General features: G+C 64.1%; 106 protein-coding genes and 1 tRNA gene (1 of these 107 cut by a window edge). 34 read left to right on the forward strand and 73 right to left on the reverse strand.

The window, feature by feature from the left end:
* On the reverse strand, positions 1-443 hold a 443-nt coding region (locus AC4D2Q_RS13655), incomplete at its 3' end, for a hypothetical protein (RefSeq protein ID WP_490947075.1).
* 278 nt (positions 444-721) lie between these two features.
* Between AC4D2Q_RS13655 and AC4D2Q_RS13660 the strand changes: the two genes are divergently transcribed.
* Both AC4D2Q_RS13660 and AC4D2Q_RS13665 read left to right on the forward strand, forming a co-directional pair.
* Entirely contained in the window at positions 722-2,218 is a 1,497-nt protein-coding gene (locus tag AC4D2Q_RS13660) for an LssY C-terminal domain-containing protein (protein ID WP_490947077.1), read from the forward strand.
* Between the two features lie 67 nt (positions 2,219-2,285).
* Positions 2,286-3,008, forward strand: coding sequence for an SDR family NAD(P)-dependent oxidoreductase (locus AC4D2Q_RS13665; RefSeq protein ID WP_490947079.1), 723 nt, complete (start codon positions 2,286-2,288; stop codon positions 3,006-3,008).
* 19 nt (positions 3,009-3,027) lie between these two features.
* Here the strand turns inward: AC4D2Q_RS13665 and AC4D2Q_RS13670 are convergent, their stop codons facing one another.
* Positions 3,028-3,996: an AraC family transcriptional regulator gene (locus AC4D2Q_RS13670; protein WP_490947082.1), complete on the reverse strand. Its 969-nt coding sequence runs from the start codon at positions 3,994-3,996 to the stop codon at positions 3,028-3,030.
* Positions 3,997-4,110: 114 nt separating this feature from the next.
* Here AC4D2Q_RS13670 and AC4D2Q_RS13675 point away from each other — a divergent pair, with 114 nt between their 5' ends.
* Positions 4,111-4,848 (forward strand): SDR family oxidoreductase, encoded by a 738-nt coding sequence (locus tag AC4D2Q_RS13675; RefSeq protein WP_490947084.1) that lies wholly within the window; start codon positions 4,111-4,113, stop codon positions 4,846-4,848.
* A 2-nt stretch (positions 4,849-4,850) separates the two neighbouring features.
* Here the strand turns inward: AC4D2Q_RS13675 and AC4D2Q_RS13680 are convergent, their stop codons facing one another.
* Entirely contained in the window at positions 4,851-5,351 is a 501-nt protein-coding gene (locus AC4D2Q_RS13680) for an ASCH domain-containing protein (protein WP_490947087.1), read from the reverse strand.
* A gap of 110 nt (positions 5,352-5,461) precedes the next feature.
* Positions 5,462-7,360 carry an FAD-binding monooxygenase gene (locus AC4D2Q_RS13685; RefSeq protein WP_490947370.1) on the reverse strand — a complete coding sequence of 633 codons (1,899 nt, stop codon included), beginning with the start codon at positions 7,358-7,360 and terminating at the stop codon, positions 5,462-5,464.
* Positions 7,361-7,677: 317 nt separating this feature from the next.
* On the opposite strand from AC4D2Q_RS13685, the gene AC4D2Q_RS13690 reads away from it, so the two are divergent.
* Both AC4D2Q_RS13690 and AC4D2Q_RS13695 read left to right on the forward strand, forming a co-directional pair.
* A complete protein-coding gene (locus AC4D2Q_RS13690; RefSeq protein WP_490947089.1) occupies positions 7,678-9,225 on the forward strand; it encodes a M20/M25/M40 family metallo-hydrolase in 1,548 nt (515 codons plus the stop codon).
* 51 nt (positions 9,226-9,276) lie between these two features.
* Positions 9,277-10,233 carry a D-2-hydroxyacid dehydrogenase family protein gene (locus AC4D2Q_RS13695; protein ID WP_490947090.1) on the forward strand — a complete coding sequence of 319 codons (957 nt, stop codon included), beginning with the start codon at positions 9,277-9,279 and terminating at the stop codon, positions 10,231-10,233.
* 208 nt (positions 10,234-10,441) lie between these two features.
* On the opposite strand, the gene mtnN is transcribed toward AC4D2Q_RS13695, so the two are convergent.
* Positions 10,442-11,191, reverse strand: a complete 750-nt coding sequence (gene mtnN / locus AC4D2Q_RS13700; protein ID WP_490947091.1) for a 5'-methylthioadenosine/S-adenosylhomocysteine nucleosidase — start codon at positions 11,189-11,191, stop codon at positions 10,442-10,444.
* Positions 11,188-11,655 carry an S-ribosylhomocysteine lyase gene (locus AC4D2Q_RS13705; protein ID WP_490947092.1) on the reverse strand — a complete coding sequence of 156 codons (468 nt, stop codon included), beginning with the start codon at positions 11,653-11,655 and terminating at the stop codon, positions 11,188-11,190. The genes mtnN and AC4D2Q_RS13705 overlap by 4 nt, the downstream gene beginning before the upstream one ends.
* 302 nt (positions 11,656-11,957) lie before the next feature.
* Between AC4D2Q_RS13705 and AC4D2Q_RS13710 the strand changes: the two genes are divergently transcribed.
* From AC4D2Q_RS13710 to AC4D2Q_RS13740, 7 genes are all read left to right on the forward strand, one after another.
* Positions 11,958-12,302 (forward strand): YnfA family protein, encoded by a 345-nt coding sequence (locus AC4D2Q_RS13710; RefSeq protein ID WP_490947093.1) that lies wholly within the window; start codon positions 11,958-11,960, stop codon positions 12,300-12,302.
* Positions 12,299-13,351, forward strand: a complete 1,053-nt coding sequence (locus AC4D2Q_RS13715) for a DUF2891 family protein (protein WP_490947094.1) — start codon at positions 12,299-12,301, stop codon at positions 13,349-13,351. The genes AC4D2Q_RS13710 and AC4D2Q_RS13715 overlap by 4 nt, the downstream gene beginning before the upstream one ends.
* A 61-nt stretch (positions 13,352-13,412) precedes the next feature.
* Entirely contained in the window at positions 13,413-13,718 is a 306-nt protein-coding gene (locus AC4D2Q_RS13720; RefSeq protein WP_490947095.1) for a hypothetical protein, read from the forward strand.
* 10 nt (positions 13,719-13,728) lie between these two features.
* Positions 13,729-14,367, forward strand: a complete 639-nt coding sequence (locus AC4D2Q_RS13725) for a histidine phosphatase family protein (RefSeq protein ID WP_490947096.1) — start codon at positions 13,729-13,731, stop codon at positions 14,365-14,367.
* A gap of 356 nt (positions 14,368-14,723) precedes the next feature.
* Positions 14,724-15,389 (forward strand): alpha/beta hydrolase, encoded by a 666-nt coding sequence (locus AC4D2Q_RS13730; protein WP_490947097.1) that lies wholly within the window; start codon positions 14,724-14,726, stop codon positions 15,387-15,389.
* 89 nt (positions 15,390-15,478) lie between these two features.
* Positions 15,479-15,754, forward strand: coding sequence for a hypothetical protein (locus AC4D2Q_RS13735; protein WP_490947098.1), 276 nt, complete (start codon positions 15,479-15,481; stop codon positions 15,752-15,754).
* A complete protein-coding gene (locus AC4D2Q_RS13740; RefSeq protein ID WP_490947099.1) occupies positions 15,751-16,317 on the forward strand; it encodes a hypothetical protein in 567 nt (188 codons plus the stop codon). The genes AC4D2Q_RS13735 and AC4D2Q_RS13740 overlap by 4 nt, the downstream gene beginning before the upstream one ends.
* Positions 16,318-16,340: 23 nt before the next feature.
* Here AC4D2Q_RS13740 and AC4D2Q_RS13745 read toward each other — a convergent pair whose 3' ends face one another.
* Complete coding sequence (locus AC4D2Q_RS13745) at positions 16,341-17,186, reverse strand: aldo/keto reductase (protein ID WP_490947100.1); 846 nt, start codon at positions 17,184-17,186, stop codon at positions 16,341-16,343.
* 375 nt (positions 17,187-17,561) lie between these two features.
* On the opposite strand from AC4D2Q_RS13745, the gene AC4D2Q_RS13750 reads away from it, so the two are divergent.
* Both AC4D2Q_RS13750 and AC4D2Q_RS13755 read left to right on the forward strand, forming a co-directional pair.
* Complete coding sequence (locus AC4D2Q_RS13750) at positions 17,562-18,290, forward strand: GAF and ANTAR domain-containing protein (protein ID WP_490947101.1); 729 nt, start codon at positions 17,562-17,564, stop codon at positions 18,288-18,290.
* Between the two features lie 161 nt (positions 18,291-18,451).
* A complete protein-coding gene (locus AC4D2Q_RS13755) occupies positions 18,452-19,792 on the forward strand; it encodes an APC family permease (RefSeq protein WP_490947102.1) in 1,341 nt (446 codons plus the stop codon).
* 44 nt (positions 19,793-19,836) lie between these two features.
* Here AC4D2Q_RS13755 and AC4D2Q_RS13760 read toward each other — a convergent pair whose 3' ends face one another.
* Entirely contained in the window at positions 19,837-19,998 is a 162-nt protein-coding gene (locus AC4D2Q_RS13760; protein ID WP_490947103.1) for a hypothetical protein, read from the reverse strand.
* A 93-nt stretch (positions 19,999-20,091) separates the two neighbouring features.
* On the opposite strand from AC4D2Q_RS13760, the gene AC4D2Q_RS13765 reads away from it, so the two are divergent.
* Complete coding sequence (locus tag AC4D2Q_RS13765; RefSeq protein WP_490947104.1) at positions 20,092-20,472, forward strand: VOC family protein; 381 nt, start codon at positions 20,092-20,094, stop codon at positions 20,470-20,472.
* Positions 20,473-20,526: 54 nt separating this feature from the next.
* Complete coding sequence (locus AC4D2Q_RS13770) at positions 20,527-21,279, forward strand: glucose 1-dehydrogenase (protein WP_490925206.1); 753 nt, start codon at positions 20,527-20,529, stop codon at positions 21,277-21,279.
* 49 nt (positions 21,280-21,328) lie between these two features.
* Here the strand turns inward: AC4D2Q_RS13770 and AC4D2Q_RS13775 are convergent, their stop codons facing one another.
* Positions 21,329-21,787, reverse strand: coding sequence for a GyrI-like domain-containing protein (locus AC4D2Q_RS13775; protein ID WP_490947105.1), 459 nt, complete (start codon positions 21,785-21,787; stop codon positions 21,329-21,331).
* 155 nt (positions 21,788-21,942) lie between these two features.
* On the opposite strand from AC4D2Q_RS13775, the gene AC4D2Q_RS13780 reads away from it, so the two are divergent.
* Complete coding sequence (locus tag AC4D2Q_RS13780; RefSeq protein WP_490947106.1) at positions 21,943-23,064, forward strand: saccharopine dehydrogenase family protein; 1,122 nt, start codon at positions 21,943-21,945, stop codon at positions 23,062-23,064.
* A 38-nt stretch (positions 23,065-23,102) separates the two neighbouring features.
* Here the strand turns inward: AC4D2Q_RS13780 and AC4D2Q_RS13785 are convergent, their stop codons facing one another.
* Entirely contained in the window at positions 23,103-24,476 is a 1,374-nt protein-coding gene (locus tag AC4D2Q_RS13785; protein WP_490947107.1) for a DUF2254 domain-containing protein, read from the reverse strand.
* Positions 24,477-24,650: 174 nt separating this feature from the next.
* On the opposite strand from AC4D2Q_RS13785, the gene AC4D2Q_RS13790 reads away from it, so the two are divergent.
* From AC4D2Q_RS13790 to AC4D2Q_RS13800, 3 genes are all read left to right on the forward strand, one after another.
* Entirely contained in the window at positions 24,651-25,805 is a 1,155-nt protein-coding gene (locus AC4D2Q_RS13790) for a CAP and S-layer homology domain-containing protein (RefSeq protein ID WP_490947108.1), read from the forward strand.
* Between the two features lie 75 nt (positions 25,806-25,880).
* Complete coding sequence (locus AC4D2Q_RS13795; RefSeq protein WP_490947109.1) at positions 25,881-26,327, forward strand: VOC family protein; 447 nt, start codon at positions 25,881-25,883, stop codon at positions 26,325-26,327.
* Complete coding sequence (locus tag AC4D2Q_RS13800) at positions 26,317-26,940, forward strand: maleylpyruvate isomerase N-terminal domain-containing protein (protein WP_490947110.1); 624 nt, start codon at positions 26,317-26,319, stop codon at positions 26,938-26,940. The genes AC4D2Q_RS13795 and AC4D2Q_RS13800 overlap by 11 nt, the downstream gene beginning before the upstream one ends.
* Here the strand turns inward: AC4D2Q_RS13800 and AC4D2Q_RS13805 are convergent.
* The 5 genes from AC4D2Q_RS13805 to AC4D2Q_RS13825 all read right to left on the reverse strand — a co-directional run bounded on the left by AC4D2Q_RS13805 (position 26,879) and on the right by AC4D2Q_RS13825 (position 31,666).
* Positions 26,879-27,520 carry a GNAT family N-acetyltransferase gene (locus tag AC4D2Q_RS13805; RefSeq protein WP_490947111.1) on the reverse strand — a complete coding sequence of 214 codons (642 nt, stop codon included), beginning with the start codon at positions 27,518-27,520 and terminating at the stop codon, positions 26,879-26,881. The genes AC4D2Q_RS13800 and AC4D2Q_RS13805 overlap by 62 nt on opposite strands.
* A 43-nt stretch (positions 27,521-27,563) precedes the next feature.
* The gene (locus AC4D2Q_RS13810) at positions 27,564-29,105 is read right to left on the reverse strand and encodes an ATP-binding protein (protein WP_490947112.1); all 1,542 of its coding nucleotides are present in this window, start codon (positions 29,103-29,105) and stop codon (positions 27,564-27,566) included.
* Positions 29,098-29,913 carry an alpha/beta fold hydrolase gene (locus AC4D2Q_RS13815; RefSeq protein ID WP_490947113.1) on the reverse strand — a complete coding sequence of 272 codons (816 nt, stop codon included), beginning with the start codon at positions 29,911-29,913 and terminating at the stop codon, positions 29,098-29,100. Before AC4D2Q_RS13815 ends, AC4D2Q_RS13810 begins: the two co-directional genes overlap by 8 nt.
* Positions 29,914-29,984: 71 nt before the next feature.
* Positions 29,985-30,956: a hypothetical protein gene (locus tag AC4D2Q_RS13820; protein WP_490947114.1), complete on the reverse strand. Its 972-nt coding sequence runs from the start codon at positions 30,954-30,956 to the stop codon at positions 29,985-29,987.
* A 119-nt stretch (positions 30,957-31,075) separates the two neighbouring features.
* Positions 31,076-31,666, reverse strand: coding sequence for a hypothetical protein (locus tag AC4D2Q_RS13825; protein ID WP_490947115.1), 591 nt, complete (start codon positions 31,664-31,666; stop codon positions 31,076-31,078).
* On the opposite strand from AC4D2Q_RS13825, the gene AC4D2Q_RS13830 reads away from it, so the two are divergent.
* Complete coding sequence (locus AC4D2Q_RS13830; RefSeq protein WP_490947116.1) at positions 31,665-31,841, forward strand: hypothetical protein; 177 nt, start codon at positions 31,665-31,667, stop codon at positions 31,839-31,841. The genes AC4D2Q_RS13825 and AC4D2Q_RS13830 overlap by 2 nt on opposite strands.
* A 265-nt stretch (positions 31,842-32,106) precedes the next feature.
* On the opposite strand, the gene AC4D2Q_RS13835 is transcribed toward AC4D2Q_RS13830, so the two are convergent.
* Complete coding sequence (locus AC4D2Q_RS13835; protein ID WP_490947117.1) at positions 32,107-32,946, reverse strand: SDR family oxidoreductase; 840 nt, start codon at positions 32,944-32,946, stop codon at positions 32,107-32,109.
* 110 nt (positions 32,947-33,056) lie between these two features.
* Between AC4D2Q_RS13835 and AC4D2Q_RS13840 the strand changes: the two genes are divergently transcribed.
* On the forward strand, positions 33,057-33,812 hold the full coding sequence (locus AC4D2Q_RS13840) for a TetR/AcrR family transcriptional regulator (protein WP_490947118.1): 756 nt from the start codon (positions 33,057-33,059) through the stop codon (positions 33,810-33,812).
* 30 nt (positions 33,813-33,842) lie between these two features.
* Here the strand turns inward: AC4D2Q_RS13840 and AC4D2Q_RS13845 are convergent, their stop codons facing one another.
* Complete coding sequence (locus tag AC4D2Q_RS13845; protein ID WP_490925191.1) at positions 33,843-34,298, reverse strand: MarR family winged helix-turn-helix transcriptional regulator; 456 nt, start codon at positions 34,296-34,298, stop codon at positions 33,843-33,845.
* Between the two features lie 91 nt (positions 34,299-34,389).
* Here AC4D2Q_RS13845 and AC4D2Q_RS13850 point away from each other — a divergent pair, with 91 nt between their 5' ends.
* A complete protein-coding gene (locus tag AC4D2Q_RS13850; RefSeq protein ID WP_490947119.1) occupies positions 34,390-36,351 on the forward strand; it encodes an ABC transporter ATP-binding protein in 1,962 nt (653 codons plus the stop codon).
* A gap of 132 nt (positions 36,352-36,483) precedes the next feature.
* On the opposite strand, the gene AC4D2Q_RS13855 is transcribed toward AC4D2Q_RS13850, so the two are convergent.
* The 21 genes from AC4D2Q_RS13855 to AC4D2Q_RS13955 form a co-directional block, all read right to left on the reverse strand.
* On the reverse strand, positions 36,484-37,446 hold the full coding sequence (locus tag AC4D2Q_RS13855; RefSeq protein ID WP_490947120.1) for a ketopantoate reductase family protein: 963 nt from the start codon (positions 37,444-37,446) through the stop codon (positions 36,484-36,486).
* Positions 37,443-38,297, reverse strand: a complete 855-nt coding sequence (locus tag AC4D2Q_RS13860) for an alpha/beta fold hydrolase (RefSeq protein WP_490947121.1) — start codon at positions 38,295-38,297, stop codon at positions 37,443-37,445. Before AC4D2Q_RS13860 ends, AC4D2Q_RS13855 begins: the two co-directional genes overlap by 4 nt.
* Positions 38,294-40,012 (reverse strand): DUF885 domain-containing protein, encoded by a 1,719-nt coding sequence (locus tag AC4D2Q_RS13865; RefSeq protein WP_490947122.1) that lies wholly within the window; start codon positions 40,010-40,012, stop codon positions 38,294-38,296. The genes AC4D2Q_RS13860 and AC4D2Q_RS13865 overlap by 4 nt, the downstream gene beginning before the upstream one ends.
* A gap of 36 nt (positions 40,013-40,048) precedes the next feature.
* The gene (locus AC4D2Q_RS13870) at positions 40,049-40,756 is read right to left on the reverse strand and encodes an SDR family NAD(P)-dependent oxidoreductase (protein ID WP_490947123.1); all 708 of its coding nucleotides are present in this window, start codon (positions 40,754-40,756) and stop codon (positions 40,049-40,051) included.
* Positions 40,749-41,645 (reverse strand): MurR/RpiR family transcriptional regulator, encoded by an 897-nt coding sequence (locus tag AC4D2Q_RS13875; RefSeq protein ID WP_490947124.1) that lies wholly within the window; start codon positions 41,643-41,645, stop codon positions 40,749-40,751. Before AC4D2Q_RS13875 ends, AC4D2Q_RS13870 begins: the two co-directional genes overlap by 8 nt.
* Before the next feature lie 39 nt (positions 41,646-41,684).
* Entirely contained in the window at positions 41,685-42,605 is a 921-nt protein-coding gene (locus tag AC4D2Q_RS13880; RefSeq protein WP_490947125.1) for an isoaspartyl peptidase/L-asparaginase family protein, read from the reverse strand.
* Positions 42,605-43,441 (reverse strand): M55 family metallopeptidase, encoded by an 837-nt coding sequence (locus tag AC4D2Q_RS13885; RefSeq protein WP_490947126.1) that lies wholly within the window; start codon positions 43,439-43,441, stop codon positions 42,605-42,607. The genes AC4D2Q_RS13880 and AC4D2Q_RS13885 overlap by 1 nt, the downstream gene beginning before the upstream one ends.
* A complete protein-coding gene (locus AC4D2Q_RS13890; RefSeq protein WP_490947127.1) occupies positions 43,438-44,469 on the reverse strand; it encodes an ABC transporter ATP-binding protein in 1,032 nt (343 codons plus the stop codon). Before AC4D2Q_RS13890 ends, AC4D2Q_RS13885 begins: the two co-directional genes overlap by 4 nt.
* Positions 44,466-45,452, reverse strand: coding sequence for an ABC transporter ATP-binding protein (locus tag AC4D2Q_RS13895; RefSeq protein ID WP_490947128.1), 987 nt, complete (start codon positions 45,450-45,452; stop codon positions 44,466-44,468). The genes AC4D2Q_RS13890 and AC4D2Q_RS13895 overlap by 4 nt, the downstream gene beginning before the upstream one ends.
* 3 nt (positions 45,453-45,455) lie before the next feature.
* Entirely contained in the window at positions 45,456-46,340 is an 885-nt protein-coding gene (locus tag AC4D2Q_RS13900; protein ID WP_490947129.1) for an ABC transporter permease, read from the reverse strand.
* Positions 46,337-47,449, reverse strand: coding sequence for an ABC transporter permease (locus AC4D2Q_RS13905; RefSeq protein WP_490947130.1), 1,113 nt, complete (start codon positions 47,447-47,449; stop codon positions 46,337-46,339). Before AC4D2Q_RS13905 ends, AC4D2Q_RS13900 begins: the two co-directional genes overlap by 4 nt.
* Entirely contained in the window at positions 47,361-48,914 is a 1,554-nt protein-coding gene (locus AC4D2Q_RS13910) for an ABC transporter substrate-binding protein (RefSeq protein WP_490947131.1), read from the reverse strand. The genes AC4D2Q_RS13905 and AC4D2Q_RS13910 overlap by 89 nt, the downstream gene beginning before the upstream one ends.
* Positions 48,915-49,997: 1,083 nt before the next feature.
* Positions 49,998-51,260, reverse strand: a complete 1,263-nt coding sequence (locus tag AC4D2Q_RS13915; RefSeq protein WP_490947132.1) for an acyl-CoA dehydrogenase family protein — start codon at positions 51,258-51,260, stop codon at positions 49,998-50,000.
* Positions 51,247-52,113 carry a 3-hydroxyacyl-CoA dehydrogenase family protein gene (locus AC4D2Q_RS13920; RefSeq protein WP_490947133.1) on the reverse strand — a complete coding sequence of 289 codons (867 nt, stop codon included), beginning with the start codon at positions 52,111-52,113 and terminating at the stop codon, positions 51,247-51,249. Before AC4D2Q_RS13920 ends, AC4D2Q_RS13915 begins: the two co-directional genes overlap by 14 nt.
* A gap of 44 nt (positions 52,114-52,157) precedes the next feature.
* Entirely contained in the window at positions 52,158-52,934 is a 777-nt protein-coding gene (locus AC4D2Q_RS13925) for an enoyl-CoA hydratase/isomerase family protein (RefSeq protein ID WP_490947134.1), read from the reverse strand.
* A 9-nt stretch (positions 52,935-52,943) separates the two neighbouring features.
* Positions 52,944-54,101, reverse strand: coding sequence for an acyl-CoA dehydrogenase family protein (locus tag AC4D2Q_RS13930; protein WP_490947371.1), 1,158 nt, complete (start codon positions 54,099-54,101; stop codon positions 52,944-52,946).
* A 56-nt stretch (positions 54,102-54,157) separates the two neighbouring features.
* Entirely contained in the window at positions 54,158-55,861 is a 1,704-nt protein-coding gene (locus AC4D2Q_RS13935; RefSeq protein ID WP_490947135.1) for an AMP-binding protein, read from the reverse strand.
* A gap of 85 nt (positions 55,862-55,946) precedes the next feature.
* Positions 55,947-56,693 carry an SDR family NAD(P)-dependent oxidoreductase gene (locus AC4D2Q_RS13940; protein WP_490947136.1) on the reverse strand — a complete coding sequence of 249 codons (747 nt, stop codon included), beginning with the start codon at positions 56,691-56,693 and terminating at the stop codon, positions 55,947-55,949.
* Between the two features lie 76 nt (positions 56,694-56,769).
* Entirely contained in the window at positions 56,770-57,915 is a 1,146-nt protein-coding gene (locus AC4D2Q_RS13945) for an acyl-CoA dehydrogenase family protein (protein ID WP_490947137.1), read from the reverse strand.
* 77 nt (positions 57,916-57,992) lie between these two features.
* On the reverse strand, positions 57,993-58,790 hold the full coding sequence (locus tag AC4D2Q_RS13950) for an enoyl-CoA hydratase-related protein (RefSeq protein WP_490947138.1): 798 nt from the start codon (positions 58,788-58,790) through the stop codon (positions 57,993-57,995).
* 48 nt (positions 58,791-58,838) lie between these two features.
* Positions 58,839-59,513: a TetR/AcrR family transcriptional regulator gene (locus AC4D2Q_RS13955; protein ID WP_490947139.1), complete on the reverse strand. Its 675-nt coding sequence runs from the start codon at positions 59,511-59,513 to the stop codon at positions 58,839-58,841.
* A gap of 305 nt (positions 59,514-59,818) precedes the next feature.
* Here AC4D2Q_RS13955 and AC4D2Q_RS13960 point away from each other — a divergent pair, with 305 nt between their 5' ends.
* A complete protein-coding gene (locus AC4D2Q_RS13960; RefSeq protein WP_490947140.1) occupies positions 59,819-61,027 on the forward strand; it encodes a globin domain-containing protein in 1,209 nt (402 codons plus the stop codon).
* Positions 61,028-61,036: 9 nt separating this feature from the next.
* Here AC4D2Q_RS13960 and AC4D2Q_RS13965 read toward each other — a convergent pair whose 3' ends face one another.
* Complete coding sequence (locus AC4D2Q_RS13965) at positions 61,037-61,402, reverse strand: VOC family protein (RefSeq protein ID WP_490947141.1); 366 nt, start codon at positions 61,400-61,402, stop codon at positions 61,037-61,039.
* A 45-nt stretch (positions 61,403-61,447) separates the two neighbouring features.
* Here AC4D2Q_RS13965 and AC4D2Q_RS13970 point away from each other — a divergent pair, with 45 nt between their 5' ends.
* Positions 61,448-61,726, forward strand: a complete 279-nt coding sequence (locus tag AC4D2Q_RS13970) for a hypothetical protein (protein ID WP_490947142.1) — start codon at positions 61,448-61,450, stop codon at positions 61,724-61,726.
* 79 nt (positions 61,727-61,805) lie between these two features.
* Here the strand turns inward: AC4D2Q_RS13970 and AC4D2Q_RS13975 are convergent, their stop codons facing one another.
* The 10 genes from AC4D2Q_RS13975 to AC4D2Q_RS14020 all read right to left on the reverse strand — a co-directional run bounded on the left by AC4D2Q_RS13975 (position 61,806) and on the right by AC4D2Q_RS14020 (position 71,688).
* Positions 61,806-62,267, reverse strand: coding sequence for a MarR family winged helix-turn-helix transcriptional regulator (locus tag AC4D2Q_RS13975; RefSeq protein WP_490947143.1), 462 nt, complete (start codon positions 62,265-62,267; stop codon positions 61,806-61,808).
* Positions 62,264-64,009: an MDR family MFS transporter gene (locus tag AC4D2Q_RS13980; protein WP_490947144.1), complete on the reverse strand. Its 1,746-nt coding sequence runs from the start codon at positions 64,007-64,009 to the stop codon at positions 62,264-62,266. Before AC4D2Q_RS13980 ends, AC4D2Q_RS13975 begins: the two co-directional genes overlap by 4 nt.
* A gap of 143 nt (positions 64,010-64,152) precedes the next feature.
* Positions 64,153-64,980 carry a triose-phosphate isomerase family protein gene (locus AC4D2Q_RS13985; RefSeq protein WP_490947145.1) on the reverse strand — a complete coding sequence of 276 codons (828 nt, stop codon included), beginning with the start codon at positions 64,978-64,980 and terminating at the stop codon, positions 64,153-64,155.
* Positions 64,981-64,984: 4 nt separating this feature from the next.
* Positions 64,985-66,337, reverse strand: a complete 1,353-nt coding sequence (locus AC4D2Q_RS13990; RefSeq protein WP_490947146.1) for an MFS transporter — start codon at positions 66,335-66,337, stop codon at positions 64,985-64,987.
* Positions 66,338-66,470: 133 nt separating this feature from the next.
* A complete protein-coding gene (locus AC4D2Q_RS13995) occupies positions 66,471-66,596 on the reverse strand; it encodes a hypothetical protein (RefSeq protein WP_490947147.1) in 126 nt (41 codons plus the stop codon).
* 11 nt (positions 66,597-66,607) lie between these two features.
* On the reverse strand, positions 66,608-67,375 hold the full coding sequence (locus tag AC4D2Q_RS14000; protein WP_490947148.1) for an SDR family NAD(P)-dependent oxidoreductase: 768 nt from the start codon (positions 67,373-67,375) through the stop codon (positions 66,608-66,610).
* A gap of 11 nt (positions 67,376-67,386) precedes the next feature.
* Positions 67,387-68,331, reverse strand: a complete 945-nt coding sequence (locus AC4D2Q_RS14005) for a 3-hydroxyacyl-CoA dehydrogenase family protein (RefSeq protein ID WP_490925994.1) — start codon at positions 68,329-68,331, stop codon at positions 67,387-67,389.
* Between the two features lie 56 nt (positions 68,332-68,387).
* Positions 68,388-68,876: a ribose-5-phosphate isomerase gene (locus AC4D2Q_RS14010; protein ID WP_490947149.1), complete on the reverse strand. Its 489-nt coding sequence runs from the start codon at positions 68,874-68,876 to the stop codon at positions 68,388-68,390.
* On the reverse strand, positions 68,873-70,648 hold the full coding sequence (locus AC4D2Q_RS14015; protein ID WP_490947150.1) for a dihydroxyacetone kinase family protein: 1,776 nt from the start codon (positions 70,646-70,648) through the stop codon (positions 68,873-68,875). Before AC4D2Q_RS14015 ends, AC4D2Q_RS14010 begins: the two co-directional genes overlap by 4 nt.
* Before the next feature lie 47 nt (positions 70,649-70,695).
* Entirely contained in the window at positions 70,696-71,688 is a 993-nt protein-coding gene (locus AC4D2Q_RS14020; RefSeq protein WP_490947151.1) for a sugar phosphate isomerase/epimerase family protein, read from the reverse strand.
* A gap of 146 nt (positions 71,689-71,834) precedes the next feature.
* Here AC4D2Q_RS14020 and AC4D2Q_RS14025 point away from each other — a divergent pair, with 146 nt between their 5' ends.
* The 3 genes from AC4D2Q_RS14025 to AC4D2Q_RS14035 all read left to right on the forward strand — a co-directional run bounded on the left by AC4D2Q_RS14025 (position 71,835) and on the right by AC4D2Q_RS14035 (position 74,064).
* On the forward strand, positions 71,835-72,551 hold the full coding sequence (locus AC4D2Q_RS14025; RefSeq protein WP_490947152.1) for a GntR family transcriptional regulator: 717 nt from the start codon (positions 71,835-71,837) through the stop codon (positions 72,549-72,551).
* Positions 72,552-72,705: 154 nt separating this feature from the next.
* A complete protein-coding gene (locus AC4D2Q_RS14030) occupies positions 72,706-73,278 on the forward strand; it encodes a CarD family transcriptional regulator (RefSeq protein WP_490925168.1) in 573 nt (190 codons plus the stop codon).
* A 174-nt stretch (positions 73,279-73,452) separates the two neighbouring features.
* Positions 73,453-74,064 (forward strand): malonic semialdehyde reductase, encoded by a 612-nt coding sequence (locus tag AC4D2Q_RS14035; RefSeq protein ID WP_490947153.1) that lies wholly within the window; start codon positions 73,453-73,455, stop codon positions 74,062-74,064.
* 15 nt (positions 74,065-74,079) lie between these two features.
* Here the strand turns inward: AC4D2Q_RS14035 and AC4D2Q_RS14040 are convergent, their stop codons facing one another.
* Both AC4D2Q_RS14040 and AC4D2Q_RS14045 read right to left on the reverse strand, forming a co-directional pair.
* Positions 74,080-75,141, reverse strand: coding sequence for an SPFH domain-containing protein (locus AC4D2Q_RS14040; RefSeq protein WP_490947154.1), 1,062 nt, complete (start codon positions 75,139-75,141; stop codon positions 74,080-74,082).
* Between the two features lie 228 nt (positions 75,142-75,369).
* Entirely contained in the window at positions 75,370-77,145 is a 1,776-nt protein-coding gene (locus AC4D2Q_RS14045) for a glycerol-3-phosphate dehydrogenase/oxidase (protein ID WP_490925165.1), read from the reverse strand.
* 209 nt (positions 77,146-77,354) lie between these two features.
* Between AC4D2Q_RS14045 and AC4D2Q_RS14050 the strand changes: the two genes are divergently transcribed.
* Positions 77,355-78,263 (forward strand): sugar-binding transcriptional regulator, encoded by a 909-nt coding sequence (locus tag AC4D2Q_RS14050; protein ID WP_490947372.1) that lies wholly within the window; start codon positions 77,355-77,357, stop codon positions 78,261-78,263.
* 21 nt (positions 78,264-78,284) lie between these two features.
* On the opposite strand, the gene AC4D2Q_RS14055 is transcribed toward AC4D2Q_RS14050, so the two are convergent.
* The 11 genes from AC4D2Q_RS14055 to AC4D2Q_RS14105 all read right to left on the reverse strand — a co-directional run bounded on the left by AC4D2Q_RS14055 (position 78,285) and on the right by AC4D2Q_RS14105 (position 93,161).
* Positions 78,285-79,664: an ABC transporter substrate-binding protein gene (locus AC4D2Q_RS14055; protein WP_490947155.1), complete on the reverse strand. Its 1,380-nt coding sequence runs from the start codon at positions 79,662-79,664 to the stop codon at positions 78,285-78,287.
* 9 nt (positions 79,665-79,673) lie between these two features.
* On the reverse strand, positions 79,674-80,657 hold the full coding sequence (locus tag AC4D2Q_RS14060) for a carbohydrate ABC transporter permease (protein WP_490947156.1): 984 nt from the start codon (positions 80,655-80,657) through the stop codon (positions 79,674-79,676).
* A 16-nt stretch (positions 80,658-80,673) separates the two neighbouring features.
* Positions 80,674-81,606, reverse strand: a complete 933-nt coding sequence (locus AC4D2Q_RS14065; protein ID WP_490925162.1) for a carbohydrate ABC transporter permease — start codon at positions 81,604-81,606, stop codon at positions 80,674-80,676.
* 10 nt (positions 81,607-81,616) lie between these two features.
* On the reverse strand, positions 81,617-83,860 hold the full coding sequence (locus tag AC4D2Q_RS14070) for an alpha-galactosidase (protein WP_490947157.1): 2,244 nt from the start codon (positions 83,858-83,860) through the stop codon (positions 81,617-81,619).
* A gap of 200 nt (positions 83,861-84,060) precedes the next feature.
* Positions 84,061-84,888, reverse strand: a complete 828-nt coding sequence (locus tag AC4D2Q_RS14075) for an SDR family NAD(P)-dependent oxidoreductase (protein WP_490947158.1) — start codon at positions 84,886-84,888, stop codon at positions 84,061-84,063.
* 100 nt (positions 84,889-84,988) lie between these two features.
* Positions 84,989-85,957, reverse strand: coding sequence for a bile acid:sodium symporter family protein (locus AC4D2Q_RS14080; RefSeq protein WP_490947159.1), 969 nt, complete (start codon positions 85,955-85,957; stop codon positions 84,989-84,991).
* A gap of 112 nt (positions 85,958-86,069) precedes the next feature.
* On the reverse strand, positions 86,070-87,080 hold the full coding sequence (yjfF, locus tag AC4D2Q_RS14085; protein WP_490947160.1) for a galactofuranose ABC transporter, permease protein YjfF: 1,011 nt from the start codon (positions 87,078-87,080) through the stop codon (positions 86,070-86,072).
* A complete protein-coding gene (locus tag AC4D2Q_RS14090) occupies positions 87,080-88,111 on the reverse strand; it encodes an ABC transporter permease (RefSeq protein WP_490925156.1) in 1,032 nt (343 codons plus the stop codon). The genes yjfF and AC4D2Q_RS14090 overlap by 1 nt, the downstream gene beginning before the upstream one ends.
* Complete coding sequence (locus AC4D2Q_RS14095) at positions 88,108-89,634, reverse strand: sugar ABC transporter ATP-binding protein (RefSeq protein ID WP_490925155.1); 1,527 nt, start codon at positions 89,632-89,634, stop codon at positions 88,108-88,110. The genes AC4D2Q_RS14090 and AC4D2Q_RS14095 overlap by 4 nt, the downstream gene beginning before the upstream one ends.
* 140 nt (positions 89,635-89,774) lie before the next feature.
* Positions 89,775-90,725 (reverse strand): ABC transporter substrate-binding protein, encoded by a 951-nt coding sequence (locus tag AC4D2Q_RS14100; RefSeq protein WP_490925154.1) that lies wholly within the window; start codon positions 90,723-90,725, stop codon positions 89,775-89,777.
* Positions 90,726-90,992: 267 nt separating this feature from the next.
* The gene (locus tag AC4D2Q_RS14105) at positions 90,993-93,161 is read right to left on the reverse strand and encodes an ABC transporter permease (RefSeq protein ID WP_490947161.1); all 2,169 of its coding nucleotides are present in this window, start codon (positions 93,159-93,161) and stop codon (positions 90,993-90,995) included.
* A 159-nt stretch (positions 93,162-93,320) separates the two neighbouring features.
* Between AC4D2Q_RS14105 and AC4D2Q_RS14110 the strand changes: the two genes are divergently transcribed.
* A complete protein-coding gene (locus AC4D2Q_RS14110; protein WP_490947162.1) occupies positions 93,321-93,983 on the forward strand; it encodes a TetR/AcrR family transcriptional regulator in 663 nt (220 codons plus the stop codon).
* Here AC4D2Q_RS14110 and AC4D2Q_RS14115 read toward each other — a convergent pair.
* Complete coding sequence (locus AC4D2Q_RS14115; RefSeq protein ID WP_490947163.1) at positions 93,980-94,975, reverse strand: NAD(P)/FAD-dependent oxidoreductase; 996 nt, start codon at positions 94,973-94,975, stop codon at positions 93,980-93,982. The two genes, AC4D2Q_RS14110 and AC4D2Q_RS14115, sit on opposite strands and share 4 nt — an antisense overlap.
* A 132-nt stretch (positions 94,976-95,107) precedes the next feature.
* Here AC4D2Q_RS14115 and AC4D2Q_RS14120 point away from each other — a divergent pair, with 132 nt between their 5' ends.
* Positions 95,108-95,692, forward strand: a complete 585-nt coding sequence (locus AC4D2Q_RS14120; RefSeq protein WP_490947164.1) for a helix-turn-helix domain-containing protein — start codon at positions 95,108-95,110, stop codon at positions 95,690-95,692.
* A 42-nt stretch (positions 95,693-95,734) separates the two neighbouring features.
* On the opposite strand, the gene AC4D2Q_RS14125 is transcribed toward AC4D2Q_RS14120, so the two are convergent.
* Both AC4D2Q_RS14125 and AC4D2Q_RS14130 read right to left on the reverse strand, forming a co-directional pair.
* The gene (locus tag AC4D2Q_RS14125) at positions 95,735-97,150 is read right to left on the reverse strand and encodes a YhgE/Pip domain-containing protein (protein WP_490947165.1); all 1,416 of its coding nucleotides are present in this window, start codon (positions 97,148-97,150) and stop codon (positions 95,735-95,737) included.
* Between the two features lie 151 nt (positions 97,151-97,301).
* The gene (locus AC4D2Q_RS14130; RefSeq protein WP_490947166.1) at positions 97,302-97,778 is read right to left on the reverse strand and encodes an NUDIX hydrolase; all 477 of its coding nucleotides are present in this window, start codon (positions 97,776-97,778) and stop codon (positions 97,302-97,304) included.
* A gap of 56 nt (positions 97,779-97,834) precedes the next feature.
* On the opposite strand from AC4D2Q_RS14130, the gene AC4D2Q_RS14135 reads away from it, so the two are divergent.
* Positions 97,835-98,773 (forward strand): 5'-3' exonuclease, encoded by a 939-nt coding sequence (locus tag AC4D2Q_RS14135; protein ID WP_490947167.1) that lies wholly within the window; start codon positions 97,835-97,837, stop codon positions 98,771-98,773.
* Between the two features lie 56 nt (positions 98,774-98,829).
* Here AC4D2Q_RS14135 and AC4D2Q_RS14140 read toward each other — a convergent pair whose 3' ends face one another.
* The 4 genes from AC4D2Q_RS14140 to AC4D2Q_RS14155 form a co-directional block, all read right to left on the reverse strand.
* Positions 98,830-99,732, reverse strand: a complete 903-nt coding sequence (locus tag AC4D2Q_RS14140) for an ATP-binding cassette domain-containing protein (RefSeq protein ID WP_490947168.1) — start codon at positions 99,730-99,732, stop codon at positions 98,830-98,832.
* 16 nt (positions 99,733-99,748) lie between these two features.
* Positions 99,749-100,795, reverse strand: coding sequence for an ABC transporter permease (locus tag AC4D2Q_RS14145; protein WP_490947169.1), 1,047 nt, complete (start codon positions 100,793-100,795; stop codon positions 99,749-99,751).
* A 60-nt stretch (positions 100,796-100,855) separates the two neighbouring features.
* Positions 100,856-101,851, reverse strand: a complete 996-nt coding sequence (locus tag AC4D2Q_RS14150) for a substrate-binding domain-containing protein (RefSeq protein WP_490947170.1) — start codon at positions 101,849-101,851, stop codon at positions 100,856-100,858.
* A gap of 287 nt (positions 101,852-102,138) precedes the next feature.
* Positions 102,139-102,223, reverse strand: a tRNA-Leu gene (locus AC4D2Q_RS14155).
* 128 nt (positions 102,224-102,351) lie between these two features.
* Here AC4D2Q_RS14155 and AC4D2Q_RS14160 point away from each other — a divergent pair.
* A complete protein-coding gene (locus AC4D2Q_RS14160) occupies positions 102,352-102,957 on the forward strand; it encodes an ANTAR domain-containing response regulator (RefSeq protein WP_400932021.1) in 606 nt (201 codons plus the stop codon).
* Between the two features lie 53 nt (positions 102,958-103,010).
* On the opposite strand, the gene AC4D2Q_RS14165 is transcribed toward AC4D2Q_RS14160, so the two are convergent.
* On the reverse strand, positions 103,011-103,430 hold the full coding sequence (locus tag AC4D2Q_RS14165; protein WP_490947171.1) for a PLD nuclease N-terminal domain-containing protein: 420 nt from the start codon (positions 103,428-103,430) through the stop codon (positions 103,011-103,013).
* A 351-nt stretch (positions 103,431-103,781) separates the two neighbouring features.
* Positions 103,782-105,293 (reverse strand): pyruvate kinase, encoded by a 1,512-nt coding sequence (gene pyk, locus AC4D2Q_RS14170; RefSeq protein WP_490947172.1) that lies wholly within the window; start codon positions 105,291-105,293, stop codon positions 103,782-103,784.
* Positions 105,294-105,616: 323 nt separating this feature from the next.
* On the opposite strand from pyk, the gene AC4D2Q_RS14175 reads away from it, so the two are divergent.
* Positions 105,617-106,228 (forward strand): TetR/AcrR family transcriptional regulator, encoded by a 612-nt coding sequence (locus AC4D2Q_RS14175; protein WP_490947173.1) that lies wholly within the window; start codon positions 105,617-105,619, stop codon positions 106,226-106,228.
* 166 nt (positions 106,229-106,394) lie between these two features.
* Here AC4D2Q_RS14175 and AC4D2Q_RS14180 read toward each other — a convergent pair whose 3' ends face one another.
* Positions 106,395-107,852, reverse strand: a complete 1,458-nt coding sequence (locus AC4D2Q_RS14180; RefSeq protein WP_490947174.1) for a glutamate synthase subunit beta — start codon at positions 107,850-107,852, stop codon at positions 106,395-106,397.
* A protein-coding gene (gltB, locus tag AC4D2Q_RS14185) for a glutamate synthase large subunit (RefSeq protein WP_490947175.1) crosses the window boundary here: on the reverse strand, positions 107,845-111,970 show its 3' portion. Its footprint extends 473 nt past the window's final position; the window shows 4,126 of its 4,599 coding nt (coding positions 474-4,599); its start codon lies off the right edge, out of view; it ends in the stop codon at positions 107,845-107,847. Before gltB ends, AC4D2Q_RS14180 begins: the two co-directional genes overlap by 8 nt.

The following is a 111,970-nucleotide window of genomic DNA, read 5'->3' on the forward strand; positions in this document are numbered from 1 at the left end:
GTGGCCGTGTGGGTGTCGCAGAGGGTTCCGGCGTCCATCATGAGCATCTTCGCGGTCCCGGTAGGAAGATGCAGGATTGCTGCTGCTTCCTCCGCGGCGAGACTGAAAGCCAAACCCGGATCCAACTGCCGGTCTTCATTCGATCCTGTTTCCGGCAGGAAGCCGTTCCGGAAGATCCCCTCCAACCGGTTCAGGACCCTGGCCTGCTGCGCCTGCGCCCACCGGACAAGGTGGTCCAACCGGGCCAGGACGGCACCGGCTTCATCCTGGTCAAAGACTTCAACACCCTGCAGGGCCAGGCTGCCGGTGAACCCTTCGCGGTAGGACGGACCGAAAGCAACACCCTCTACTGCGCCGGGCTCAGCGGAATAAACGGCTACGTTCCGCGCCGTTGCCGTCCACGCACCCGACGTGTTCCCTGAAGACGATCCGTGCTGATCCATGTCCTCAGGCTTTCACCCGCCACTGACATTCCCGACCCGAAAACAGCTCCGAAAGACCCAAAATCGGCCCTGCGAGTACGGGCCAAATACCCGTCTTTTCGAGTTATCTTCTAATTCGACTTCTAGCCCCAAACATCCGGCGCAGAACGGTGCGCTGTCACCCGTGCACTGACCCGGGCCCCAAAATCACGGGCCGGGACAAGGCAGTTGTGGTGCCATCTCCCGGAAGAAACGGCGGGGCATTGACGGCCGGAAGGGGCGCAAGCCAGCGTGGTTCTATGACAAAGCCGGGCGACGACGGCGCCGGACGCCCGCCGGGGACCGGCGCAGGAGACACTGAGAGAACAAATATCTCCGGAACGACTGAACCGGCCGGCGTGACTGCATCGACGCACGCCGCCACTGACATATCCGGTGCCACAGTCTCCGACTCCGTCACCGAACTGCCGCCCAGTACCGCAGCAACCGCCGTCGACCGGATCTTCTTCGCGTTCAGCGGCCTCGCAGCCATTTGGTTTGTGGTGCTGCTGCTCGTTGAAGGTCTGGAGCTGCACGGGCACATCGGATTCGTGATCGTGTTCTGGGTGGCCCTGGCCTATTTGGTGCTGCCCCGCGTCTACGGGATCCTGTCGCAAATCTTGATTCCCAATTACTTCATGGGACGCACACGGACCAACGCCGGATTATTCGGCGATGCCGTCAACCTCGCCTTCCTGGGGACCGAGGTACAACTGCACGGTGCCCTGGACCGGGCTGGCTGGAAGCTGGCAGATCCAGTCTCGCTGGGCAGCAGCTGGCGGATTGTTTCCTCCACTCTGCTGCACCGCAGCTATCCACATGCGCCGGTTAGTCCGCTGCTGCTCTTTGACCGGGAGCAGGATTTTGCCTATGAGCAGGAGATGCACGGCAACCCTCGCCAGCGCCACCATGTGCGGTTCTGGCGGTGCCCGGAAGGGTGGATGCTGCCCGGCGGAATTGCCGCGGACTGGCTGGGAGCCGCTTCCTTCGACCGCGCCGTCGGACTTTCCCTGTTCACGTTGCAGGTCACCCATCGGGTTGGTGAAAACATCGACGCCGAACGGGACTATCTGCTGTCCACCATCGAAAAGTCCTCCCCCGAGGTGACGGTGCGAGTTATCAAAAACTTTTCCACCGGATACCACTCGCGCAACGGCGGGGGCGATTCGATTGTCACGGACGGTGATCTGCCTGTGACCGATCTGTCCCTAGTATCGGAAACAGACGTACCGGAAACAGAAGTGCCGCAAACGGGGCTCACCGAATCGAAGCGGACGGCAGCGGAAGGACGGGACCAGCACCGGATCTCCCGGCCGCCGCCCATCATCGTCGGTTCGATTCTGGTGCTCCTGCGAGGCATCGCCGCGCTGACGGTGGCGGCTCCGTTTCTGGCCGGGTTTGCCCATGCCCCGTGGGTTACGCAACTGTTGGGCGAAGAAAACCGCGGCCTCGCAGACTTGGGCGGTGCCTATGCACCCGTGAGCGTCATCATGGCCCTCTTCGCCTGCGCCGAGGTGCTGCTGGCGGTACTGATCCTTCGGGGCAGCAATATCGCCCGCATTACGGCCATGTCCCTAAGCGCCGCCGCTATCATCCTGCAGATTAGTGCCGTGTTTGCCGGCACGGTTACCACCCTTGGCAGCAACTTTTTTGGCTATTCCTTCGACATCCTGCTCATTTTTGCCCTTTCCAGCAGCCGTGCGCGCGTCTACAGCTACAGCCGGAGCCGTAGCCGTAAGCGGATGAGTAACATTTGAACCGCGTGCGCACAGGACACGGTCCAGCATTGAAGATCCCCCGATCCCCCGGAAGGGAAGCCACACCATGAGAATCCTCGTGACCGGATCAGCTGACGGACTCGGCAGGGCAGCCGCTGAATCACTGCTCACCGCGGGGCACGACGTCGTCGGTCACGCGCGCAACCGGGACCGCGCGGATGCTCTTGCACCGCTGCTCGAGCGCGGTGCGGACCTCGTGGTCGGCGACTTCGGGGACCCTGAAGCGGTGCGGCAGGTGGCCGCCGAACTCAACGCCGGAACTCCGCTGGACGCCGTGATCCACAACGCCGGAGTAGCGGGCGGCCGGGCCGTCATGCCCGTCAACGTCGTCGCGCCCTACCTGCTCACCGCGCTGCTCAAGGGACCGCAGCGGCACATCTATCTGAGCAGTAATGACCACTACGCCGGGCGCCCCTCCCTGGACGGCGTTGACTGGCAGGGTAACGCGGCGGGTTCCTACGCGGACAGCAAGCTGTTTGTCACCACATTGGCGGCCGCGCTGGCGAAGCTGCGCCCCGATGTGCTCAGCAATTCGGTGGACCCCGGCTGGGTGCCCACAAAAATGGGCGGCCGCGGTGCGCCCGATGATCTGGAGCTCGGCCATCAGACCCAGGTGTGGCTCGCGGTCAGCGACGAGCCCGACGCGCTCACCAGCGGAGGCTACTGGTACCACGGACGACGGCGGCAGCCCCATGAGGCGGTGAACGACGCCGGCTTTCAGGATGCACTGCTGCGCACCCTGGCGAAGGAGACGGGTACCGCGCTGTAACTAGTTGGCCGCACCGGGATTAGTGAGCCGCACCCGCAACTCGCAGGTCTTCCTCGCGTGTCCGTGTCCGGTACTGCAGCGGGGAAACACCGATGGTCCGTTTAAAGGCGGTGCTGAACGCACTCTCGGAGGAATAGCCCAAATCCAGCGCCAGCGTCCGGATACGGGTGTCGCCGGAACGCAGCTCCCGCTGGGCGGTAAGCATCCGCCAATTATTCAGGTACGCCCGCGGCGGCATTCCCGCCACTTCGCGGAACCGTTCAGCAAAGGCGGTGCGGGACATCGCGGCGGCCCGGGCGAGGTCCTGCAGGCTCCAGGGCCGGGACGGCTGGGCATGAATCAGCGCTACCGCAGGCCGGAGCCGTTCATCAGCAAGAAGCTTCAGCCAGCCGGTAGGCAGCTCCGCCTCTTCCATGAAGGCGCGGAGCACCTCCACCAGCAGGAGCTGCCCGTATTGCCGGACAGCAAACGCAGAGCCCATCCGTTCCCGGGACACTTCTGCGAACAGCTGCTCCATGAGCGCGTGCATATGGGGCGCGGCCGGGGTTCCGGAACGGATGTGCGCCACTGGCGGCAGCGCGTGCAGCAGCAGTTCCCGTCCGGTTGCATTCACGGCAACCCGGCCGCCGATGATGATGTCCTCCCCACCGGCCGGCCCCTCCCCCACCCGGACAAAGGTGCCGCTGGCGGGCGGATCCAGACGCAGCCTGACGCCGTCGTCGTCCTCCAGGCCGCCGGTAGTGCCGCCCTCGAGCCGGAGCCAGGCACGGCCGTTGAGTACTGCCACGTCGCCGGCTTCCAGGAGCAGCGGCGCATCCATGCCGTCGGTGGAGACCCGCATCCGGCCCTGCACCACGGCGAAGAACTTCAGGTCCTCATCCAGCCGGCTTTCTGACTCCCAGCGCCCATGCACCGCACTGCTGCCCGAAATTATTCCGCGGACCTCAATAAAGTCCAGCACTTCGGATAACCGGTCGCTCATTGTCATGTTTGTACTGTAGAGCAATAAACCCGGACTTTTGCTTATTCCGCGTACGGATTTTGTTGGACAGACTAAACACATCGTCCCGGTCGGGACGGCAGTATTTCTCTAGGAGTCCCCATGGAAAACAACATGATTGCCCTCGTTACCGGTGCCAACAAGGGCATAGGCCGCCAGATCGCCGGCAAGCTCGCGGCGCTGGGCCACACCGTCGTGGTCGCCGCCCGCAGTGCCGATGCCGGAGAGACGGCCGCCGCAGAACTGCGCGCCGCCGGAGGTGAGGCTGTCGCCGTCGTCCTGGACGTCACGGACCCCGCGTCGGTGGCGGCCGCAGCGGACGAGGTCAAACGCCGTTTCGGCCGGCTCGATGCCCTGGTAAATAACGCCGGCATCGTCGCCACGCCGGGGGTCAGCTTCGCGGCCCAGCAGCCGGGCTCTGCCGACGTGGAGGAGATCCGCGCCGTTTTCGAGACCAACTTCTTCGGCGTCATCACCGTGACCGCGGCCTTCCTGCCGCTGCTGCGCCTCTCCGCAGCTCCCCGGATTGTCAACGTCTCCAGTGTGGCCGGATCACTGGCCGCAGTCTCGGATCCGGCGAACAATGATCCGATTGCCGCCGGTTACGCGCCCTCCAAGACGGCGCTGACGTCCCTGACCCTGCAGTATGCCCGCGGCCTGGCGCCGGAAGGCATCCTCGTCAACGCGGTTTGCCCCGGCTTTGTGGCCACGGACCTGAACGGCTTCCGCGGCACCCGCACCCCGGAACAGGGAGCCCGGGCCGCGGTCCGGATGGCCACCATCCCTGCCGGCGGGCCCACCGGCACCTTCAGCGATGAGGACGGTCCCCTGCCCTGGTAGGGCTATTGGTTGATCGGCCAGACCACTTTAAAGCGTTCAAACACCAGCTCATCGGATTCGGACCAGGACCCGCCGCGCGCGGCCGACGTGCGTTCCCAGTACTTCCGGTGTTCACGCCGCCAGGACTCCAGGCTGAGATCGTCCTCCCCTTCCTCCCGTGCAAAGGCCTCGTCCGCGTCACGAAACGTGCCCAGCCTCAGTTCAGTGGTCCGCAGAACCGCCCGCGGCACACCGCCACTGTCGCAGACAATCCAGTGGATGCCGATCCGCGGCAGCTGATCCCCGCCGTCGACATATTCCGCGACGAGTGAGGAGGTGGCGGTTTTCCGCCCGTCCAGCACCAGCGCCAGCAGCTCGTCGGCGAGTCTGGGGGAATCACCGAAGGTCTCCACGTTGTACTGGCTGTCGGCAGCGGCCTGCTCGGGGTACGCGGCGGCGTAGTCATCCCAAAGGAGCGCGGCGGCGTCAAAGTCGGGCGTTATCGGGGCGGAAGGGGTGTCCATGGTGCCCAGTCTGTCATTGCCGCAGCCACGCCGCACCCCAATGCTGTCCATCAGTTAACGCAGGACGACGGCGGCACCCGGGTGCCGCCGTCGTCCTCCTTGGAGCGGGTTTAAGACTGTGGCTGGCGGGCCGGGAGCAGCGGAGCGAAGAACTCCCCCAGCTCCGCAGCGGCCGTCAGCGGCAGCACGTTGGCCACGTACTGGTCAGGGCGGACCACCACCACAACACCGCTGCGGTCCAGACTGCGCTCCTCGAAGATGTCCGCCCGGGGATCGGCGCCGTACACCTTGGCCAGATCGGTGAGCCGGAACGGACCCACCTCAGGCTTGAAGACTGCCGGCACCGCATTGAGGTCGATCCCGTTATGGTCCTGCTGGTAGATGACCCTCACATCGAACCAGGCATCGCGGTCCAGATCCGCCCGCGTGGCAGCCAGCGGAGATTCCGGAGCACTCTCCAGCCATGCAGCCAGATCGGTGACCGGCGACGGAGCTCCGGCCGGGGCGGAATCGGCGAACACATAGATGCGCCAGCGACCGTCGGCCTTGGCCTGATGGCCCAGGTGCACCGGGTTGGTGTCCGAAACGCGCCGCACGGTGGCGGATTTGAAGCGCTTGCCAATCGGGAAACCGGCGGCCAGCTCCTGATGCTTCGCTTCGGCAATCAGCATCGACGGCGTGTATTCGGTCATGAACCCGGCGGGGAACTCCGCGGTGCGCACATAGAAGTCCTCGAGGTCCGAAGGATTCTCGAACTCCTCGGGCCGCTTCGCCATCAGGGTGGACCATTCCTTGTCGAAGTCGATGAGGTTCTGAGCCACCACCTGACGCTCGGCCGAATACGTGGACAGCAGCGATTCCGGGCTGCGGCCGTCCAGTACATGGCCGAGCTTCCAGCCGATGTTGAAGCCGTCCTGCATGGACACGTTCATGCCCTGTCCGGCCTTTGCGCTGTGCGTGTGACAGGCATCGCCGGTGATGAAGACGCGCGGCGAACGGGTGCCCAGATCTTCGGGCAGCACGTCATCAAACCGGTCGGTGAGCCGGTGGCCCACCTCGTAGACGCTGTGCCAGGCGACGTTGCGGACGTCCAGCGTGTAGGGGGCGAGGATGCCGTTGGCCTTCGCGATGATCTGTTCAATGGTGGTCTTGCGGACGGCACCGTTGTCATCCTCGGGGACCACGCCGAGGTCCACGTACATCCGGAACAGGTGCCCGCCCTCGCGCGGAATGAGCAGGATGGAGCCGCCGTTGGAGGACTGGATGGCACACTTGGTCCGGATGTCCGGGAAGTCGGTCTTCGCTAGCACGTCCATGACGCCCCAGGCGTGGTTGGCCTTGTCGCCTTCCAGGCTGCAGCCGATGGCGGCACGGACCTTGCTGCGGGCACCGTCGGAGCCCACCACGTATTTGGCCTTCACCGTGCGTTCGGTGCCTTCATGGGGACCGGCGGTGTGCAGCAGGGTGACGGTCACCGGATACTCGGCATCGTCGTCGACCTCCAGGCCAACGAATTCAAAACCGTAGTCAGGGGTCATGCGGGTGGGCGCGAAGGCCATTGCGCGGGCAAAGTAGTCCAGCACGCGGGCCTGATTGACGATCAGGTGCGGGAACTCGCTGATCCCGGCTTCGTCGTCGAGCGCGCGTCCGGAGCGGACGATGCGCGAGGGATCCTCGGGGTCCGGGCGCCAAAAGCACATTTCCGTAATCCGGTAGGCCTCAGCCGTGATCTCCTCTGCAAACCCAAAGGCCTGGAACGTTTCCACGCTGCGGGCCTGGATCCCGTCCGCCTGACCGATGGCCAGCCGGCCGTCACGGCGTTCCACAATCCGGGTGGCGATGTTCGGGAACTGGGCCAGCTGGGCGGCAGTAAGCATGCCCGCAGGCCCTGATCCGACAATCAGCACGTCCATCTGATCGGGAAGGTCCTCGGGGCGGTCAATGCCGACGCCGGCGGCCGGCTGAATGCGCGGGTCTCCGGATACGTAGCCGTGATGGTGGAACTGCACGGGTGTCCTCACTTCTTTGTGTCTGCGGTTGCCGGCCTGCCGCGAAATGCGGTGCTGTTCGATATTTGAACACGACGTTCTATAGTCGAAACACGGTCGGTGCGATCACTCTACGGCAGGCATGACGCAGGTCACAAGCTGCGCAAACTTGCGAGTCTGCCGCTGCGAGGCGGCACCCGTCCATCCAACGGTCCGCCTGCCCCGCTCTTTAGCCCCGTTCCTGCGCCTGCCTATTGCCGTGACGGAGGTCCCCTGTCAGCATGGCGGCCCCCGGCGTCCTTCACTGGGACAAGCCGCCGCACCGAGAGGGAACCAGAATGCGCACCCATAATCCCGTCCCCAGCAACCAACCGGCACTGAGCCTTCGCCGCAGGACATTCCTGGGCGGCGTGGCCGGCACCACCGCCGCCGGACTCGCCGGCCTGAGCCTGCTCACCGCACCCTCGGCCGTTCCGGCGCCGGCCGCCCCCGCCATTCCCGGCACTGACCTGGATCCGCTGGACCTGCTCAAACGGATGCTCTCCTTCGACACCCAGAACTTTGGGACCGGCGGCAATACCCGCCCCCACGCCGAAATGCTGCAGGAGGTCTGGACCCGCGCGGGAGTTCCCGTGGAGATTGTGGACACCCCGCAACCGAACAACGTGCACGTGATCGCACGAATCCCGGGCACCGGCCGGGCAGAGCCGCTGCTGCTTTTGGGCCACTCGGACGTCGTTCCCGTTGAACTGGAAAATTGGACGGCGGATCCGTTCAGCGGCGAAGTTCGCAACGGCGAAATTTACGGGCGCGGAGCCCTGGACATGAAGGGGGCGAACGCCGCTTCCATTACGGCCCTGCTTCGCCATCTCAGCGAAGGTGCCCGGTTCGACCGGGACATCATCGTCCTCACGGACTGCGACGAGGAGGCGGGGTCCTTTGGCTCCCGCTGGCTCGCAGCCAATTACTGGGAGAAGCTCGACGCCGGTTCCGTGCTCACCGAGGGCGGCTGGTTCCTGGCCCAAGACGACGGAACCACCCCCATGCTCATCAGCGCCACGAGGCAGGACAAGGTCTACTTCAACATCGACCTCATCGCGCGGGGCACCGCGACCCACTCGTCCAAACCGCTCGGTGATGCCGCAATCGTCACCCTTGCCCGCGCCGTCGCGAAGCTGGGTGACTGGCAGGCGCCGGTCTATCTCACGGATGTGACCCGCGAGTACTTCCGCGCCGTGGCCGATGCCACGACCAACCGGAAGTTCGCCCAGGCGCTGCGGAGGATGCTGGAGGCACGGAATCCACAGACCTTGGAACGCTGGGCGCGCATGGTCATCGCCAAGTCTCCCTACCCTGCGCTGCACGGCGCGCTGCTGCGCACCACCCACGCATTCGTCATCGAAAACGCCGGCTACAAGGAGAATGTCATTCCTTCCAGCGCCGAAGCACGGATCAACTGCCGCGCCATTCCCGGCGGCCAGAAACCGCGGGAATTCCTGGCCCAGGTGCGCGAGCAGCTGTCCCGGAAGGACGTGGAAGTTCGGATAGCCGCCCCGGAAGGTGTCTCGGAAGAGGAATACCTGGCCACGCTTGACCAGACCTGGGCCACCCCTCCGGCCGATACCAACACCGATCTGTTCCGGGCGCTGAAATCAGCGGCGCGGGACACCTACCCGGGAGCTCGTTTCACACCCGCCCTGTTCGAGGCCGGGACAAGCCTGGCACCGTGGCGAGACCGCGGAATACCGGGGTACGGCGTGTACCCCTATGTCCTCAGCAACGCCCAGCTGATTGGGATGCACGGCAACGACGAACGCATCTTCACCGCTGCGCTCCAGCAGGGTACCGATTACATGTACTCCGTGTTCTCCCGGTTCAGGGTTTAGCTGTCAGTTATTGTCGGTGCATCCCCGAAGTTGCCGGCAGAGGAAAAATACATGGTTCTGAAATGCGCAGTGCTCGACGATTACCAGCACGCCGCCACCCGGTTCGCCGATTGGACCGAGCTTGGTGACCAGGTTGAGCTGACTGTGTTTCCGGATCACCTCACCGGGGAGGATGCGCTGGCACAGCGGCTGGCCGGCTTCGACGTCGTCGTGCTCATGCGCGAACGCACGCCGTTTCCGGCCAGTCTCTTGGCGCGGCTTCCCCGGCTGAAGCTGCTGGTGACCACCGGCATGCGCAATGCCGCGGTCGACCTGCAGGCAGCGCGGGCGCACGGGGTGATTGTCTGCGGAACGGAGAGCAATTCCGCGCCGCCCGCGGAGCTGACCTGGGCCCTGATCCTGGGTCTTGCCCGGCATCTGGTTCCCGAGGCAACCGCCCTGCGGAACCGCGGCCCGTGGCAGCACACCGTGGGCGCTGATCTGCAGGGCGCCACCCTTGGGCTGCTGGGATTGGGCAAGATCGGATCGCAGGTTGCCCGGGTCGGAAACGCGTTCGGCATGGAAGTTATCGCGTGGAGCTCCAACCTCACGGCGGATCGCGCGGAGGCGTCGGGCGCCCGGCTCGCTGCCTCCAAGGAGGAGCTGCTGGCCGTTTCCGACGTCGTCTCCATCCACTTGGTGCTCAGTGACCGCACGCGGGGGCTGCTCGGGGCCGGGGAGCTCGCCCTGATGAAGCCCACTGCCTGCCTGGTGAACACGTCGCGGGCTGCCATCGTGGACCAGGCCGCGCTGCTTGATGCCCTTCAGCGGCAGACGATTGCCGGGGCCGGGCTGGACGTCTTCGAGGAAGAGCCGCTGCCGGCGTCGTCCCCTTTCCGAGACCTGCCCAACGTTCTGGCAACGCCCCACCTTGGCTATGTGACCGAGCGGAACTACGGCACGTTCTTTCCACAGGTGGTGGAGGACATTTCGGCATTCCTGGCGGGCAGTCCCGTGCGGATGCTATAGCTCCGCCCGGCGCCTGCGGAGGGCGCCGGGCAGATTCCCTCCGCTTTGGGAAAAACCGCACGGTTTGGGAAAAATCGCACGGTCCGCAGCGTCCGGAATTTCCCAAACCGCAGGGGAAATCCCAAAGGGGCCGCGGAAACAGGTATGGACGCTGAAGTTCAGCCCGGAGGCGCCGCGTCCCGGTAAACCGATCCGCAGCACCTCCGCGTTAGGCGGGCTGGTAGGCGCCGGCCACTCCTGCCAGTGCGTCCAGCGAGGAGATCACCACGTTCGCCGACTGCGTTGCTGCGTCATCCACCTGGTCCCGGAAATCATCCTCGGCTGCCGGACCGCACAGGTCGGAGATGCCGCGGACAGAAATGAACGGAACACCAAAAACGAAGCAGGTCTGAGCAATCGCGGAGGACTCCATGTCCGTTGCCAGCGCACCGGGGAAACTACCCGTAATCAGTTCAGCCCGGGCGGGAGTCACAAAGTTGTAGCTGGAGACGATCAGGCCGTGGTGCAGGGGAATGGTTCCGCCGGTCTGGGCCAAGCGAATGGATTCAGTCAGCTGCTCAGGGACCGGGTAAATTTCGGGCATCCCCGGTACCTGGCCGAGCTTGTAGCCGAAGGCGCGGGCGTCGGCGTCCACATTGATGTATTCGGATCCCACCACGACGTCGCCCACACGGACGTCGGCTCCCAGTCCGCCCGCGCTGCCGGCGCTGATCACTACCGGCTGCTCAGTGTCTTCACCGGCGCGCTGCGCTTCGAGGATGGCGGTGGTCGCTGCTCCGGCGGCGTTGACGAGGCCGATGCCGGTTCTGACAAGTACCACGGGGTGGCCGCCCAGAACTGCGTCGCGGTGAACCGCGTTCCCGATCTGCCGGCCCGGGCCAACCTCTTCTGCCCGTTCGATAAAGGGGGCGAGCTCGTCGTCCATCGCGACGAGGATGACAAATGCAGCTGAACTCACGCGTACACCACATCCCAGCCGGCACGGTCCGCAAGGAAGCCTGTGGCCGCTGCCTGCGCTGCTTCAAGGGAGTGGTTGGCACCCCAGCCGCACTGAACCTCGTTGGCAGCAGGAACTGAGTCTGCGCGCAGAATGTCGTTCAATGTCACCTCAACCAGAGCAGCCACGTCATCAAAGGCCGGAGCGCCCTGCATCATCAGGTAGAAACCCGTCTGGCAGCCCATCGGGGAGAAATCAATCACCTTGTCTGAGTGATTGCGCGAATGCTCGGCGAAAAGGTGCTCCAGGGAGTGCACGGCGTCCATTTCGAGGTGGGCGGCGTTGGGCTGGGTGAAACGAACATCAAACTTGGTAATCACGTCACCGCCCGGAAGCTGCTTTGTGTCGGCAACCCGGATGTAGGGTGCCGCAACAAGACGGTGGTCGAGGTTGAACGATTCCACATTCATGCGCTCTTGATCCATCTTCATCCTTCTGTTCTGTTCGAGGTGGGCGTTCCGCCATCCAGGCCCAGGAATCCCCGGCCCCGGCAGCCGCAGTGAGCGGCAGGGGACAACAGACCAGACTATAGGGTCAAGCTGTCCAAATTTCTGAATGTCGCTGACGCACGGCGTAAAGGTGACAAACAACGCAACAAACCCGGCGCAATCCCTCCGCTTTGGGAAAAAACGACCGGTACGCGGAGGCAGGGATTTCCCAAAGCGGAGGAGCATCCCCAAGCGGCAGCCAGCCCCGAGTCCACCGGCGGGTACGGCAGGATGGACCTATGACCACTGCGAAAACCGTGCTGCTGTTCCTTCTGGCTGCCGTCGCCGAAATTGGCGGCGCCTGGATGGTGTGGCAGGCCGTCCGGGAGGACCGGGGCTGGTGGTGGGCCGGGCTCGGAGTGATTGCCCTGGGGTTGTACGGTTTTGTGGCGACGTTGCAGCCGGACGCACACTTCGGCCGGATCCTGGCCGCGTACGGCGGTGTGTTTGTGGCGGGCTCGCTCGCCTGGGGAATGGTCTTTGACGGCTTCCGCCCGGACCGCTGGGATATCGTCGGTTCGATGATCTGCCTGGTGGGCGTGGCCGTCATCATGTTTGCACCGCGGACGGCGGCCGCCTCATGACTGACGCACGCCGCGACGCTCTCGCCGCCGTCTACGCCGACGTCGTGCTGGACAACCTGCGCCGGCCCTACCCGTACGCCTCGCACCACGTTCAGGCCTCGCCCGAGGACCGGCCGAGCCCGCGCGAGGTGCACCCCAGCTTCCACACGTCCTTTGACTGGCACTCGTGCGTGCACATGCACTGGCTGGGCGTGAGCCTGCTGGAATACGGGCTCGACGACGGGCGGGATGCCGCCCTGCGCGCAGAACTGGACGCCACTCTGACGCCTGAGAACCTGGCCGCTGAAGGCTCGTATCTGCGCGCCAACCCGGGCTGGGAACGCCCCTACGGCTGGGCTTGGCTGATGCGCCTCGCCGGCGCTGCGGCCGCGTCGGCAGACCCGCAGATCTCCGGATGGGGAAAAGCACTGGACCCGCTGGCGGATGATGTGGCGCAGCTGGTGGAAGGCTGGGCCGCGAAGGTGGAGCACCCCGTCCGGCACGGCATCCACACCAACACGGCCTTCGGCCTGGGGATGCTGTACAGCTCGTTCCGTGTTCTGGGACGAGCAGAGGCCGCCACGACCTGCGCCGGCGCCGCGGTCAAGTGGTTCGCCGGTGACACCGGCTGGGCCGCAGAGTGGGAACTCAGCGGCCAGGACTTCCTCTCCGCCGGACTCAGCGAGGCTGATCTCATGGCACGAATTTTGGATCCGGCCGCCTTCGCCGAATGGTTCGCCGCGTTTCTGCCGGGATTGTCGGCGTCGTCCCGTATTTTGCAGCCGGTGTCCGTGACCGATGAAACGGACGGTTACATGGTCCACCTGCACGGCTTAAACCTTTCCCGCGCCGGCCAGGCCGCTCGGATCCTGCAGGTGCTGGAGGCAGCCGGAGAGGCGGGAGCGGCCGATGCAGCAGTATTGCGGGGCGGGCTGGATCCATTGCTCGACGCCGGTTTGGACGCCGTGGTCACCGCGGAATTCATGTCATCGCACTGGCTGGCCAGCTTCGCCTGGGACGCGCTCAGCAGCAGGGACACGCTCAACAGCAGGGCCGCACTGCCGGACTAAGCCCTTCACATTTGCATTCACATTGCCGGGAATTCTCGGCAGGGAGTGTCATAGTGAAGCCATGAATGGACCCGAGGTACCAGCCGCTGCGAATACGTCGGACCGCTTGTACGGTCGAATCGACCGGCTTTTTCTGCTGTTTCTTATTCTGGAGTTCGCAGCGTGGGCGCTGTTCCCTGGCCTGCCCCTTATCGTGGCCCTGGCTTCGCTGAAAACGCAGCTCCGTTTCTCGAAGTGGCGGCTTAGCGTCCTCTGGGTTGTTGCGGTATTGGCGACCCTGATCGTGATTGCACCGTTCATTATCGGATGGCTGGGGCTGAGCACTTTCTCGGAAAGCACCATCACGCCCACCGCGCCGGCCGGCTGACGGGGCAGCAGTGCGGAACTTGTACATCATCACCCACCCGGAGGCCACGCATCATGTCGAGAATCTCGTGGGTGGCTGGTACGACTCGGCGCTTACCGCCCGGGGTGTGGAGGACGCCCGCCGGATAGCCGCAGCACTCACTGGTCTCGTATCCGGCGACGGCGAAACGCTGCTCTTCAGCTCGGATCTTCTCCGGACCCGGCAGACGGCCGCAACGATCAGCGAACTGCTGGGCCTGGACATCATCTTTGATCCGGACCTTCGGGAACAGTCCTACGGGGCAGCCGAGGGAACGCCGGCTGGTTCCATCCCCTACGTTCCCCCGCCCGCTCAAGGAGAACGCATGAAACACCGCGACGGGGTGGAAGGGTCCGAGTCGCGACATATTTGGGCGGGCCGGCTCTACACAGCTCTGGACCGGATTCTCGCCGCGGGAGCCCGCAACACCGTTGTTGTGACCCACGGCGGTTCAGCCACGTACCTCATTGCCGCCTGGATCGGACTCCCCCTGGCTGCCGCCGGCTATGTGAAGTTCCGGCTGTCACCCGGAAGCATTACGCATCTGAACGAAGACGATTTCCACCATGACCGACGCGTTCTGGACCTGAACCTCACCGGCCATCTGGGGATACCCGAAACCCGGGGCTGATCTGTATATTCAGCCCCGGAGCAACCCGAACGGTTGCCGACTTCAGAAAGGCGCGGGCATGGCGAAGCTGGATTTACGGGTGCGGTTAATCGGACAGGCGCTGCGCAGGGTCTCGGTCACGGGGAAGAGTGAGGAGCAGATCCTCGCCGATCAGGAGCGTTCAATCGGGCACAACCCGGTCCTGGACTGGCTGCTGGGCGGACTCGCCGCCGGAGTGGACGTCAGCAATGACACCGCGGCCGGCGCTGAGGGCAGAATTCCCGTGCGCATCTACCGGCCGCACGGAGCCGCCGGCGCACTGCCGCTCGTGCTCCTGATTCACGGCGGCGGCTGGACCAGCGGAAATCTGGATACCTATGACTGGCTGGGCAGCAGCATCGCCAAGGGGGGGCGGCGCCGTCGTCGTCTCCCTGGACTACCGGCTGGCCCCTGCGCACCGCTGGCCGGCCGCGGCAGAAGACTGCTATGCGGCTCTGGTGGATGTGGCGGCCCGCGCGCCGCAGTGGCGGGCCGACAGCAGCCGGCTCGCCGTCGTCGGGGACAGCGCAGGCGGCAACCTTGCCGCCGTCCTGACGCTCATGGCGCGCGACCGGTCCGGCCCCGCCATCAGCTGGCAGGGCCTGATCTATCCCGCCACCGACCTCACCCTGGGCAGCGCCTCGCTGGAGGAGAACGCGGATGCGCCGGTGCTCACCAAGAGTGATGTCCTCGCCTTCCGCAGCCATTACGTGCCCGACGACGGCGACCGCAGCAATCCTTATGCCTCGCCGCTTCTGGCACCGGACCACAGCGGCCTGCCCCCGGCGCTCATCCAGGTGGCCGAACATGACCCGATCCGTGATGACGGCCTGCGATACGCCGAAGCCCTGCGCGCCGCCGGCGTCCCGGTCCGCGTCACCACCTATGTGGGGATGCCGCACGGTTACCTGGCCTTTCCGAAGCTGTGCCGCAGCGCACCTCAGGCGTTGGCGGAACTGTGCACGGAGCTGCGGGCCCAGCTGGCACCGGCACCGGCGCTGTAAATGGCGTTGTAACAGCACCGTTCCTGACCGACAAAAGAAGTTGTCAAGAAACCGTTGACACGACCATGGTGTCAAGTTCTAATTGACACATGAAAACTCAACGTGCTGCCTTTGCCGTTCTCGCGGTCCTGATGTTCGTGATCGGCGCTGCCGTGCTTGCTCTGTGGCTTGTGCTGGACCTGCACGGGTTCTTCAAGGGAATGTGCCAGGGCGCCGGGTTCATGCTGCTGGCCGGAAGTGTTTTTATCGCTGTCCGGTACGCCCGCAAGGGAAGCAAAGGTGGCGAGACCGCCGACTGGCTGCCCAGCAGGGACGGCGACGGCACCAGCGGCTGGCTGCCGGGACGCAACGGTGAGCGCCCGTGACCCGCACCGCACCCGAGGACCTGCAGGAGCAGATCGGCGCCCTGATTCTCGGAACTTACGACGACGCCGGCAAACTCACCGAGGCGGACCACCTCACTCTGGTCAGCCGGGCCGCTGCGGCGGAACAGGCCAGCCAGGAGCTGCAGCGGCGGGCTGTCACGGCAGCCCGCAGTGCCGGGATCAGCTGGGCTGCCCTGGGCCGGGAACTCGGCATGACACGGCAGGCGGTGCAGCAGCGTTTTGGCGGCAGGACGGATTCTGCAGAGTCCGGTGCCGTGGAGACCGATGCCGTGGAGCGGTGGCTCGGACCGGTCACCGCCTTCAATGAAATGGCGGAACTGGAGCTGGCCGGCCGGCTGGGTTGGCGAACGGTTGGAGCGGATGTCCTGCGGCACCGGATGCTGCGCACCGACACCCAGTGGGAGCATCGCCGGGTGCTGTGGACCAAGCCCTCCCACCTCTACGAGACGGACGGCTGGGAGGTCGGCTGCCGTGCCTTTCCGTGGCTGTACCTCGTTCGCGACCTGCACAGAGCCCCCGAACAGGATTCATCCGGGGGCTGAGCAGGGCCGGGGACAGTTCCTCTTTACTCCATCTTCACGCCGCTGAGCTGGCTGACAGCTTCCGGATCGCTGTGATCAAAGAACTGGGTTTTGCCCGTATCAAGATCCGCGATGGCAGCCATTTCCTGGGGGCTCAGCTCAAAGTCGAACACGTCCATGTTGGCCGCCATCCGGTCCGGCTGCACCGTTTTGGGGATCACCACAATTCCGCGCTGGATGAGCCAGCGCAGCACCACCTGGGCAACAGACTTCCCGTGTCCGGAGCTGATGGTGCTGAGCGTGGAGTTCCCGAAGAGGTTGTTCTTCCCTTCCGCGAAGGGGGCCCAGGACTCATGCCGGACGCCGTGGGTGTTCATCAGCTCATTCTCGATAGCCCGCTGGTAAAACGGATTCGTTTCAATCTGGTTCACCGCCGGAGTGACGTTGTTGTGAAGGATCAAATCCAGCAGCCGGTCGGATCCGAAGTTGGAGACCCCGATCGCCCGGGCGCCGCCGTCGTTGAAAATCTGTTCCATCGTCCGCCATTCGCCGTAAACGTCGCCGAAGGGCTGGTGGATCAGATACAGGTCCACGTAAGCCATGCCCAGGTTCCGCAACGAGGTTTGAAAGGCGGAGAGCGTGGTCGCTTCGCCGTTGTCCTGGATCCAGAGCTTGGTGGTGATGAACAGTTCATCGCGCGGGATACCGCTTTTCTGCACGGCCCGGCCCACGGCTTCTTCGTTTTGATACGCCGCAGCCGTGTCCAATGACCGGTAGCCGGCGTTCAGGGCGTTCGTGACCGCTTCTTCGGTTTTCTCGGACGGGATTTGATACACACCGAAACCAAGAATTGGCATGACCACGTCGTTATTGAGGGTGACGTACTCCATTGGGTTTCCTTTCAGTGGCAGCGTGGCTGCCCGGCGGGGTATGGACGGTCTCGCCGGAGCGCATTTGCAGCGCCTCGCCGCGCGTTGGGGCGCCGGGAGCGGCGCGTGCGCCGTCGTCAGGCGTCTGTTTCCCTTCGACAGTACAAGCCGCCCCTCCCCCGTGGGAGGGGCGGGCCTCAGGACAGGCGCGGGAGCCCCTCTTTGGAACGGCCGTCTATTTCACGGCATTCACTCCGACCCCCGCATACGGTGCGTCCGGGTCAGGCGAAGGCCCTGATGCCGGCGAAGCCCGCAACGCTGCGGTGAGCCGGCCGGGAGCCTTGCCCGGGCAGCGAACGTTCCGGCCAAAGGGCGTTTCTTCGATAAACTGTCGAAATGACAGCCCTTACTCGCGGAACCTCCGTCGCAGCACAGCTGCAGCAACTCATTCTGGACAACCCCAGCATGGAACTTTTCCTCGAGGCGTTCGCCGGGCAGGCTGCGGAACTTTTCAGCGACCCGGATCAGTTGTTCGGGAGCATCACCCTGAAGCGGGACAAGCGCGCCCAGACTGTGGCCAGCGGCAGCCCGCAGGCCAATGAACTCGACGAACTCCAGTACGGGTACGGCGACGGGCCGTGCCTGTACGCGGCGGAGAGCGGGGAGATGACGCTGGTGCCGGACACCCGCACGGGTTCCCGCTGGAACGAGTATTTTGAGGCGATCCACGGGTTGGGGTGTTACTCCATGCTCGCTGTACCCCTGCTCATTGGTGACGACGGCGGCGCGGCCCTGAACCTTTACGGCAAGAGCACCGGCATCTTTACCGATGACTTCGTGAGGGCTGTCGAGGAATATGCCGCTGAAGCGGCCGTTACGCTGCAGGTTGCCGTGCAGATCGCCAACCACAAGGAGGTCAGCGAGGATCTGCGGAAGGCCATGGAATCCCGCACCGCCATCGACGTTGCCGTCGGAATCGTTGCCGGACAGAACCGGTGCAGCCAGGAGGAGGCCTTTGGCATCCTCCGAAGGGCGTCCAGCAACCAGAACATGAAACTCCGCGAGTTGGCTGAGCGGCTCGTCGAGTCGGTAACAGCAGCCCAAGTGGCAACCCACTTCGCCTAAGGCCAGGCGGGCTGCGGGCTTCTACTGGCGGGGCCAGTTCCCGCCAGACAGAAACTACGACGCTGAAGCGACTTTGCGGTGGACTGCAAACCGATAAATTACGTGCCGCGAATTTTGTCCAAGTAGTTGCGTTGGGACGGCGAACGGAATCCAATAGTCCAATGACGAACGATTCCGGCACTGCCACATCAAAAACACAGCCCGGACTGAAGCGGGCAATCGGTGCTCCGCTGCTGTTCGCGTTTATTGTGGGCGACACCCTAGGCGCCGGCATTTACACCCTGGTGGGTACCATGGCCGCCGATGTCGGCGGCGCAATCTGGATCCCCCTGCTGATCGCACTGGTCGTCGCGTTGCTCACTGCCGCGACGTACGCAGAACTGATCACCAAGTACCCGCACGCCGGCGGAGCCGCACGTTACGCCGACCGGGCTTTTGGCATACCCTACCTGTCGTTCCTCGTCGGCTTCCTGATGATGGCCTCGGGAATCACCACAGCTGCTGCCCTCGCGAATGCCTTCGCGGGCGATTACCTCACAGCGCTCATTGACGTGCCGGCCGCCCCCGCAGCAATCGTGTTCATCATCCTGCTGACCCTGATCAATCTTCGCGGCGTCAAGGAATCCCTCGGCGCGAACCTCGTCGCCTCCGTCATCGAGGTCACCGGCCTCGTCATCGTCATCGTCGTCGCCGCCATCGTCTTCACCTCCGGCAACGGAGACCCATCCCGGCTCCTTGAGTTCGCACCGGACGTGCCGCCCCTCCAAGGCGCCTTTGCCGCATCGATTGTCGCCTTCTTCTCTTTCCTCGGCTTCGAGGCGGCAGCAAACATGGCCGAAGAAGTGCGTAACCCCTCCAAGGCTTACCCCCGCGCACTGTTCGGCGCTATCTCCACCGCCGGGGTCGTCTATCTCCTCATCGCTATCGGTGCGGTCATCGTCCTGCCCCCAACTGATCTGGCCGAGTCCTCCGGGCCTCTGCTCGACGTCGTTGCCGCGAGCGGTGTCGGGATCCCGCCCGGGCTATTCAGCATTATCGCTCTGATCGCGATTTCCAACGGGGCGCTGCTGTTCATGGTGATGGCCAGCCGTGTCGGCTACGGATTAGCCGAAGCCGAGTTGCTCCCCCGTGCCTTCAGCCGCGTGCTGCCCGGCCGCCGCACTCCCTGGGTCTCCATCGTGGTCATTGCCGGTTTGACGATCGTCCTCACCCTCACCGGAAATGTCGCGACCTTGGCGGAAACCACAGTGCTGCTCCTGCTCCTGGTGTTCCTTTCTGCCAACGTCAGCGTCCTCGTCCTCAAAAAGGACAAAGTCGATCACGACCACTTCACCGCCCCCCGCATCCTGCCAGTCCTCGCGATCATTGCGAGCATCGCACTCCTCACGCAACAATCCGCGACCATTTGGCTCAGCGCCGCCGTGTATGTAGTGATCGGTTCCCTGTTGTTCCTCGCTGCCCGCGCCGGACGCAAACACCAGGAACGCGTGGACGCCCGCTGATTTCCGACCCGCTGTGGCATTTCCCCGTCCGGGTGTCATGGTTTTCAGCTGCAGCTGCGGCGCGTAGCCATATCGCAGATGACTATTTCCACGTTCTCCATTTTGCCGCTCGCTTGGAGCACGCCCACCGTCACCCCCAGCAGCACAATGAGCACAAGCGCCGTGATGACGGTGAAACGCTTCCAATCGAACTTTCCGCTTTGCATGGGTCGAGCTTCGCAGAAAGCACCACAAATACGTAAAGAAGTGGTCCCATGAGCGTGACCATGAGGTTTTGGGAAACCTGTAAATTTGAAACCATGACTGAACGTGTGGGACAGCTTGCGTCCATTTCCCTTGATTGCCCTGATACCGATGTGCTGGCGGCGTTCTATTCCGCTCTTTTGGGTCTGGAGGAAGCTTTTGCCACGCCGGACCGCGGCGTGGTGGCACTGTCCGGGGCCGGACCCATGCTCACGCTCATGCGTGCGGATGACTATGCTGCCCCCTCCTGGCCCGATGGTCCCCAGCGCCAGCAGATGCATCTGGATATTGCCGTGGACAACGTGGACTCAGCCGCAGAGGCAGCAGTACGGTTGGGCGCAAAGCCCGCGGCGCATCAGCCGGCACCCGAACAGTGGCGGGTACTGCTTGACCCCGCAGGCCATCCGTTCTGCCTCACCGCTGTACGCCCGGACTAACTGCGACCCGGCCCGGCCGGGCCGGGTTCCCCTCAATACGCAAAGGACGCCACCATGAGCGAGCGGCTCAAGGACAAGACAGCCCTGATCACCGGAGCCGCGAGCGGCATGGGTGCCTCACATGCCCGGGCCTTCGTCCGCGAAGGCGCCAAGGTCATGATTGCGGACATCAACGACGACGCCGGAGAAGCCCTGGCCGCCGAGCTCGGCGATGCCGCCCGCTACGTGCACTTGAACGTCACCAGCGCCGAGGACTGGAACGCCGCCGTCGCCGCGACCCTGGAAGCCTTCGGCGGGCTCAACGTCCTGGTCAACAACGCGGGAATCCTCGACGGCGGAGCACTGGGCGAATACCCGGCGGAGCGCTGGCAGCGGGTCCTGGACATCAACCTGACCGGACCCTTCCTGGGCATGTCTGCCGCGGTCCAGGCCCTGAAGGCCTCTGCTCCGTCGTCGATCATCAACATTTCCTCCACCGCAGGACTGGAGGGCATCGCGGGGATGCACGGCTACACGGCGTCGAAGTTCGGCCTCCGGGGCCTGACCAAGTCCGCGGCCCTGGAACTGGCCGGCGACCATGTGCGGGTCAACTCGGTCCACCCCGGATCCATCCAGACCCCAATGACAGCCGTGATGGGCGAGCAGAAGCCCATCGACTTTACCGAAACCACCCTGACCCGTCCGGCCGCTCCCGAAGAGGTCACCAGCGTGGTCATCTTCCTGGCCAGCGATGAGTCCAGTTTCTCCACGGGCGCCGAATTCGTGGTGGACGGCGGCATTACCGCCGGGAAGATCTACAACGTCTAAACGGGTTGTTGTTCCGCGGACCGGCGCCCCGTGCCCGGTCCGCGGGTCTTTAAGCGTGCTCCACCGGCTGCTGCAGTTCGGTCACCCAGTCCGACTGGTCCTCGGACACAGCGCGGACGTACACCTCCCGGCACGGCCCGGAGGGAGCGAATCCGCGGGCGATCATTTCGGTGTGGACGGCCTGCCAGCTTTCCCCGATCCGGTCCATGGATCCCAGATGAACGCCGCAGATGGCGGTGGGCACCGAGGGCAGCTCCACCACGTCCACGCCGTCGGGCACACCCGAAGTGACGGCATAGCCCGCGAGAATGCGCAGACCGTCCTCGGCCATTTCATACTGGGCGATTGGGCAATCCAGCGGAACACCTGCGGAAGCCAGGATGTCCCCCACGGTGTCGAACAGCGGCCCGACGACGGCGGCCACCTCCGGCTGCTCGGCGACCACGGCGGCGCGGGCGGCCAGCCGGACGGCGGGCAGGGACTTGGCGACGATCTCGATCTGTGACATGGCATGTTCCTTTTCAATGAGGTGGACCCTTCTCCCGTCTGCCACTGTGTCAGGGTCAAGTATCGCCTGCCGGTCCCGCTGAAGCTTTTACTGCGTATGCTGTCCGGCATGACGACGCCCATGCTCTCCGCCCTTCCTGTTCCGCAGGCCGCATCATGAGCGGCCGCATCGTCCTGTTCGGCGCCACCGGATATACCGGCGCCCTGGTGCTGGACTCACTGCTGAGACGGGGCCTGCGCCCGGTTCTGGCCGGACGCAATACTGGTGCGTTGGCCGGGCTGGCCCGGCAACACGCCGGATTGGACTATGCCGCTGCAGACGCCGGTGATCCGGACAGTATCCGCCAGCTGCTGGGGCGCGGTGACGTGCTGATCAGTACGGTGGGCCCCTTCGAGCGGTTCGGCCTCGGGGTCGCCGAAGCGGCAGTGCAGGCCGGTGCCCGCTACATCGACACCACCGGAGAGGTGGGGTTTGTGCGCACCCTGCAGGAGAGGTTCGGGAACCACGCGAAGGAAACCGGCGCCGTGCTGCTGCCTGCCTTCGGGTATGACTACGTCCCGGGAATTCTCGCCGGCGCCATGGCAGCCCAGCAGGCCGGAGATGCCGGACGGAAGCTCGACGTCGGCTACTTCACCTCCGGCTCGCTGCTTCCCGGGCTAAGCCACGGCACCCGAAGCACGCTGCGCGACGGGCTGTTCCTGCCGGCCGTACGCTTCGCCAACGGACGCCTGGTGGAAGAACGGACGGCGGCAGACGTTCATGTTTTTCCGCTGAGCGGAACGCCCCGGGGACGCAAAACGGGAATCCTGGTTCCGGGCACGGAGGTGCTCTTCCTGCCCGGTGCATTTCCCCAGCTGGACAGCGTATCGGTGTACAACGGCTGGTTTTCCCCGTTCAGCCGGGCCATAAGCGTGATGTCCGCTGCCTCCTCCTCGGCCGGGAGGTCCGCCCGGGGCCGCCGGATTATGGAGAAGCTGACGGCGCCGATCATCGGGAAACCGGGTGGGCCGGACAGTGCCCGGCGGGCAAAAACCCGCACCCGGGCGGTTGCCACCGTGACGGGAACGAACGGGAACCTGTTGTCCTCCGTGCAGCTCACCGGCCCCAACGTGTACACGCTCACCGGTGAGCTGATCGCGTGGGGAGCCGAGCAGCTGCGCGACCGGCAGGATCTGGACCCCGGGGTGGCCAGTCCCCTCAGTGCCTTCGGTCTTGAGGACCTGGCGCGGGGATGCGCCGACGTCGGTCTGGTGCCGGTGGACGGGCGCAGAGACTAGAAGTTCGCTGGACTTCTTTCAGCCCGGAACCTTGCTGACTACACCGACCGGGTCTCGCCCGCCCGGTCGGCAAAGGCGGCCTCCAGGTTCCCCGCGAGCGCTTCCTCCACCCGGCGTCCCATGTCCCGGATTTCCTCGTCGTCGGCCGGCAGCATCTGGTTGCGGGCGGTTTCCAGCACCAGGGAGTTCTGCCGGCGGATTTCTTCGCGCTGATCATCGTTGACGGCGGTGGCAGCGCAGTCCCGCAGGAGCCGCAGCACGGCGGTGAGGACAATGGGCTCCGAATGGGCAAACCGGCGCACCGGACCGCAGACCATGTCCAGAAAGTAGCGGTAGTCCCGGCCCATGGTGACCAGCCGGAGTACGCCGTCGTTATCCTGATGCGCCTCCGGACCCAGCCGCCGGCGCTGCAGGTCCACCAGCAGATCCGCGCAGTAGCCGGTGGCGTGGGCAGCGGTGATGGGGTCATTGATGCTGGGGGAAATGGCCTTCACGGCGATGTCGGTCAGCTGCCGCAGCCCCAGGGCGGCGTCCTGTTCCGGAGTGCGCTCGTAGCCGATGTCCAGGGCCCCGGCCAGGGACTTCTGCACGGCGCCCAGCGGCACCTCCCCGCCGTCGTCGGCCCAGACCCGGGCCACCGGCGACCCGACCGTGATGTGGTCACCCGGCTGCACCAGGACCCGCATGGCCAACCGCCGCTTCTGGAGCATGTCCATCAACGGCTTCCAGTCGAGGGTCTGGATGATCCCGCTGCGCCCGCCGGCAACAAGCGTGCCTCCCGCGGGCTGGTCAAACTCCTGCACTTCCCCTGTCTCGGACACCGGATAGGTGTCCCGAAGGACCGCCAGACAGTCCTGATGTGCGTTGAGCATCATGGTGTCCACCCGCAGGGACCGGGCAATGTGCCCGATGAACAGCAGCAGCACAATCCCGGAGGCGATTCCCAGCACATACACCAGGCCGACCACCAGCACCGGCACCGGCCGGTTTGCGTCCATCCCGTGCAGGCCGGTGATGCTGACCAGGAACGTCCCCAGCAGCACGCCCAACACCGCCTGGGTTCGTGCGTCACGGGCAAATTCCCGCAGCAGCCGGGGCGAGAACTGCTGTGAGGCCAGCTGCAGCGCCACCACGGTCAGGGAAAACGTCACGGTCGCAGCCGTCATCACGCTGGTGGCGACGGTCTGCAGCAGACTGGATGCGGCGTCGACGCCGGTGGGCCAGATCCACTGTGCCCAGGCCACCTCTTCTCCTGGGCGCACCCGCATCAGCAGCAGGGTCAGGACCACTGCCGCCAGCGAAGCGCAGCTGGGCCAGAACCACAGGGATGCGCGCAGGCCCTCCCGGGTGATGCGGAACCTCGGCTGCGGTCCGTGCGGATCATAGGCGGCAGTGGTTGAACCATGAGCCATCGGAACCCCTCTGAAAAAGGACTGTAAATCAAGGAAAGTGAGCGTGCTCCCAGTTTGCCCGGAAGACGTTGCGGTTCCAATCAGGTGCCGCCCCGCGCTGCACCTTAACAGCATGCCTCCCGGGCACCCGCTAGGCTGAAGCCCACTCGCACCGCTATTGAGAGGCACTTCCTTATGAGCACCGGCTCCCGCCGCCTATCCAAGCCCATGGCCGTCTCGGTCTCCCTGATCCTGGCAGGACTGCTGACGGCAGCTCCGGCGTCGGCCGTTGAACCGGCGCCGGCCCCTGCGCCCGCAGAGCTCGCCGCACCCCAGGGCACTCCCGCTCAAAGCAAGCAGCAGATCATCGACGTGTTCAACGGAATCAATGCCTTCCGTAAAGGCAAAGGCCTGAAGCCGCTGCGGATCGGTGCGAACGCTTCACTCGTGGCCCAGGAGTGGTCCACCCACATGGCGGACACAACAACGCTGGAGCACTCCTCGGGCTATGCCAAGGACAAGCGGATTGAGTCCGGTTTTGTCTCCGCTGCCGAGAACGTCGCCTACAACAGCTACGGCACGGGCCAGTCCATGGTGGACCAGTGGATCAACTCCCCCGGGCACAACGCCAACATGAGCCGGGCCGCGGACAACGTCATGGGCGTGGGAATCGCGTTCGACAAGCAGGGTGTTTTCATGTGGGGAACCACCACGTACTACCAGTACGGGCAGGTGCCGCAAAAGACGTTTGCGACGGCGGAAGAGTATCTCGCCAGCCTTGCCGCCGTGCCGCCGGCCGTTTTCAAGGACGTCCCGAACGGTTCAGCCTTCGCCGAGGACATCCGCTGGATGACTGAGAAGGGCATCACCACCGGCTGGCCCGACGGAACCTTCCGTCCGCTGGACACTGTGCGCCGCGATGCCATGGCCGCCTTCCTGTACCGGCTGGCGGAATCCCCCCAGCACAAGCCGCAAAACGTTTCCCCCTTCAATGACGTGTCTCCCAGCCAGCAGTTCTACAAGGAAATGACCTGGCTTGCCGGAACCAAGATCACCACCGGCTGGCCGGACGGCACGTTCCGTCCGCTGGACACCGTGCGCCGCGACGCCATGGCCGCCTTCCTGTACCGCAGCGCCGGTTCACCGGCGTACACCCCGCCGAAGACGTCCGTCTTCACTGACGTCAGCACGGGAAACCAGTTTTACAAGGAAATCTCGTGGCTTGCAGACCAGGGCATCTCCACCGGCTGGTCCCAGCCCAACGGCACCAGGACCTTTGCCCCGGGGCAGGCTGTGGCCCGTGATGCCATGGCCGCCTTCATGCACCGCTTCGATCAGCGGGGCTGGTAAACCCCGGCCGGGTTGGGAGCGGTGACACCACTTTCACCGCTCCCAACCCGGCGTTGGCCATGTACCCTGAGCGGCATGACGGCACCCATGGTTTATGTCCTTTTCCCGGGCACTGCGCGCGAGGCCCTGACCTTCTATGCCGGGGTGTTCGGCGGCGAGCTGTCGCTGCACACCAACGGCGACTTCGGCAGCGGGGGCCCACCGGATGCCATTGCCCACGGAGTGCTCGACGGCGTTGTTACGCTGGCCGCGGCGGACGCCGGCGGGCAGGAAAAAAGCGTTCAGCTTGAGGGGTTGATGCTTTCGCTGCTTGGAACCGCTGAGCCCATTGTTCTGCACAAGTGGTTTGACCAGCTGGCCGACGGCGGCCGGATTGTCGACCCGCTGATGCCCAAGCCGTGGGGTGCCTCGGACGGTCAGGTAGTTGACCGGCACGGGCTGCACTGGCTGATCGGATACGAGCCGGCGGCCGGTCCGGCAGGCGAACCCTCAACTGAAAAGGATGGACTCCATGAATCTTGACGGTGACCCGCAGCGCGCATCGGAACTGTGCCGGGAAGCTCACGCGCGCGTGCTCGACAGCGTGGCGCAGCTGACGGACGCGGATGCCCGGGCCGCCAGCCTCTTGCCCGGCTGGACCGTGGGCCACGTCCTCACGCATTTGGCGCGCAATGCGGATTCCCATGCGCGGCGAATATCGGGAGCGCTGGACGGCCTGGATCTTCCCAAGTATGCCGGCGGCAGCAAACAGCGGGAGGCTGAAATCGAGGCCGGAGCCGGGCGCCCGGCGGACGAGCTCGTCGCCGACCTGGAAGCCAGCGAACTCCGATTGGAGCAGGTCTTCGACCGGTACACCGCGGCGGGGGCGCCCAACGGCCACTTCCTCGGCGGGGAAGACTACGGGGTCTTGGCGTGCCCGGCACACCGGCTGCGCGAGATTGAGATGCACCATGTGGATCTGGGCCTCGGCTACACCTCCGCGGACTGGCCGGAGGAATACGTGGCGTGGGATTTGCAGACCTTGCTGGCCGGCGTTCCCGAACGGCTCGCTTCCTCCGATGACCGGCGAACGTTCATGGCCTGGCTGTCCGGCCGGGGGCCCCTGGACCCGGAGACCAAGCTGGCTCCCTGGTGAAAAAGCTGCTGCTCTGCTGCGCCGCTTGCCGGACAACGGAGTAGAGCAGCATATCCCTGCGCACGCCGGAGATTTCCTGGTGGCTGCGAAGGATGCCTTCGCGAACAAACCCTGCGTTCTCCGCAGTGCGCACCGACGCGGTGTTCCACGGCTCGATATAAAGCTCCAGCCGGTGCAGGGTCGGAAGAGTCCAGGCGAAGTCCACCAGTGCCAGCAACGCATCGGCGGCAACACCGCGGCCGCGCGCGTCCGGGCTCACCGCATAGCCTGCCGTGGCCCGCCCTTTCCCCAGCTCACGGGTAAAGAGGCCAACCTGGCCCAGGCAGCGGTTGGTGGCGGCGTCCGCGATGGAGAAAGCGAATCCGGTTCCGCGCACATGGTGCTGCTGCTGCCGCTCCACCCAGGAGAGTGCTTCCTCTCGGCTTGCCCCGGCGGGAAGGGTGCCGATAGTGGGTACGTAGGGGTCTGTGGCGAGTTTCATCGCCATGGCGGCGTCCTCGTCCCGGAACTTCCGAAGGCGCACAGCTCCGTGGCTCGGCTCGGCCGAGGGCCACGGCGGAATATCAAAACGGGTCTCCATCCGCACAGTCTGCACCATCAGCCCGAGCTCGTTCGCTCTCCGATTACGGTTGGGGCAAAGTCACCGTAAAAGTAGACCCCTGCCCCTGTTCACTGATGAATGTCAGCTCACCGCCATGGTTTTCGACGATGTTCCTGGTGATCACGAGGCCGAGCCCGACGCCGGGAACCGCCGAGGCTACTGCCCTGCGGCTGCGGAAGAACTTGGTGAAGACGCTCGCCTGCTCAGCCGCGCTCATTCCAATGCCGGTATCGGCCACGGACAGGCGGACCGACTTGTCCTCCTGCCAAAGCCGGACGCTTACCGTACCGCCGTCGGGCGAGTACTTCACTGCATTGGAAAGCAGGTTGTCGACTACCTGTGCCAGCCGCTGGGGGTCCACTTCCGCTATCAGGGACTCGGGAAGATCATCCACCAGCTTCACCGCATTGGCGTCTGCCTTGGGCGCTACGGATTCCAGCCCCGAGCGCACGATCTTGGCCAGGTTCACCGGCCGCGCTTCCATTTTCTTGCTCCCGGAGGCCACGGAGAGCAGATCTGAGACCAAGCTGAGCAGCCGTTCCGAGTTGCGCAGCGCCACCTCCAGTGCGTTGCTGACATGCGGGGACAGGGTTTCGTCCTCCAGGGCAAGGTCGAGGTATCCCATGATGGAGGTCAGCGGGGTCCGCAGTTCGTGGGATACGCCCGCCACGAATTCCTCCTGTGCCGCCACTGCTTGGACCAGCCGGGTGACGTCATTGAAGGCGAGTACCGATCCGGAGAAGACTCCGTCGGTTCTGATGGGCCGGGATGAGACGGTGACGGCCATTTGCTTGTCACCGCCGGGCGCAAACCACACCAGTTCGTGGGAGAAGGACTCTCCGGTGCCGGCACGGCGGAATGGCTGGTCGACGGGCGGAATCGGCGTCACCCGATCCGGCCCGAACATCAGTTGCTCCATCTCCGCGACGGAGGCATCGCCCATAGCCGTGCGCCAGGTGGATGCCATGTGGGCGTTGGTAAGCAGCGGTTCCCCCTGTTCGTCCAAAACAAGGAGGCCGACGTCGGCAGCGTCCAGGACTGTTGCCAACAGGGCCTCGCGCTTCCTGCTCTCTGCCAGGCCGTCCTGCAGAATGCGGTCCTTTTCCTCGAGTGCCTTCTGGTTGGCCCGCAGTTCCGCCACGGCCGCGGCGCGTAACACTTCCGCCGCCTCAGCCTTGCGCAGGGCTGCCACCAGTTCCTGCTCATAGCGTCGGCGTGCAGAGGCATTGAAGACGGAAATGCGGTCCAGTCCGCCGTCGTCGTCGTCCTCGGATCGGACCCCTGACAGGAGGGCCGGAATCCGTTTCCCGTCTGCCGAGAGCAGCTCCACCGCCATCTCGTTGAAACACCCGGCTACCGCCAACTGGGGTACAGCGTGGGACGCGAACAGGATCCGGTCCCCCACCGGCAGCAGGTCAGCAACGTTCTTGCCTAACAGTTCTTCGCGGGAATGACCGGTCCAGGAGACCAGTGTCCGGTTTACGTCGAGGATCGTGCCGTCCGTTTGAAGGACGAGATATCCGGACGCTGACGCATGGAAATGTTCCTCATAAGTGCTATTCACCAGGGACGCTTTCCAGATAGTTCAGGATCGCGGCCGCCGTGAGTCGGGGTGCACTGAGATGCGGCATGTTTCCATTGGTGTCCAGTGGCATCAGCGTACTGCCGGGCAGATGCTCGTGGAGGTATTGGGACGCGGCTTCGGGAGTCAACGGATCTCCCCTCGACTGCAGGATCAGGGCAGGAACGGATACCTGGGGCAGCAAGTGCCGGACGTCTGCGGCAAATGACATCTGCAGGAAGTCCCGGACATACTCCGGGTGCAACCGGCACATGTTCTCGGCCAGTTCGGCACTGACCTCCGAACCAGCGTCCGCGCCCGCTACCGCAGGAGCCATCATCTTGGCCCACAGGGGATAATTGGCCTCCACGGCGTCCAGGACATCCGCAATATCCTCCGGGCGGAATCCGCCGGCATACCTTTCGTCATTGAGATAGCAGGGTGAGGTGCAGAGCAGGACGAGACGCGCAATCCGCGGACTCCGCGCCGAGGCAGCCAGCGCCATGGTGCCGCCGATGCTGTGCCCCACGACAATGGCATCCTGCACCCCGAGGACGTCAAGGATCTCGGTGAAGTCCCCCAAGTGCCCTTCCAGGGAAGCGTAGTTGGCGGCAGCATAAGCGTCCGGGTCCGCACCTCCGGTTCCCACGTGATCAAACAGCACCACTTTGTAGGTGTCCGTCAAAAAGGGCAAAAGGCGGTTCCAGATCACCTGGTCGCAGCCAAATCCCTGTACCAGCAGCAGTGCCGGTCCATCCATACGTCCCAGCACCCGGACGTTGTTGCGGTGCATCACTGCGTCCGCATTCATCCTCCACCTGCTTCCCCGTTAGTTTCAGTTATCCATTATTGCGTCTGCTGCTGCAGCTGAAGCACGCAGGCCTAGGCTGCACTGCGCCTGCGGCGGACCAGCCAGAAGGCTGCACCGCCCAGAAGGACGACGGTTGCGAGGGCAGAGATGATGATAGTGCGGTGATCCGGTTCGTCCTCCGGTACCGCAGCTGCAGCGCTGAAGGTCAAATCCCCCGTGGCCTGCGCCGTGACCAGTCCACTCTTCAGGTCCAGCTGGGCATGCCAGGGACCGGCGGGCAGCTCAGGTGCCAGGGTGACCGATACCGGGGCGGTTTCCCCGGGGGCGATGGTGACGGTTCCGTCCACGGAGACGGGTCCCGCCGACAGGCCTCCGGGTCCGTCCGTGAGGGCTAGTTCGCCCTGCACATCCAGGGCACGGCCGCCGGTATTGGTGACGTCGGCGGTGACCTGCGGGGCGCCGTCAGCGCTTCGGCCGGCAGCCAGGTCACCGATGCTGAAGGCTGCGGGCGGGCCGTTGCCGGGGCCAACCGAGAGGTACACGCGGATACCGACCCTGCTGGCGGTGATGACCGGGGTCCCGTTTGACGGCGCCGACCGAACCTCGGCCCAAAGAGCGGCATACTGCTCACCCTCCGGGGCGTCGGCGGGCACGTTGATATGCACTGGCACTTCGGCGCTTTGGCCAGCAGCCAACTCCACCGTGGGCGACTCCACGGTGGTCCACTCGGTCAGCTCGTTTCGAGCCTCCCGGTCAAGCCCCACAAAGGAGTCATTGCTTACCTCGGCGGCTGCGGCGTACACGTCGATGGACTGCCGTCCCGAGGTGTTGTTCTGCACCTGAACGCGCCGCTCAATGGTGGTTCCCGGGTTCACGTGGTCCACGATGTAGGACCGGGCGCGCGGGTCTGTTTGGGTGGCGGCAGGAATATCGACCAGACGGATGCCTATTCCCTCGGGTGCCGGTGATTCGGCGGCGGAAGATGCTGTGATGGAAAGAGCAAAGAAAATGGCGGTGAGTAAACCAGCATAAATAAAACGCAAAAAAACCCCTGGCAGGCGGAACAAACGGATTAAGGCAGAAATAACGCCGGCGTCTGTCCGGCGCAGAGCAGGCGGAGGAATTCCGCCCCGGGAGGATGCCTCCCGGGAGGGAATATCCGCTAGAGGATGGAGTGCGTCAGCGTTGCGGTGTAGTTACCCTTCAAAGCGTTGCTGGGCACCGGAACAGCCAGGGATCCGACCCAAGTTGTCGTGTTGTTGCCGTAAACACTAGTAGCGGTAAGGGCCGTGACCGTTGCGGCCTTTTCATCTGCCACAAAGGAGCCGCCAAGGCTAGCCACTGTCGCTGTGCCAAGCGGCGTGCCGACCACGGCGGTTGTGTAAGTGGCATCCGAAGACGGAATTACGGCATCGGAATCAGCGGCGTTAGCACTGGTGAAGTCAGTCAGGGCCACGCGAACGGTCCAGCCTTCAATGCCCGCACGCTCATCGGTGACGGTGAACTCCGGGATATCCATCTGGGCCTTAGTACCGGGTACGAACTCCTTATCAGCAGCAACGTTCCGTGCAACGCTAATGCTGAGATTGCCACCCTGAACCTCGATGGTGGCTTCGGCTGTAGTCTCGCCAGGAGCCACAACCACGGGAGGAAGGTTGTCGTCCCCATCTGCCGCAGAAGCGGGAAGGGCGGAGAGGCTCAGAAGAGCGGCAGAAGCGCCCAGGGCAAAGGAAATACGGGTTGCTTTACGCATGGAAGTAGAGACCTTTTTGTTTGAGACAAAACCAGTCACCGGTGAGATTTCCGGTGACGGAGGAACGCCAGAGAAAGCGTTTTTGATTCCCCGATCGCAATCTAACAGAACATTCCTGTATGCCGAAATTCATGCACAAGCATATAAATACATTCGGATTGCGGTTGCCGATTGAATTAACAGACGCCGCACCGGAAATTGGTGACTGACTAGGGCTTTTTCACCTCGCGGTTCCGCGGGGAGGGATTCCGGGTCTCAAACGGAGCCTCCCCGCGCGGATGCCGCATGTGATTAACGGCACCACAATCTGCAGGGGTCTCTACTTCCCACAGGCCCATGATCGTCCCATGACAGCCTCACGATCCGCCCAAGATCAGCTCAAGATCAGCTCAAGATCCGGAAAGGCTCCCGCATGCCCTGGTCCGGGTGAGTCCCCTCATTCAGCCAAACGCAGCCCGGTTGCGGTCCACCCACTGCGCAAACGTGCGTGCCGGAGTGCCCGTCAGGGCTTCGACATCACCGGACACAGGGAGGACGGCAGCCTCCGGACCGAACGTGCCGAACACGGATTCAATAAACACCGGAGGAGCTCCTTGGAACGCCGTCGCCTTTGCCGTTTCCAGATCCAGGCTTTCCGCTCGCAGCTCCCGGTCAAGGACCTCGGAAGCAATGCGGGTCTGGTCCATGACGGACAAAGCAGCCGGTCCGGTGATCGAGTACGCGCCGCCTGCAGGCTCAGCCTCGGACAGCACGGCGACAGCCGCCGCCGCGATGTCGTCCGGATCGACCACCGGCAGCTTCACATCCAGCCAGGGCGCGCGGACCACACCTTCTATGGCTGCGCCGGATGCCCACATCAGGAAGTTGTAGTCAAAACCGGCGGCCCGCAGGAACGTCGCGGGAACACCGGCAGCGGCAAGAGCCTGCTCCCCGTTCCGGTGGTGGGCCGTAATCAGATTGTCTTCCCCGTACGGCAGTACCGTATCCACGGTGAAGGAGGACAGCAGCACCACATGGTCCAGCCCCAGCTCACCGGCAGCCGCCGCGAAGACCGCACCGTCGTCGTCGGCCATGTTCAAAAAGGCACGGTCAATGCCTGCAAGGGCGCGGCGCACGTCAGCTGCGTCGGTCAGGTCCCCCTGCACGACGGCGACACCCTCGGGAGGATCATAAGCGTCCGGATTGCGGACCAAAGCCACCACGTCATGCTCAGTGCCGGCAAGGCCCCGGGCGACGGCGCCGCCCACGGTTCCGGTAGCACCTGTCACAAGAATCTTCATCAGAGCCTGCTCCTCACTCCCCTCGGACCATCCGAACGGAACAGTGATAACTAAAACACAACATCAGTGTTCCGAACAATAGGCCGAGAGCGATTGGGTACCATCGTTCCATGACTTCCACCCCCGTTGACTCCGCCCAGGAACGTATCCTGAGAGCGACATGCGACCTGCTGGAACAGGGTGGCCGGAGCGCCGTTTCCACCCGTGCCGTGAGCGCCGCAGCGGGCGTGCAGCCGCAAACCATCTATCGGCAGTTCGGTGACATGGCAGGCCTGCTCGACGCGGCAGCCCAGGAGGGGTTCCGCCGGTATCTGGGGTCAAAGTCCTCGGCGGCTTTCGGCGCGGACCCGGTGGCGGACCTGCGCGCCGGATGGGATCTGCACATCGACTTCGGAGTAAACAACCCGGCGCTGTACCTGCTGATGTACGGCGAGCCCGATTCCCGGCGGCAGCCCGAGGCCGCCAGGCAAACCCAGGACATCCTGCGGAACCTTCTGGAGGCGGCTGCCCGGGCCGGCCGGCTCCGAATGGATGTCGATGCCGCAGCCTCCCTGATCCATGCCCTCGGCATCGGCGTGGTCATCTCGGCGATCGGCAACAAAGCCGAGGCAGATGCCGGACTCTCGGAGCGGGTGCGGGAACTGGCCATTGACGCCATCACCACCGAGGGTGCCCGTGAGTCCTCCGGCGTTCAGCACCCGGACGAAGACGCCGCCCGGCACGCGATTGCGCTCCGTTCCCTCGTGCCCGCAGCTTCTTCCGGGCTCACCCCGGGGGAAAGCCTCCTTCTGGATGAGCTGCTCGCCCGGGTTGCCAAGGCGGGAGCCGCACCTTCAACGAATGCCCCGACCGAAACCGCGCCTTAGGAAGCTGCCTCTTCGGAGGAGCAGGCCTTCCTATCCCGGAAGCAGTTCCCCCAGAATCCGCGCCAGCTCAGTGCGGTCCTGCGGTTCCAGCACGGAAAAGAACTCATCGGCCTCGCGCTTGCGGTCCGCATTGACTCTGGCCCGCAGCTGTTCCCCCTCCGCGGTCAGCGACAGCAGCGTTGCCCGCCGGTCCGAAGGATGCGCGCGGCGCTCCACCAACCCCTTGTCCGCGAGCTGATCAACCACCTCGGTGGCCGAGCGCGGTGCAATCCGCAGCCGCTCAGCGAGTTCCTTCAGCCGCAGCCCCGGCTCGCCGCCGGCATCTTCGCCAGCCGCAGCTGCCCTGCCCACGGCATTCAGCGCGCGGAACTGGTGCGGCGTCAGGCCAAAGGGAGCAAGCTGATACATCCAGCGCTTCCGCAGTCCCCGGAACGCCGCGTGCATCAGATCCCCCAAGGCAGCCGGATCAGCGGAAGTATTCGTCATACCGCCAGTCTACCCATTTCGCTGCAGCCACATAGTGAGGTAACCTCTGTATTAGTTGCCGTGTACAACGCCGGCAGCGTCAGGAGGACCTTTGGCTAACCCCAGAATCAACACCCGTTCCACCACTGCCGGAAGTGCCCCGCAAAGCGGCGGCCCCGGAAACAACGACGACGGCGGAGGCGGCCGGGGCGGCCGCGGCCCCGCAAAACTCAACCCGGCGGATCAAAAGCAGCTCAAGCAGCACCCCGTCTCCCTTACCCGCATCGCGGCGCTCTTCGCACCGCACAAGGCAACCATCGCCGTCGTCGTCCTGCTGATTTCCGCCGCCTCGGTGGTGGGCCTGGCCCAGCCGTTCCTGGTGCGCGCCGTGATCGATGATGCGCTGCCCCACGGCAACACCCGCCTGCTGGCCCTGCTGACCGCCGCCATGGTGGCCGTGGCAGCGGTGACCGCCGTGATCGGCGTCGTGCAGACCTGGATGGCCACCTCCATGGGCCAGCGCGTCATGCACACCCTGCGCGTGGACCTCTTCACCCACCTGCAGGCGCAGTCGCTGGGTTTCTTCACCCGCACCCGCGGCGGCGAGGTCCAATCCCGCCTCACGCACGACATCTCGGGCATGCAGTCGGTAGTGACCACCACCGCCACCGGAGTCGCCTCGAACCTGACGACGGCGGTGGCCACGGCCGTGGCCATGGTGGCCCTCTCCCCCGGACTTAGCCTGATTTCGCTGATCGTGCTGCCGCCGGCCATCTGGCTTTCCCGCAGAGTGGCGAAAATCCGCCGCAACGTCACGGATGAACGCCAGCGCGAACTCGCGGCTCTGCACACCCAGGTGGAGGAAGGCCTCTCCGTCTCCGGCGTGCGCCTGGCCAAAACCCTGGGCACCATCCCCCGCGATGCCGTACGCTTCGCGGCGCGGTCGGACAAGCTGGTGGGGCTGGAACTGCGCAGCCAGCTTGCCGGCCGCTGGCGGATGGCGACCATGCAGATTGTCTTCGCGGCCATTCCCGCGGTCATTTACCTTGCAGCCGGATTCCCCGCCACCAGCGGCGGCATGACCATCGGCACCCTCGTGGCGTTTACTGCACTGCAGGGCACCATTTTCCGGCCGGTCATGGGCCTGCTGAACATCGGCGTCCAGTGGGTGACCGCGCTGGCGTTCTTCAGCCGGATCTTCGAATACCTGGACCTGGTGCCGGACATTCAGGCTCCCGAACATCCGGTGCGGCTGAACCCGGCCGCCGTGCGCGGCGAGGTGCGGTTCGAGGGTGTGCGGTTTGCGTACGACGGCGGCACGGGGGACGACACAGCGGCCGGCACTGTGGACGGCGCCGGGGGCAACAGAGACGTCCTGCACGGCATTGATCTGACGCTGCCGGCCGGTACCAGCACCGCCGTTGTCGGTCCCACCGGCTCCGGCAAAAGCACCCTGGCTTCCCTGTTGCCGCGGCTCAACGAGGTCAGCGCCGGCCGGGTCACCATTGACGGCGTGGATGTGCGCGAGATTGCGTCCGGGGATCTGGCCCGGATTGTCGGCGTGGTCTCCCAGGAGACTTATCTGATCCACGCATCGGTGCGGGAAAACCTGCTGCTGGCGGCCCCCGGCGCCACGGATGAGCAGCTCTGGCAGGCGCTGGCCGCAGCCCAGATTGCCGACTCGATCGGCGCCCTGCCCGAAGGCCTGGACACCTTGGTGGGTGCCCGCGGCCACCGGTTCTCCGGCGGCGAGCAGCAGCGCTTGGCCATTGCCCGCACGATTCTGCGCAACCCCCCGGTGCTGGTCCTGGACGAGGCCACATCGGCCCTGGACAACAGCACCGAGGCGCAGGTGCAGCTGGCCCTAGAACAGCTGTCCGCGGGACGGACCACGCTCACCATCGCCCACCGGCTCTCCACGGTGGAGAACGCGGATCAGGTGGTGGTGCTCGACGCCGGCCGGATCGTCGAGCGCGGCACGCCCGATCAACTGCGGGCAGCGGACGGTGCGTTTGCCCGGCTGGCCGCCCACGTTGGTGCACCGTGTGACGCTTCGCTGCAGACACTCTCCTAGGGCCGGCCCTTCTGCTCTCCTTCGGCGCCCTGCAACCCTGAAAGCCCATCGGGCGCGATGCGTAAAGAAACACGTGCGCGACAGGTGGCGTCGGCGTCGGCTGAATTTGTGGACGCGGGTCTAGCCCGGCCCTTAGCCGACGAGACGTGGCAGCTCGGCCACGTACTCGGCGAGTTCTTCCAGATTTGCGGCTTCGCACACCCTTTTGCCGTCCTCGATATCGTGGATGATGGAGGCGACCTTCCGAAATATCGGTCCGTCAACGTCGCGCAGCATTTCATCTATCTCGGTTTTGCGTTTACGTATGGCCAGGTCACGGTAGATTCCGCTGTGGCTCTTCGCGCTCTGCCTGTTGAAGGCGGCAAGACGGTCGAGTGAACCCTCAAGGTCGGAGGGAACGAATCCGTCGAAACTTTCCACGGGAACCGGCGCCTGGGCTAGGACTTCCGCTGCGATGGCCACCATAACAGGGCGGTACCGCGGATGCTCCAGGGTTTCCGCGATGGCGAAATCCGACACTGCTCCCGCCCACAGCATGGCTCCGTAGGCTTCCTTCCCCCAGAGGTACCCCAACACGTTCCCAGTCGCTTCGGCGTACGGCAGGGCGTCGGCAAACTCCTTCACCCGGGGCGTGATTTGCCCGCCGCGGAGTTCGCCGACGCGGAAAGTGGCAACGTTGCCCTGCAGTATGCGGCCCGGTCCCAGCAGATCGGCGCCGAAGTTGACGAAGCTCGATATCACCCGGCTCACGCCGACGGCTTCGGTAAGGACATCGGCTGTAAGCCCGTTCTGCACGGTGAGAACGCATCCGTCCTGGTTCAGCCGAGGCGCCAGAAGGTCCGCAACCGCGCGTGTGTGATGGCTCTTGACGGCTACGATTACCCGGTCGAGGCCGAAGGGAAGTGCTTCCGGTGATATCGCCGGAAGCCGTACAACGACGTCGTTGACAGGGCCCTCGATCCGCAGGCCATCTCGGTTGATGGCATCCACGTGCGCAGTGTCCGCGTCGCAAACCGTGACATCGTGGCCGTCACGTTTCATCAGGGCACCGATGGTTCCGCCGATCGCGCCGCCGCCTATGATGTAGAGCTTCATTTCGAAACCGCTTCGACCGGAACGACGCTGTCGACGAATGTCCGCAGCACCTGTTGGAATTTGTCCCGTTCCTCCACCTGAGGCGAGTGCCCGGACTGCTCGAAGACAACAAGCTCAGCACCCGGGATAAGGTGGGCAATCGTTTCCGAGGAGCTGACGGGAGTGACCCAGTCCTTGCGGCCCACTGTCACCAGAGTGCGAACGGAAATTCCGGGGAGGGCGGCCTTCAGATCATATTTGGGCCAGTTCTTTTGGAAACACCAGTTGTGGGACTCGTGGCGGTACAGTCCGGATTCCACCCGTTCAGAAGCCGCTTCGGGATCGTAATTGAAATCATAGAGCGGGATTAACTCGGCCCAGCAGGACTTAAGGTCTGCATCGTCACGGATGTTACCGCTCCAGTATCGGTTGAAATTGTCCCAGTTGATTGCGACGCGGTCCTGGTTGCGGGCATTTTCGAAGGCAAGCTCGAGGTTTGAGCCGTCGGCGGATGTGTCACGGAGAATGATGCCGGAGACGTGCTGCGGATAGGCCACGGCATATTCGAGGGCGATGAATCCTCCGTAGGAACCGCCGGCAATAATCACCTTGTCGACTCCGGCCCATTCACGGAGCGCATCCACATCAGCTGCCCACTGTGCATGTGAGTACGGTGGAATTCCCTCACTGAGTCCGCATCCGCGCGCATCGAACACAATCACGCGGAAGCGGTCCGCCAGCGGACCGAAAGTCGACCGGGGTTCCGTCAGGGAGCCAATTCCTCCACCGCCGTGGTGCGCAATGATCACCGGACCGTCCTCCGGCCCCAGCACCTCGACGTTCAGCCTGCAACCATTGATTGTGACGTTCATGCCGCACCTTCCTCAGTGTTGTTTTCCTGTTCCCAACGTCCAACTGCGTTGGCTAGCACAGATAGGGGGACCGCGCCGTTCTCCAGCACTGCGCGGTGGAAACCTGAAAGCGAGAACCTATCGCCCAGATTCCATTTCGCCTCGGTGCGCAGCCGCATAATTTCCTGCCGGCCGATCATGTAGGCGAGTGCTTGACCGGGCCAAGCGATGTATCGGTCAACTTCGTTACGCACGTTGGCCTTAGTGGTGACGGTGTTCTCCCACATGAAGCGCATGGCCCGTTCCCTGGACCAGCCGTAGTGGTGGATGCCCGTGTCGATCACCAGTCGGCAGGCACGCAGCGAAGAGAAGGAGAGCATGCCGAGACGCTGCAGGTCATCTGTGTAAAGGTCAAGCTCGTCTGCGAGGGTCTCCGCGTACAGCCCCCATCCTTCGATGAAACTGCACAGCTCGGTGTCCAGGTACCTGCGGTACCGCGGGATCTGCAGGGTTTGAGCGGTCGCCAACTGAAGGTGGTGCCCGGGTGTTGACTCATGGAAGGCGAGCGCCTCGTATTCGTAGGAATACCTGGATGCCGGATCTGTGGTCAATAGGCAGTGTGCGCCTGGCCTGCTGCCGTCGGCCGCGGGTGGCCGGTAATACGCTAGAGCGGCATGTTCGGCGTCAATAGGGTTAATTTCTTCGATGACGCAGCGGGCAATATCGAATGGAGGAAATGCGCGGCTCCGGGCCTCCTCCGCGCGCTCCAGCGCGTTCTCGGCCACTTTGATGATTTGCTTCCGGGATTGGAAGCGCAGGGAGGTGTCGTCACGGAGGCGCGTGCGGATGTCATCGAAGTTGCCGGTGCCGAGGGCACTCATTCCGAGTTTCGACCACTCTTCGCGCTGATCCGCGAGAATTTCCATGCCCAGGGCATGAATTTCCCCTGGGTCGAGATTGGTAGTCGTGTGCCGGCGGACTGAGTCAGCGTAGATGTCTGTCCCACCGGGCACATTCAGTATCCCCACATGCCCGTCATCACGGGCCCCGGATAACAGCTCATCCCGCATGCGGTCGGCCAGGGTGATCATGGCAGGACGGATGCTGTCGCGCACGATTTTCATTCCACGCTCCCGGAACGCCCTGCCAGTTTCCACGCGCGTGGGTTTGAGCAGTACGTCCTGGTCCAGTGGAAGAGCGGCGTATCCGTGGAGCTGTTGGATCGCATGCTGGATGCCGATTGCGGGTGCGGTCCGGCCCCTGTCGGCCTCCTCAAAGTACCGGCTGCCCAGCCCTGTAAGGGAGGCAGCAACAGTGTTGAGCCGTGACAGATACCGTTCCCCGCCCGCCGTATCGGCGATAGTCATTGCGGGAACTGCCTGGAAAATCAGCGCCTGCCGGCTCACATAACTCTTGGCACTTGCATTAGTGGCCCACTGGGCGTGGTGTGCATCCCTCTCTCCTCCCCACACGAGGGTGGTCAGTACCTCATAATCCAATTGCTCCGTCGCGTTCAGCCCGCTGGTCCGAATACCCCGGAGCTGGTCGGCGATATCCCGGAAGTCCGCTGCGGCACGCTGGCTCGCCTCAAGTGAGGGGTCATTGCCCAGATGGTCAAAATCCTGGATTCCAAGCAGCGTCGCGTTGTACGGATCGAAGGTGTGCTGGGTGGTGAAGTAGCGTTCGCCAAGATCGGCAAGAGCCTGGGAAGCAGTACTGCCGGAAGCGTCGTTCACTTGGATCCTCCGAGGATAGGGCTGTTGGGGGGCTGGTTAGAAGAGGGAATGTCCGCCGTCGATGGACAGGGTCTGGCCGCTGATCCAGCTCGCCTGGGGAGAGGCAAAGAACCTCACGCCACGCGCAATGTCGTACGGCTCTCCCACCCGGCGGGTGGCGATCTTCTCCACAAGGGCGCGTTGGCCGTCCTCGCCATAGCTGTCCCATTGGGCCCGAGTGGTGGGATTCGACAGCACGAACCCTGGCGCCACGCAATTGACAGTGATGCCGAAGGGGCCAAGTTCATGTGCCATCTGCCGCGTGAACCCGATCTGCGCGGCTTTGGCCGTTGTGTAAGCCTGGATTCCCGTCAGGCTTACGCTCCGCCCGGCACCGGAGGAGATGGTTACTATCCGCCCGAATCCCTGCACCTTCATGCGTTTTGCCGCTTGCCGCGTGCTCTGGAACGTGGTCTGAAGGTTGGCGTTGAGGACGGCGTGCCAATCGTCGTCGCTGAGCTCGTCAATGGGAGTGTGCGTTTGCCCCGCCACCCCGCCTGCGTTGTTGACCAGAATGTCCACTGCGGGCAGCCCCCGGAAGAATTCTGCCGCTTCGTCGGTGTTGGAAAGGTCTACGGTGTCCCGGTCAACGGCGATCACCTTTGCTCCGGCCTGACCTAGTTCTGCCGCGATGGCCCGGCCTATGCCCTGGGCTGTTCCCGTCACCACAGCAGTGAGCCCTTGGAATTCCTCCGTGTCAGTCATCTGATGTGGTGTTCCCTTCATTCTGGTTGAGTCTCGCCTCCAGGCGGAACGCCCGGTGGATGTGGACTTTCTCCTCCCACTGATTCATACGGTCGATCGCCCGCTGTCCGACCGTATGGAAGACCCCCTCCACGAGTGCGTCGATGAGGGCGGTCAGTCCGATGAAAGAGTCGAAAGGGACACCTCCCACGCCGACCGGAAGCACGATGTCGGCGTTCTCGGCACTTGGGGAGAGGAACTCATCGGTGACCACAATTACTGTGGCACCCTGTTTTCGGGCCAGTTCCACCACCTGTTTACTCGCCAGCTCGTATCGGCGCAGATCGAAGACGACGACGACGCTGTCTTTGCGCAGCGCGAGATACTTGCCGAGGTTCCGGCCAAGCGGTTCCGCCGCATACTCCACGCCCGGGATGAGCTGGTCCAGCTGCATCGCCAGGACTTCCGCGAAGTTACGGGAGAAGTAGCCGCCCGAAACCAGCACGGACCGCGGCTTGTTGGAGAGCACAGCGACAGCCCGCTCAAATTCAGCGGGAGGAATCGTGGAGCTGAGTCGCTCGACCAAGGTGGTGCGCTGGGCGATGGAACGTTGAAAGATGCTCTCCTCGGCACCCGGGCGGGTCACCTGCTGCGCCCGTGTAACCGGGGCGTTGAGTTGGTTGGAGACTTCGGCGCGGAGATGGGCCTGGAACTCGGAGAATCCGCCCAGCTCCATCCGAGTGATGAGGCGCAGCACCGTCGGTGTGCTGGTTCCCGCCGTACGGGCCAGCGAGGCCGCGCTTGCAAGTCCCGCGCTCGGATAGTCGGCGAGCAGTGAACGCGCGACTTTCCGCTCCGCAGGACTGAATTCATCCATCCGTGCAAATATTTCGTCTTTGATGGGGGCCATGCCGTTCCGTTCGTTTATGTCCGTACCCACACTTATGTATCAGGTGAGGGTGACTAGCCCGGCGGGTGATTGATAGGCCGCGAACATTGCCGGCGAATTATGTCCGACGACGACGCGCCCGTCTGCGCCGACAGCGATAATTCCACCAGTGGCACCGCGGGTAGCCAATTCCTGCTCAATCGTCGCAGTAACAGCCTCGGCAAGGCCCACACCCCCGTAGAGCATCCGTGCATAGATGTCGTGGGATACGACCCCCTCAATGAACGATTCGCCTTCGCCGGTGCAGGATACGGCAACCACTCCGTCACGGGCGTATGTTCCGGCTCCCACGATCGGAGTGTCCCCGACCCGGCCATCCCGCTGATTCACCATGCCGCCGGTCGAAGTGGCAGCCGCGACCTTGCCGCTGACGTCCACGGCCACGGCCCCGACGGTCCCGTGGCGGGAAGCCGCAAGGCGGCGCGCCTGCACATTGCTGAGCTGGAGCTCCCGTGCGGGAGTGATGAAATAGTCCGGGCTCACTTGTTCCAGGTCCCAGGCATCCAATTGTTCTGCGCTGGGAGACACCAATAAGACGTGATCTGACCTTTCGAGAACGGCCCGGGCCAGGAAAACGGGATTCCGTGCTGAACGGGAGACAGCCACGGCTCCGGCCCGGCCGTCTCCAGTGACGACACAGGCATCGAGTTCGGCCCTTCCGGTCGCCGTAAGGGCGGCGCCCCGCCCTGCGTTGAAGAGAGGGTTGTCCTCCAAATGGCGCACAGCCTCAGAAACCGCATCGAGGGCCGATCCGCCGCGTTCAAGTACCCCGGCCCCGACCGCATAGGCATGCGCGAGGCCCTGCTCATATAGGCCATGCGCCTCAAGGGAGAGTTCTTCAACGCGTCCGCCCGCGCCGCCGTGCAGAACCAGAGCGTAGCCTGAGCCTCCCGGGTCCACTTCGATGATCCGGGTCGGCATCAGCGGCCACCTGCCTGGCGGGTTATGTAGTTCACTGCCACGAAGGCGTCGAACATCGACAGCAGGTTGTCGCCCTTAATCTGCACGCTTCGCTCAGCAGAGCGCTCTGCACCTTTGGCCCACGTTGCAACCTCCGCCATGTCGCCGGTCTGGAACTCCAGATCGAGGACCGCAGGCTTTCGGATGCCCGGCCCTGCCACCTGTCCTGCCGCCACGGCCTCCATTGCCTGCCTGCTTCCATTACGGATCAGGGCACAGGACTCGGCGGGGTGGAGATTCAAGGCGCTAAAGCGCGTTATCGATTCTTTGGTCGTAACGGTGACAGCGTCAGGAGCGAACGGCCGGGTTTCTTCCTGGACTACGGCGTCGCCTGACAGGAAAGCGATGGGCACGTTGAAGTGCTCAGCAACAAGCGCGTTGATGCCGCTCTCCCCCACTTCGATTCCATTCAGCGCTGCGCGGGAGAAAACCTCGGGATTGTAGGTGTGGGAAAGGGTGGAGGGCCGGCCGGAAATGGACCCGTGGTAGCCAAGAAAGAAGACTGCATCAAAAGTCTCGTCGAGTCCCTGCATCATGTAGCGGGGTTTGTGCCTGCCCGAGAGGTACTTGGCGTTGCCGGCAATCCTGCGGGGGTCGAGATTGGCCATACGGCTATGTGAGTCATTGAGAACAATCTCCGTGGCTCCTCCCTCGATGGCACCGGTGATCGCTGCGTTCACTTCGTCCTGCAGCAGTTCGCAGCCCATCGTGTAGGACGCACCGGATCCTGGCCGGCACTGCTCCCAGTCGACGATGCCAGCAACGCCTTCCATGTCGAAAGAAATCCAAACCTTCACAACTTCTCCTTTAGTTCTGCTAACGGGACGAAGACGGGTGGTAACGCCATCGATTTGATACAAGCCGCCTGATGGTCAGCGGCCACGTCGTAAAGTTTCGGATCTATTTGGCGGCATTCGTCCGACGCAAAAGCGCAACGCGGGCGGAACCGGCATCCGCTCGGAATACCGAAGGGACTGGGGGGCTCCCCTTCGATGGTTGCCCGGGCGTTGGAGCTGCCTGGATTCATTCGCGGAATCGAATCGATAAGTGCACGCGTGTAGGGATGCCGCGGATTCGAAAAGATTTCAGCCGTCTCGGCAACCTCAACAATGCGGCCCAGATACATCACGGCAACCCGCTGGCTGAGATGCTGCACGACAGCCAGGTTGTGCGCGATGAAAAGGATGCTCAATCCCAGTTCCCGCTGGAGCGAGCCGAACAGCTCCAGGATCGTCGCCTGGACCGAAACGTCCAGGGCTGAAACAGGCTCATCTGCAATCAGGACATCCGGACGCACCGCAAGGGCACGGGCAATGGCTAGCCTTTGCCGCTGTCCTCCCGAAAACTGGCTTGGATACGCGTCGAGGGCGTCTTCGTCCAGCCCCACCTGGTGCAGGAGCCGTAGGCATTCTTCCGTCACCTTTGATCGCGGAACAATACGATGCAGCAGCAGAAGTTCGGTCAGCATGGAACGGACGCTGAGCCGTGGATTGAGGGAGGAATACGGATCCTGGAAGACCATCTGCACCCGTCGGGCAGAATGCCTGCCCTTTTGTTCGGGAGGCGGCGTGTCCCAGTCGAGTGAGCCGGAGGTCGGCTGGATGCTTCCGACCAGAATCTTGGCCAGCGTCGACTTGCCAGATCCGGACTCCCCCACCAGTGCCAGGATCTCTCCGCGCCGTAGGTCGAGATCGACGCCGTCGAGCGCCGTCAGTTGCGACCCGTTGCTCCGCGACCACGGCCAGGTACGGCTGGCACCATAGGTTTTCGAGATATTCGCGACCCTGAGAATGTCAGTGTTGTGGTATGCCTGTCCGTCGGTCATGCCCGCACCTCCACAAGCCGGGCAACTTCGAAGCAGGCGGACGCGTGTCCCGGCTCATGCCCTTCAAGGGGAGGGGAAGATTCGAGGCAGTGTTCTTGGACGAACGAACAGCGGGGGGCGAATGCACATCCCTGGGGCCGCTGCGCAACGTTCGGCGGAAATCCGGGTATGGCAATAAGCGGCCGGTCGGGGCGGTCAAAATCGGGGGCGGAAGCCAAGAGGCCATCCGTGTAGGGATGCTCCGGTCGGCGGAAAACGCGCTCGACGGTGCCTCGCTCCACAATTCTCCCGGCGTACATCACGGCGAGTTCATCACACGTCTGATTAACCACGGCAAGGTCATGAGTCACAAACAGGAGGGAAGCTCCGACTTCATCACAGAGACCTTCCAGCAGCCGAAGGACCTGTTGCTGCACCGTCACGTCGAGTGCAGTGGTCGGTTCATCGCAGAGCAGGAGTTTGGGCTTACAGGAAAGTGCCATGGCAATCATCACCCGTTGGCGGAGTCCGCCGGACAGCTCATGCGGATAGGCCCGCGCCCGGCGCGCGGGATCCGGAATCCCGGTCCGTGCCATCATCTCCACGGCGAGTTTCATGGCCTGGGGCTTGGAAAGGCCCAGATGCCGGCGCGGGCCTTCCGCAATTTGTTCTCCAACCCGAAGCACCGGGTTCAAAGCGGTCATCGGCTCTTGGAAGATCATGGCGATCTCGGGCCCCATCAGTGCCCGCCGGGCCGCACTGCCCATCGTGGCCAGATCCACCCCGCGATAGTGGACCTGCCCGCTCAGGATTTCGACGCCTTGAGGGAGCAACCCGACGATGGACCGCAGGGTCATGGATTTTCCGGATCCGGATTCGCCGACAATTCCGAAACGCTCTCCGGCTGCGACGGAGAAGGACACCTGGTCAACGATGACTGTCGGTGGTCGCCTTCCGTTGCGCACCCCCAACGTTAAACCGGAGACTTCCAATAGGTTTTCCATCACTCATTTCCGCCTTTCCGGATTGAGAAGGTCGGAGAGTCCGTCCCCGAGCCATGACATCCCGAGACTGACTACTACGACGATGAGGCCGGGGATGGTGGCCTGCATCCAGTGAGTGGTGATGAACTCCTGGCCGTCCAGAATCATGGATCCCCATTCCGCGGTTGGAGGTGCTATGCCGAGGCCCAGGTAGCCGAGGGTCACGATGGCCATGATGTCCATGACCACGTCGCTGGTGCCGTAGATGATCGCCTGGGACATCACGTTGGGGCCGATGTGGCGGACTAAGATGCGCCGGTTCGACATGCCGCCGAGCCTGGCAGCGGTCACCCAATCCTGTTTCATGGCCACCAGAACCTCGCCGCGGACAATTTTTGCGTAGGAGACCCAGGAGACGGCAGCGATAGCCAAATAGATGCTGGCTTCTCCGGACCCAAGCACGAATACGAGCACGATCACCATGACGTAGAACGGGAAGGCGAAAAATACGTCTACGATCCGCATAACCACTGCGTCGAACCAGCCGCCGAAGTAGGCAGCCAATGCCCCGAGGACCGAGCCGACCACAAAGGGAATAATGACGGCGAGGAATCCGATGCGCAGGTCAACACGTGCTCCCCAGATCAGGCGGGATAGAACGTCCCTGCCGTATTTGTCCGTTCCCAGCCAGTGGGCGGCGCTCGGTGAGGACAGTGCGTTCTGCAGGTCCTGGTGGAGCGGATCGTAGGGGGCAAGCACTGGTGCAAGAAAGGCCACGAGTATGAGGGTGCCGATAATGCCGATGCCGGCCATCAGCGACCCGTTGCGGTACCAAGGCCTGAGGACCCGGGAACGAGCCGCCCGGCGTCGTGTTTGGAATCCGCTCAATACGGCTGTTGGCGTGCTCATGCTGTCGCCTTTTTGCTGAAGTCGACTCTCGGGTCGAGAACGGTGTAGACCACGTCGGTCAGGATTCCCACGGCCACCACGAACAGGGCCACGAACAGCGACACTGCTTGAATGGTCGGAAAATCCCGGCTGAAGATGGCGTTGATCATGAGGGACCCGAGTCCGGGCAGCGCGAATACTTTCTCGATAACCAGAGAACCGCCCACCAGATAGCCGAGGTTAACGCCAAGAATCGAGACTGTAGGAATAGCAGCGTTGCGTAGGACGTGACCTCGGAACAGCGTCATTCCTCCTGCACCCTTGGAACGTGCGGTGGCCACGTACTCGGAGCCCAGCACGTTAATGGTGGATGAACGCAGGCTGCGGATGATGGTGGGGGACATAGCGATGGCCAGGGTCAAAGCCGGCAACGTCAGGTAATAGGCATGCTCGGAGAACGTGTCACCGTATCCCCCGACCGGGAAAGCATCCAGTTTTACGGCGAACAGAAGAATAAGCATGATTCCTACCCAGAATTGGGGCATGCCCTGCCCGATGAGGGTATAAATCCGGACAGCTACGTCACGGCTTCTTCCCGGTCCAGTGGCGGCGATGGCTGCCAGGGGGATGCTCACAACAAGGCAGAGCATAACCGCATAGAAAAGCAGGGAAAGTGTCACCGGAATGGCATCCAGCACCAGGGTCGAGACAGGGAGCTGGTAGGTGATGCTTGTGCCCAGGTTGCCGTGCACCAGTTGGTTCAGGAAGAGGAAGTACTGGGTCCAGATGGGCTGGTTAAGGCCCAGCTGATTGCGCAGTTCCTCCACGCGGTCAACTGTGGCCCGTTCCCCCAGGATGGCCAAGGCAGGGTCCCCCGGCAGCAGGTGTCCCATGAAAAACACAAGCAACGTAACACCGAAGACAACCGGCACAGCTTGAAGGAGCCGAGCCGGTACGAAGCGAAGGCGCTGGAGCACCGATGACCTCCCGGAGATGGGTTGGAGGCGGGGCGCCGTTGATGGCGCCCCACCTTGGGTTGCTCTACTTGGACTTGGTGATGTCTTCGAGGTGGTAGTTGCCCAGCGGCGTGACTTTGAAGCCCTCCACCTTGTCGGATAGCCCGTAGGCATATGGCGAGTAATAGGTGTACGCCAGGAATGCGTCCTCGCCGGTCAGCTTCTGGAGTTCGTTATAGAGTTCCTGGCGCTTGTTGCTATCGACTTCCAGCTGGGCCCGCCGATTGAGGTCAACGACGGCCGGGTTGTTGTACGCCGTGAAGGCTGACCGTGACCCGCCTTCGGGGTCCACAGCGAAGCTCGTCCACTGGTCGGGGTCGGGAATGTCCATCGTCCAGGCTGAAAGGGTCATGTCGAAGTCCGAGGCCAGTCGTGCCTGTTTGTTGGCGGTCGGATCGAGCTGCTTGATCTCGACCGTGATGCCCAGTTTAGCCAGCTCGGACTGAAGGATCTGGGCAACCGATGCCTGGTTCGCGTCGCCTGAGCGGATGAGAAGGGTTGTACTGAAACCGTCGGGCTTAGAGGACTGGGCCAACTCTGCTTTCGCCTTGGCCGGATCGTAGGTGGGGCCTGCCTCGTCTTCGTTATAGAAGGGGGTGCCGGGTGAAAGTAGCGAGTTCGCCGGCGTTCCGTTCCCGAACAGCACTGCCTTTACGAGCGCTTCACGGTCAACGGAGTAAGCGATGGCACGGCGGATGTGGATGTCATCGAAGGGTGCCCGCTCCTGATTAAACGCAAGGTAATCGATCTGCGTGGACGGGAACGTCTGCGCAAGGACTTCACCCGAGTTCCCCAGAGAACTGAAGCTCGACCAGTCCGGTGCCTCAATGACATCGACCTGCCCGCCCTCCAATTGCAACTTCCGCGTGTTGGCATCAGGTACGACACTCCATGTCACGCTGTCGAGCGATGGCTTGCCTTCCTGCCAATAATTGTCGTTCTTCACCAGCTTGAGTGATTGCCCTTTTTTCCATTCACCCCACTTGAATGGGCCGGTGCCCACAGGAGCTTCATAGAACTCTTCCGCCGTTTTTCCGCCATAGTTTGCCGGGACAATGGCGTTGCTGAAGAGGGAGAGGTCGGCGATCATAGGAGCCCACGCATATTTGAGTTTGATATCGACGGTTTCCTCATCGATCACCGAGACCGAGTCGATCGCCGCGTTGATGTAGCCCCAGCCCGTTTCAGCCGTCGCGGTATCGGCATCAATCGAGAACTTGACGTCGTCAGCAGTGAGCGGAGTGCCATCAGAGAACTTCACACCGGAGCGGAGTTTGATCGTGTACGAGAGCTTGTCATCCGAAACCGTGTAGTCCGACGCAAGCCATGGCTTGAGGGTCTGCCCGTCGTCGCTCACTGTGAACAACGGCTCCATAATCTGCTGGAATGTGTAAATCGACGGGTTGTCGAAAGTGGTTGTGTTGTTCATTGATACTGCGTCCGCTGGCCGGGCGATAACGAGATCTCCGCCTTCGGCTGGACCGGAAGTCGACGAGGTGCCGCCGTCACTGCAGCCGGCCAGTACCAGAGCTGCAGCCACCATCAGTCCGCCGACGGCCGTGCGAGTGGTTCGTTTCATGGCTTCCTCACTTCTTGGCACGCTTGGTGCAGTGAATGTTCCCGCCATCCTCCTACCAAATCGAACAAAAAGTGGATCCGTTAACAAGATTGTTACATTTGGTACAGAATGCAGCCGACTGCTTCCCTCTCACTTTCGGGGCTGAACGCTTATGAGGGACAAGCAAGGCCCTTTCCCAAAGCAGGATATGGGCGTGTTGGCCGGTCGGTTCCTACAGGTTCTTCCCTGGTCATTCATGATCCGGGGGGCGTCACGGGGGCCGATACGCGCCCGCTTGATCGCCTCCAGAGCTACGACAGTGGTCATTCACAAGGCGAACGTGACTCGGTGCCGCCTAGACCAGCCAACACTGTCGGTCACAGCAAACAGATATGAAGACGGGAGCAAAAAAATATCGGCGTCTTCCTAGGCATGGGCGTCAGGACAACGGGCCATCATGCGGCTCCATGGAACGGCCAGGCAGGGAGCTCAAATGACAAATCCTCTTCGCGGGACGAAACCGTGAGTCAGGACATCATCACCAGGCTTGCAATATATGGGTAGTAAGTTCTGGTCATCGTTGACCCGCCAGCAACCATTCGAACATGGCCAGGCGCGTCCAGGCCGCTTTGTGAGCTGCTGACATCGGCGCCCGGCAACGGCGTATGGACCTGCAGACGAATCCTCACCCAAGTCACCGGAAACACTTCGCTTGGCGCCGCCAATATGGTTACGCCGGAACCGCCTAGAACACCCGCTGATCGGGAACCACCATCTGGGGCCAGCGTCTGAGCCGCCTCGGAAACAAGAAACTCAGCCGGATCCTGCTCCTGTCGGCCTTGGCTGTGCGGGGTCATTCGCCGCCCAAGAATCTGGTTACCCGCGCCCGCGAACAACCGTGAGACCATCGTGGATGACCGGGAATCCGAGGCTGTTGGATGAAGTCCGTGAAATGAAACTACTAAGCCTTCGAAGCTTCATCCGGCTTGCCCGGACATACAAGCAGTTGGTTCCGGTCGATGCTTTCGCGCTGGACCCGCCTCCTGCTTTCGGCCTTTGACTTCTCTCGGTTGACCCCGACTGCGGCAGACTATCGTCCGCTAGCTAGCTGAACGCGGAAATGCCGGTCACGGCACGTCCAATCAACAGCGACTGCACCGAGTCAGTGCCCTCGTAGGTGTGCACCACTTCCATGTCCGTCAGGTGCCGAGCGACGTGGAAATCCAACAGCAGCCCGTTGCCGCCGAGAATGTCCCTCGCCTCTGAGCAGATCCACCGGGCCTTTTGGGCGCTGTGCATTTTGGCGATGGATGCCTGGGTTCCGGTCCACCGCCCGGTCTCCTGCAGTTCAGCCATGCGCACACACATGAGCTGGATGGCGGTGAGCTCGGCAAGCATGTTTGCCAGCTTGTTCTGCACCAGCTGAAAACCTGCAATGGACCGGCCGAACTGGGTGCGGACACCGGCGTAGGTCAGCGCCGCTTCATAGCCGGCAATGGCGTGGCCCAGGCTCTCCCAGGAGGCACCGCCCCGGGTGGAGGCCAGGACACGGGACGCGTCGCGGAATGATTCAGCTCCGGGCAGCCGGTTATCCTCGGGTATCCGCAGGTTGGCCAGCCGGATGTCCGGCTGCAGGATGGCGCGCTTGCCGATCTTGCCGGTGATCACCTCGGCGCTGTACCCAGCCGGATAGGTGCCGTCGCCGTTCTTTTCCATCACGAAGGCCTTGACCTTGGCATCGGCCTCGTCCCGTGCCCAAATGATGACGACGTCGGCAAAGCTGGCGTTGCCGATCCACCGTTTGCGGCCGTTCAGGATCCAGTGTCCGCCCTCGCGCCGGGCAGTGGTCTCCAGCTGGGCGGAGTCGGAGCCGTGTTCCGGCTCGGTCAGGGCGAAGGCGCCGATCAGTTCCAGGGCTGCCATCCGGGGCAGCCAGCGCTGCTTCTGCTCCTCACTGCCGAGCATGTTCACAGTGCCCATGGACAGGTTGGACTGCACGCCGATGAAGGTGTTCATGGAACCGTCCCCGCGGGACATTTCCATGGTGGCCAGGCCGGCGGCCAGCCGGCTCATGCCCGGGCAGCCGTAACCGTCAATCGTGGAGCCGATGATGCCCAGGGCCGCGAGGTCCGGCAGCAGGGCGTGCGGAAATTCGGCCCGTTCCCAGTAGCCGTTGATCACCGGCAAGACCTTGTCGTTGACGAAGCCGCGCACCTTGGCCTGGACGGCACTGTCCTGTTCACCAAGGCCCTCCAGCAGCAGGAAGGGATCGGTGTCCCGCGCCTGGGTCAGGCCCGCGGCCAGAGCTGCGGTGTAGTCATCGGTGTAGTCGTCGGTTCTGGTGTCCGCATTCTCAGCGAGCGTCATAGGAGTACCATCCCTGTCCGGTTTTGCGGCCGAAGCTGCCCTGGTCATAGAGGTCTTTGAGCAGCGGGTGAGGCAGGTCCGCCGGGTCGCCCGTCTGGTCGTACGTGGCCTGGCGGATCAGATAGCTGACATCGAGGCCCACAAGGTCCATCAGTTCGAACGGTCCCATGGGGTGGTTCAGCGCGGTTTTCGCCGCGGTGTCGATGTCGCGGAAGTCGGCAACACCGTCCGCGTACAGGCGCAGGGCCTCGTCGCGCAGGGCCCCCATCAGCCGGTTGGCAACAAAGCCGGGGATCTCGCGGTTAATCAGCACCGGTGACTTCCCCAGCGACCGGGCCAGTTCCAGGGCAGTGTCCACGGTTTCCTGGGAAGTCTGGGGATGGCGCACCACTTCCACGCACTTCATCACCAGCGCCGGATTGAAGAAGTGCATGTTGCAGACCTTCTCCGGACGGCCGGTGGAGGAAGCGACGGCAGAGGACCCGAGCGTGGAGGAGTTGGTGGCCAGAATGGCGTGCGCCGGAGCCGCGGCGTCCAGGGCTGCGAAGATGCTGCGTTTGATGTCCAGCCTCTCGGTGGCAGCTTCAATGACGAAGTCAGCGTCGACCGCGGCGTCGGGCAGCGAGGAGGTAAATTCCAAACGGCCCAGTGCGGTGTCGGCTTCTTCCCGGGACAGGGATCCCTTGGCCACCTTGGCCTGCATCCGTGCGGTGAGCTGGCCTTGTGCCTGTGCCAGCATGTCCGTGCTGACATCCTGGACGGCGGTCCGGTAGCCGGCGGCTGCGGCAACCATGGCGATCTGGGACCCCATGGCTCCGGCGCCGATGACCAGGATCTTGTGGATGGTGCCCATCTGTTCTCCTATCGGGGTGTGCGCGGATGCGGCGTGCACCGGGCTCACTGTCCCTGGAATTCGGCCGGGCGCTTTTCAATGAAGGCCCGGGCGCCTTCGCGCTTGTCGGCGGTGGTGTAGAGCAGGGACTGGGCCAGGCGTTCAATGACCAGTCCGGTGCGCTGGTCGGTTTCGGCGCCGGTCTTGATGACCAGTTTGGCCAGCCGGACCGCCAGCGGGCCCTTGGCCATGATCTGCTCGGCGAGCGTGCGGGCGGCGTCCAGCAGTCCGGCGTCGGGGACGACGTCGGTGACCAGGCCGATCTCCCTGGCCTCCGTGGCGCCGAAGATGCGCCCGGTGAGGATCAGTTCCACGGCGCGGCCCTTGCCCACCAGGCGGGTCAGGCGCTGCGTGCCGCCGGCGCCGGGCAGTACTCCGAGGGTGGTTTCGGGCAGCCCGAACCGGGCGCTTTCGGCGGCGATGCGGATGTCGCAGGACATTGCCAGTTCGTTGCCGCCGCCCAGCGCGAAGCCGTTGACCGCGGCGATGGTGGGCAACTCGTAATCCTCGACGTAGTCATACAGCCGCTGCATGTCGGACGCGAGCCCGTCGGCGAGGGTGTAGTCGACCAACTGGGTGATGTCGGCGCCGGCGATGAAGGCCTTCTCCCCTGCCCCGGTAAAGACCACAGCGCCCACGTCATCCCGGACGGCAAAGTCCTCCAGCGCGGCCCGGATTTCCCGCAGCACGGTTTTGCTCAGTGCGTTGCGGGCTTCGGGGCGGTTGACGGTGATGGTGCCCAGCCGGTTGCTGACCTCGGCGAGGATGGTGGTGTATTCCATGTCCGCCCCTTACCGGAACGCCGGCGAGCCGGTGATGTGCTGGCCCAGGATCAGGGTGTGCACCTCGTCGGTGCCTTCGTAGGTGCGTACGGATTCCAGGTTGTTGGCGTGCCGCAGGGGTGAGTAGTCCAGGGTGATGCCGTTGCCGCCCAGGATGGTGCGGGCCTCCCGGCAGATGGCGATTGCTTCGCGGCAGTTGTTGAGCTTGCCCACGGAGATCTGCACCGGCTGCAGGGTGCCGGCGTCCTTCATCCGTCCGGTGTGGATGGCCAGCAGGGTGCCCTTCTGGATTTCCAGCAGCATGTTGACCAGTTTTTCCTGGGTCAGCTGGTATGCCGCCAGGGGCTTGTCGAACTGCATGCGCTGCAGGGAGTACTTCAGTGCTTCCTCATAGCTGTCGCGGGCCGCGCCCATGGATCCCCAGATGATGCCGTAGCGGGCCTCGTTCAGGCAGGAGAACGGGCCGCGCAGGCCCTTGGCTCCCGGGAGCCGGGCGCTTTCCGGGAGCCGGACATCCTCGAAGGTGAGGTCGCACTGGATGGAGGCGCGCATGGACAGTTTCGGCTCGATCGGCACCGCGGTGAACCCGGGAGTGTTGGTGGGAACCAGGAAGCCGCGAACACCCTCGTCGGTGGCTGCCCAGATCACGGCAATCTGGGCGATGGAGGCCAGCCCGATCCAGCGCTTGGCGCCGTTCAGGACCCAGCCGTCGCCGTCGCGCACTGCCGTGGTCTGCATGCTGGACGGATCCGAGCCGGCGGTGGGCTCGGTCAGCCCGAAGCAGCCGATGATTTCGCCCTTCGCCATCCCCGGCAGGTACGTGTTTTTCTGCTCCTCGGACCCCCACTTGTGGATGGCGCTCATCGCCAGGGATCCCTGGACGGAGACGAACGTGCGCAGCCCGGAATCACCGGCTTCCAGTTCCATCGCGGCGATGCCGTATTCCACCGCGCTGCGGCCGGGACAGCCGTAGCCCTGCAGGTGCATGCCCAGCAGGCCCAGCTCCCCCATTTCGCGGGCGATCTCCACCGGGAAGTGGGCGTCCTCGTACCAGGCCTTGATGTTGGGCTTGATCCGGTCTCGGACGAAACCGCGGACGTTATCGCGCAGCTGAAGTTCCTGCGCGGTCAGCAGTCCGTCCAGGTTGAGCACATCGGAAGCGGCCAGCGGATCGGGGGCTTCGCTTGCGGCCGGGTTGGCGTTGGGTGCGGAATTTACGGCGCTCACAGGGTTTCTCCTACAGGGGCGGGGGTTGGCTGGACGGCAGCAGGAGCTGCCTCGGCAACCGCAGCAGCAAAGCGCTCCCGCAGCTGGAACTTCTGAATCTTGCCGCTGGGGGTCCGGGGGAAGTCCGGCACGACTTCCACCCGCTCGGGCCAGTAGGGCTTGGCCACGCCCTTGGCCGCGAGGAACGCCTGGATTTCGGCCAGCGTCAGGGAGGTTTCCCCCTCCTTCAGCACAAACGCGGCGCAGGCGGTTTCCTGCAGCCTGGCGTGGGGAATGGAAACCAGGGCGACGGCGTCGACCTTGGGGTGTTCGTAGAGGGCGTTTTCCACGTAGGCCACCGGTATGTTCTCGCCGCCGCGGATGATGACGTCCTTGGTCCGGCCGGCAATGCGCAGGTACCCCTCCGCATCCAGGGTGGCGAGATCGCCGGTGTCGAACCAGTCGCCCTCGAACTCCGAGCGGGTCTGGTCGAGGCGCCCGGCATAGCCCTGGAACAGGAACGGTCCCTTGACCTGCAGGCGCCCCTCATCCCCGGGCGCGGCCTCGGACCCGTCGAGGTCCAGGACCCGGACCTGCATTCCGGTCAGCGCACGCCCGTCGCTGTTAATAATCTTGTCCTGCGGGTCGGAGGGATGACCCATCGTCACCAGACAGCATTCGGTCTGTCCCCAGCCGCCGAAGACACTCAGCTGCGGCAGCCGCTGCTTCGCCCCGGCAATCATGGACCGCGGAATCGGCGCACCCATGCAGCAGAACCGCGCCAGGGAGGAGGTGTCATGGGCGGCGAGGTTCTTCGCTTCCAGCAGGTCATGAAGGAACGGTGTGGCGCCGGAGGTGTGCTGGATGCCGTGTTGTTCCACCAGCTCCACGAACTCCTCCGCGTTCCAGACATCCTGCAGGATCACCGTGGCGCCCAGCTGCAGCGGCAGGGACACCCCATAGAGGTAACCGGTGAGGTGGGCAAAGGTGGAAGCCATGTGGATGACGGCGTCGCGGTCCATCCCGAGCTTGTCCGGCCAGGGCAGGCTGCCCGCCACCAGGGTGTTGTGGGTGTGCATGACACCCTTGGGCTCGCCGGTGGTGCCCGAGGTGAAGATCATGACGGCCAGGGAATTGGGGTCCGGACGCAGTGCCTCCAGCCCGGCGGGGTCGCGCCGCTCCTCCCACGGGGTGTCCATGAACGTTTCCCAGGAGAGGAATCCGTCGTCGTTGCCGGAGGCAGGATCCGCGCCGACCACCAGCACTTGCTCCAGGGCGGGCAGCTCCGGGGCCAGCCGCCGCACCATCGCCGGGTAGTCGAATTTGCGGAACTGCTGCGGCACCACGAGCAGCTTGGAGCCGGCCCGCTTCATCATGTACCCGACCTCCCGGTCGCGGTAAATGGCGATCAGCGGATTGGTGACGGCACCGATGCGCACCGCTGCCAGATGGATGACCAGCCATTCGTGCCAGTTGGGCAGCTGGACGGAAATAACGTCGCCGGGGGCGATGCCCAGTTCCAGCAGCCCCAGCGCACAGCGTTGGACCTTATCGCCGAGCTCGGCGTAGGTAATGCTTCCCCGGGGGTCAACGGTGGAGACCTTGGCGGGGGTGGCGGCGACTGCGTCGTCCAAATAGTCGGTGAGGGTTTTGTTCCGCCACAGGCCCTGGGCGGTGTAGGCATCGATAGTGTCCTGGGTCAGGAGCATGTCGAAGGTCATCTGGGTGGTTCCTTAGCTCATCGTTGAGGGAGGTGGAGCCTGGGTTAGCGGGGTGGAGCCCGGGTTGGGGCGGGGTAGTGCCGTTTCAGCTCATGGTGAGGCCGCCGCTGACGGACAGCGTCTGGCCGGTGATGTAGGAAGCCTCATCGGAGGCGAAGAAGACGACGGCGGCGGCGAGGTCGGAGGGCTGCGCCAGCCGGCGCATGGGAATGGCCCGTTCCAGTGCCTGGCGCAGTTTGGGGTTTTCCTCGCTGATGCCGGCGAAGAGAGGGGTGTCTGCCGGGCCGGGGCAGACGCAGTTGACGTTCACGTTGCTGCGGGCCATTTCGCGGGCCAGGGTCTTGGAGAGGGCAACGACGCCGCCCTTGGCCGCGGAGTACACCGCTTCGCCGGAGGAACCGACGCGGCCGGCATCGGAGCCGATGTTGATGACCGATCCCGAGCCCTGTGCGGCCATGACCTTCAAAACGGCCTGGCTGCAGTGCAGGGTGCCGTAGAGGTTGATGGCAATGACGCGGTCCCAGTCGCTGATTTTGCTGTCCAGGAACGGTTCCACTTTGTCCCAGCCGGCGTTGTTGACCAGGATGTCGATCCGTCCGAACTCCCGGGTGACGGCTTCGACCATTTCATCCACCGATTCGCGGGAAGTGACGTCCACCCGCAGGCCGACGGAGTTGTTGCCCAGTGCCGCGGCCGTTTCCTTGGCACTGTCAGCGTTGATGTCGCTGACGACTACGGTGGCGCCCTCGGCCGCCAGCTGTTCGGCGATGGCCCGGCCGATCCCGCTTCCGGCTCCGGTGACAACGGCAATCTTCGAGTTCAGTTTTCCCATGGTGTGCTTCCTTGCAATCGTGGAATGGTTTGGCCGTGCGGCTGAGGCTGCGGTGCGGATCAGGGTGCGGTGCGGATCAGGGTGCGAACTCGCGGCCGACGGCCTGGCGGGCAATGATCATCTTCATGATCTGCGCGGTCCCGTCGCCGATCTGCAGGCCCAGGACGTCTCGCAGCCGCTGTTCGATCGGCCGGTCGGTTTTGTAGCCGAACTGGCCGTGCAGCAGCAGGCAGTCCTTGACGACGTCGAACGCCACCTTGGGTGCCCACCATTTGCACATGGCCGCCTGCGAGGTGTGCGGCAGGCCCTGGTCCTTGAGCCAGAGCGTCTGATAGCAGAGCAGCTGGGCCGCAGCGATCAGGGTCTCGGACTCCGCCAGCGGGAAGGAGACGCCCTGGAACTTGCTCAGCGGCTGGTCGAAGGCCTGGCGGTGGGAGACGTACTCCCAGGTTTCATCCACCGTCACCTTGGCGACGGCCAGGCACTGCAGGCCGATCAGGGCGCGGCTGAAGTCGAAGCCCTTCATGACCTGGGTGAAGCCCTGGCCTTCCTCGCCGAGCAGGTGGTTTTCCGGAATCCATGTGTCCTTGAAATGTCCGGCGCCGCGGCCGACGGCGGTGGTTCCCATGTCCTCGAAGCGCTCGCGGGTGACGCCGTCGGCATCCAGCGGAACGATAAAGGCGCTGATTCCCCGGCCGCGGCCGCTCTCCGGATCCGTCTTGGCGAAGACCACCACGGCGTCGGCGGACTGGTTGAAGGACATCGACTTGGTGCCGTTGAGCACCCAGCCGCCGTCCCGGCGCTGCGCGGTCAGGCGCGGCATTCCGGCGTCGGAACCGGCCTCCGGCTCAGACAGCCCGATCGCCACGATCGATTCGCCGCTGCAGATGCGCGGCACCCATTCGGCGGCGATTTCGGGGCGGGCGTTCTGGGCCAGGATCTGGCCCACCAGGGAACCCACCACCTGGACGTAGGAGACGTTGAAGTCTCCGCGGGCAATCTGCTCCACGATCAGCCCGGAGGTCAGCCGGTCCAGTCCGCGGCCGCCCAGCTCCACGGGAAGCTCGGGGGCGATCAGGCCCAGCGAACCCATTTCCCGGCGCAGGTCGGCCGAAACGAAGCCGTCCTTTTCACGCTGTTTGTAGTCGGGGGCTATTTTCTCCGCGTAGCGGGCGGCCGAAGCCTGATACTCCAGCTGCTGGTCGGTTAGTGAAAAATCCATGGTGACGTCCTTGTCGATCCGGGTACTGACTGTGGGGGCCGGGTGTCGCCGCCGGGCGTGCCGGGCGGGCGGGCGGGCTAGTGCGAGAGGACGTGCCGGTTGAAGTCGGGCTTGCGCTTCTCGGCGAACGCGGCGGCGCCCTCCTGGCCCTCCGGGGAGGCGGTGAACAGGTCCAGGGCGGTCATGGCCATGTTGCTCAGACCCGCTTGGTGGTCGGTGTCCGCGTTGAAGGACTGCTTGAGGAAGCGCAGCGCCGTCGGGCTCTTCTCGGCAATGTCGGCAGCCCAGGCCTTGGCCTCGTCCAGCAGCTGGTCGGCGGGGACCACGGCGTTGACCAGTCCCCAGCGTTCGGCCGTGGCGGCGTCGTACTGGCGGCACAGGAACCACATCTCCCGGGCGCGCTTTTCGCCGACCACGCGGGCCAGATAGGCGGAACCGAAGCCGGCGTCGAAGGAGCCCACGCGCGGTCCGGCCTGGCCGAAGGTGGCGTTGTCGGCGGCAATCGAGAGGTCGCACAGCACATGCAGGACGTGTCCGCCGCCGATGGCGACGCCGTTGACGGCCGCGATGACGGGCTTGGGGATGTCGCGGATGACCTTGTGCAGGTAGCCGATCTCAAACATGCCGGATTCGGTGGGGCCGTAGTCCCCGGTTTCGGCCCGCTGCTTGACGTCGCCGCCGGTGCAGAAGGCCTTCTGGCCGGCGCCGGTGAGGATGACGGCCTGCACGTCGCGGTCCGCCCAGGCCGTTTTGAAGGCCTTGATCAGTTCCTCGACCGTCTGGCCGCGGAAGGCGTTGTAACGGTGCGGGCGGTTGATCGTGATGACGGCCGTGGCGGCATCCACTTCGTAGGTGATGTCTTCAAACTGCTGCATGTTGGTACCTTTCAACGGAGCTGAGGGGGGGGTGGGAGGGACTGACGGTTAGGAGGGGTCAAGCAGGTGGGCGTACTCGCTCCGGTATTCCGGGGCGACGACGGCGCTGAGCGCCAGCGCGGTCTGCTTGCGGACATAGGCGGAGAAGGTGAGGGAGCGTTCGAAGTACCAGTGCTTCAGCGCCCAGGAGTGGGCCAGCAGCAGCAGGTTGTAGGCGAAGAGGTCGACGTCGGTGGGGACGAACCGGCCCGCGTCCACGGCGTCCTGCACGGCCAGGCGAAGCGGCCCGGAGGTTTCAATCTCCAGGTCCTTGATTCGGCGCCGGCCTTCCTCGCCCAGGGTTTTGGACTCCCGGTAGGACAGCACTGCGGCATGCCGGTGCTCGTCAATCACCGAGCAATAGGCGGCAAAGGCAGCGGCGACACGTGCAACCGGGTCCTCTCCGGCGGCCTGCAATGCCTGCGGGACCTCCGCGGCGAAGGCGTCCAGGACCTGCACGATGACGGCCAGGAGCAGGTCCTGCTTGTTGTCGAAGTACCGGTAGATGAGCCCCACGCTGACCGAGGCTTCCTCAGCCAGCGCCTGCATGGAGACCGCGTGGGAGCCGTCGCGTTCCATAAGCCGGGCGGCGGCCGCCAGCAGCTGCTGCTCACGCACGTTGGTGCGCGCGGCACGGGCTGCTGCGCCGGGATCTCCGGGTGTCACGGAAAGCTGGGGAGCCATGAATCAGTCCTTCGAAACTAAGTGAGCGTACCGGGCCCTGCCTGAGCAGGACCGGTACGGATGAGTCCTGTGGACAAGCTGTCCGAAAAGAATGAACAAACATTCCTCAAAAATGAATATCGGTTCATTTCGATTGAGACTATGTTCATATCCGGCCGGCGTCAAGGGGTACGGCCCGCTGTTTTCTCTCGCTTCCGGATAACACCCCCTGGCGCACCCAGCCCGCCGGGAGTCTTTTCTACAGAACGTAGAAATGGGTCTACTGTGGGATGCATCGCCGTTCTCCCCGCTACGAAAGAGACCTCATGCTTTCCGATACATCCCGCCCCGTCATTGAAGCCACGCTGCCCGTGGTCGGGCAGAACATTGGCGAGATTGCCAAGCGCTTCTACGCTCACATGTTTGCGGACCGCCCTGAGCTGATGGACGGGCTGTTCAACCGCGGCAACCAGGCCGACGGCCGGCAGCAGCAGGCCCTTGCCGGTTCCGTGGCGGCGTTTGCGAGCCACCTGGTCAATACGCCCGACGAGCTGCCGGACCGCATGCTCTCGCGCATTGCCCACAAGCACGTCTCCCTTGGTTTGGCCCCGGACCAGTACCAGACAGTCCATGACCACCTGATGTGGGCCATCGTGGATGTCCTCGGCGACGCCGTGACCGCGGAGGTCGCTGCAGCCTGGGATGAGGTGTACTGGCTGATGGCCAATGTGCTGATCAACTCCGAACGGACCATGTATGACGCCCTGGGCCTGGGCCCGGATACGGTCTGGCGGAACTGGCGCGTGGCGCAGAAAATCTCGGAAACCGAGGACGTGGTGACCTTTGTGGTGGAACCTCTCGATGAGGGGCCGGTAGCTCCGTCACTGCCGGGCCACTACATCACGGTGAAGGTCCTGCTGCCGGACGGTGTCCACCAGCCGCGCCAGTACAGCCTCACCCGCGCCGACGACGGCCGGCACCGCCAGTTCTCCGTCAAGCGCGTCCACGGCGGAGCCACCCCGGACGGAGAGGTTTCAAACCTGCTGCACACAGCAGTGCAGGTGGGCGACGAGCTCGTGCTTTCATCGCCGGCCGGCGACGTGGTGCTGGCCGAAAACGACCGCCCGGTGGTGTTCGCCAGCGCCGGCATCGGCATCACCCCGATGGCCGGCATGCTCTCGCACCTGGTCCAGTCAGGCTCTCCCCGGCCGGTGCGGCTGCTGCACGCCGACCGCTCCGCTGACACCTTCGCCCTGCGCACCCAGGTCCGCGACGACCTCGCCAAGCTGGCTGACGCTTCCATGCTGACCTGGTTTACCGCGCCCGGCGTGCCCACGCAGTCAGTGGACGGGGATCTGGTGGGACGCATGGACGTCAGCACCATCGACCTGCCGGCGGACGCCCAGTATTACCTGTGCGGGCCCCTGGTCTTTATGCAGTCCGTCCGCAGCGCACTCATTGCCCGCGGAGTTCCCGCCCGCGATATCCAGTACGAGGTCTTCGGCCCCGACCTCTGGCTCGCCGACTTCCAGTAAATCCGGGCGTCAGCCCTGGCACAGGCAGAACGGGTGTCCGGCCGGATCCAAAAAGACCCGGAAGCTTGTGCCGCGCTGGTGCGGATGTTTGGTGGCACCGAGCTGCAGCACTGCTGACTCGGCCTCATCCAAGTCATCAACATCCACGTCGATGTGCATCTGCTGCGGAATGTCCTGCTCCGGCCAGACCGGAGGCGAGTAATTTTCCACCTGCTGGAAACTGAAGCGCTGGCCGGTGGCATCGGTGATCTCGGCCCAGCCGGCGTAGTCCTGATGCAGGCTCACCTTCCAGTCAAGAAGGGCGCCGTAGAAGGTGGCAAGGGCGACGGCGTCGGGGCAGTCGATGACGGTGTTGGGATAGCGAGCGATAGCCATGGCAGGAACCATAGGGCGGCGGGTGAAGTCTGGCAAGATGGAGCCATGAAGAATTCCCGCGCCGACACCGCTGCCGAAGAAGGATTTTTCCCCTGGCCCCGTGAGATACCGGCCGAGTGGATCCTCCGCCTGCATCCATTGATCCTGATGGTGTCCGCGCTGGTCCTCTACCACCAGTTTGCTCCCCTGCCTGACGGCCCCCTGGGGTTCGTCAGCGAGTTCTTTGTGCTGAGCACTGCGTTTTCCATGCTCTCGGCCCGGAGCCGGAAGAGGACGCAGAAGGCCTCCGGCCCGGCGGACAGCGGCCCGGCAGGCGTGGCCTAGAAAAGCGGATACCAGACAGGCGCAAAACAAAAACAAGCCGGACCCCGAGGGGTCCGGCTTGTTTTTTTGCGAAGTGCGGTTAGACCGCGTCCGCCAGATCGTTTCGCGGGCCCAAACGGGCCAGGTACCCGGCAAAGTCGCGGAGTTCTTCCGCCGACCAGGAGTTCAGCACATCGCGGTCCAGCATGACTCCGGTTTGCACCGCCGCCACACGTTCATCAGCGGCAGCTGTCAGAACCAGCAGACGTGCACGCCCGTCCCGGGGATCGGGCAGCACCTCAATGAGGCCCAGTTCTTCCAGCTGGCGCGATTGCCGGCTGATGACGCTCTTGTCCACCATCAGGTGTTCCGCCACCGCTCCGGAGTGCAGCGAACCCATCCGCTTGAGCAGCTGCAATACCTTCAGTCCGAACATGGACAGAGCCGGGTCGATGCCTTTGGCGGCGTCGCGCATGCTGGCGCGCACGCTTTCAGCCAGCAGACGGATATTCTCTTCCACCTCCCGCAGGGCTGCGGCCCGGCTCGTATCCTGTGGTGTCACTTGGAGCTGGTTTCCTCTTGGGCAATCCCGACCGGAGAGATCGGATCCACCAGGGCCACGGCCCCGGTGGCTGCTTCGGCCAGGGCAAGCTCCGCGGGGGAAACATCGGCACGGTGCCGGGGCCCCTTCCGGGGAGCAGCGTCTGCCTCAGGCGCAGCGGCAGCGGTTGCCGCAGCGGGGATTTGCGTAGCCGCGGATGTTTCCGCGGAGGCCTTCGTGGCCGCAGCACTCTTCAGCTGCACGGCATTCTGCTGCCCCAGCTTGGCGTTGGGAAGGAAGATAACGGCAATGAGGGTGATGACGGCCAGCGGCACGCTGTACAGGAAGACGGAACCGACGCCCACGCCGTAGGCGCTCTCCACCAGGACGGCAATGGCGTCCGGCAGCTGCGAGACCTTGGGGATGGTTCCGCTGCCCAGGGCGGCGGCAGCCGCAGCCTGATCGGCCGGAGCCAGCGCGGTGATGCCGTCCTTGATCTGCGAGGAAACGATCGTACCCAGCACGGAGCCGAGCACGGAGACGCCGACGGTACCGCCGAGGCTGCGGAAGAAGGTGACGGCGCTGGTGGCGACGCCAAGGTTCTTCACCTCAATCGAGTTCTGGACCACGAGGACCAGGTTCTGCATGAGCATGCCGAGGCCGGCGCCGAGAACGGCCATGTAGATGCCCACCAGGACCAGGTTGGTGTCATACGCCAGGGTGCTCAGCAGCAGGGTTCCCGCAACGGTCAGGACGCCGCCGGAAATCATGATGGCCTTCCACTTGCCGGTGCGGCTGATGATCGTACCGAACAAAGTGGAGGCAATCAGCAGACCGGCCATCATGGGGATGGTCAGCAGACCGGACTGGGTGGGCGTGGCGCCGCGGGCGAGCTGCATGTACTGGGCCAGGAACACGGAGGTTCCGAACATGGACACTCCCACGGAGATGCTGGCCACCACGGCGAGCGTGAACGTGCGGTTCTTGAACATGGAGAGCGGAATGATCGGTTCCGGGGACTTGAACTCCACCAGGACGGCGGCGGCCAGAAGGACGACGGAACCGGCGACCATCAGGAAGGAAGCCAGGGACATCCAGCCGAACTGGCTGCCTGCCAGTGTTACCCAGATCATCAGCAGCGAAACGCCGCCGGCGATCAGGACAGCACCCAAGTAGTCAATGTGGACCTTGCGCTTGGCGTGCTTGGGCAGGTGCAGAGTGAGCTGCAGCAGGATAATCGCGGCAACGGCCACGGGCAGGGCAATAAAGAAGTTCCAGCGCCAGCCGAAGGCATCGGTGACGACGCCGCCCAGAAGCGGTCCGCCGACAGTTCCCACGGCCATGACGGCACCGAAGAGACCGGCGTACTTGCCCCGGTCACGCGGGCTGATGATGTCCGCCATGATGATCTGGCTCAGGGCGGCCAGGCCGCCGGCGCCCAGGCCCTGGAGCACGCGGAAGGTGATCAGCGTGTTGGTGTCCTGCGAGAAACCGGCCAGTGCCGAACCCAGCACAAAGATTCCGAGCGCGAGCTGGATGAGCAGCTTGCGGTTGAAGAGGTCTGCAAACTTGCCCCACAGCGGAGTGGAAACGGTGGTTGCCAGAAGCGTTCCCGTGACCACCCAGGTGTAGGCGGACTGGTTACCGTCCAGATCGGAGATGATCAGCGGCAGCGAAGTGGAAACCACGGTGCCGGCAAGGATCGAGACAAACATGCCAAGCAGCAGGCCGGACAGGGATTCCAGCACCTGCTTGTGCGTCATGCTGCCGTCCGGCGAGGCGGTCCGTTGAGGCGCCTTGGCTTTGGAATCCTTTTTGGACGTTGCGATTGGGGGACGTTCTTCGGGGGACATCGGGCTCCTGCTAGTAGTTGATTGATATCAACTATATAAGTGATTGCCCTTAGTCAACTAATTTTGTGGTGAGGGACACTTGGCAGTCCGGACTCTGCCGTGCCCAGCGCTTCATCCAGTACGGTTCCAAAGTTCTCGGCGCGGTGGGCAAAGCGTCCCAGGAACAAGCCGTCCACGCCCACCAGCTGCGGCAACAGCCCCGGCTTGGCCGACCCTCCGTAGATGAGCGAAGTGTGTTCGACACCGGCGCCGGCCAAACGCTGCCGGAGCAGTGCCGCCACAGCGGAAACATGCTGTGCCGCGGCGGGTTCGGCTGCGCCGATGGCCCACACCGGTTCGTAGGCAATAAGGACCCTGGAGGCCAGGGCCCAGTTGTTCCCCACGGCGGAGGAAATCTGCCCAAAGAGGTCCTGCGCGGCTTCGCCTGCATCACTTTGGCGCTCCTCCCCCACGCACAGCAGCGGAACGACGCCGGCGCCGTCGGCCGCCCGAACCTTGCGGGCAATCATGGCGGCGTCTTCGCCAAAGTGCTTCCGCCGTTCGGCGTGCCCGATTTCGACAAACCGGACGTTCAGCTCAGCCAGCATTTCCGGTGACACTTCTCCGGTCCAGGCCCCGGCCGACCAGCCGCAGTTCTGCGCGCCGAGCACAGCCGGTGAACCGGCCAGGATCTCGGCGGCAGCGGGGAGCACGGGGAAGGAAGGAATGACAAAAGGGACCACCCGCCCGGCGCACAGTGCCGGGCGGGCGTCTATTTCTTCGCGCACTTCCTTCAGCCACCGCAGGCTCTCCCTGTAGCCCAGATACATCTTGGTGCTGACGCCCACATATTGAACGTTGCCGGCGGCACCACCGGCATCCGCAGCGGCAGCGGAGGGCATGTCCTTACTTCCGGGGAAGCAGGTCATCGGCCTTGGTATGGAATTTCTTGGTGGCAAACATCATGACTGCACCGAGGAATGGCAGGACGCCGAGTGCGTAGACACCCATCGTGCCCGTGTCCGAGGCCGCCCATTCGTTGACCGAGGTGCGCAGGATCGGAGCCACGAAGCCGCCGAGGTTTCCCAGCGAGTTGATGAGGCCGATTCCGGCGGCCGCGGCGGTTCCGGTCAGGAAGGCCGTGGGGTAGGACCAGGCGATGGGGCCGATGGCCAGGAAGCTGCAGACCGCAAGCGTGATGAACAGGATGCCCAGCACCGGCTGCTGGTTTGCACCCGCCCAGGCCGAGCCGAAGATGCACAGCCCGGTGGAGAGGAACAACCCGGTGCCCCAGACACGGCGGCGGACAATCGTGTTGGCGGCGCGGCCGATCAGGAAGCACGCGAAGATGCCAAAGAACCACGGAATGGCAGTCAGCAGGCCCACGGCAAGGCCAACCTTTTGTCCCGTCAGCTGCGCCACCTGTTGGGGCAGGTAGAAAGTGACGCCGTAGACGGCAATCTGGAGGCAGAAATAAATGACCGTGAAATACCAGACGCGGCCGTTCTTCATGGCAGCGACGACGCCGCGGGGTCCGGCTTCTTCTTTGACGGTGTCCTCAAGCGCCATGACCTCCAGGAGAGCCTTCTTCTCTTCGCTCTCAAGGAACTTGGCATCCTGCGGGCTGTTGATCAGGAACATGAACGCCGCGATGCCGGCCAGGATGGCAAGCGAGCCTTCCACGAAGAACATGACCTGCCAGCCCTCGACGCCGGGCATCCGGTCGCCGATGTTAAGCAGCCAGCCGGAGAGCGGTGCACCCAGCATCTGCGAGAAAGGCTGGGCCAGGTAGAAGATGGCGAACATTTTGACGCGGACCTTGTTCGGAAACCATGCCGCAAGGAACATGATGACGCCGGGGAAAAGTCCGGCCTCCGTCACACCGAGCAGGAACCGGAGCACAATGAACGAGGTTTCCCCCTGCACAAAGGCAAAGGAGGCCGAGACGATCCCCCAGGTGATGGCGATGCGCGCCAGCCACACCTTTGCGCCGAACTTGGTTAGCAGCAGGTTGCTGGGAATCTCGAACAGGGCGTAGCCGATGAAGAAGATCCCTGCGCCCAGGGCGTAGGCGCCGGCCGTGATGCCGCGGTCCACTTCAAGGGCCGCCTCGGCGAAGCCCACGTTGGTCCGGTCCAAGAAAGCCACGACGTACAGGATGACGAGCATCGGCATGAGCCGGAAGGAGGACTTTCGGATCGCGGATTTGAGCACGGGCGAATCCAAGAGCTTTTGTGTTGAGGTGCTGGCGGCAGACAAGTGAACTCCTCATTGAGTAGGACAGCCGGGCAAACTGCTGCATGCGGGTGATGCGGTGAGTGAGTGAGTGAGTGAGTGAGTGAGTGCGTGCGTGAATGAGTGAGTGGGGTGCGTGGTGCGAAATGCAGGCGTCTTAGCGCGGGTAAGTCATGAGCAGGATCCCCAGCAGACAGGCGACGACGCCTACGGCCAGGTAGATCTTCCGGGACCGGGTCCAGGAGCGGATCCCGGTCCCGCCCGGTGTTGGGTGTTGGGGCATGGGCGTCCTTCCTAGTGCATGTAGAGTCCGCCGTCCACATTCAGCGTTTGGCCGGAGATGTAACCGGCATCCTCGCTGATGAGGAAGGCGATGGCTGCGGCGATGTCGCGCGGAGAACCGATGCGGTTCACCACGAGGTCCCGGGTGAGTTCTTCCTTGCGTTCCGCACTGAGCGTTCCGCCCATGATGTCCGTATCGATGGGTCCCGGGGAGATGGCGTTGACCGTGATGTTGAATTCGCCCAGCTCCCGGGCGGTGGCCCGGGTCAGACCGATCACTCCGGCCTTGGCCACCGAGTAGGGCGTTTTGGAGAAGGTTCCTCCCCCGCGCTGGGCGGAGACCGAGGAAATGTTCACAATGCGCCCCACGCCGTCCCGGGCCATGGACTCGGCTGTGCGCCGGGTGGCGTAATGGACTCCGTTCAGATTGATGCCCAGCACGCGGTCCCATTCGGCGGTATCCAGCTCAAGGTAGGGAACGGGTGAGCTGACACCGGCAACATTGGCCAGCGCCACAATCTGCGGAAGGGCAGCTTCCAGCTCATCAATGGCGGCGCGGACGGAGGTCTCGTCCGAAACATCCGCACCCGCGCCTGCGGCCTGGACCCCGTAGGAGGCCGCAATGTCCTTGGCCGTTGCCCGGCACCGTGCATCATCCAGGTCAATGATGCCGACATTCCAGCCCTGCGCGGCCAGATAGTTGATGGTCGCGCGTCCAATGCCCCGCTCGGAGACGGCACCGGTAACAATGGCAGTTCGTTCCAGGGGAAACGCGGTCACGGGATTCTCCTCTAGCTGATGGGTGCGGGACCCAGGTCGTCGAGCAGTTTTTGCATGGCCACGTACGCCTTGTTGCGGTAGGCAATCAGCTCGGGTGTCCGTTCCGCCGGCACGTTGAGGAATCCTGCACCGGTCTTTGTTCCCAGCTTTCCTGCCTCCACAAGATCGCTGAGGATTTTGGGGGTGGCGAAGCGCTCGGGGAATTCCTTTTGGAGCGATTTGTAACAGAAGTTGTACACGTCCAGTCCGGCCATGTCAGCTATGGCAAAGGGCCCAAAGAAGGGCAGGCGGAACCCGAACGTGGTGCGCACGAGGGTGTCGACGTCGTCGGGCGAGGCAATTCCCTGTTCCACCAGCTGCGCGGCTTCATGGAACAGCGCGTACTGGAGCCTGTTCAGGACAAACCCGGTGACATCCTTGACCACTGCGGTCTGCTTGTTGGCGGCGTGGACCAGGTTCCGGACTGTTGCCACGGTGGCGGCGGAGGTGCCGGCGTGCGGAATGATCTCGACGCCGGGAATGAACGGTGACGGGTTGGAGAAGTGCACTCCGAGGAAGCGTTCGGGATTGATCACCGGCTCAGAGAGCTCGGCAATGGAGATGGTTGACGTGTTCGAGCCGATGATGGCGTCCGGGCGTGCAGCTGCGCTGATGCGGGCAAGGGTCTCATGCTTTATCGAGAGAACTTCCGGCACGGCCTCCTCGATGAAGTCGGCAGCTGCCACGGCGTCCTCGATGGTGCTGGCCGCCCAGAGATTCTGTTTCAGGATTTCAGTGGCACCGTCCGGGAAAAGACCGTCCGCCACAAACTGGTCCGATTCCGCCAGCAGCCGCTCGTAGCTGGCCTGTGCAACTGCCGCGGAGACATCCGCCAGGGCCACGCGGGCCCCGCCAAGGGCCAGGACCTGGGCGATGCCGCCTCCCATGTAGCCGGAACCGACCACTGCGATTTCCAGGGCGGCCGACGGCGGACGGGTTGCCGACGCTTCGGCGTCGCGGTTTTCGGAGGTGCTCACGGCTGTGCTGCTTTCGTTGGTTCGGATTCGTAAGAGCTGATCTCGTCGACCTTGGCGGCCGAGGAGGAACTTTCGTCAAAGCTGTACTGCAGCCACTCCCCCACGAGCTTTTTGGCCAGTTCCTGTCCAATGACCCGCTGCCCCAGGGTCAGCACCTGGGCATTGTTGCTCAGAACGGAACGCTCCACGGAGTAGCTGTCGTGGGCGGTGACGGCGCGGATGCCGGGGACCTTGTTGGCTGATATGGCCATGCCCAGGCCTGTGCCGCAGATCAGCAGCGCCCGGTCCGCCTCTCCGGCGGCAACCATGCGTGCGGCTTCCACGGCCACGTGCGGGTATGCCGTGGAACCGCTGTCCTGCACCCCGATATCCAGTACCGAGGCCACATTGGCGTTTGATTCAAGCAGCGACTTCAGGGCTTCCTTGTACTCAAAGCCGGCAGAGTCGTTGCCGATGACGATGCGCCACTTTGCCGTGTCGCTCATGAGTCAGCTCCTTTTCCGGCTGTTGCAGCCGGTTCGCGGTTAGCCGTTCCGGAATCCCGGAGCGACGCAATGCAGTTGGCGAGCGCCTCGGTGATGAGGGCGAAGGACACGGCGCCGGGATCCGGATGACCGATGCTTTTTTCGGCCAGCGGGCGGGCCCGTCCTTTGAGGGGGCGGAGCTCTGCTGTCTTCGCTGCAGCCTGGGAAGCGGCAGCCGCGGCCGAGACCAGGGCCGCGTCCAGGGTGCTTCCGTCCGCCAGCCCGCTCCGGAGGGCATCCCGAAACGGCAGCATGGCGTCCACCATGGTCTTGTCACCGGGATCTGCCTTGCCCAGGGTGCTGACGGCGTCGGTGAAGGCGTCCGCGGCTGCAATCGCATCCTCCCTGCCGTAGGAGTTCCGGTTGCCCAGGGCCACGCCCGCGGCGTTCAGGCCGGCGCCCCACAGTGCCCCTGAGGTTCCTCCGCCGCGTTCGCTCCAGGCCTCGCCCGCGGCCAAGAGGGCGTGCTCCACCGAGCTGCCTTCCGCGGCCTTCTGCTCGGCGGCGGTAACTGCCGCCTCGACGCCGCGCCGCATGCCGATGCCGTGGTCGCCGTCGCCCGCCACCGCGTCGAGGCTGCCCAGTTCCTCCTCATGTTCCGCGACGGTGTCCCGGATCCGCGCCAGCACGGCGGCAGCGCCGCGGCTCAGTTCCGCGGCCGCGGGAGTTCCCGCCTCTTGTATCTCCACCGCCTGCACCGCATCCCCGGCGACGTCGGTGCGCCGCGCGTGGGCGTTGATGTTTCCTTTGCGGAAGGCAGGAGTGTTCGCTGGGGACGCCCAGAGCTGTTCCAGTTCATCGTCAAGCCACAGCAGGGTCAGGGACAGCCCGGACATGTCCAGGCTGGTGACGAGCTCTCCGCATTCAGGCTCCACCACGGTGAGCCCGGCAGCGGTCAGCAGGCGTTCCATCTTTCCGAACAGCAGGAAGAGCTCCTCATACTTGACCGTGCCCAGGCCGTTGAGGATGGCCACCACCCGGTCGGCACCCTCGACGGGCCGGTCCGCCAGAAGACGGCTGACCAAAAGCTCTGCCAGTTCGGATGCCGTGGGCATGGCGTGCTCGGAAATCCCGGGCTCCCCGTGAATGCCCAGGCCCAGCGACATCTGCCCGGCGGGAACGTGGAACAGGGGGTCAGCGGCGCCGGGCAGGGTGCAGCCGTCAAAGGCCACGCCCAGGGACCGGGTCCGGTGGTTGGCTTTGACGGCCAGGCGTTCCACCTCGGCCAGGCTCATGCCTGCTTCGGCCGCGGCTCCGGCAATTTTAAACACCGCCAGATCGCCGGCGATGCCCCGGCGCTGGGCAAGCTGGTCTTCCGAGGCGCTGGCGATGTCGTCCGTCACGGTGACGGTCCGCGTCTCGATGCCTTCGGCATTCAGACGCTGCTGGGCCTGGTCAAAGTGCAGCACGTCGCCGGCGTAGTTGCCGTAGCTGAACAGGACCCCGCCGCCGGCGCTTGCAGCTTTGGCCACGCGGTACACCTGTCCGGCGGAGGGGGAAGCAAACATGTTGCCGCAGGCCGAACCGGTTGCCAGCCCGGGCCCCACCAGCCCGGCAAAGGCGGGGTAATGGCCTGAGCCGCCGCCTATGACCACGGCAACCTGCCCGTCCGGCACTTCGGTGGCACGGACAACGCCGCCGTCCACCCGGGCAACGTAATTGCGGTGGGCGGCGACAAAGCCGTCCAGGGCCTCTTCAGCGAAATCCGCTGGATTGTCAAAAAGTTTGGTCATGGCTCCTCATCGAGTCTGAGCGGGATTAGGCGGGAGGGGTGGGCGGCTCAGGCGGGCAGGGCAGGCTGCTGCCGCCCCTGGGCCACGCGGCTGCGGCCAAGGGCATAGCCCTCCGTCTTCGGCAGGACCTGGCGCCGCAGGTAGTCCTGGTTGGACGCTGTCACTGACAGGCCGTCTCCGCCGTAGTGTTCGGTGCAGATAATGCCCTGGTACCCCGCGGCAATGGCCATCTTGAATGCCTCGCGGTAGTTGATGAGTCCACTTTCCATTGGTGCGGGCATGGCGACAAAGCTGTTCCGGGCAACATCCTCATCACGGATGTAGTTCTTTACGTGCCAGTAGTTGGCGTACGGCAGCGTTTGAGCCAGTACGTACTTCCAGTCCTCGATGGGCCGGTGGAGGCGGATGAGGTTTCCGACGTCCGGGTTGAGCCCGACGTTGGCGAGGCCGATTTCCTCAACCAGGCGGACGGAGGAATCCGCCGTTCCGAGATAGGTGTCCTCATACATTTCAAGTGACATGAGGATGCCTGCCTCCGCAGCGTGCCTGCCCAACTCGCGGAGCCGCGAGACGGCGCTGTCCCATGCTTCCTGATCATTGGAGGGGTCCTTGTGGCCTTCCACCGTCCAAAACCACAGCTGTTCCTGCTGCTTGGGGGTCAGGGCCTGGTGAAGGCCGAAGGAAACCACCTCGCATCCCAGTTCCGCGGCGGCATCAAGGGTCCGGTGGCTGTAGCTGAGGTTGGACTGCCAGTTGGCCTCGTCCAGCACGCTGCGGCGGATGGCCGAAATAACGGGTATGCCGATCCCGACGTCGTCGGCCGTCTGTTTGAATTCGGCAAGCCGGCTTGAGCTGAGATCCCCCGGCCGGACCCAGCTGTCCGTCAGGTCCGCGTTCGCGAAACCGGCGTCTTTCACCTCGCTCAGGACGTCCGCCCAAGTGGAAGCGTCGGCGTCGTTGATGTCTCTTCCCTCGGCATCGGTGCCCGGAAATTGAAGCAGTGCTGCCGTAATCGGCCAGTTCTCGGCGGTGTAGACCACGCTGTCCCCCTGTACGGAATCATGTTTCCTATATGATTCGCCGGGGAGAGATTGTTGTCAAGATCACATAGAAACTGTTTTTGGAAGGCCTGCAGCGAATTTTGGCGGGGTAATTCTGAGTCGGGGAGGTCCTATAGGATTTTTCCATGACACGCCTCACCTCCAGAGCCCCTGAAGCATCGGCGGAGCAACCCGTCAGCCGCCAGGTCCTGGCCGATCACGTCTATGAAGCCCTCGTGGAACGCCTCATGGACGGCAGGCTCCAGCCCGGTGCAGCGGTGAGCATTGACGGGACCGCAAGGGACATGGAGGTTTCGCCGACTCCGGTGCGTGAGGCCCTCGCCCGGCTGGAACACACAGGCATGGTCCGCCGGGTTGCGCTGAAGGGATACCGGGTAGCTCCTGCTTTTACGCCGGACGACTTTGCACAGCTCATGGAGGCCCGGCTGGTGATTGAGCCGGCAAACGCACGCCTCGCGTGCAACCGTCTGACGCCGGAAACCCTCGCCGAGATCGAACGGTCCATTGAAGACCTGAAAAGTGCCCCGCGCGGCCCGTCATTCACTGAATTCCGCGACTATCTGGATGCCGATCAGCGGTTGCACCAACTCATTGCGGGCCAGGCGGGCAACCAGTTTCTGCTGGCCGCCTACAACGCACTGGGCGGGCAGCTGCAGCGGTTTCAGCTTTTCTCCGGAGTCGGGATCACTGACGCCGACTTCGCAATTGCTGAACACCAGGCGATCCTTGATGCCCTGCGCGCCGGTGATCCGGATGGGGCCGCAGAAGCGATGGCGGAACATATCCGCGAGGTTAAAGCACGGACCCTTGCCGACGCGGCCGCAGCCGACGGAATCCACTGATCCCGGGCTCCGCAGCGCCGGAGGTCTCGGCACAGGCGGTCGCGGGACGGTAAACTAAAAACCGTGCCAGGCTCGCGGATGCAGGCGGTTCCAACCCTCGGTTCTGTCGGTGCCCGTGCTTTCAGGACCATTCACCGCCGCTACCGGTGAACCGATGAAACAACCGTCCCGGAAAGCAGTGAACATCCGGGGCGTTGAGCCGGCCTTCTGCTTCTGCCGGAGGTTTCAATTGCCATTTTCCAAGGGTCAGATCCTAGTCCATCCCCATCACGGCCCGGCCGTGGTGAGCTCCTTCCAAACCCATCCCCGCCTGCACAAGGACTGCATTGTCCTTGAGATACAGTCCTCTCATCTGCTGGTCTGGGTTCCGCTGGACCAAGTGAAACATGTGGGCCTCCGTCCTGTTCTGGACCAGGCCGGACTCGATGCCCTGTTCTCCGTTCTCCGGGCGCCGGCGGACGAAGAGGACACGCAGTGGTCCCGGCGGTTCAAGGACAATACCGAACGGCTGGGCACCGGGGACCCCATGGTGCTGGCCGCCGTCGTCCGCAACCTGATGCTGCGCAGCAACTCCCACGGACTCTCACAGGCCGAAAGGGAAATGCTCCGGCATGCCCGCCGACCGCTGTTGACCGAAGTTTCGCTGGCGCTGGGAATTTCAGAGCTCGAGGCGTCCGGCATGATCGACTCCGTGTGGAACGCTGTCTCCGAACCGGAAGCATCCTGAGAATTCCGGTTAGGTGTGCCGGCGGCGTATCCATTGCGTCGCCGGTTGCCGCCGGGCCCCGGCGCCACGATTGCCGATAAAAGAGAGCAAGGTCACACTTCACAATGAACCGGAGCAGAACTCCTGCTGGTTTACTTGAAACATCAACTAAACCTATTCAGGAGGTCTGCTCATATGAGCGACAGCGTTCTGCAATCATCAGCTCTGGAGCCGGCGGCGCTTGGCCAGCTCTTCGTCGAGGCCCGCACGGTGGCCGAATTCAACGACGAGTCCGTGACGGACAGCCAGCTGCAGGCCATTTATGACCTCACCAAAATGGGTCCCACGGCCATGAACATCCAGCCGCTGCGGATTACCTGGGTTCGCTCCCCCGAGGCCCGTGAGCGCCTGGTGAAGCACATGGCCCCGGGCAACCAGGCCAAGACCGCTGCAGCTCCGCTGGTCGCCGTCCTGAGCTTTGACCGCACGTGGCATGAGCACTTCCCCACGGTTTTCCCCCCGGCCGCCGAGCGGGCCGCCGATTTTGCCGCCAATCCGGAGCTGAGTGCGGTGATGGGCAACAACAATGCCCATCTGCAGGCAGGCTACTTCCTCTTGGCAGTACGGGCCGTCGGCCTTGCCGCCGGTCCCATGGGCGGCTTTGACGCAGCCGGGCTCGACGCCGATCTGCACCAGGGCCAGGACCGGCAGTCTTTCCTGGTCGTGAACATCGGTGTTCCGGCCGGAGAGCCGCGCCATCCGCGCCTGCCCCGTCTGGACTACGCGACGGCGACCTCCGAGCTCTAGCCGCCCGGTTCCGCGTTACTGGCCCGGCGACGCACCAGGGATAACGACGCCGCTGCCCCCGCCGGGCCAGCAGGAGAAACCGGCGGGCAGCTGGTATCCCTTCTCGACTGATTCCGCCAGCGTGTCCAGGCAGCGCGAAACCAGGACATTCGGGTTGTCACTAACGGATGTCGACAGCGTGTTGTTGGCCGCCGCCTGTGCCTCGGCGGTGGCCTTGCGCTGTTCGGCGATCCGGGTCTCCCCGATCGCGGCAACGTAATCGTCCAGCTTCTTTTGGGTGGTCTCCGAAAGCTGCATGTAGGAGATGGTGATCGACTGGATTTCTGCCATCGGTTCGGCGCCGAGCCGGGTCTTCATATCCTCCTCAACCACCTTGGAAACGGCGTCATAGTCGGGAGAGAAGGACAGCTCGGCGGATGAGGCCTCATTGTCGGCGCTGTTGAACTGGGCAACGGGGTTGTAGTCGCTGAGCGCTTTCTGCAGGGACGCCTTCAGCTGCGTGCTGATCACCGCATCCCGGAATGAAAGGGTAGGGTCGTCCGATTTGAAATCCTTGTAAACCCGGTCGGCCTCAGACTCGACGATGTTCCAGCGGTTGGTGATGGACACGCATGCCTGCGAACCGTCCCCGATGCGCACGGCGACGCATTCTTCACCGCGGTAGTCGTCCGTCTGGATGGTGCCGTCAATTTCTACGACCTTTTGCCACGGCGCCTTTGTGTGCAGTCCCGGAGAAAGCGTCTTCTCGGACACCTTGCCGAAAGCCACCAGCACGCCGGCATTCTTGGCGCTCACCGTAGTGAAGAGGCCGGAAGCAAGAATCCCCAGCGAAATGAGAATGGTGACGATGCCAATGCTGATGGGGATTGTCGGGTTGGCTTTGGGAGAAGACTTCGAAACAGAAGCTGACTTTTCCTTTTCCGAATCCCCGGATGACGTCTCATGGTCAGTCCCCGCCGCTTCTGCAGGTTTGTTCGGGGCTGCAGACGGCACCGGAGCCCGCCGCATCGCCAGGCCTGACATCAGAATCACCAGACCGGCAACAAACAGAATTACGGAAATAATGGCAATGGCCAAGGGAGACCGACTTTCAGGGCACGGAAATTGTCATAGGCGACCCTACGGGGTGAAAGATGCATCTCAAAACCCGGATACTTCCGTAAAAAGATGCCGACCGTGCCATGAAACAGAGCCCTGAGAATTCTCACAGCGTTAAACAACGGAAGGGCGGACACCCTTACGGTGTCCGCCCTTCCGTTACGAACTGCGCTGTTGAAAAAACGGCGCTGCTTTGAACGGCGCTGCTTAGGCTACCGGAGCAGCAATCTTCATGCCGTGCATGTTGACCAGCAGTTCGCGTGCAGCCTTGATCTGGCGCTCGGCTTCGGCGTCATCCCAGCCAAGCTGCGGAGCCAGCAGGCCTGCCAGTTCGGTCAGCATTTCCGCGGTCACCAGGCCACGGAAGGCCAGCGACGTACGGCGGATCAGGATGTCGGACATCCGGGTGATCTGCTCGTGCTCAACCATGTAGGTCAGCTCGCGGGTGCTCAGCTCGTTGGTCGAGGCCAGCAGCTGGTCTCCGCCCTGGGCCAGGAACTCAAGGACGTCCGTGGCGCGGGTGCCGTAGCGGGTCAGCAGCACGCGGACGCGGTCGCGGTCAGCAACCTCGCTGGCGGTGCGGTTGACCCACAGGCGCTCTTCGGCCTCGGTGCGGGGGAAGCCCTTGCCGCCGCCGATCTGCAGTTCCGACGTCGTCGTCTTCCGCGGCATGCCCAGTGCGGTCATGGCCTCGGAGGCGAGGTTTTCGGAGAGGGCGCGGAAGGTGGTCCACTTGCCGCCCACGAGGGACAGGCTGGTGACGTTCTTGCCGCCGCGGCGGTCAATGCGCTTTTCGATGCGGTAGTCACGGGACACGAAGCCGGGCTGCGTGTCATCGTGCTTGGGCAGCGGGCGAACACCGGAGAAGGTGTAGACGATGTGGTCGCGGCGTACGTCGATGGTCGGGAACACATGGGCGACGAGTTCGAAGAAGTACTCTATTTCCTCGTCGGTGCAGACCGAATCCTCGGTGATGTCGGCGTCGATGTCCGTGGTGCCCACCAGGACACGGTCACCCATCGGGTAGATGAGGACAATGCGGCCGTCGGTGTGCTCGAAGAACAGTTCGCGGCCGTTGCAGGCTTCCAGCAGTTCCGGGTGGTCCAAGACGATGTGCGAGCCCTTGGTACCGCCCATGAAGGAGGTGCGCTTGCCGAAGGAGTCGTTGGTCTCGTCCACCCAGGCGCCGGTGGCGTTGATGACGACGTCGGCCTCGAACAGGAACTCTTCGCCGGTCAGCTCGTCGCGCAGCAGCGTGCCGGCGTCCGTGGTGCCCACGGCGGAGACGTAGTTGCTGGCACGGGACTGCGGGTTGGCCTCAAGACCGTCGCGCAGCACGTCCAGGGTCAGGCGCTCCGGGTTGTGAACGGAGGCATCGAAGTAGGTTGCGGTGTACTTGACGTCCGAACGCAGCTTGGGCAGTTCCTGCAGGGACTTCTTCTTGCCTACAAAGTTGTGGCGGGGGGCCACGCGGCCTCCGCGGGAGAAGAAGTCATACATCAGCAGGCCGGCCTTGATCAGGACGGCGCCGCGCTCGGTGTGCTTGCCCTGCTTGTGAGTCAGGAAGCGCAGCGGAGCTGCAGTGATGCCCGAGAACGTGCTCGTGATCGGGATGGTGGTCTGCAGCGGCTTTACGTAGTGCGGGGCCAGACGGAGCAGCGCATTGCGCTCGACGACGGACTCGTGCACGAGGCGGAACTCGCCGTTTTCCAGGTAGCGGATGCCGCCGTGGATCATGTGCGATGAGGCGCCCGATGCACCCTGGCAGTAGTCACCGCGCTCCACGAGAGCTACGTCCACTCCCTGCAGCGACAGGTCACGGAAGGTGCCTACGCCATTGATGCCGCCGCCGACGATGAGCACTGAGGCCCGGGGGCGGTCCTTCAGCTGCTGCACCACCGGACGGACGGCGGTTTTTCCCTTGGTGGGGTTCACGGAATTGTCCACGACTATCTCCAAACGCTTCTGTGGCGGCTTTGCCATATCCCACAATGTTCGGAGTCCGGGGCACCGGCAATCGAGCTGATGCACAAACGTGCAGCCTGCCATAATGGAATCATGTGGATCGAAGCAGTGTTGGCGGGCAGCAAGTGAACAAAGATGTCACCAATGCGTTTTCGGTGAGGCCTCTGGAGGGACCTACCGCGACTGAGCGGGAAGGCCGTGACCGGGACGCCCTGCGGGCAGCCCAGATGTACTACCTCCAGAACCTGACCATGGAGGCAATCGCCCGGGAACTGCGGATATCGCGCTCCACGGTTTCCCGTCTGCTCTCCCATGCCCGCAGTACCGGACTGGTGGAGATCCGCATCAAGAGCGCCTCGGACCGTGCCCCGGCGTTGGAGAAGGAGATCAGCTCGCGCTTTGGCATCCATGCCCGGGTGATCCCTGTGGCAGAGGGCGTGTCTCCGTCCCAGACGCTGCAGCGCGTTGCTGTGCAGGCGGCCCATCTCATTGGCCCGCTCATCGATTCCGACGCCATTGTTGGGGTTGCCTGGGGCTCTACGCTCGGTGCCGTCAGCCAGTATCTGTCCGTGAAGAACACCCACGACAGCACAATTGTGCAGATGAACGGCGCGGGAAACTTCCGCACGTCGGGCATCACCTACGCCAGCGAAATCCTCCAGCGGTTCGGCCACGCCTACGGTGCGCGCGTGGTGCAGTTCCCGGTTCCCGCGTTCTTTGACCATACGGAAACCAAGGAAGCCATGTGGCGGGAGCGGCCCGTGAAACGCGTGCTGGACCTGCAGGCCCGGATGAACACCGCCATCTTCGGCGTCGGTTCCATCAAGGCCGGCGTGCCCAGCCACGTCTACAACGGCGCCTATCTGGACGAAGAGGACCTGGATGATCTGATGGCCGAGGAAGTGGTGGGCGATGTTGCCACTATGTTCTACCGCGCCGACGGCACCTGGGACGGCATTCGCCTCAACGAACGCAGCACCGGCCCGGATTTGGAGCAGCTGCGCCAGGTTCCCCGCCGGATCTGTGTGGTGGCCGGGGAATCAAAGGTCACCAGCCTCCTGGGCGCACTCCGGGCGGGGCTGGTCACCGACCTCATGCTGGATGAGAACTCGGCGCGGCTGCTGGCCTCTGCCTGACGGTGCAGCCGCATCCTCCCGTTATCCTCCCGTTTCAAAGAGGACGTTGATCGCGTCGTTCGTCTCTCGAAGGGTCGACGCCGGCACCCGGTTGGCCCAGATGTCCTCCAGGGACGGTTTCATCAGGGCCGTGACATCCGCTGCGTGCGTGGTGACCGAGACGTAGAAGGTGCTGTCTTCCTCCACGGGGGCGATAAAGGGATCCGGGTCTATTCCCATGCTCCGGTAGACCTCCGCGGCGATGGGCGTAGAGTCACGCCGGGCCGGGAAGACCACACCGGCCTGGGCAACCTCCTGCTGGCAGGCGGTGGATCCCAGGAACGCCACCCAGGCCGCGGCACCCTCGGGATTGTCGGTGTCCTTCACCACGGAATCCGCCAGCCCGTTAAGCATGGACTTCGACGTCCCGTCGGGGCCGATGGGGGTCCGCGCCGTACCAACCTGCATTCCTTCAGCCTTGGCGTAGGAAGTAATGGTCCAGGCGCCGTCGGGAACTATGGCTACCTTTCCGGAAGCCAGCTGCCCGCTGGTTCCTTCTGACGCGTTGAACTGTCCGTAACGCGGCATGAAGCCCTTGTCCGTCAGTGAAAAAAACCAGTCCAGTGTCTCGTGAAGCGCCGGGTCGTCGTAGTTATAGCGGTCTCCCCACAGTGCCTTGTTGGTGGAGGTCCAGTCGTTCGAGGCGGCAAAAGCGGACCACTGCGCCTGCCCGGCGTTGTCGCCCCCTGCCGCGGCCACGCCGAATCCGTAAACGGACACGTTGTCCTTATCAAAGCCCGGCTCATCGCCGCGTACCCCGTTGTCGTCCACGGTCAGGTGGGCCACTATTTTCTCGAACGTTCCTCCGTCCTCGGGGTTCCAGCTCCACCCGTCCAGGTCCGCCGCCGAGAATCCGGCTTCGGCCAGCAGATCGGCGTTGTAGAACATGGCTATGGTGTCCCAGTCCTTGGGCATGCCGTACTGGTGGCCGTCCGGTCCGGTCCACAGATCGGCCAGGCCTGCCTGGAAATCGTCAGGATCCACGGCTGCCGTGGCGGGCAGTTCATCCAGGGGTGCCAAAACCTCAAGCTCGGTGAATTGCGGATATTTCGAGACGTGGTTGGTAAACACGTCCGGACCGGTGCCGGCAATGAACCCGGCGGTGAGCTTGGTCCAGTAGCTGTCCCAGCCGGTCTGGGAGATGCGCACCTCCTGGCCGGGGTTTTCCTGCTCGAACATTTGCGCGCATTTCTGGTAGGCGGGCAGCTGGTTGTTGTCCCAGAGCCAGTAATCAATGACGCCGGAGCCGCCGGCGTCACTTTCTGCCTGCCCTCCGCATCCGCTCAGGGCCAGGACAGCTGCGGTAAGGACGACGCCGGCCCGGGTCACGCGGCGGCGAGGGGAAATGCCAAAGTGTGTCATGGTGTGCTCCTACTTGATGCCGCTGAAACCGATGGAGTTGATGATGCGCTTCGCAAAGACCGCAAAGAGGGCGACCATCGGCAAAGCGGCAATCAGGGTGGCCGCCATCAGGCCGGCCCAGTCCGTCCCGGACTGCGGCGACTGGTCCCGGAAAACACCCAGGGCTACGGTGAGGATCCGGGATTTGTCGGTGTAGGAGACCATCAGGGGCCAGAAGTACTCATTCCATGACGTGATGTAGGTCAGGATGGACAGCGTGGCCAGGGGTGCAGCGGAAAGCGGCAGGATGACCCTGAAGAAGATACCGACCTTCGAGACCCCGTCCAGGAGGGCCGCCTCTTCCAGTTCGTTGGGCACGCTCATGAAGAACTGGCGCAGGAAGAACACGGCGAACGGCGTCATGAACATGCTGGGCAGGGCGATGCCCAGCAGGGTGTCCACCAGGCCCAGCTGCTTGATCAGGACAAAGTTGGGCAGCAGCGTGAAGATGGCGGGAACCATCAGCCCGGCCAGGAACAGCGCAAATACCTTGTCCCGCCCGGGCCACTTCAGCCGGGAGAAGGCGTAGGCCGCCATGGCGGAGAACAAGATCTGGCCTGATGTCACCAGGGTGGCTACTACCACCGAGTTCAGCAGGTAGCGCCAGAAGTTCATGGCCGTGCCCGCGCCGCCCTCCGCAATGGCTTCCTCGGTGGTGGCCATGCCCAGCACCCGTTCAAAGGCACCCCAGCTGAACTCGGGCGGGAGCCAGGACGCAGGATGTGCCTGCAGGCCGGCGTTCGTGGACAGTGCTGTGCGCAGCATCCAGTAGAACGGAAACAGGGTAATCAGGATGACGGCCACCAGGAAAGCCCAGGCCAGGGCCCTGCCCGGGGTGAGGCGCCGGCGTCGTCGTACACGTTCCGGGTTGTTGCCGCCGGGCGGGGTGTCCAGGGAAACGTCGGTGGAGGCCAGGGTGCTTCCGAGGGCACCCGGTGCGGGAATCGCGTTCATTCTAGGATCCTCGGATTCAGTTCAGGTCGGTGGAGCCGGCGCGGGTCAGACGGAACTGGACAAACGTGATGACCGCCAGGACCACCAGCAGGGCCACGGACATGGCAGAGGCATAACCGAATTGGAAGCGTCCAAAGGCCATTTCAAAGATGTAAAGCTGCAGGACGTTGGTCGCGTTGGCCGGACCTCCCCCGGTGGTGACGGACACCGTGTCGAAAACCTGGAAGCTGCCGATCACGGTCATGATCAGCACGAGGGCCATGATGGGGCGCAGCAGCGGAAGGGTGACGGAGAAGAAGGTGCGGACCTCTCCGGCACCGTCAATCCGTGCCGCCTCATACACCTGTGGAGGGATCGCCTGCAGGCCGGCGAAAATCAGCAGGGCCGTGTACCCCATGTGCCGCCATACGTTGATCAGAGCAATGGTGGGAATGGCCCAGGTCTCACTGGACAGGAAGCCGATCCGGTCCAGCCCGATCCATTCCAGCACCTGGTTGGCCACGCCAAACTGGGTGTCCAGAATCCATAGCCAGACGATCGCCGCCACAACGTTGGCCACCAGGTATGGACCCAGCACCAGTCCGCGCAAAAGCGATGACTGGGTCAGCTGATGCATCAACAGCGCTATCAGCAGGGCCACAACGGTTTGCACGCCGATGTTGATCACCACGTACTGGACCGTGACCACCAGGGAGTCCCAGAAGATGGGGTCCTGGACCAGCCGGCGGTAATTGTCCAGACCCACAAATTCCGACGGCGTCAGCAGGTTGAAGCTGGTGAAGCTCAGCCAGATGCCGCGGACCGTGGGCCAGGCAAGGAAAAAGACAAAGCCGAGTGCGGCCGGAGCGATGAAGAGAAGGGCAAGCTTAGTGTCCTGACCGGAACGCGGCCGCCGTTTCGGCGGCGTTCCGGCGACGCTGCTCCGTTGCAGCGGCGTGGTGGTTGCCATGGCCGGTGCCTCAGCCCTGGACCGCAGCTGCGGTTGAGGAGACTGCTTCCAGATGCAGTATGCGCATCTCATCCGGGTGGAGCCCCGGAGTGTGGACGCCCACCTGTTCCAGTGCCCGCCCGGTCAGGACTGCACCCTCGCTGCCCGGCCACCACGGCGGCGGCCGGAAGCCGCTCGGAGCAGGGCCCGGAGTTACGTCGCGGAGCCGGTAGGCCTGCGCCGGTTCCAGGCCGCGGAATTGGAATCTGCCCAGCGGCTCAACATCCGAGACCGCGGTGCGCACGACGGCGAACAGTGCCTCGCTGCCTGCCTGGTCCACCACCCCGTGGATCTGCAGAGACGGGTCGAAGGAATCCAGGCGCACCATGTTTCCGCTGTGCAGCAGCGCGCGGTGTTCCTTGTAGAACTCCACCCACTGGGCCAGCTCGCTGCTCTCCTCCGCGGTGGCCTCCGTCAGGTCCCACTCGATGCCCAGATGTCCCCACACGGCCGTTCCGGCCCGGAAGTGCAGGGTGTGCATCCGGCCCGTGGTGTGTGAGCGCAGTGAGGCGATGTGGGATCCCATCAGTTCCGGCGGGATCAGCTGCTGCGTCCAGCGGTGCATCCGCTGCCGTTCAAGGGGGTCGATGCAGTCCGAGGTCCAGACCCGGTCCGTGTGTTCCAGGACGCCCAGGTCCACGCGGGCGCCGCCGGAGGAGCAGGACTCGATTTCAAGTTCCGGGAATCTTTCCTTCAGTTCGGCCATCAGCCGGTAGGCGGCCAAAGTCTGGGCGTGGACACCGGGGCGTCCGTCGGGCTGGGTTCCGGCCTCGGTCAGGTCCCGGTTGTGGTCCCATTTGATGTAGGCGATCGGATAGCGCTCCAGCAGGGCAACCATCTGGTTGCGCACATGCTCGTAGGCTCCGGGCATCCCAATGTTGAGGACCTGCTGCTGCCGGGATTCCAACGGCAGCCGCCCGGCCGGCGCCATAATCCACTCCGGATGGGCGCGGGCCACTTCCGAATCCGGATTGACCATTTCGGGCTCAAACCAGAGACCGAATTCCATCCCCTTGGAGCGCACGTGGTCGATCAGCGGATCCAGGCCGCCGGGCCACACTTCCGGGGAAACCACCCAGTCCCCCAGCCCGGAGGTGTCATCGCGGCGGGAGCCAAACCAGCCGTCGTCGAGCACAAAACGTTCAACGCCGACTTCCGCTGCACGGTCCGCCAGCTCGGTAAGCCGGCTCAGCCGGTGGTCAAAATACACGGCTTCCCACACGTTCAACGTGACGGGCCTCGGACGGGAGGGATGCTCCGGGCGGGCGCGCAGCCAGGCGTGCAGGCGCCGGGCCTGGTCATCGAGCCCGTTCCCCCAGACGCCGTACAACCAGGGCGAAGTGTAGCTCTCCCCCCGTCCAAGCACCAGCTCGCCGGGCAGGAGCAGTTCGGAGCCGCCCAACACCTGCAGCCCGTTGGAGAGCCGCTCTGCCCAGGCGCGGTGGTTGCCGGAGAACCCTACGTGCAGCCCCCACACCTGGCCGTCGGCAAATCCAAATCCCGGCTCACCCGCTGACAGGACGTAGGCCGCGTCCGCACCGGTGCGGCCCTTGCGTCCCTCGCGCAGGTGGATTCCCACCGGCAGTGCAGTGCGTTGGGGCGCACGTTCTCCGCCCCAGTGTCCGGCAAAGTCCAGGATTTCCCGGGCACGCGCGGGAAGGGGGAGGACAAGGCCCAGTTCCTGGACCCGGTAACCTCCTTCCCCGGTGTTTGTCACGCCGGCGCGGGTGCGCAGCAGGCCCGACGGCGCCAGTTCCAGCTCGATCGTCAGTTCCAATCCGGAGAGCTCATCCGCCGCCGTCACGAACAGCTGGGCTGCACCCGTACTGGTGAGGGCTCCCTCTGTTGCTGTTTCCTGCTCCGCCGGCACTCCCAGGTTCACCCTGGTAACGGTGAACAGAGGGGTCCACGCCGTGCCGTTCCGGTCCCCTGCCAGCCCCGGCCGGCCGGTCCATCCCGCATGGAGTGAACCGAGCATGTCCGGACGGACGGGAACATCCAGGCTGTTGGCGGACCCGTGTGGAACAGCTGCGGCAGCGAGCATGGCGGCTTCTTCGGCTCCAAGGCCGGGCAGCGCCGCTCCCCAGTGCACCACGGATGGCAGTTGGTCATGGGAAAGATCCACCAGCACCGAAACACCCCCGCTGCACAGATGAACGCGGCAGGCGCCGGTGGTGTCGAGGACGGGGGAAGGTTCGAGACTGACAGCTGTCACTAGGGCTCCTGCAGTGGGACGGGCGGGCCGTCCGCACTGCAGCGGCCGGCTGGTGTGATGTACGTCATACCGTAGCCGCCTGCAGCGTCGATTCAACTACCCCGTGCCCGCGAGTCGCAGGGTGCGGACACCCGTCGTCGCCTCCCGGACAGAGCAGCCGGACAATCCAGTCAGACTGCTGCCGCCGATTGTGCCCCGGCCTAGGATTCCAGCATCGCCACCGACCGGTTCCACAGGCCCAGCGCCAGGGCTCCGTCTGCGGCCTGCCGGTTGGGACGGGCAACCTTGCACCGCTCGTAGTACTTTCCCGTCGGATAGTCCTCCCCAGGCGTTCCTTCCGCCAGGAACACCAGCGTCCGTGCACCTTTCTCGGGGCTGGTCAGGAAAAGGCGGCGCAGCGGCGTGGCATAAAGGGCGTGCATCGCCGAACCCTTGGTGCTGGAAAAACCCGACGCTATGTTGCCCGGGTGGAACGCCGTGGAGGTGGCGCCGTGCGAACGGTAGCGGCGGTCGAACTCCTGGGTGAAGAGGATCTGCTCCAGTTTGGTGTTCCCGTACGCTTTGCGCGGTTTGTAGTTCTTTTCCTCCTCGAGGTCGTCCAAATCAACGGAGGCAAACAACCGGTTTGCCACACTCGAGGTGTTAATAACGGTCCCCTTGGACTCCAGCAGCCGGTCCGTCAGCAGGCGGGTCAGCAGGAACGGCGCCAGATAATTCACCTGAAACGTCATTTCATGCCCGTCGCCCGTCACCTGGCGTTCCTTGCCGAAGATGGCACCGGCGTTGTTCGCCAGCACATCAATGCGCGGATACCGCTGCAGCAGCTCCGAGGCGAGGTTCCGCACGTCGTTCAGGACGGCGAAGTCAGCCAGCAGGTATTCGCCGCCGGTTTGTTCCGCCACGGCGGCCGTCTTTTCCGGTGACCGGCCAACCACCACCACATGGTGGCCGTCCCGGGCCAGCTTGCCCGCGGCAGCCGCCCCCACGCCGTCGGACGCGCCTGTGATCACGATGGTCTTGGAAGCCACGGAAGGCCTGCTTTCCTCTGAAGTGCCGGGACGGCATCACCCTAGCCGGGCGGATACGGGAAAGGTAGCCGCCCGGCGCGGTTCAGGAGCCAACGTCGGATCAGACTGTGGGCCGGCTCCGCCAGAATGCTGCCATCAGCGCACCCGATACGTTGTGCCACACGGAGAAGACCGCTGCCGGCAGGGCAGCTTCGGGGGTGAAGTACTGCTTGGCCAACCCGGCGGCCAGCCCGGAGTTCTGCATCCCCACTTCGACGGCCATGGTGCGCCGGGAGGCAATGGGCTGCCGGAACAGTTTTGCGGTTCCGTAACCCAATCCGAGGCCCAGGCCGTTGTGCAGGATGACGGCGAGCAGGATCAGCCAGCCGGCGGTGACAATGGCCGCAGCGCTTCCGGCCACCACGGCCAGGACCACAAAGGTGATGGCCAGGACGGAGATCCAGGGCAGGACCGGCAGGACCCGGTCCACCAGCCGCGGCACCGCATAACGGATCGCCAGTCCCAGCACCACGGGGATCAGCACAATCTGGACGATGGACAGGGCCATTGAACCGGCGTCCACCGTCATGTAGCGGCCGGCCAGCCACAGCGCCAGCAGCGGGGTCAAAAGCGGCGCCAGCAAAGTGGAGACAGAAGTCATGGCCACCGAGAGGGCCACATTGCCCTTGGCTAGGTACGTCACCACATTGGAAGCCGTTCCGCCCGGCGCGCAGCCAACGAGGATGACACCGGCCGCCAGCTCGGGACTGAGCTGCAGGGCCCACGCGATGCCTGCACCGAGCAGCGGCATGATCACGAACTGCGCCACCACCCCCAGCAGCACGGGCAGCGGCTGCCGGACCACCAGGGCAAAGTCCGGCAGGGTCAGGGTCAGGCCCATGCCGAACATGATCAGCATCAGGGCCGGATTCACGAACGTTGACAGCCCGGTGAAGGGCTCGGGGAAAAACAGGGCCACCGCTCCCCCGGCGAGAATGAGCAGGGGGAACACTGTCACGGCCACGCGCGCACTGCGCTCTTCGGCCGTCCGGATCCGTTTGGGTGCTGAGGTGATGGGGTTCGCTGACATCTCCACATGCTGGCATCTGCTGCGCGGGTGCGCTATTTGTGACGCAGAGCTACGCGCGGACCCGCCGCCGTCGTCGTGCGGGAACGACGACGGCGGGCGCCGTTGGATACGGCTACGCGAGTTTCGCTGTTCGCGAGAAGAGCTTCTGCAGCAGGATGAAGACCAGCAGCAGGGCGCCGATGACGATCCGGGTCCACCAGGAGCTCAGGGTTCCTTCATAAGAAATGAAGGTCTGGACGATTCCCAGGACCAGGACTCCGGTCAGCGAACCGATCACGTAGCCGTACCCGCCGGTCAGCAGCGTTCCTCCGACCACCACGGCAGCAATCGCATCCAGTTCCATGCCCTGGGCGGCGAGACTGTAGCCGGAGAGACTGTAGAAGGAAAAGAGGATGCCTGCGGTTGCGGAGCACAGGCCGCTGATCGCGTAGACCAGCACCTTGGTCCGGGGCACGGCCAGTCCCATCAGCACAGCCGAGGATTCTCCGCCGCCAATCGCATAGACCGTCCTGCCAAAGCGCGTCTGGTGCAGGACGTACACCGCCGCCGCAGCCACGAGCAGAGCAATGATGACGCCCGGGGAGACAAACAGGCCTCCGAAACGGATCCGGGACTGGGCCATGGAGGTGAAAAACGGATCGGTCACGGTGATGGCGTCCAAGCTGATGACATAGCACAGCCCCCTGGCCAGGAAGAGTCCGGCCAGGGTCACGATGAAGGGCTGGATCTCGAAGACCTGGATGATCAGCCCCATCAGCAGCCCGAACGCCGCACCGGCCAGGAGCACAAGCACAATGACGGCAAAGGGATTCCAGCCGGCCTGCAGGAGACTGGCCGCGATCATCATGGAGAGGGCAACAACGGAGCCCACTGAAAGGTCGATGCCTCCGGTGAGGATGACAAAGGTCATGCCGACGGCGAGCACAATCAGGAACGTGTTGTCGATAAGCAGGTTGAGGAACACCTGTCCGGAGGCAAACCCCGGATACATCACGGACCCGGCGGCAAACATTGCCAAGAACAATCCGATCGCCGCCAGGGTGGGAGCAAACTTCGCTGCACCGCGCAGCCGGCTGATCCGGTTGCGGGTGGAGGGCGAGGAAGGGCTGGTGAGCACTGACATTAGACAGCCGCCTTAATGCCGGAAGGTTCAGGAACGGAGCGTTTTCGCTGCCGGAGCAGGGTCCGTGCCTTCGGGGCCTGAAGCAGGCAGACGATGATCACGACCAGCGCCTTGAACACCAGGGTTGCTTCGGGCGGGATGCCCAGCGTGTAGACCGAAGTTGTCAGCGTCTGGATGATCAGTGCACCGATCAGGGTGCCCACGAGGCTGTAGCGGCCGCCGGCAAGTGAGGTTCCGCCAATAACGACGGCGAGAATCGCATCCATTTCGATGAAAAGCCCGGCGTTGTTGGCATCAGCTGCTGTGACGTTGGAGCTGATCATCAGCCCGGCCGCCGCCGCACAGAACCCGCTGAAGATGTAGACGATCCAGGTGATGCTGCGGGCTTTGATGCCGGCCAGCCGGCTCGCCGCGGGGTTGATGCCGACGGCTTCGATCAGTGTTCCCAGCGCCGTGCGGCGGGTCAGCAGCCCGGCAGCGGCCAACACCGCCGCCGCGATCAGGATCGAGATGGGCAGGCCCAGGAAGAAGCCTGCGCCGATGGCATGGAAGGTGTCGTTGGAAACCGAAATGATCTGTCCGTCGGTCACGAGCTGCGCCAGTCCGCGCCCGGCGGTCATGAGGACCAGGGTGGCGATGATGGGCTGGATTCCGATGACGGCTACGAGGAAACCGTTCCACGCCCCCAAGACCAGGCCGGCAACCACCGCGATCAGCACCGCCGTCATCGCGGTCTGCGCGGAACCGGGATCAGGTGAATTGTAGATATATGTGCAGGAGATTGCTCCCGCAATGGCCGCCACCGCCCCCACCGAAAGGTCAATCCCCCGGGAGGCAATGACCAGGGTCATGCCCAGGGCAATCAGGATGGTGGGCGCACCGTTGCGCAGGATGTCGATCAGGCTGCCGTACAGATGCCCGTCCTGGACCCGGACCGTGAGGAAATCGGACCGGAACGCCTGGTTGAGAAGCAGCAGCAGGACCAGTGCGAGGACAGGCCAGGTGAGGCGGTGCCGCAAAATCCCGTTCATGCGTTGCTCCCGGCAATGATGGCCATCACGTCATCCATGGTGACGCCGTTGTTGGGGAGGTTGGCCACCATCTCCCGGTCTTTCAGGACGGCTATGGAGTCACTGAGCCGAAGGACTTCCTCGAGCTCGGAGGAAATAAAGATCATCGCCATTCCTTCTGCGGCCAGGTTGCTGATGAGGAGCTGAATTTGTGTCTTGGCACCGATGTCGATGCCCCGCGTGGGTTCATCGAGGATGAGCAGCTTCGGGTTCATGATCAGCCAGCGGGCCAGAAGCACCTTCTGCTGGTTTCCGCCGCTGAGGTTGCGGATCAGCGCATCCTTGTTGGCCGGCCGGATGTCCAGTGTCTCGATGAATTTCTCGGACAGCTGGTCCTGCTGCCGACTGGGGATTCGCCGCAGCCAGCCCTTGCTGGCCTGCATGGCCAGGACCAGGTTGTCTTTCACTGAGAGGTCGCCGATGAGGCCTTCTTCCTTTCGGTTCTCGGAAGAGAATCCAATTCCGGCGTTGATGGCGGCACGCGGACTGCGCAGGTTCCGGCTGGTGCCGCTGATGCGCAGCTCACCCTGATCCGCGTGATCGGCGCCAAAGAGCAGCCGTGCGGTTTCGGTGCGTCCGGATCCAAGCAGTCCGGCAAGTCCCAGGATCTGGCCCGGCGCCACGCTGATGCTGATGTTCGCGACGGAACCTTTCCTCCCGAGATTTTCCGTCTGAAGCAGCGCCGTTCCCGGTGACATCTCTGCCCTGGACACCGCCGTTTCGGAACGGTCCAGCTCGGCCAGGACTTCCACATCCCTGCCGATCATCTTCTGGATCAGGCTCATCCGGGGCAGCTCGCTTGTCGGGTATTCGCCCACCAGCTTTCCGTTCCGGAGCACCGTCATCCGGTCCGAAATCTCATACACCTGCTCAAGGAAATGCGAGACAAAGACAATCCCGACTCCCTGTTCGCGCAGTGAACGGACCACGGTGAAGAGCTGCTGCACTTCTTCCGCGTCCAAGCTGGAGGTGGGCTCATCCAGGATGAGGACTTTCGCTTCAATCTGGACGGACCGGGCAATGGCCACGAGCTGTTGGATTGCCAGGGAATGGGTGGAAAGGACCGAGCCGGGATCCAGATGGCCCAGTTGGAGATCAGCCAGGACGCGCCGTGCACTCCTGCGCACTGCCTTCCAGTCGATGCGGCCGTGCCGGCGTGGTTCTCGTCCCAGGAGGATGTTCTCTTCCACCGAGAGGTTGGGGCAGAGGTTCACTTCCTGATAGACAGTGCTGATCCCGGCCTCCTGGGCCTCGGCAGGGCTGCTAAAGTTCCGCTCCGTCCCCGCGACGGTGATTGTTCCGCTGTCCACCGGGTAGACGCCCGTCAAGGCCTTGATCAGGGTGGATTTTCCCGCGCCGTTCTCGCCCATGAGAGCGTGCACTTCACCCGGAAAGAGCCGGAAGTCCACGCCGTCCAGGGCTTTGACACCGGGAAATTCAATGGAGATTCCAGTCATCTCCACGAGGGGAACGGTTTCATTCATGGATGCATCTTTTCTGTGCCGGAGTGCGGTGAGCACCGGCTCACCGCACTCCTCCCGATGGTTGTCTCCGGAATAGCCCTCGCCGGGCTTCCCGCAATCCGGCCCGGCGCTTCAGGCCGGCCCGGTACTTTTGATCCGGTTCAGTACTTTCGATCCGGAAGGGCCTTCGTGGCCTCTTCCTGGGTGAAAGCAGTTTCTTCCGTGACAACACGCTCCGGCACGTCTTCGCCCGCAACAACCTTCTCGGCCAGGTCCATCAGCTGATCACCCAACAGCGGGTTGCATTCAACGATGTAGTTGATCTTGCCCTCGGACAGTGCCGTCATTCCGTCCTTGACGGCGTCCACGGTAATAATCTTGATGTCCTTGCCCGGCACCTTGCCGGCGGCTTCAATTGCCTCGATTGCGCCGAGACCCATGTCGTCATTGTGGGCGTAGACAACGTCAATGTCCGGCGTGTTCTTGAGGAAGGCTTCCATGACCTGCTTGCCGCCGCTGCGGGTGAAATCGCCCGTCTGGGACTGCACGATCTTCAGATCGGGGTCGGCAGCGATGGCCTCTTCAAAGCCTTCCTTCCGGTCCAGGGCCGGTGCGGCGCCCGTGGTTCCCTGCAATTCCACAATGTTTACCGGACCATCCACGGCAGCCGAGTCCTCCACCAGCCATTGGCCGGCCTTCTTGCCCTCTTCGATGAAGTCGGAGCCCAGGAAGCTCTCATACAGAGAAGTATCGGTGGAGTCGATGGCCCGGTCGGTGAGGATTACCGGGATATTCGCATCCTGGGCTTCCTTCAGGACAGTGTCCCATCCGGATTCAACCACCGGCGAGAACGCGATGACGTCCACTTTCTGCTGGATGAAGGAGCGGATGGCTTTGATCTGGTTTTCCTGTTTTTGCTGGGCGTCATTGAATTTAAGGTCGATGCCGGCCGCAGCGGCCGCCTCATTCACGGATTTTGTATTGGCGGTACGCCAACCGCTTTCGGCTCCCACTTGGGCAAAGCCCATGGTGATCCCGTCATCGGACCCGCCGCCCGCATCCGAGCCGCCGCACGCAGACAATGCCAGTGCCGAAACGGCCGCGGCTGTCATAAGGGTTTTCCGAAACACTGCTGCCTCCTGGAGTTAGGACCGCAGCAGGGACACAATGCATCGCCTTCGCTGCGGGGGCTTCCTGCCCTGCGCGCAATTGTGAACGCTAACATCCGAACGGTCAACAGAGTTTTCCTCAATCGGGCCGCAATTTTTCAAACCGGGTACTGGAGCCTGAGGAGCCATAAAAACAATCAAGGGCCGCTGCAGAGGCAGCGGCCCTTGATTTGTTCTGCGGCACCGCCGGGGTGCCTGAACTGCAGCGGACTACACCGCGGCGAGTTCCTTCTCTTCGGCTCTTTCAGGAGCCGGCTCAACCGGAGCGTCATCCACCGGCCAAGCGGTGTCCCGCGGCGGCTTGATCCGGTCGATGATCACCAGAACCAACAGGGAAGCGGCTCCCCAGATACCCAGCGTCAGCAAGTGCGAACCGACGGTGTCGCCGCCAAAGTACAGGATGGAGCGGATGGACTCCACGGCAGCCGGCATCGGCAGGAACCCGTGCAGGAAACGGAAGAACTCCGGCTCCATGTAGATGGACATTGCCGCACCGGAGGCCGGAATGCCCAGGAACATCAGGATGCCGATCGCCGGAAGGATGGCGAGCATACCGATCAGGCGTTCCAGGACCGCGGTGAACATCGCGACACAGAAGATCGCCACGGCACCGGCGCCCCACAGTGCGAGGAAGTGGCCGTCGATCGCACCCACGAAGACGTCGACGATGACCCACAGCAGGGCCGAGTACCCCACGGCCCAGCCGGCGGCAATCGGCACCAGCTTGCGCAGCGGACGGCTGGCGGGCTGGGCGGTGGAGCCCACAATGATGATCATGAAGCCGGCCATGATCCACCCCATGGCCAGGTACATGGTGGACATGCCCATGGAGTCCTTGTTGGGCAGCGGTGCCACGTCCTGAGTGGTCAGCTCCATCTGCTGGCCTGCGGCCACCTGCGTAAAGACACGGTTGACCACCTGCTGGGCGCTGGTGCCGGCAGCCTGGTTGGAGATGAGGGTGGACGTCGGATTCTCGGCCGAAGGCAGCACATAGGCAGCTGTGATGGTCCGGTCCCGGACCTGGTCCCGGGCTTCCTCGGCGGAGTCCATCGCCCGCAGGTCAAAGAGGCCTGACATGTTTTCTTCCAGCCCGGCAACTGCCTGCTCGGCCTGTTCGGCAGTGGTGCCGACGACGGCGACGGGCATGTCCCGCGGCGTGGGCTGGTACATCGCACCCAGCATCAGCGAAAGCATCATCACAACCATCGTCAGCGGCAGGAACCCGAGGGTGACATAGCGCCAGGCCCGGCTCTTCGGGCGGGGGCCGCCGTGCAGTGAGGCAACGTTGACGGCCAGGGGCTTGGCGTCCGGCTTGCGGCGCCGCTTCGCGGCATCGATGCCAAGCGTCAGCAGCAGAGCTGCAACCGCACCGATAACCAGCACCAACAGGTGCCGGCCCACGCCGTTTCCGCCGAAGTACAGGACGGACCGCAGAGATTCACCGGTTGCGGCAGCGGGAAGGAAACTGTGCAGGAACGGGTACAGCCCGGGCATGGTGTGCACGGACATGCTCATGTTGGAGGAGGGAACACCCAGCACCATCAGGAACAGCATGCCAACCAGGACGGCCATCGGGCCCAGGATCCGGGTGAGGAACAGCTGGACGCTGCCCACCGCGAACACGGCGAGCCAGCAGATCCCCAGGACAGCAGCGGTGTGGCCTTCGACGATGCCCATGATGGGGCCGACGACGGTCCAAACCAGGGCGGAAATCAGTGCGGACCAGCCGGCCAGCAGCGGAACAAAACGGCGGAAGCGCATCAGTTCCGGAGAGTTGGACAGGGCCAGGCTCAGGGGCATGTAACCCGCGAGCATCAGGGCCGTGGTCATGAACATTGCGCCCAGGCCGGCCATGTCCTTGGCCGGCAGCGGCGCGATGTCCTCGGTCTGCAGGGTCAGGCCGGAGGCGAGCACCTGGGGTGCCAGCATGGCGGTGACCGTGCTGGCTTGGGAGGCGCCGGCGGCACCGGCGGTGTAAAGGGTGGCGGTTCCGTCGCCGAGCGCCACAGCGCTGGCAACCTCGCGGTCCAGCACCAGCTGCCGGGCGTCGTCGGCCGTGTCCACAATCCGGACCTCGACGGCGTCGGCGTCGGCGGATTCCAGTGCTTTGGCAAAGCTGTCCGCCTGCTGGGCGGAACCGCTGACGGCAACCGGCATATTGTGCGGGGCCGGGGAATGCATGGCGGCCAGATATCCGCCCACCAGCATGGACACCATCAGCAGGGGCATCATGAACATGGCGACGTAGCGCCCGATCTTTTCAGCCTTGGCCCGCTTGGCGGCGGCCTCGAGGTCCCGGCTTTCCGTTTCCTGAGTTGGCTCCGCCGCCGGATCATTCTCCGGCGGGGAGTCGGTGGAGGTAGGGGAAGAATTGGTCAAGGACGTGCTCCTGTGCTGAAGAATGGAAGGCGGGGCGAGGTGCGCCGGGGCCGGAGACGGCCGGGACGGGTCAGTGTGAACCAACTCGTCAAAATTACGCCACCTGGCGTAAAATTGGAAATCGACCGAACAGAACGCCGAGAAGAGGAACCACCAAGCATGGGACAACACGGCGAGAAGGCACGCGGCACTCTGTTGGATTCAGCCGAGGAGCTTTTTGCCCGGTTTGGCATCGACGCAGTTTCCAACCGGCGGATCGCCGAGCACGCGGGCACGGCCAACCATTCCGCCGTCGCGTACCACTTCGGCGGCCGCGATGAACTGCTGCGCGCGCTCGTCACCCGGCATCTGGAGGACACGAACCGGCGGCGGACTGAACTGCTCGCCAACCTGCCGGCGGATGCTCCCCTGCCGGATCTGCTCACCGTGATGATCCTTCCCTGGGTGGACCATCTGGCTTCGCTGCCCGTACCCAGCTGGCGGGCACGCTTTGTGCACCAGATCCGCTCGGTGCCCTCGGTTCACCAGGTGCTGACCGAGGCCGCCGTCGCCAGTCCCGCAATGGAGGAGCTGGTGGCACGGACTCATGCCGCAGTAGGCGATGTGCCGCCGTCGGTCCTGTACGGCCGATCCTCGATCCTGGGCAGCATGGTGCTCGGCGTCTGTGCCGAATATGAGGCCCGTATCCAGGACGGGGTGGAAAAACCGAACTGGACCGGCGTCGGCTACTTCCTCATCGACTCCTGCGTGGGAATGCTGGCCGCGCCGGTCACCCATCCGGGAAACTTCCTGGCGCGGCCTTCCTCCGTCTTCCTGCTCTAGCTGTTCTGCGCAGCGCCCGCGAGCGCTGCGACGCCGAGCGCCGTCTCCTCGGCGATCAGGTCTCCGTTAATGGCGGCGCCCGCCATCAGGCCCGCAGCGGCAGCAGCCATCACCTGAGTTGCCGGTGCCGTCAGGTTGCCGGCCGCGTAGAGACCGGGCACCGCGGTTGCACCGGTGGGTTCGGCCGGAATTGCGGTCCCAAAGACCACCTCGCCCATGTACTGATCCACGGGGACGACCCCCAGCTCCGCAAGGTACCCGGCCCGCGCCTCCAACGGGGCAAACACCACCAGCGCATCCCGGGTCACCAAGGCTCCGTTGGCCAGCCGAACACCGGCGCCGTCTCCCTCCAGCCCCGTAACCTCCCCGGAAACCGTCCGGATCCCCCGCGCAGCAAGCTGCTCCGCCTGAATGGCGTCCGGAGTTCCTGCCGTGTGCAGGAACAGGACCACATCCGCGCTCCACTGGCGCCACAGCAGGGCCTGGTGCATGGCAATGCCCAGGTCTGTGGCCAGGATGCCGATGGCCTTGTCCCGGATTTCCCAGCCGTGGCAGTACGGACAGTGCAGGACGCTCGTGCCCCAGCGCTCCTGAATCCCGGGCAGGTCCGGCAGGATGTCCCGTACCCCGGTGGCAGCCAGCACCCGGCGGGCCGGCACCTGCCCGCCGTCGGCCAGGTGCACCCGGAAGCCTCCCTCGGCATCCCGGGTCACGGTGGTCACCCTGCCCGCCCGCACGGTGCCGCCGAAGCTGCGCACCTCGTCTGCGCCGGTGCCGAACAGCTCCCCCGGCGCTACGCCCTCGCGGCCAAGGTAGTTGTGGATGTGGGCCGCCGGCGCATTGCGCGGATCCCCCGCGTCCACCACCAGTACTGACCTGCGTGCCCGTGCCAGAGCCAGCGCTCCGCTGAGTCCGGCTGCGGCACCGCCAATGACGACGACGTCGTACCGGTTGCCGGCTCTTCCGCTGGTGGTCCCTGCTGCTGTTTCCATGTCCGCACTCCTGTAGGTGATACCGCTGCCATTGCCCAATCCCCCTGCCGTTGGGGCCGGGGACTGATCCCAGTGTCGGATGGAGCTGCGAGAGTGGGCAAAGTTCTTTGCCGTGATGGCAAAATGGCAGCTATGGATCATTCCCCTGCTGCTGCCCTCACTGGCGTCGGTGCCCGGCTCCGCGCGCTGCGGATTGAAAGACGCCTGACGCTTGCCGGAATCTCCGCCAGTACCGGAATTTCGGTCAGCACACTCTCCCGGCTGGAATCCGGCCAGCGCCGAGCCACACTGGAACTGCTGATGCCCCTGGCGAAGATTTACGGGGTGACTATTGATGAGCTGGTGGATGCTCCGGCCACCGGGGACCCCCGCGTGCATATGCGTCCGATCCGCCGCCACGGTGCAACCATCATTCCGTTGACGGAGCAGGCCGGAGGAATTGGAGCGTACAAATACATACTTCCGGGCAGGAAATCCCCGGGCACCCCGGATCCGCAGACCCATGAGGGCTACGAATGGCTCTACGTCCTGAGCGGGAGGCTGCGGCTGGTGCTGGGCGGGCAGGAATTGACCCTGAAACCGGGCGAGGCCGCCGAGTTCAACACCCGGACCCCGCACTGGATGGACAACGCCACAGCTGAAAGCGTGGAATTCCTCGCCCTGTTTGGCCCCCAGGGAGAGCGGGCCCACCTGCGGGCACGGCCCGCCGCAAAATAGCGACTTCCGCATCTCCCGCCGGGGCCGGGCTGCGCGCCGGTCTTATACTGCCTGTTCCATCCGCGCACCGCGTCTGCCCAGCATCCGGTCATAAATGGCTGAGAACACCACGGCCGCCACCACGGCAATGAGTGTGATGACGAGCATGCCAATAATCCCGCTCTGCACGCCCGCCCCGGCATTCGCGTCAAAATAGAGAACCGCCCTGTTGGCCATGGTCATGTGGTACAGCGGTTCAGCGGGGGCTATGACCCGGAAGAACCCGGGCAGGGCTTCCAGCGGCACCACTCCGGTGGCGGCCGGCAGTCCCATGAACACCACGTAAATGAGGGACAGGATCATGCCCGCGCTGCCGAACAGGGTAATCAGTGCAAAGGTCACCGCGGATACGGTCACAATGGAGAGCCAGGTGGTGAGGAAAAACCAGCCTCCGTACGGAATGGCCATTCCGACGGCGGACGCCACCCACATCATCAGGCCGGCAGTTGGCAGTGCCGCAATGATCACGATGCCCCACTTGACCAGATACGTGAACCAGCGTGCCGGGCGCAGCTGCGGCCCCAGGACAAAACGCGGACCCAGTTCGACCGGCGCCACCCCCAGCCGGGAATCAATCAGGAAGTGCAGGGCCACGGATCCGCTGAGGCCCACCACCATCAGCAGCACGGAATAGAAGAACGCCCCCTCGCCCAGGGCCGCACCCTCGGGGGGCTCTTCGAACGCTGTGGTCTTGATCGCAATCGGATCAGCCAGCAGATCGGCCGATGTTCCGCCAACCTTTGGGGCAATCTGCTGTTCCAGCTGGGCGGGAAGTTGTGTGCCCAGCTCCTCCAGTTGGCCCCGGAGCTCCGTCCGGGCCTGATCCTGCGCCTGCATGGCGGAGCTGGACAGCTGCTCGCCCAGCCCGCGGTTCGCCTGTTCGAGTGCCGGATTGATCGCATTTGTGGCCAGACTGCTGGCCAGCGGCCCGGCCAGGGGATTGGTGTAGACGGTGATTGAGGGCCGTGACACCTCATCGGCGCTGAGCGCCCCGCTCACCAGTGCGGTGGCGTCCGCCGAAAAGGATTCGGGGATGACAACGGCGCCGTGGAGCTCGCCCGTGCGCATCTGGTCCTGGGCGTCATCCCAGGAGAGGACCCGCAGATCAATCTTGTCCGAGCTGCTGAATCCCTTCTGAATCTCGTCCGTGATGTTCTGCCCCAGGTCCTCGCGTCCGCCGTCCGCCGTCACCGTGCCCTTGTCCTGATTCACCACCGCCATGGGGAAATGATCCAAATGGTTGCCCGGGCTGCCCAGCCCGCCGATATACAAAGCCGTACCTGTTCCGCCCAGCAGCAGGAGGACCAGAAACGGCAGCAGCCACGTCCGGGGAGATACGAAGAAGCCAGGGCCCCTTGAGCCCGTCGCTGTCGATTCTCCTGAGTCTCGTGAGTCTGTGTTCATCTGGTGTGCGGGCATGGGACATACCTCCAAAGGCCCGGCAGCCGCGCCGGCATAAAGATGTGGGATCGTCCTGCTTATTCGAGGGTATCCGCGCCGTTTCAGCACCGATACAGTCGACCCCCGCCGGCTGACTTCCGCCGCTGAATCAGCAGGTGCATCAGGTGCATCAGCCGTTCAGCCGCAGGATCAGCGCATCAAGGACCTGCTGCTGGCCTTTGACCAGTTTGGTGCGCGCAACGGGCTCAGGGAACCAGCCGGCGTCGTCAATTTCTGGGTACTCCCGGACCCTGCCGGATTTGGGCGGCCACTCCAGGAGAAAAGTGTTGCTCTCAATGCGCTCCGGTGCGAAGTCCGCTTCTGCGGTAAAAACGGTAATGGTCTTCTTGGCGGAAGCACGGAAACTGCCGAGCAGGGCGTAGTCCGCGGCAGGCGCCGGGGTGCCCATTTCTTCAGCAAATTCCCGCAGCGCGGCGGCCAACGGATCTTCCTCCGGCGGGTACTCGCCCTTGGGGATGGACCAGGCATGATCATCCCGACGGGCCCAGAACGGCCCGCCCATGTGCCCGATCCATACCTCGAGCTGCTCTGTTCCCGTGTCCGCCGGGGCTCGGCGGTACAGCAGAATCCCCGCACTGCAGATCATGGACTCATCCTAGGCGTCGTACCGTTCCAGTGCCCGTTCGTGCGAGGATCACACCTATGAACCGGCGCCTGATGCTGCTTGACACTGCTTCCCTGTACTTCCGCGCCTTCTACGGCGTGCCGGACACGATCCGCCGCAGTGACGGCACGCCGGTCAACGCTGTGCGCGGCCTGCTGGACATGATTGCCCGGCTGACCGCTGATTATGAAGCTACGGATCTGATCGCGTGCTGGGATGAGAACTGGCGGCCGCAGTGGCGCGTGAATCTGCTGCCCACCTACAAGGCGCACCGGGTGGCCGAGGAGGTGGCCGGCGCGCCGGACGTGGAAGTGGTCCCTGACCCGCTGGAGGCCCAGATCCCGATGATCCGCCGCACCCTGGAACTTGCCGGCGTCGCCGTCGTCGGTGTTCGGGACCATGAGGCCGACGACGTGATCGGCACCTACGCGACGTCCGCCGATTCGCCCGTGGACGTGGTGACCGGGGACCGGGACCTGTTCCAGGTGATCGACGACGGGCGCAGAGTCCGCGTGATCTACACGGCGCGGGGCATGAAGAACCTCGAGGTGCTGACCGAAGCCTCCATTGTGGCCAAGTACCGGGTGCTGCCGCAGCAGTATGCCGACTACGCCACGCTGCGCGGAGATGCCTCCGACGGGCTGCCGGGTGTTGCAGGAATCGGTGAGAAGACCGCGGCGTCGCTGCTGGGCGAGTTTGGCACGCTGGATGCCCTGCTCGCGGCGGCGGCCGATCCGGCCAGCTCCGTCTCCGGGCCGGTGCGCTCAAAGCTGGCGGCTGCTGCGGACTACCTTGCGGTGGCGCCCGACGTCGTCCGGGTGGTCCGCGATCTCGCGGTGCCCGCCCCGGCCGACGCCGGTGCGCGGCTTCAGCCAGTTACCGGCGAGGCGCGTGCGGAACTGGAGCGGCTCGCGGATCAGTGGAACCTCGGCGGGTCCGTGCAGCGGCTGTTGGACTCCTTTGACCGCTACGCGTGACCCTGCGCCGGCTGAGCCGGCTGAGTCGTCGGCAACAGGTGCGGCCAGGCGCGGAGTTAGCCGCGGACCGTTTCGGTGCGGACCTCGGCTTCCACCTCGGCGATAACGTCCCTGTGCCCGCCCAGCGTCTCGAGTTCCTGGGCCAGTTCCACGAGCTCGGCGCCGCCTGCCATCTGCTCGGTGAGCTGGTCCAGGGTGACGTTGTCCTTCCCGTAGTAGCCGATGGACCGGCCGCGCTTGAGCAGCAGGAACCGGTCCCCCACCGGGTAGGCGTGGTGCGGGTTGTGGGTGATGAAGACTACTCCCAGTCCGCGGTCCCGCGCCTGCAGGATGTAGCGCAGGACCACCCCCGACTGCTTGACGCCGAGCGCCGCCGTAGGTTCATCCAGGATGAGCACCTTGGCACCGAAGTACACCGCGCGGGCGATGGCGACGCACTGCCGCTCACCGCCGGAAAGCTGGCCGATGGGCTGCTCCACATCCCGCAGGTCAATGCCCATGTCCTGCAGTTCCTGCTTGGTGATCTGCTTCATCCGCTCAACGTCCAGCCGCTTGAACGGGCCGACGCCGGTGGTCAGCTCGGAGCCGAGGAAGAAGTTGCGCCAGATCGGCATCAGCGAAACCACAGCCAGGTCCTGGTAGACGGCGGCGATCCCCAAATCCAGTGCCTGCCGCGGCGAGGAGAACCGACGCTCCGCCCCAAGTGCGGAGAAAGTGCCCTCATCGTGCGGATGCAGGCCGGCAATGATCTTGATCAGGGTGGATTTGCCGGCGCCGTTGTCGCCCAGCACGCAGGTGACCTTTCCTGCTTCAACGTCCATCGTGACATCGTGCAGGGCAATGACATTGCCGTAATGCTTGCCAACCTTGTCCAGCCGCAGCAAAGGCTCCGATGCCGGCCCGGGTGCGGCAGCGCCGCCGTCGGACTGCGGGTGGGAGCCGTTTTTCTTGGTGTCCATGCCTGTTGTCCGTCCGCTAACTTTGTTCGGCCCGGCGTTTGACCACCAGGTTCACGAGGGTGGCCAACAGCAGCATCAGGCCGAGGAAGAACTTGAACCAGTCAGGGTTCCACTCCGCGTAGACGATGCCCTTGTTGGCCATGCCGAAGATGAAGGCGCCAATCGCCCCGCCGATGGCGGACCCGTAGCCGCCGGTGAGCAGGCAGCCGCCGATCACAGCAGCAATGATGTACAGGAATTCATTGCCGATGCCTTCTCCGGACTGCACCGTGGAGAACGCGAACAGGTTGTGCATCCCCAGGATCCACGCGCAGAAGCCAACGCCCATGAAGAGCCCGATCTTGGTTTTCACCACGGGAACGCCGACGGCGCGGGCCGCGTAATCGTCTCCGCCTGCTGCGAAAATCCAGTTACCCATCCTGGTCCGCAGCAGGATCCACGACGCCACGGCCACCAGGGCAATCCAGATGAAGACGGTGATCCGGACCTCAACGCCTCCGAGGGTAACCGACGAGGCAAAGACGGCCTTGGCTGAGTCGAAGCCGTCCATGTTGGAGATGGAGGGCGACGCGACGCTTCCGCCGATGGCCCGGGTGAGGCCAAGGTTCAGGCCGGTGAGCATCAGGAAGGATGCCAGCGTCACGATGAAGGACGGAAGCTTGGTTTTAACCAGGATCCAGCCGTTCACGAAGCCGACGGCCAGTGACATCACCAGCGCCAGCGCCACTCCCACCCACACGTTGGTCGAGAAATACCAGCTGAACAGTGAGGCCATCAGGGCTGAGCTGATCACGGCGACACCGGTGGAGAGGTCAAACTCGCCGCCGATCATCAGCAGCGAAACTCCCACCGCCATGATTCCGATGGTGGACGCTCCGTACAGGACAGTGGCAATGGACCCTGGCTGGAGAAACACCGGGGCAACGGCGGAGAAGAAGACAAAAAGGGCGATGGCCCCTACGAGGGCGCCGATCTCAGGGCGTCCCAGCATTTTGGCAATCGGGCTCTTGCCGCCGACCCGTTCGTCGGACGACGGCGGGGAGACCTGAACTGAACTAGCCATTTCTGCGTGCCGCTTTCCCCGGGTGTGTCTCTGAACTGCAGACCGGTCTGGAGGAAGACATCAGCGGATACCGTCCGCGGCGAATTCTGCGACCTGCTCGGCGTTCGAGGAATCGATGATGGTGGGCCCGGTGAGGACCGGCTGGCCGCCGCCAAGTTCAAACCCGCCGCGTGTGTGCTGCCAGAGCGCGTCAACCGCGCCGTATCCCTGCAGCCACGGCTGCTGGTCAACCGTGAAGACAACATCGCCGCTGACGATCTTGTCCGCCAGGTCGGGGTTCAGGTCAAAGGACGCCACCTTTGCGCCGCTTCCGGAGGCTTCCACGGATTTGAGAATCGTCAGCGTGTAAGGGGCACCCAGGCCAACAACGACGTCGGCATCCGCGGTTGCCTGCAGTTTGGCAGTCACAGTGGATTCCACCTGGGTCATGTCGCTTCCCTGGACGTACAGGATTTCGGTGCCGGGCACTTCCGCCTTCACGCCCGCGCAGCGGTTTTCATGTCCCACGTTGCCCTGCTCGTGGATGACGCAGATGGGATGCGTGTAGCCGTCCGTTACCAGGCGCTGTCCCACGGCTTCTCCGGCGAGGCGTTCGTTGGATCCAAAGTGGGTGAAGGCTCCGAGTTCCGCGGACCTGTCCTCCCCGGAGTTCAGGCTCACCACGGGAATGCCGGCGGCCTCTGCCTTCGCGAGAGCGGAAGCCACCGCATCCGGCTTGGCCAGGGTGACGGCAATTCCGTCCACGTTCTGTTCCACGGCCTGTTCAATCAGCTGGGCCTGCCGGCCGCCCTCAGGATCCGAGAGGTACTGCAGTTCCACGTTGTCTTTTGCCGAGGCTTCTTCCGCGCCCTTGCGCACAATGTCCCAGAAGGTATCTCCGGGGCCGGAGTGGGTGATGAGTGCGATCTTGATGCGGTCGGTGTCGGCGACGGTGCCGCCGTTGTCGCTGTCCGCTTCGGGGGAGCGTCCCCCTGAGCTGGAGCAGGCACCTACGGCAAGGAGCGGAACCAGCACTGCTGCAGCCGCCAGTTTCCGCAGGGAAAGGTTGTGTGACACGAGAGTCTCCTTCGTCTTCGTGGCCCATCCCCGTGGTCAGCGGCCCACAGCCGGAGGCACGTCGCCCCAGCTTGGGCTCTCTGAACACAAATATAGCGACCTCCTCCACCAATTCAAAGAATTGTCAAGACATGCCGCCAACTTTTTTGCAAATCGGAGAACCGAAATCTGCGGACCCGTGCCGGGGGCTCCCTAACTGATCAGGCAAAAGAAAACACCCCGGTCCGAAGACCGGGGTGTTACCTGTGTCGCAACTCATCCGGGAACGATGTCCCGACGATTTCCTTTGGTGCCCGAAGTGGGACTCGAACCCACACACCTCTCGATACTGCATTTTGAGTGCAGCGCGTCTGCCAATTCCGCCATTCGGGCTTTCCCTGCGGTGTGAATCACAAGTTCACAATCCGTGTTGGGCGCAAATCTACTGTACATGCGGATAGGCTATTTCTGTGAACTGTCAGTTCGCACACGGCAGTCCAACCGCACCCTGAGGAGCACCTGTGTCTGAGTCAACCGAGCCCGCCCCCTCCAACACGCCGGCACGGCGAGTCATTGTCGCCGAGGATGAGACGCTGATCCGCCTCGACATTGTGGAAATTCTCAAAGGCGAGGGATACGACGTCGTGGGTGAAGCGGACAACGGCGAAAAGGCCGTAGCGCTGGCCACCGAACTCAAGCCCGACCTGGTCCTGATGGACGTCAAGATGCCCGTCATGGATGGCATCACAGCCGCTGAGCAGATCGTCAAGGCCCGCATTGCGCCCGTGGTCCTGCTGACCGCGTTCAGCCAGAAGGAACTGGTGGACCGGGCCCGCGAGGCCGGAGCCATGGCCTACGTCGTCAAGCCCTTCACCCCGGCCGATCTGATCCCGGCCATCGAGATCGCATTGTCCCGCCACGAGGAAATTAAAGCCCTCGAGGAAGAGGTCAGCGACCTCAAGGAGCAGTTCGCCACCCGCAAGCTGGTGGAACGCGCCAAGTCGCTCCTGACCACCAAGATGGGCCTCACCGAGCCCGAGGCCTTCCGCTGGATCCAGAAGACCTCCATGGACCGCCGGCTGAGCATGCGTGAAGTAGCCGAGACCATCATCAACCAGGTCAACTAGGGTTCCGGAGCGCACGCCCGGCCGCGCAGGCCGACAAGAAGAGGGCCCCGCCGTTAAGCAACGGCGAGGGCCCTCCTCTTAAGCATTTCAAATTCCTCCTGGTTGATCGATCCCGCGTTCAGCAGATCCTGCGCCTTGGCAATCTCGTCGCTTGGGCTCGCGGCAACCCGGCGGATGTAGTCCTCGGTGGATGCCCGAGCGGCCCTGGACTGGTCGATGGCGCGTTCGTTCATACCCTTGCCCCGGGCAATGATGTACACGAGCACCGTCAGGAACGGGAAGATGACCATAAAGATGATCCACGCGGCCTTCGCCCAGCCACTCAGGCTCTGATCCCGGAAGAGGTCACTGATGACGGCAAAGAGCGCAAAGAGGTAGGCAAAGAACACCGCAGCGCTCAAAACCCACCAGACGATATTCCACAAGTTGTCCCAAAAATCCATACCGGTTTCCCGCTTTCGCTTCGGGTGCATTACGCCTGCCTATAGCCCCCAGCGGCACGACGACGGCGGGGTCTCCCCGCAGGTCTTTCCAGTATTGACGTCCCGCATCAGCAGAACCATGCTTCCCGGCCATATACGGGCAGCACAGGACAAAGCTCCTGTATCCGGAGACCCTCGCCGTCAAAGCCTCTCCGGGCCGGCCCCGTTAAGTGGTGGCGTGCACTGCGAGGATGGGCGGCCGCCCGCTTGGCGAAACTTAGCGCTGATGATGCATATTTGAAAAACTGGATATGAATGTATGGAGTTGGATAGACAGCGAGCAAAAAGCTGCCCGGCCGGATAACCGGCCGGGCAGCTTGGCAGAACTCGGTTCAATCCAAACTAGATGGACTTGGCCTTGCCCTTGTTGGAGCTCTTGATCGGCCACGGGCCAACCTTCTCCTTGACCTGCATCTGTCCGTCGAGGCGCTGACCGGCGTCGGCGATGTCCCCCACCTTGTGAACCTTGATGGAGTTGGTGGAACCGGCCTGTCCGGGAGGCGAACCGGCGGCAATGACCACGAGGTCATCGAGTTCCACGAGGTCGTTCTCGAACAAGGTGCGGTCCACCTGGGCCGTCATCTGGTCGGTGTTCTCAGCGAACTCCACCAGCATCGGCTGGATGCCCCAGAACAGGGTCATGTAGCGGTAGGTTTCAGCAACCGGAGTGAAGGCCAGAACGGGCTTCTTCGGACGCAGGCGGGAGAGCCGGCGGGCCGAATCTCCGGACTGGGTGAAGGTGCACACGAACTTGGCGTCCAGCTGGTCGGCAATCTCAACAGCGGCACGGGTGATGGCGCCGCCGCGGGTGCGCGGCTTGGAACCCAGGGCCGGAACGCGGTTCAGGCCGTGCTCCTCAGTGGACTCGATGATGCGTGCCATGGTGGTCACGGTCTCGATCGGGTACTTGCCCACGGAGGTTTCACCGGAGAGCATTACCGCGTCGGCACCGTCAAGAACGGCGTTGGCGCAGTCGGAAGCCTCGGCGCGGGTGGGGCGCGGGCTGTCGATCATGGATTCCAGGACCTGGGTTGCCACGATGACCGGCTTCGCCCAGCGGCGGGCCAACTCAATGGCGTTCTTCTGCACCAGGGGGACGTCTTCCAGGGGAAGCTCAACACCGAGGTCGCCGCGGGCAACCATGATGGCGTCAAAGGCGTCAATGATTTCCTCGATCGCAGCAACTGCCTGCGGCTTTTCGATCTTGGCGATGACCGGAACGCGGCGGCCTTCCTCGTCCATGATTTCGTGGACACGGCGCACATCAACGGCATTGCGCACGAAGGACAGGGCAACCATGTCAACGCCGGTGCGGATGGCCCAACGGAGGTCAGCCTCATCCTTGTCACTCATGGCGGGAACGCTCACAGCAACACCGGGCAGGTTCAGGCCCTTGTTGTTGGAGACGGGACCCGGAACGGTCACCTCGGTGACAACCCGGACGTCGTCCACCGCAGTGGCGCGCAGCGAAACCTTGCCGTCGTCTATGAGGAGGGTATCCCCCACGTTGACGTCATTGGGCAGGCCCGTGTGCGTGGTGGAGACAATTTCCTTGGTGCCGGGAACGTCTTCAATGGTGATCGTGAATACGTCACCCTTGTTCAGGTAATGCGGGCCGTCAACGAAACGTCCCAGTCTAATCTTGGGGCCCTGCAGGTCGGCGAAGATGCCGACCGGCTTGCCCAGTTCTTCCGAAGCGCGGCGCACGTTGTCGTAGACGGACTTATGTACGTCGTGATCGCCATGGCTCATGTTCATGCGAGCAACGTCCACACCTGCACGGAGGACCGCGAGCGTGTTTTCATAACTTGCGATTGCGGGGCCGAATGTGGCCACAATTTTTGCGCGTCTCATATGCTCTAGCCTAGTCTCCTTGCAGCGATTACGCATGAAGGCAGGCCGCTCTGACCTTCGGCAGCTTCCACTGCCCCCCGTGTTATTGGTCTCAAAAAACCTCGGGCAAGCACGCAGCGGGTCTTTCCCCAGACGATAAACAAGCACTTATTGCATGGATGCAGAGGCCGAGTCGGCCCGGATCCCCGGCCGGGCGGCTGATCAGATCTGGTTAGCGGAGCTGCCCGGAGGAACATTTACAGACATGTGCAGGTCTCCAAGTAGGCTGGAAAGACGTGAACCTGGCAGCAGGACACTACAAGCAAACGATTATCAGGAGCACCATGTCGGGAAGCGTGTCGCAGCCGCAGGAACAGTCAGCCGGCGGTGCTGCCCCGGGACTGAGAGAACGCAAGAAAGCACAGGTCCAGGCCCTGCTCCTGCAGACAGCCCGGGAACTGTTCTCCAAGAACGGATTCGCTGCCGTTACCGTGGACCAGATCGTGGAAACAGCCGGAGTCTCGCGCAGCTCCTTTTTCAGGTATTTCGACACCAAGGACGCTGCCCTGTTCCACTCCAGCAGGCAGGCGCTGGACAACATGGAGGCGGACTTTGAGCTCCGCAGCCAGACCACCGAGCCGCGGGAAGCACTGCACCAGGCGCTGCTGCAGGCGGCAACGGACTACGAACCCCGGCGCCAGGAATACCTGATGCTGCGGCGGCTGATGCGGGAGGACCGGGTCCTTCGTGCCAGCGCAGCCGAGTACAACCAGTCACTCCTGGCGGAAATGACATCCACATACCTGCGGACACTGGGCCCCGGGGACGAGCTGGCGGCCCGCGTGGAAGTGGCGGTCATGTGGGCGGCAGCCACCGTGGCACTGGAGTACTGGGTGCGCCTCGACGGCGAGGAACTGCTGCCGCTCACCGTCCGCGCCCTGGCCGCACTGGCCTAAGCCACCGGGCCGGGAGACGAGAGCCTAAAAGCCCTCAAAGACGCAGGCCGGAAAGCGGCAGCCCTCAAAGACACAGCACTTAAAGACACAGCACTTAAAGACACAGGGCCGGCGCCGGGTGGATTCCCCGGCGCCGGCCCTGCGAATCAGCAGTGCTGCCCAAACCCTACAGCGGGGTGATGGCCCGGTCCGTCGGAGCCACGGGCGCCGGCAGCCTGGTGGAGCCCATCAACCACTGGTCCACCGCTGCCGCACAGGCACGGCCTTCGGCAATTGCCCAGACAATCAGGGACTGGCCGCGGCCGGCGTCACCGGCAGCAAAAATGCCGGGAGTGCCGGTCATGTAGTAGCCGTCGCGCACTACGTTGGAGCGCTGGTCGAACTCCGTGTGCACCTGGTCCGCCAGGCCTGCGGGTTCCGGACCCGTGAAGCCGAGGGCGAGGAACACCAGGTCCGCGGGAATGATCCGCTCGGTTCCGGCCTTGGGGACGCGCCGGCCGTCCACAAACTCGGTTTCGGCAATTTTCACACCGGTAAGCCGCCCGTTTTCGCCCACGAACTCGACGGTGGAAGCGAGGTAGGTCCGCTCGCCGCCCTCCTCATGGGCACTGGCAGTTTCGAACAGGGTCGGATACATCGGCCACGGCTGATGCGCGGCACGTTCCGCCGGAGGCTGCTGGCCGATTGCCAGTGTCGTGACGGAGGCAGCCTGCTGGCGGTGCGCGGTGCCGAGGCAGTCGGCGCCGGTGTCTCCGCCGCCCAGGATGACCACGTGCTTGCCCTCGGCGGAAATGGAGTTCCGGACCGGCTCCCCCGCCACTGCCCGGTTGGCCTGCACCAGGTACTCCATGGCAAAGTGCACGCCGGACAGTTCCCGCCCGGGGATGGGCAGGTCACGGGGCACGGTGGCGCCGGTGGCCACCACCACGGCGTCGTACCGGCGGCGCAGCTGCTCCCAGCTGATGTCCCGTCCCACCTCGACGCCGGTGCGGAAGCGGGTGCCCTCGGCGCGCATCTGGTCCAGCCGGCGGTCCACCTGCAGTTTTTCCATCTTGAAGTCGGGGATGCCGTAGCGCAGCAGCCCGCCAATCTTGTCATCGCGTTCGTACACGGCAACCGTGTGTCCGGCGCGGGTGAGCTGCTGGGCCACGGCCAGGCCTGCGGGACCCGAGCCGACGACGGCGATGGTCTTGTCCGTGAGCCGCTCGGGCGCGTGCGGGGTCACCCAGTTTTCGTCGAACGCCTGGTCGATAATGGAGACCTCAACCTGCTTGATGGTCACCGCCGGCTGGTTGATGCCCAGCACACAGGAGGCCTCGCACGGTGCGGGGCACAGCCGTCCGGTGAACTCCGGGAAGTTGTTGGTGGCGTGCAGCCGTTCAATGGCCTCGCGTCCCTTGTCCCGCCACATAAGGTCATTCCATTCCGGGATGAGGTTTCCCAGCGGGCAGCCCTGATGACAGAACGGAATGCCGCAGTCCATGCAGCGTCCGGCCTGAGCCTTCAGGACGCCCTTCTCCTGGGCTTCGTACACCTCTTTCCAGTCCATGATGCGCACCGGCACGGGCCGGCGGGGCTGGGTCTGGCGGTCACGTACTTTCAAGAATCCGCGTGGGTCAGCCACCGGTTACCTCCAAGATCTTGGTCCATGCTTCGGCACCGTCGGGGTCAAGGCCCGCTTCGACGGCGGAGGCACGGGCATCCAGTACGGCAGCGAAGTCACGCGGCAGCACCTTGGTCATCCGGCCTGCGGTGTTGGCGAAATCCTCCAGCAGGGAGGCTGCCAGCACCGATTCGGTTTCCTCCACATGCCGGATCAGCAGGCCGCGGACAATGTCCGCGTCCTCGGCGTCCAGGGACTCCAGGCGCAGCTCGCCCTTTTCCAGCGAGTCCTTGTTGATCCGTTCGGTGCGAAGGTCCAGCAGATAGGCGGTGCCGCCGGACATCCCGGCGCCGAAGTTCCGGCCCGTGGGCCCCAGGATCAGGGCCTGTCCCCCGGTCATGTATTCGCAGCCGTGGTCGCCGATTCCCTCGACCACCGCCGTCGCACCGGAGTTGCGGACCAGGAAGCGTTCACCCACCTGGCCGCGCAGGAACATTTCGCCGCTGGTGGCGCCGTAGCCGATGACGTTGCCGGCAATCACGTTGTGCGCCGCGTCAAAGACGTTGGCCCGGTCCGGGCGGACGATGATCCGTCCGCCGGACAGCCCCTTGCCCACGTAGTCGTTGGAGTCGCCGAGCAGGCGCAGCGTGATGCCGGCCGGCAGGAACGCGCCCAGTGACTGCCCGGCCTGGCCGGTAAGGGTCACGTCGATGGTGTCCGGTGCCAGGGTGTCGATGCCGAATGTCTTGGTGACGGTGTGGCCGAGCATGGTGCCCACCGAGCGGTCGGTGTTCACCACGTCCAGCGTGATGCGCACCGGATTGCGGTTCGCCAGGGCGTCGGCACTCATTTCGATCAGCTTGTTGTCGAAGTGCGAGTCCAGGTCATGGTTCTGCTTCACCATGCTGCGCATGGGCGTGCCGGGTTCGACGACGTCGGCGCCGCGCAGGATCGGCTCCAGGTCCAGGCCGTCGGCCTTCCAGTGGTCGATCGCGGCCCTGGTGTCCAGCAGCTCAGTGTGGCCAATGGCTTCCTCGAGTGAGCGGAAGCCAAGTTCGGCCAGGATTTCGCGGACTTCCTCGGCCAGGAATTCGAAGAAGTTGACCACGAATTCGGGCTTGCCGGAGAACCGCGCCCGCAGTTCAGGGTTCTGCGTGGCCACGCCCACCGGGCAGGTGTCCAGGTGGCACACGCGCATCATGACGCAGCCGGAGACCACCAGCGGAGCGGTGGCGAAGCCGAATTCCTCGCCGCCGAGCAGCGCGGCAATGACAACGTCGCGGCCGGTTTTAAGCTGGCCGTCCACCTGTACCACCACGCGGTCCCGAAGGCCGTTGAGCATCAGGGTCTGCTGGGTTTCGGCGAGGCCGAGTTCCCAGGGCGCTCCGGCGTGCTTGAGCGAGTTCAGCGGCGAGGCACCGGTGCCGCCGTCGTGCCCGGAGACGAGAACGACGTCGGCCTTGGCCTTCGTCACGCCCGCCGCCACGGTGCCGATCCCGGCTTCCGAAACCAGCTTGACGTGGACCCGGGCGCTCGGGTTGGAGCGCTTGAGGTCGTAGATCAGCTGGGCAAGGTCCTCAATGGAGTAGATGTCGTGGTGCGGCGGCGGCGAAATGAGGCCGACGCCGGGCGTGGAGTGCCGGGTGCGGGCCACCCACGGGTACACCTTCTGCGCCATCAGCTGCCCGCCCTCGCCGGGCTTGGCGCCCTGGGCCATCTTGATCTGGATGTCCTGGGCATTGGTGAGGTACAGGCTGGTGACGCCGAAGCGTCCCGAGGCCACCTGCTTGATGGCGGACCGGCGCTCAGGATCCAGCAGCCGCTCGGGGTCTTCGCCGCCCTCGCCGGTGTTGGACTTGCCGCCGAGCCGGTTCATGGCAATGGCCAGCGTCTCGTGGGCTTCCTGCGAGATCGAGCCGTAGCTCATGGCACCGGTGGAGAAGCGCTTGACGATGCTCGATACCGGTTCCACTTCTTCCAGCGCAACAGCGGGGCGCTCTCCGACGCGGAAGTCCAGCAGGCCGCGCAGCGTCATGAGGTTCCGGGACTGGTCATCCACGCCGGTGGTGTAGGCCTTGAACACGTCATAGCGGCGTTCCCGGGTGGCGTGCTGGAGCCGGAACACCGTCTCCGGGTTGAACAGGTGGGGCGGTCCTTCGCGGCGCCACTGGTATTCGCCGCCGTTGTCCAGCGGGCGGTGCGGATCCTCGATTTCGTCGTCCGGGTAGGCGCTGGCGTGCCGGGCGGCAGCTTCCGCCGCGATCACGTCCAGGCCGACGCCGCCGAGCTGGGTCTGGGTGCCGTGGAAGAACTCATCCACGAGTTCCTGGCCCAGCCCCAGGGCCTCGAACGTTTGGGCGCCGCAGTAGGAGGCCACGGTGGAGATGCCCATTTTGGACATGATCTTCAGGACGCCCTTGCCCAGGCCCTTGATCAGGTTGGCGACCGCTTCTTCGCGGGTGACACCGGTGATGTCCCCGTTGCGGACCAGTTCCTCGCAGCTTTCCATGGCCAGGTACGGGTTGACCGCGGAGGCGCCGTAGCCCATGAGCACTGCCACGTGGTGGACTTCGCGGACGTCGCCGGCTTCCACCAGCAGGGAAATCTTGGTGCGGTTGGCGCTCTTGAGCAGGTGGTGGTGCACGGCGGAGAGCAGCAGCAGCGACGGGATGGGTGCCCACTGCGCGCTGGAGTCGCGGTCCGAGAGCACGATGTACTCGATGCCGCGGTTGACGGCGCCGGAAACCTTCTCGCAGATTTCTGCCAGCCGGGCCCGCAGTTCGGCTTCGCCGCCCTGCGGCCGGTACAGGCCGCGGACCTTGAGTGCGATCTTCTCGCCGTCGGCGTTGGTCAGTTTGGCGATCTTGGCCAGCTGGTCGTTGTTGATCACCGGGAAGTTCAGGGCCACCTGGTGGGTGCGGACCTGGCCGGCGGCCAGCAGGTTGCCCACCGGCCCAATGGAGGCACGCATGGAGGTCACCAGTTCCTCGCGGATGGAATCCAGCGGCGGGTTGGTGACCTGGGCAAAGGACTGCACAAAGTAGTCAAAGAGCAGCCGCGGGCGCTGCGAGAGCACGGCGATGGGCGTGTCCGAGCCCATGGCGCCCAGGGGTTCGGCTCCCGTGCGGGCCATCGGGCCCAGCAGAATGCGCAGTTCTTCCTGCGTGTAGCCGAAGGTCCGCTGGCGGCGGTTGATGGACGCCTTGGTGTGCAGCACATGTTCGCGCTCGGGCAGATCTTCCAGGGAAACCTGGTTTTCCTTCACCCACTGGGCCCACGGGTTGGCGGCGGCCATCTCGGCCTTGATTTCCGAGTCCTCAATCAGGCGGCCGGCTTCGGTGTCCACCAGGAACATCTTGCCCGGGGAAACCCGGCCCTTGCGGACCACCTTCGCCGGATCAATGTCCACCACGCCCACTTCGGAGGCGAGCACCACCAGGCCGTCCTCGGTCACCCAGTAGCGGGCCGGGCGCAGGCCGTTGCGGTCCAGGACCGCGCCCACGGAGGTGCCGTCGGTAAAGGACACGGCAGCGGGACCGTCCCACGGTTCCATGAGGGTGGAGTGGTACTGGTAGAAGGCACGTCGGGCCGGATCCATGGTGGCGTGGTTTTCCCAGGCCTCGGGGATCATCATCATGATGGCGTGGGTGATCGGCCGGCCGGAGAGCATCAGCAGTTCGGCAACCTCGTCAAAGGACGCCGAGTCCGATGCCCCTGGGGTGCAGATGGGGAACAGCTCTTCCGGGGTCTCCCCCAGCAGCGGGTTCTTCAGCTGGGACTGCCGGGCGCGCATCCAGTTGCGGTTGCCCTTGACCGTGTTGATCTCGCCGTTGTGCGCAATGGTGCGGAACGGCTGGGCCAGCGGCCAGGACGGGAAGGTGTTGGTGGAGAAGCGGGAATGGACAATGCCCAGCTTCGTCTTGAAGCGCGGGTCCGAAAGGTCCGGGTAGAACGGTTCCAGCTGCGCGGTGGTGAGCATGCCCTTGTAGACCATGGTCTTGGAGGACAGCGACGGGAAGTAGACGCCGAACTTGTTCTGCGACCGCTTGCGCACACGGAAGGCGCGGGCATCCAGGTCGGAGGCATCGCCGTCGGCCGGAGCCAGGAACACCTGGGCAAAGTGCGGCATGCAGGCCCGG

The organism is Arthrobacter sp. TJ-178 (assembly GCF_058269275.1).

Excerpts from the sequence above, each read along its gene's own strand:
- AC4D2Q_RS14035 (WP_490947153.1), top strand. The coding sequence starts at position 73,453 with ATGAGCGACAGCGTTCTGCAATCATCAGCTCTGGAGCCGGCGGCGCTT.
- AC4D2Q_RS13915 (WP_490947132.1), bottom strand. The coding sequence starts at position 51,260 with ATGACGCTCGCTGAGAATGCGGACACCAGAACCGACGACTACACCGAT.
- AC4D2Q_RS13870 (WP_490947123.1), bottom strand. The coding sequence starts at position 40,756 with ATGACTGACACGGAGGAATTCCAAGGGCTCACTGCTGTGGTGACGGGA.
- AC4D2Q_RS13715 (WP_490947094.1), top strand. The coding sequence starts at position 12,299 with ATGACTGACGCACGCCGCGACGCTCTCGCCGCCGTCTACGCCGACGTC.
- AC4D2Q_RS13695 (WP_490947090.1), top strand. The coding sequence starts at position 9,277 with ATGGTTCTGAAATGCGCAGTGCTCGACGATTACCAGCACGCCGCCACC.
- AC4D2Q_RS13780 (WP_490947106.1), top strand. The coding sequence starts at position 21,943 with ATGAGCGGCCGCATCGTCCTGTTCGGCGCCACCGGATATACCGGCGCC.
- AC4D2Q_RS13945 (WP_490947137.1), bottom strand. The coding sequence starts at position 57,915 with ATGGATTTTTCACTAACCGACCAGCAGCTGGAGTATCAGGCTTCGGCC.
- AC4D2Q_RS13730 (WP_490947097.1), top strand. The coding sequence starts at position 14,724 with ATGACTGGCTGGGCAGCAGCATCGCCAAGGGGGGGCGGCGCCGTCGTC.
- AC4D2Q_RS14050 (WP_490947372.1), top strand. The coding sequence starts at position 77,355 with ATGTACTACCTCCAGAACCTGACCATGGAGGCAATCGCCCGGGAACTG.
- AC4D2Q_RS13960 (WP_490947140.1), top strand. The coding sequence starts at position 59,819 with ATGCTTTCCGATACATCCCGCCCCGTCATTGAAGCCACGCTGCCCGTG.
- AC4D2Q_RS13720 (WP_490947095.1), top strand. The coding sequence starts at position 13,413 with ATGAATGGACCCGAGGTACCAGCCGCTGCGAATACGTCGGACCGCTTG.
- AC4D2Q_RS13985 (WP_490947145.1), bottom strand. The coding sequence starts at position 64,980 with ATGCCCTCCGCTGCCGCTGCGGATGCCGGTGGTGCCGCCGGCAACGTT.
- AC4D2Q_RS14045 (WP_490925165.1), bottom strand. The coding sequence starts at position 77,145 with ATGGCAAAGCCGCCACAGAAGCGTTTGGAGATAGTCGTGGACAATTCC.
- AC4D2Q_RS13825 (WP_490947115.1), bottom strand. The coding sequence starts at position 31,666 with ATGCGTAAAGCAACCCGTATTTCCTTTGCCCTGGGCGCTTCTGCCGCT.
- AC4D2Q_RS13690 (WP_490947089.1), top strand. The coding sequence starts at position 7,678 with ATGCGCACCCATAATCCCGTCCCCAGCAACCAACCGGCACTGAGCCTT.
- AC4D2Q_RS13815 (WP_490947113.1), bottom strand. The coding sequence starts at position 29,913 with ATGAATGCGGACGCAGTGATGCACCGCAACAACGTCCGGGTGCTGGGA.
- AC4D2Q_RS14025 (WP_490947152.1), top strand. The coding sequence starts at position 71,835 with ATGACACGCCTCACCTCCAGAGCCCCTGAAGCATCGGCGGAGCAACCC.
- AC4D2Q_RS13795 (WP_490947109.1), top strand. The coding sequence starts at position 25,881 with ATGACGGCACCCATGGTTTATGTCCTTTTCCCGGGCACTGCGCGCGAG.
- AC4D2Q_RS13835 (WP_490947117.1), bottom strand. The coding sequence starts at position 32,946 with ATGAAGATTCTTGTGACAGGTGCTACCGGAACCGTGGGCGGCGCCGTC.
- AC4D2Q_RS13935 (WP_490947135.1), bottom strand. The coding sequence starts at position 55,861 with ATGACCTTCGACATGCTCCTGACCCAGGACACTATCGATGCCTACACC.
- AC4D2Q_RS13805 (WP_490947111.1), bottom strand. The coding sequence starts at position 27,520 with ATGGAGACCCGTTTTGATATTCCGCCGTGGCCCTCGGCCGAGCCGAGC.
- AC4D2Q_RS13710 (WP_490947093.1), top strand. The coding sequence starts at position 11,958 with ATGACCACTGCGAAAACCGTGCTGCTGTTCCTTCTGGCTGCCGTCGCC.
- AC4D2Q_RS13745 (WP_490947100.1), bottom strand. The coding sequence starts at position 17,186 with ATGGAGTACGTCACCCTCAATAACGACGTGGTCATGCCAATTCTTGGT.
- AC4D2Q_RS14080 (WP_490947159.1), bottom strand. The coding sequence starts at position 85,957 with ATGTCAGCGAACCCCATCACCTCAGCACCCAAACGGATCCGGACGGCC.
- AC4D2Q_RS13880 (WP_490947125.1), bottom strand. The coding sequence starts at position 42,605 with ATGCCGACCCGGATCATCGAAGTGGACCCGGGAGGCTCAGGCTACGCT.
- AC4D2Q_RS14145 (WP_490947169.1), bottom strand. The coding sequence starts at position 100,795 with ATGGCTAGTTCAGTTCAGGTCTCCCCGCCGTCGTCCGACGAACGGGTC.
- AC4D2Q_RS13670 (WP_490947082.1), bottom strand. The coding sequence starts at position 3,996 with ATGACAATGAGCGACCGGTTATCCGAAGTGCTGGACTTTATTGAGGTC.
- AC4D2Q_RS13925 (WP_490947134.1), bottom strand. The coding sequence starts at position 52,934 with ATGGAATACACCACCATCCTCGCCGAGGTCAGCAACCGGCTGGGCACC.
- AC4D2Q_RS13760 (WP_490947103.1), bottom strand. The coding sequence starts at position 19,998 with ATGCAAAGCGGAAAGTTCGATTGGAAGCGTTTCACCGTCATCACGGCG.
- AC4D2Q_RS14095 (WP_490925155.1), bottom strand. The coding sequence starts at position 89,634 with ATGAATGAAACCGTTCCCCTCGTGGAGATGACTGGAATCTCCATTGAA.
- AC4D2Q_RS14100 (WP_490925154.1), bottom strand. The coding sequence starts at position 90,725 with ATGACAGCCGCGGCCGTTTCGGCACTGGCATTGTCTGCGTGCGGCGGC.
- AC4D2Q_RS13750 (WP_490947101.1), top strand. The coding sequence starts at position 17,562 with ATGACAGCCCTTACTCGCGGAACCTCCGTCGCAGCACAGCTGCAGCAA.
- AC4D2Q_RS13735 (WP_490947098.1), top strand. The coding sequence starts at position 15,479 with ATGAAAACTCAACGTGCTGCCTTTGCCGTTCTCGCGGTCCTGATGTTC.
- AC4D2Q_RS13765 (WP_490947104.1), top strand. The coding sequence starts at position 20,092 with ATGACTGAACGTGTGGGACAGCTTGCGTCCATTTCCCTTGATTGCCCT.
- AC4D2Q_RS13995 (WP_490947147.1), bottom strand. The coding sequence starts at position 66,596 with ATGCCCCAACACCCAACACCGGGCGGGACCGGGATCCGCTCCTGGACC.
- AC4D2Q_RS13920 (WP_490947133.1), bottom strand. The coding sequence starts at position 52,113 with ATGGGCACCATCCACAAGATCCTGGTCATCGGCGCCGGAGCCATGGGG.
- AC4D2Q_RS13840 (WP_490947118.1), top strand. The coding sequence starts at position 33,057 with ATGACTTCCACCCCCGTTGACTCCGCCCAGGAACGTATCCTGAGAGCG.
- AC4D2Q_RS13910 (WP_490947131.1), bottom strand. The coding sequence starts at position 48,914 with ATGAAACGAACCACTCGCACGGCCGTCGGCGGACTGATGGTGGCTGCA.
- AC4D2Q_RS14030 (WP_490925168.1), top strand. The coding sequence starts at position 72,706 with ATGAAACAACCGTCCCGGAAAGCAGTGAACATCCGGGGCGTTGAGCCG.
- AC4D2Q_RS13845 (WP_490925191.1), bottom strand. The coding sequence starts at position 34,298 with ATGACGAATACTTCCGCTGATCCGGCTGCCTTGGGGGATCTGATGCAC.
- AC4D2Q_RS13790 (WP_490947108.1), top strand. The coding sequence starts at position 24,651 with ATGAGCACCGGCTCCCGCCGCCTATCCAAGCCCATGGCCGTCTCGGTC.
- AC4D2Q_RS14090 (WP_490925156.1), bottom strand. The coding sequence starts at position 88,111 with ATGAACGGGATTTTGCGGCACCGCCTCACCTGGCCTGTCCTCGCACTG.
- AC4D2Q_RS14130 (WP_490947166.1), bottom strand. The coding sequence starts at position 97,778 with ATGATCTGCAGTGCGGGGATTCTGCTGTACCGCCGAGCCCCGGCGGAC.
- AC4D2Q_RS14115 (WP_490947163.1), bottom strand. The coding sequence starts at position 94,975 with ATGGAAACAGCAGCAGGGACCACCAGCGGAAGAGCCGGCAACCGGTAC.
- AC4D2Q_RS13785 (WP_490947107.1), bottom strand. The coding sequence starts at position 24,476 with ATGGCTCATGGTTCAACCACTGCCGCCTATGATCCGCACGGACCGCAG.
- AC4D2Q_RS13875 (WP_490947124.1), bottom strand. The coding sequence starts at position 41,645 with ATGGCCCCCATCAAAGACGAAATATTTGCACGGATGGATGAATTCAGT.
- AC4D2Q_RS13890 (WP_490947127.1), bottom strand. The coding sequence starts at position 44,469 with ATGACCGACGGACAGGCATACCACAACACTGACATTCTCAGGGTCGCG.
- AC4D2Q_RS13905 (WP_490947130.1), bottom strand. The coding sequence starts at position 47,449 with ATGCCTACGGGCTATCCGACAAGGTGGAGGGCTTCAAAGTCACGCCGC.
- AC4D2Q_RS14165 (WP_490947171.1), bottom strand. The coding sequence starts at position 103,430 with ATGCACCCGAAGCGAAAGCGGGAAACCGGTATGGATTTTTGGGACAAC.
- AC4D2Q_RS14055 (WP_490947155.1), bottom strand. The coding sequence starts at position 79,664 with ATGACACACTTTGGCATTTCCCCTCGCCGCCGCGTGACCCGGGCCGGC.
- AC4D2Q_RS13970 (WP_490947142.1), top strand. The coding sequence starts at position 61,448 with ATGAAGAATTCCCGCGCCGACACCGCTGCCGAAGAAGGATTTTTCCCC.
- AC4D2Q_RS13680 (WP_490947087.1), bottom strand. The coding sequence starts at position 5,351 with ATGGACACCCCTTCCGCCCCGATAACGCCCGACTTTGACGCCGCCGCG.
- AC4D2Q_RS14120 (WP_490947164.1), top strand. The coding sequence starts at position 95,108 with ATGGATCATTCCCCTGCTGCTGCCCTCACTGGCGTCGGTGCCCGGCTC.
- AC4D2Q_RS14060 (WP_490947156.1), bottom strand. The coding sequence starts at position 80,657 with ATGAACGCGATTCCCGCACCGGGTGCCCTCGGAAGCACCCTGGCCTCC.
- AC4D2Q_RS13940 (WP_490947136.1), bottom strand. The coding sequence starts at position 56,693 with ATGGGAAAACTGAACTCGAAGATTGCCGTTGTCACCGGAGCCGGAAGC.
- pyk (WP_490947172.1), bottom strand. The coding sequence starts at position 105,293 with ATGAGACGCGCAAAAATTGTGGCCACATTCGGCCCCGCAATCGCAAGT.
- AC4D2Q_RS13955 (WP_490947139.1), bottom strand. The coding sequence starts at position 59,513 with ATGGCTCCCCAGCTTTCCGTGACACCCGGAGATCCCGGCGCAGCAGCC.
- AC4D2Q_RS13800 (WP_490947110.1), top strand. The coding sequence starts at position 26,317 with ATGAATCTTGACGGTGACCCGCAGCGCGCATCGGAACTGTGCCGGGAA.
- AC4D2Q_RS13665 (WP_490947079.1), top strand. The coding sequence starts at position 2,286 with ATGAGAATCCTCGTGACCGGATCAGCTGACGGACTCGGCAGGGCAGCC.
- AC4D2Q_RS14135 (WP_490947167.1), top strand. The coding sequence starts at position 97,835 with ATGAACCGGCGCCTGATGCTGCTTGACACTGCTTCCCTGTACTTCCGC.
- AC4D2Q_RS13860 (WP_490947121.1), bottom strand. The coding sequence starts at position 38,297 with ATGAACGTCACAATCAATGGTTGCAGGCTGAACGTCGAGGTGCTGGGG.
- AC4D2Q_RS13675 (WP_490947084.1), top strand. The coding sequence starts at position 4,111 with ATGGAAAACAACATGATTGCCCTCGTTACCGGTGCCAACAAGGGCATA.
- AC4D2Q_RS14175 (WP_490947173.1), top strand. The coding sequence starts at position 105,617 with ATGTCGGGAAGCGTGTCGCAGCCGCAGGAACAGTCAGCCGGCGGTGCT.
- yjfF (WP_490947160.1), bottom strand. The coding sequence starts at position 87,080 with ATGTCAGTGCTCACCAGCCCTTCCTCGCCCTCCACCCGCAACCGGATC.
- AC4D2Q_RS13900 (WP_490947129.1), bottom strand. The coding sequence starts at position 46,340 with ATGAGCACGCCAACAGCCGTATTGAGCGGATTCCAAACACGACGCCGG.
- AC4D2Q_RS14140 (WP_490947168.1), bottom strand. The coding sequence starts at position 99,732 with ATGGACACCAAGAAAAACGGCTCCCACCCGCAGTCCGACGGCGGCGCT.
- AC4D2Q_RS13660 (WP_490947077.1), top strand. The coding sequence starts at position 722 with ATGACAAAGCCGGGCGACGACGGCGCCGGACGCCCGCCGGGGACCGGC.
- AC4D2Q_RS14065 (WP_490925162.1), bottom strand. The coding sequence starts at position 81,606 with ATGGCAACCACCACGCCGCTGCAACGGAGCAGCGTCGCCGGAACGCCG.
- AC4D2Q_RS13755 (WP_490947102.1), top strand. The coding sequence starts at position 18,452 with ATGACGAACGATTCCGGCACTGCCACATCAAAAACACAGCCCGGACTG.
- AC4D2Q_RS13830 (WP_490947116.1), top strand. The coding sequence starts at position 31,665 with ATGGAAGTAGAGACCTTTTTGTTTGAGACAAAACCAGTCACCGGTGAG.
- AC4D2Q_RS13950 (WP_490947138.1), bottom strand. The coding sequence starts at position 58,790 with ATGCAGCAGTTTGAAGACATCACCTACGAAGTGGATGCCGCCACGGCC.
- AC4D2Q_RS14110 (WP_490947162.1), top strand. The coding sequence starts at position 93,321 with ATGGGACAACACGGCGAGAAGGCACGCGGCACTCTGTTGGATTCAGCC.
- AC4D2Q_RS13775 (WP_490947105.1), bottom strand. The coding sequence starts at position 21,787 with ATGTCACAGATCGAGATCGTCGCCAAGTCCCTGCCCGCCGTCCGGCTG.
- AC4D2Q_RS14010 (WP_490947149.1), bottom strand. The coding sequence starts at position 68,876 with ATGAGCGACACGGCAAAGTGGCGCATCGTCATCGGCAACGACTCTGCC.
- AC4D2Q_RS13770 (WP_490925206.1), top strand. The coding sequence starts at position 20,527 with ATGAGCGAGCGGCTCAAGGACAAGACAGCCCTGATCACCGGAGCCGCG.
- AC4D2Q_RS13705 (WP_490947092.1), bottom strand. The coding sequence starts at position 11,655 with ATGGATCAAGAGCGCATGAATGTGGAATCGTTCAACCTCGACCACCGT.
- AC4D2Q_RS13895 (WP_490947128.1), bottom strand. The coding sequence starts at position 45,452 with ATGGAAAACCTATTGGAAGTCTCCGGTTTAACGTTGGGGGTGCGCAAC.
- AC4D2Q_RS14015 (WP_490947150.1), bottom strand. The coding sequence starts at position 70,648 with ATGACCAAACTTTTTGACAATCCAGCGGATTTCGCTGAAGAGGCCCTG.
- AC4D2Q_RS14125 (WP_490947165.1), bottom strand. The coding sequence starts at position 97,150 with ATGCCCGCACACCAGATGAACACAGACTCACGAGACTCAGGAGAATCG.
- AC4D2Q_RS13965 (WP_490947141.1), bottom strand. The coding sequence starts at position 61,402 with ATGGCTATCGCTCGCTATCCCAACACCGTCATCGACTGCCCCGACGCC.
- AC4D2Q_RS13855 (WP_490947120.1), bottom strand. The coding sequence starts at position 37,446 with ATGAAGCTCTACATCATAGGCGGCGGCGCGATCGGCGGAACCATCGGT.
- AC4D2Q_RS13980 (WP_490947144.1), bottom strand. The coding sequence starts at position 64,009 with ATGACGCACAAGCAGGTGCTGGAATCCCTGTCCGGCCTGCTGCTTGGC.